Source organism: Butyricimonas muris (assembly GCF_046365375.1).
GTDB classification, from domain to species: Bacteria; Bacteroidota; Bacteroidia; order Bacteroidales; family Marinifilaceae; genus Butyricimonas; species Butyricimonas muris.
In genome coordinates, this window is record NZ_JBKEIT010000008.1 from 173,015 (window position 1) to 288,357 (window position 115,343).

The window sequence follows — 115,343 nt, forward strand, 5'->3', positions numbered from 1 at the left end:
GCCCGCTCCCGTACTTTATCCAGTGGGTCGTACACGCGGTTGTCCGGTTGCTCCAAATACTCGTTCCAGGCTTCGGCTTGCATCAAATAAACTTCTGCAAGACGAATAATGGGTGCCGATTCGTTTTGAAGTCCGCCTGCGTAATTTTGGGTGGCAAGCCATGAGAAAAGATGTTTTTTCAACCAGTAACCATTGATATTTTGCCAGTCATTACTAACAAGAAAGTCTGCTTGAGTACCCCAAGGTTCTTCGTCTTTGTGAGCCTCAACAAGTAAGTTAAAGTCTACATTCCCCGTGTTTGTACCGCGTTGCCAATACATCCGGTCGCCCGCGATGCAGGCATAAAAACGAGGTTCTCTTGCCAAATGAAGATTTACTATTGTACTATTCAATGCAACAACATCCTCGTAAGCCCTGCTGCTTTCGAATCCTAATTTGTAACGGTTACTGTAATTCCAAGTCATATCGGATTCGATAGGTAGCCCGTTCACGGTATAATACATCTCGACCATCTTCATCGAGGGGGAGAGGCAACCCATTGCGGATGACTCGTAATTTACCGGATCGCCTATTAATCGAGGTAAAATATACATATAGAATTGATCCGGGTATTTCCACTCCAGTAAAAATTCTTGGTTATTAAAACGGGAATACACGCTGGCTTCAATGTCGGACATTGTGTTTAACAGTTTTGTTTTTTTGGAAGTCTGTCCCGAGTACAAACTTTTCCCTCCTTCGGCACAAATTTCGGCAGCTTTGTCTGCAGCTTCTGCTGCCAGTAGCCATTTATTCCGGTCGTAAGTTGCACTAAAAAGCGGTTCTCCATTTTTGTTTTTGAAATCAGAATAGAATGCATTCCCGTTAAACAGCGGGGAAGCGGCATAAAGCAATACTTTGGCTTTTAAGGCGTATAATGCTTCAAGACAGAACGTGTGCCCGTAGACTTCTGACCGTTGATTATACGTGGGGATATGGTCTTTCGCTTCGTCCAATAGTCTGATAACTTCTTTAAAACAAGTATCCACGGGTTGGCGAGGTAATTGATAGTGTTTCACGTCCAAATCCACCGGCATATTTTGGGGAACCAGACAGATAGGACCGTAGTGGCGTATCAATTCGAAATAGATAAAAGCTTTTAACACTTTTGTATCTGCCCGCCACCATTCACGATCCTCTTCACTGATGTTGTATGTTTTATCGATGTTTTCAAGAAGAATATTACACCTGCGGATAACAATGTACATTTGGTTCCATATTGTACCGTAAGTGTCTTGTGACATTTGTTGACCATTGGCTACTTTCAAGCCGTCGAGAGCAAGATATGAAGCTGCATTGTATAAAGCTTGACAGGTAACGAATTCATCGGCTCCCGTGTAGGCATTGTTGGTTTTGAAACTTGCAAATAAGATGTTTAAGTCACTATAAAGTGCTTTCCACCACTGTTCTACCTTCGTTTTCTGTTCAAAGATAGACTCTATGGTTTCGATGTCTTTCTCGGGTACCATATCCAAGTAATTGCACCCGGAAAGTAGGAGAATAGTACATAATATTGATAATAAATATTTTTTCATCATCACGTGTATTTAAATTAGAAACTAATATTCAATCCGACCGACCAAGTACGCTGTATCGGATAATTAAAACCGTTTTCTCCTAATTCCACGTCCCAAACTTTAAAGTTCGAGATCAAGAAGGGATTGTTAACACGGGTGTAAAATTTGATACTTTGCATCTTTAGTTTGGTTAATAAGTTTTGCGGTAAATTATAAGCCAATTCGATAGAGGTACAACGCAAGAAACTGCATTCTCGCATGAAATAAGTGGATCTACGTTGCTCGGCACCGGTTCCCGAATTTTCCTGCGGATTGTGAATCTCTATGGATTGAGTGGAAAGACGCGGCCAGAAAGGACGTGCTTTCATGTTATTTTCGCTCCAGTGGTCGTCGTAAATAGCTTTCAACATAGCCCTGTTCTCTACGAATGGACTGATCGCCATCGGGTTCATAAAGAACGCTCGTTTGCCTGAACCTTGGAAAGAGAAACTGAACTCGAAATTTTTGAAGTTAAAGAAGCCGCTGAAACCGTAAATGACACGGGGTGTCGTCGGGAAACCGATATAGGTGGCGTCATTCACGTCAATTACTCCATCGTTATTCAAATCCCGATAACGGATATCTCCCGGCATTACATCGCCGCCTTGGTGCGGAGAGTTGTCGATTTCTGCTTGATCGCGGAACAGACCTTCAGCAATGTAACCTATTTGCTGGGATAATTCCTGTCCTTTTTTACGTTGCCATTCCGGTTTGTCGGTAGCTTCTTCTATATCTTTGTAAATGGCTTTACTGTAAGTGAATGTCCCGTTCAAAATCATCCAGAAGTCCGGAGTGAAGGCGTGTTGAATCTTGCCGGAAAGATCTATACCCCGGGAGCGTGCGTTACCCACGTTACCGATCTGTAGTTTTTCCAACCCCGTTGTCGCGGGCATGGTGTAACGGTAGTCGAGAATATTGTGGCGTATTTCTTGGTAGAAATCGGCATTGATCTCTACGATACCTCCGAACAATTTGGTTTCTATACCAAGATTCATTTGTTCGGCGATTTCCCACGTGATTTTATCGTTGGGATAAGATGATATTTCATAGGTTTGTAGATTGTTTCCGTTGGGTGAAGGATCTGCCGCTTGCGTAGGTGTTAGCAATGGCAAATGAGTGAAATGCGGCTCGTTGATTACTCCGTCATTTCCTACTTTACCCCAAGAGAATCGAAATTTCAGGAAAGAGAGCCAGTGAGCCGTGTGGTTGGCTAGAAAACTCTCTTTAGAGGCAATCCATGCCACTCCTGCTGCCGGAAAGAACCCGAATCGGTGTTTATCGGCGAAACGCTCGGAACCGTTGTAGCCGAAACTGGCTTCCGCGAAGTATTTATCCCGGAACCCGTAGGTGCCACGCATAGAGAATCCCATGTTCCGGCGGGGAATACCATTCAGCACGGATGAGGCCGATGAGGTGGTCGTTTCTTGTGCGTTGAATACAGCTGTTAAACTGGTCTGATGTTCGCCCCAAGCTGCCACGTGTAGTCCCCGTACCTCGTAACTCATTTGGGTGTTTTCAGAACTACCTGTATTCTTTCGATCTTGCGTGTCCACTTGCAATGTTCTGGATGCCTCATCCGGGTTTATTGCAGTTAACGTGTGTACACCGGTTTCAAAATCATAGTTTTTTAATATGTAACGGTAAGGTTCGGTCTTGTAACCGGTGGAATAGTATCCCGTGTAGTTTACCGAGACGGATGCTCGTAGTTCCAATCCCTTGAGGATGGGGGATAAGTTATGAATGTACTCTGCTCGTGCCACGGCGGAATAACGTCGACGATCTTTATATCCCTTGTGAAGTTCCAAGTAAGGATTATTTGTTTTGTTATTTAGAGAACCGAAGCGAAGATGCGGCCATCCGTATGTTTCATCACCCGGGTACATTGCTGCAAAATCCACCGGGGAAGCGTTGAAAGCCATATAGTAAGCTTGGCTAACATCGGCTAAGGGACCGTGATACTTGTCAAGGTTTGCCGAGGAATTGATGTTCAGGCGGATACCTGCGCTCAGATCGATATTCAGGTTCGTGCGGAAAGAGAATGTATTGTTTTCGATATTACATTTGAACTGGTTCAAACGTTCTGTTTTCAACATACCCTCATCTCTGACATAATTCACTGAAGCGTAGTATTGTACTAAACGGGAACCTCCCCGGAGATTCAATCCGGCGCGATGGTTGATAGAGTAGTCATTGAACATGATATTGTACCAGTCATTGGCAGGATACACGTAAGAAGGGTAAAGGGGAGAACCGGTACGCTCGATACGGGTTACGCTGTACTGTGGCGTAGCTGACGGGTTACGTGCCAGTAATGCTTGATTGTACATCTTCATGTAGTTGATCGGATTAACCACTTCGATTTCCCTCGTTGGCATACTTGCTACCGCTTCGTACCGAACGGACGTGTAAACACTACCTTCCTGTCCTTTTTTGGTGGTTACAAGGATTACCCCGTTTGCCCCGCGAGCACCGTACATGGCAGTAGCTGATGCATCTTTCATCACGCTGAACGTTTCGATATCTTCCGGAACCATACGGGAAAGATCCAGTTTGGAAGATTCCACCCCATCGATCAAGATCAAGGGATCAATGTTGGCTTTACTTTGGAAAGAGGTGATACCCCGGATGTAGAATTTGGTATTCATTTCATCTTCCGTCAGAGCCCCGGGAAGCCCTCCGGTCTGCCAGCCGACGATACCGGCAATCTTTCCGGTAAATTGGGATGTCAAATCGCTGCTTGAAGATTTTAAGGTTCTTGCATCCACGGTGGTGATGGCTGATACCACGCTTTCCTTTTTCTGTTCACCGAAAGCCACGACAGTAACCTCTTCGATGTTTTCGGCTGTGGGATTCAGACGGACGTTTACTTTTGTTTTCCCTTTGAGTTCCACGACTTCAGTCTTGTAACCGATGTACGAGACCCGTAGAACGTCGTTTGGGCGCACGCTAATCGTGTAGCGTCCGTCTGCGTCTGTGACAACTCCTTGGGTTGTTCCTTGAATAATTACGGTAGCCCCGGGGAGGGTATTCCCCTTTTCGTCCACGATTTTTCCGGTAACGGAGATCATTTCTACTTCCGGTTTCGTTTTTTCCCGGATAGAAATCAAACTTTGTTGTACCGTGTATTCCAATCCCAGTTTGGGAAGAATCTCATCCAACAATTGTTTGACCTCTTTGTTTTCAGCTTTTGCGGAGATCTTACCTTTAGATTTTACCAATTCGCTGTTGTAGAAAAAGTCATAATCTGTTTGCTTTTTCAACTCGGCAATGATCTCGTTCAAGGTGACATCTTTCAGGTCAAGAGTTACCTTTGTCCTTTGTTGGGCTTGCGCACTCGCCGGAATGGCAGTGTACACACCTAGAAATAAGATTACGAGAAAATTTTTAAAGATTAACATCTTTCGCCATGAATTCCAACTCCTTGGTAATGCATAGTCTCGCTTTTTTTTCATAGTTTTGTGAATTAATAATTTAACATTTTATACATCCGTTTCTTGCAAGGATTCCGGTTGTATGGGTGAATAATGACAGGTTGAGGATTGATCAGGTCTTCAACCTGTATTTTTTTATTTCTTTTGAATGATGATCCGTTCGTTCGCGACAATGAATCTGATGTCACGCGTGTATTCCAGCATCTTGAACAAGGGTAAGAGATCGTCATACCGTTTTAATCGTCCGCTGAATTTTATTTCCTTTAAATTCGAATCGGCAAATTCGATATTCACGTTGTACCAACGGGTGAAGATTTGCATTAACTCTCCTAACGGCATATCTTCAAATTCATAGTAACCGTCTTTCCATGAGGTGTATTGTCGTGTATTCACGGGGAAATAGTCTGCTTTTCGGGTTTCTTTGTTGTAAGCGACTTGCATTCCCGGTTTCATGACAAAATTGTTATCGCCGCATTGTGTTTCGACCCGCCCCTCTACCAATGTCGTTTTCACCCATGCTCCTTCCGGGTAGGCATTTACGTTGAAAGCGGTTCCCAATACACGTACGGCGACCTCTCCCGTGTGCACGATAAACGGGTGGCAGGAATCGGGTGTTACTTCGAAATAGGCCTCTCCGATTAAATATACTTCTCTTGTTCCCCCGATAAATTGGTCGGGGTAGCGCAGTGAACTCCCCGCGTTGAGGTATATCTTTGTTCCGTCCGGGAGAACCAGATTATATTCCGCTCCCAACGGGACGTTCATCGTGTAGTATTCTGCTTCTCTGATTTCCGATTCGTTGGACTTGACAATCAAGGTTTGTTTGTCGGTACGCATCTCTTTATTGCTATCGGACACGATAACGGTATTTGTTTTTTGGCTGAGAAGACGTTTTTTCCCGTCGGGCATAATCAGTTCTGCCGTCGGGCGATGGAGGGATAAACCGGAAATGTAGGTTTGATTGATGTCGGCTTCTTTGCCGGGTGTATTTTCTTGTCGGAAGATAAGGAAGAAACCGACCAACAAGATGATTCCGGCAGCACAAGACGACCAATAGATGAATTGGCGTTTTCTTCTCGCTTGACGGATTCGTTTTTCTACTTTAGTAAAAGCGACGGCTTCTTTCTGGTGTTTATCCAGAATCTTTTTTTGATGTTCCAGTTTTTGAATGATCTTTTCGACCTTCTCGTTTCGGACAGTAGCGTGTTTCCATTCTTCCAACAATTGCTTTTCCTCCTTCGTAAGTGGTTCTTTGTTTAGGATTTTCGCTAATATGTCATCTATGTTTTCCTTCATAATTTGCCGTTGTTTTCTTATATATTTTCAAAACGGCAAAAAAGGGTGATATGAATTTAGAGTTTTTCTGTTAAAAGAAGTAAAATTGATAAGAAGTGTTCTTCTTGAAGGTTTTCACGCAAAAATTTGAGGGCGGTTTTCATCTGAGTTTTCACCGTGTTGATGCTTGTTCCCAATTCGTCGGCAATTTCCTGATACGATTTATCATTCAGGCAAGCCATCAAGAATACCTTCCGGCATTTATCGGGAAGACGGTCTATCGTGTTGTAAAGTAGTTCGATTTCCTCCTGATGTTCCTCCCCGGTCATATCCTCGTACGTGTCGTTTTCCTTGAAAAAGGAGGAGTGTGCGTCAAACCTCTTCTTATATTCTTTCAAAAATAAGAATGCTTGGTTTTTGACCATCTTAAAGATAAATCGGTCTAAATCACCCGTGAAAGAATGAAGTCTTTTGTTGTTCCACAAGCTGAAGAAGCAATCCTGTACGATATCCTCCGCTGCCTCAAGATCGTTTAAAATATGATAACAGTATAGTAAAAGATTGTCATAATACCTTTCAAAAAGAAGGCGGAACGCACCGCTTTCGTCTTTTGTGATTAAATCTAATATGTTATCGCGTGGATTCATTCGTTTTTTTTACTTTCACAAATGTAGTGAACTCCAAGTTTGATGCAAATTATTTGGTGGAAATTAAGTAATTTTATGCAATGTGGTCGGGATGTCAAATGATTGGCAGAAGGAGAAATGGTATGGGATTTTTGTACCCTTTCTCCCGAAATGTGACAAATTATTCGAGAAAATACCCCCGAAATGTGACAAAAAGAAATAAAAATAGCCCCCGAAATGTAACAATCGTATGGAAATTAGTATATTTGTCCTATGGTAGAAAGAATCATAATTGGGGAATTACGGGCGTGGAAAACTAAGATATCAAGGAAACCCTTGATTCTTCGTGGAGCTAGGCAAGTCGGGAAAACGACGGCAGTGAATTTATTTGCCCGAGATTTTAAACAATATATTTATTTGAATCTCGAAACGGCCCGGGATCGCAATCTGTTTATTCAATATCCCTCTATTGATACGTTAATCCAAGCTATCTTTTTCGAAAAAGAAAAACTTTTGGAGGAAAAAGATACTCTTATATTTATAGATGAGATTCAAGAAGTTCCGGAAGCGTTGAGTATGTTGCGATATTTTTATGAGCAATATCCGCAATATTGTGTTGTTGCGGCAGGTTCTTTGCTTGAATCTTTGTTTGATACAAAAATTAGTTTTCCTGTTGGGCGAGTAGAATTCAAGGTGGTCCGTCCTTTTTCGTTTCAAGAGTTTTTATTAGCCATGGATGAGGGCAATGCTTTGAAGCAATATCATAAAATCCCCATGGATACTTTTGCTCACGACAAATTGCTATCGTTATTTCACTTGTATACGCTAATCGGGGGAATGCCGGAAATAGTATTATCGTATGCTGGCAGTAAGGATATTGTTGCCTTGACTTCCGTGTTTGATTCTTTGATAGGTACTTATTTGGATGATGTTGAGAAATACACGTCAACCGCGGGGCAAACTCAAATTATGCGTCACGCTATCAGATCCGTGTTTATGGAAGCGGGGAATCGGATAAAATTCAATGGTTTTGGTAATTCTGCGTATGGTTCACGAGAAATGGGAGAGGCATTGCGGACAATCGAGAAAGCAATGTTGATTCATTTGATTTATCCCACCACACAGACCGGTGAACCTTTTATGCCGGATATGAAGAAAAGTCCCCGTCTTCAGGTACTCGACACGGGAATGTTAAATTATATGGCTCATCTTCAAAAAGAGGTTTTTGGTACCAATGATTTGAACAATGTGTATAAAGGGCATATTGCAGAACATATTGTGTGCCAAGAGTTATTGGCTCATCAGATATCATTGCTCCATAAACCTCTTTTTTGGGTAAGTGAAAAGAAAGATTCTGTGGCAGAAATAGACTTTTTAGCCTATTTAGATGGTAGAGTGATTCCGATTGAGGTGAAGTCTGGAGCAACCGGACGATTGCGTTCACTTCACTTGTTTATGGATGCTTACCGGGGTAATGTTGCCGTTCGCTTATACGCGGGTGAAATTAGAAAGGATATATTGACAACTTCAAGTGGGAAAAATTATACCTTATTAAGTTTGCCTTATTATTTGACGGGGAAAATCGGAGAATATTTGAGAGAATTTGCTTTATAAGCCGTCGTTTTTTTGATGTGTAACTTAGCCCTTAGAGAACCCGAATTCACAAAAATAAAGAGGGTAACTCTCGGTGAATTACCCTCTTCTTGTTTGTAGTGTTACTTCTTATTTTTTAGCCAAGTCAATCAAAATTTCAAGGACTTGGATAGCACTCTTCGATACCTTGGTACCGGGACCGAATACGGCGATAGCACCCGCGTCGAACAGGAATTGATAGTCTTGGTGAGGAATTACACCACCCACGTAAACGAGGATGTCTTCACGTCCCAATTTCTTCAATTCGGCGATAACGGCAGGTACAAGCGTTTTGTGTCCGGCTGCCAATGAAGATACCCCGACAACATGCACGTCGTTCTCAACGGCTTGTTTAGCGGTTTCTTCCGGGGTTTGGAACAACGGTCCCATGTCCACGTCGAACCCGAGGTCAGCGTAACCCGTTGCGACAACTTTAGCACCGCGGTCGTGTCCGTCCTGACCCATTTTGGCAATCATGATACGCGGACGACGTCCGGTCATTTCAGAGAATTGGTCTGCCAATTCTTTAGCCTTCCGGAAGTCTTCGTCTTCCTTGGCAACACTTGAATATACTCCGCTCACGGTTCTGATAACTGCTTTATAACGTCCGGCAACTTTTTCACATGCATCCGAGATTTCTCCCAAAGATGCTCTCTTCTTGGCTGCGTCAACGGCTAATTCAAGCAAGTTGCCTTCGCCTGTTTCAGCACATTTGGTGATTGCTGCCAATGCGGCGTCAACCTCTGCTTGGTTACGGTTAGCTTTCAACTCGTGCAAACGACGGATTTGTGCTTCGCGTACGGCAGTGTTGTCCACCTCGAGGATATCGATCGGGTCTTCTTTTTCCAAACGGTATTTGTTCGTACCCACGATGGTTTGTGCACCACTGTCGATACGGGCTTGCGTGCGAGCGGCAGCCTCTTCGATACGAAGTTTCGGGATACCGGACTCGATAGCTGCAGCCATACCACCCAATTTTTCTACTTCTTGGATATGTCCCCATGCTTTCTCTACCAGTTCTTGGGTCAGGCTCTCCACGTAGTAAGAACCTCCCCACGGGTCGATAGATTTACAAACGGTAGTTTCATCCTGTATATAAATCTGCGTGTTACGTGCGATACGTGCGGAGAAGTCGGTCGGAAGTGCGATAGCCTCATCCAACGCGTTGGTATGCAACGATTGCGTGTGTCCCAAAGCGGCACCCATAGCCTCGATACAAGTACGTCCCACGTTGTTGAACGGGTCTTGCTCGGTCAGTGACCAACCGGAAGTCTGGCTGTGTGTACGCAATGCCAGAGATTTCGGGTTCTTCGGGTTGAATTGTTTCACGATCTTTGCCCACAACAAACGTCCGGCTCTCATCTTGGCGATCTCCATGAAGTGGTTCATGCCGATAGCCCAGAAGAATGACAAACGGGGAGCGAAAGCGTCGATATCCATTCCGGCGTTTACCCCGGCACGCAAATATTCCAAACCGTCAGCCAAGGTGTATGCCAACTCGATATCGGCAGTAGCACCTGCTTCTTGCATGTGGTAACCGGAGATAGAGATAGAGTTGAACTTCGGCATATTCTTGGAAGTGTACTCGAAAATGTCGGCGATAATCTTCATGGAGAATTTCGGCGGGTAGATATAAGTGTTACGCACCATAAATTCTTTCAAGATATCGTTTTGGATGGTTCCTGACAATTGGTCGAGTGTTGCCCCTTGTTCCAATCCGGCAACAATGTAGAATGCCAAAATAGGAAGTACGGCACCGTTCATCGTCATGGAAACGGACATTTTATCCAATGGAATCTGGTCGAACAGGATTTTCATATCCATGATTGAATCCACAGCCACACCGGCTTTACCCACGTCACCGATTACACGCGGGTGATCGGAGTCGTATCCGCGGTGAGTAGCCAAGTCGAATGCCACGGACAAGCCTTTCTGTCCGGCAGCCAAGTTGCGGCGATAGAACGCGTTGGACTCTTCAGCGGTAGAGAATCCGGCGTATTGACGGATTGTCCACGGGCGCATCGGGTACATTCCGGAGTACGGACCGCGTAAATACGGGGGAATACCGGCAACATAGTCCAGGTGTTCCATGCCTTTTAAATCTTCGGCCGTGTACACGGGTTTTACCGGTATCAGCTCGGGTGTCAACCAATTTTTTTCTATGTGATTAGCCTTTTCCCACTCGGCAGCGGCGGTCATGGCTTTCTCTGTTGACTTGATATCTATATCTTTGAAATTTGGTTTCATCTTTCAATTTTTGATTTATAATTTACGATTTACGATTCTTGATTTTTCAATCTAAAATCTAAAATCTGAAATCTAAAATTATTTAATTCCCAATAGTTGTTGGTATGCTTTCAAGTCTTCCAGCACGTTGCATTTCACGTGAACATAGTGCTTGATACCAACCTCTTCCAATTGAGGTCTGCTCTCCGGGTTACCGGCAACCACGATGATTGCCTTGTCTTTCAACGCGGCGTAAACTTCCGGGGCAATCGTTGCGTACTCGTCGTCAGAGCTACAAATTACCACGATGTCTGCCTTATTGTCGATACATGCTTTAGCACCTTCTTCAACTGTCTTGAACCCGTTGTTGTCCATTACTTGGAATCCGGCGCAAGCGAAGAAGTTGCAAGCGAATTGAGCTCTGGCTTTACGCATAGCCAAATTTCCCATCGGCAACATGTAAACCACCGGACGGTGTCCGTTCTCTTTCGCGAACATGTCGGTTCTCAAGCGCATAGCCTCGAACGCTTGTGTTCCGCGGTAGGGTTTCAATGTTTCTACCACTGCATCCGGTGCGGTTTCGTCTTCCGGCTCTAGGATACAAGCGCAAAGTTCACGGTCAATTTTTTCGTTGAAGTTCGGGAATTGGTTCGTACCCAAGAAGTTTTCTTTCCGGTTAGCGATATCCTGATCTCTTTTCTGTGCGGTAGCTTTCACGGCTGCCTGAACAAATCCGTTCTCGATCGCTTTTACCATTCCGCCTTGTTCCTGTACTTGAAGGAATAATTTCCAAGCAGCCTCGGCAATGAATTGGGTCAATTCCTCGATGTAGTATGAACCACCTGCCGGGTCAACGATCTTGTCAAAATGAGATTCTTCTTTCAACAATAATTGTTGGTTACGAGCCACGCGTTCTCCCAATTCGGAAGGATGGCATTCGTAGATATAGTCGTACGGGTGAACCGTGAATGAGTCAACACCGCCAAGTGTTGCGGACATGGTTTCCGTTTGTGTGCGGAGCATGTTCACGTTCGGGTCGTAAACCGTCTTGTTCCATTCTGATGTTTCAGCGTGAATATTCATCTTGCACACGCAGTCACAGCAAGGATTGTAAGCCTTCACGATCTTTGCCCACAAGTAACGGGCTGCTCTCAGTTTGGCTATTTCCATGAAATATTTTGAACCGGTAGCGAAGTGGAAACGCACGCGGGGAGCGACGTCCTTCACGTCCATTCCGGCGTCAGTCAAATTGTTTAAGTATTCTACTCCGGCAGCCAGACTGAACCCGAGTTCTTGCACGATGGAAGCTCCCGAGTTATTGAACACGTATCCACCCACTTCAATGGTCTTGAAGTTTTTCAGGGCAGCGGTACTTTCGGTAGCGGCTTTTACAACGTCAAACGGTTTGGCGTCGCAGAATTTACCTTGCAAAAGGAGTTTGCTGATCGGGTCGATGTTGATTCCACCTTTAATTTTCTCCGGATCAAGACCTTTTTCGGTAACATATTCCTTGAACAGATTCAAGATAGCTACCTTGTTGCAGCAAGCCACGAAATTGATTTCGATGCATTCCAGACAAATGTCTTTTAAAAGAGCGGCCATGTCGGCTTTCGTGAAATTCTTGCAATTGGAAAGCACGAAACCGAGAGAGTCAACACCTTTGTTCAAAATATCCAACGCTTTCTTGTTTGCCTCGGCAACATCCTCTACCATGATGTCTTGGCGTACAAACCACGCGTTGTTGTCTTTTTTATTACCTCTCACGAAAGGATATTCTCCCGGGAAGCACGCTAAGTTCTTGAGGTCTTTCATATCCTCCAACCGGTACATCGGCTGCACGTTGAAACCCTCGTTTGTTCTCCAAACCAGCTTTTTATCGAAGTCAGCCCCTTTTAGGTCTGCAATGACTTTGTCCTTCCACTCCTGTGTCGTGTTGGGTGCAAATTCATTGAAAAGCTTTTCGTTTACATTCTCTGCCATAATAGATTTTTATGTATTTATTCTGTAACTGTTTGTTATTAAAAACGAAAGGCAAAATTAGGCGTTTTTGTATAAATAAAAAAGAAATTCTTCTTTATTTCTACCCCTTGATTGGATTATAAGTCTTTTTAAGAGTTGGAAGGGAGGGGTAATTTTAGATTTAATGATTTTAGATTTTAGATTGTGTCCGGTAACAAGTGCTTTTATTTAAAGAATTTTTGCAGGAATTCAGGACTTCCCCAATCTATTTTGAATTGAGTGCTTGGTAAACTACCCCTCTAACTCCCCCTTACACGGGGGGCGTTGAGTTCTCCATTTCGCCTTATCTCTTGTTCACGATTTGGTCTGCCATCTTCACGGCTTCATACGCGTTCACGATTCCACCCGCGATGCAGAGTGACGCGAAAGGAATTTGCACTGTTCCGCTATACAGGGAATATCCCAATGATCGGGACACGGTGCCGCCTCGCCGGGTGACTGCCGTTTGCATGATAATATTCTTCACTTGAATGGCGGACAATTCCGGATAATATGCCATTAATATCGCCGCTACCCCTGCCACCATCGGTGAAGCCATGCTAGTTCCGCCTTGTTGGGAATATTTGTTCCCCGAGACGGTGGAATTAATCGATTCACCCGGTGCAAACACGTCAACCTGTTTCTGCCCGAAATTTGAAAATATTGCCGGATTACCTTGTGCATCAGATGCCCCGACAATCAAGAACGAGCGGATTCGTCTTTTCCCAATATAGGGCTTGGGGTAAAGGGTAATACTGTCGGCGTTTATACTGCTATTCCCTGCCCCTCGCACGAGCAGGACACCTTTCTTTTCCGCGTACGCTAACGCCTTTTGTACCCATTTTTCCCGTGGAGACATCCATTTCGAGAAACTCATGTTTATAATATTTGCCCCGTTGTCCACCGCGTAACGAATGGCATTCGCCACATCTTTGTCATATTCGTCTCCATCCGGGATTGCTCGTACAATCATCAATTCCACGTGATTGGCAACACCGTCTATTCCAATACCGTTACCTCGTTCGGCACCGATGATTCCCGCGACGTGTGTGCCATGATCCCGTACCCGAATGTGTAACGAAGCTGACCAAAGAATGTTATTCCCGTAAAAACGCTCATTCACGTTTTCCAGATTGTCCCCGATCAAAGGGCGGTGGTCCTGCATGGGACCGAACAGATCCGTGAAATGCTTTTCCACGTTCGCTATTTTTACTTCGTCACCCTCTTCTTTTGCTTTTTCCAGTTCAAGATATATCTTTCCCACGGGAGATGTTTGAAAAAGATCACGCGAGCGGGTAAATTCCTTTTCTTCCCGTTTATTTCGTTTCTTCGCGAATAACTCGTCATAACGTTCGCGGTGTAGCATGAAGTAACGGTTTCTTTCGTCAACCCCTCGTCCGATTACCGTTCCGTCACTTTTACCAAGGAAGTTCCAGCCATGAATATCATCCACGTAACCATTTCCGTCGTCGTCTATGCCGTTACCGGGAATCTCTTTCGGGTTCACCCACAAATTGGCCTTTAGATCCTCGTGGTCAATGTCTGTTCCCGAATCGATAACCGCCACGATAACTTTCCTCTTTTTTGGTTTATCCTTTAAAAACTCGTAAGCCCGCTCAACCTCCATACCGTAGACAGAATCCTTTGAGAACGAGAGCAACGGCCAATCTACGGGAGGCTTCTTTATCTCCTTAAAAACTGTCGAAACTCCTTTAGTCTGAGCTGAAACACCCTCTGCCACACAGAAAAGTACTACCAGAGTAAACATTATAATCTTCATACTATTGATTTGAAATTATACATTAAACATTAAACATCGTTCATTAATAGGGATAAGGATTGTACCTTTATCTTATGAAGTACCGGAAAATCTTAAAAAGGTCTATTGTGAATCTATAAATTAATGATATTTGTACATCCGACTTTCTTGCCGGGGGCGAGAGAATGTCATTACCGGGATAGAGGATGGATACCTGCCTTTGATAGAGAACTAAATCTGAACAAGTCTTTCACGTGTTGAATTTTTTTTACTCGGGAGAACAGGTGTGGAATATTTAACAATCGGGTGAATTCCATGTTCTTGTCTTTTGTCGGGAAAATATTATTTCGTAATTTGCGACGTTAATTTTAAAAGCAAAAAACACATGAAGAAAATTAGAGCAGCCATTGTCGGGTATGGCAATATCGGTCACTACGTGTTGGACGCACTGGAGGCGGCCCCCGACTTTGAAGTGGCAGGAGTGGTACGTCGGGATGCAGCGAATGTCCCGGTGGAGTTGAAGGACTATTTGGTCGTGTCGGATATTGCTCAAGTCAAAGATGTTGATGTGGCAATCTTGTGTACCCCCACTCGTAGCGTGGAGGAATACGCTTCCCGAATTTTAGCCATGGGAATCAACACGGTGGATAGTTTCGATATTCACACGGAAATTACCGGATTACATAAACGTTTGGATGAGGTTGCCCGGAAACACGGGAAAGTGGCTGTTATTTCAGCCGGCTGGGACCCGGGAAGCGACTCCGTGGTACGTGCCTTGTTGGAGGCTTGCGCCCCGAAAGGGATTACATATACAAATTTCGGTCCGGGCATGAGCATGGGACATACCGTTGCCGTGAAAGCCGTGAAAGGTGTAAAAGCCGCTCTTTCGATGACTATTCCAGTGGGAACGGGTATTCATCGTCGTATGGTGTATGTCGAATTGGAGGATGGATACGATTTCAAGACCGTGGCGGAAGCTATCAAAACCGATCCTTATTTTGTGCATGACGAAACACACGTGATGCAGGTGGAGAGCGTGGATAACCTGAAAGATATGGGGCATGGCGTGAATCTTACCCGCAAAGGCGTATCCGGTAAGACTCAGAACCAGTTGTTCGAATTTGATATGAAAATCAATAATCCGGCACTGACGGGACAAATACTCGTGGCTACCGCCCGCGCTTCCATGAAGCAACAACCGGGATGCTACACGCTGATAGAGATTCCGGTGATTGATATGCTGTATGGCGATCGGACGGAGTTGATCAGGCATCTGGTGTAAACTTCTATCGGGAAATATATATTAGCGGCTTCTCTGCTTGTGACAGATGGGGAAGCCGCTATTTTATATTGCGATTTCGTCAATATTTACACCCATGTTGTGTGGAATATATTTGAATAGTGAAATCTTAACGTAATCCTTGGGTATTTATGGCTTAAAGTTGAGTTCGGTCGGCTTTGTTCGTTTCGTGTATAAAGGAAAACTCTTTTCTTTGGGATGGTCACGAGGATTATTTCTAGGGGATATAATGGATAGCTTTTTTGCACGTAGAGGTGTCTTTCGAGGTAAAATTTGTTGTGAAAAATAGGTGGAGCCGGAACGGAACTCCACTCATTTTTTACAATAATGGTATTTTCTAATATTAGTAAATATCTCCACTTCCGGTATTTCCTTGTGTCCATGGATTAACTTTTGCTTCTCCAGATATTTCTTTTTGTTTGAATGTTAACGTAATAAGGTGTGCATTGCCTTCTACTGTTGTTAAAGTTATTGGAATATTTGTGAGCGTAATATCTTTTGAAGCTATTGTTATTATGATATCTGCAGTAATAGCAGTAGCGTTTGGCTCAACCATAATGACCTCATTTGCAGGTGAGCCTTTTGTGGATTCTGCAAGTGCATAACTTTTATCGCTAAAAACTAAAATTGAACTTGTAGAAGTCGCATAACTTATTTCCCCTGTGCTTAATCCCATAGAAAGAGGTAATTTTGTACCATTTATTTTTAATTCTTTTACTGTCGCATTTGCTGTATATGATGCATCTTTCTCGAACTGAAATTTTAATTGAGATAATTTATGAGAAAATGTGGGTTTAATACAACCATTTTCTATTGTTTTATTGCCAGATATTACAGCGGCATACATGATATCTATTTGTCCTTCTTTGCCAGTAGTTGTAAATGTAATGGTTTCGTTCGCTAGAGTTCCGGCTGATTTAGGATGATAACCAATGAAGTTTTCATTACTTCCATCGGCAGGAAAATATAATTTAGATGGTAAAGTTATAACTCCATCGGTTGCAATGGTGGTGGTTAGTACCTTATCATTGGTAATAGCACTCCAATTGGGAGTTTCTCCATCTACATGAACAAGTGCAACATCATCAATCTGTTTTGTTAGTCCATCTACCGCACCTGCGCTTCTTCCAATAATAATAGGTGTGTTATCAATGCTAGCTTGTAATTTAATTTCCACCGGAGCATTCGGGTCAATCTCGTCTTCTGAAGTTGTAGTACAACTTGTCATAGCTGCTATGGCAAGTAAAGAGAAAATCATTTTTTTCATATCTTGAAGTTTTAATTTTGCTTCTGCAAATGTGAGTTGTTTTTGGAAAGGGGGATGAGTAATATGTAAAAAACAAATTCTATTTACTTTTTCGCTATCGTTTTGTATGAATTTTAAATTTTGTACGTATTCGTAATTTTCAGGAATATTCTACGTATCGCTGTTTCCACTGCTTGGGGGTAATGCCTTCATTGAGTTTAAAGGAGGAGATAAAAGAGGAAAGCGAGTTGAAACCAACCAGAGAGGCTACCTCTTGAATTTGCATTTCGGGATGTTCGATGAATAGAATGGTCGCTTTCTGGATACGGTATTTATTGACGAATTGGTAGAAACTAAAACCGAATTCGTTATTGATGAGATTCGAGATATAAGTACGGTTTGTCCCGAGAAGCGCGGCAACGTCGTTTATGGTGAGATTCCCGTTCGTGTATATTTCTTTCTCGTCGAAAAGATGAACAAGTTCGTCTTTCATCTTCTCTCTTTTCATCCCTAAGTTCTTCAGGTATTTTTCGGGAAGAGGGGGGAAAACGGGTGATATTTCGTCCTCTTGTTCTATTGTCAGTTCATCCGGACAGCTTTTTACTTCACACGGGGGAAGCGGCTCTTCCTTGACTTGCGCATGTTGAGGGGTATAGCATATATACGGTTCGTTGAGGGCGTGGATGAAAAGGTGGGACACGAAACAGATAAAACTAAGATGAACAAGGTAATTGCTCCATGCCGCTTGGGTAAAAGACGTACAAAGCATGATTACGGCATAGAGAATAGCCAAGGGGATGGCATGATTCAGCCAGCGGAGGTCTATATTTTCTTTGGAAGAATAGTTTTCTTCCACGGTTTGAACGTGTTTCCGTTTTAATTTGAGGATACGCGAGGTGTAAACGGTAATCATGGAAGCCTGAATCGTTAGACAGATATATCGAAAAATGGAAAAGAGAGAGTTTTTATCATAGAACTCCCGTTGAAAAAAGCTCTCTTTCTCTTCAAGAGGGAAAAGTAATAGACCCGTGACAAGCATGACGATACCCGGCATGAAATGTAACCAGATTTTCTCCGGGGCTATTTTTTCCGGTTTCGTGAGTTTCCGGAAATAAAAGAAATACATGGGGATCAAGAATAAATGGATCGTGATATCAAAACCGGGCAAGAAGAACTCGTTTGTTCGGTACGCGTGTATATCTTGAATCATGTCGGGGATGAAAAGCAAGCCGGAGAATGTGAGCACGACTCCCAGTACCCGCCGGGGGTGCATTCCGGCTTCTTCACTATACGCGGCTCCCTTTAAGATCAGTAACGTGATACCGCAGAACAGGGGTATAACAAAAGAGAGGACGTATGAAAAATACATCCAGAATGTTGCCGAAAATAGACTATCATTCATCATGTCGCACAATGTTGTCGATTTACCTTCTTTGACGTGGCAAATATAATACAAATTGTGTCTATTTCGAGGGTGTTTGAGCGTTTGGAATGTTAATTAACAAAAGGGATTAAAATTGATTCTTTAAAAATTGACATCCTGCCGTAAACTTTGTACTTTCGTCCCATCTATATTAGAATCAGGTTTCATGAATGATGAAAAACTAAAAGAAGAAGTTCGCAAGGCTTGCGAAATCTTACGAAACGGTGGGGTAATTCTTTACCCGACGGACACGATATGGGGTATCGGCTGTGACGCGACGAACGAGGACGCCGTGAAAAAGGTGTACGAGTTGAAGCACCGGGAAGACTCCAAGGCCATGTTGGTTTTGTTGGATGATGTCGGGAAATTGGCTTCTTACGTGACGGTACCGGATATCGCTTATGATTTATTGGAGGTGAACGACAAACCGATGACGGTTATTTACCCGGGTGCGAAGAATATGGCAAAGAATCTGATCGCGACGGATGGAACAATCGGCATCCGGATCACCTCGGAGGCTTTCACGAAAGCGTTGCTTTACCGTTTCCATAGACCCATCGTGTCAACTTCCGCGAACATCAGTGGTGAGCCTTCCCCGAAGTGTTTTGCCGAGATCAGCGATGCCGTGAAAGCGGCAGTGGATCACGTGGTGGATTACCGTCAGGGAGAAACCGCTAATCCCGCCCCTTCCAGTATCGTCAAGCTGGGTGCGGGCGGAGAAATCCAAATCATCAGAAAATAATAACCCGAATTTTGGAAGTTGTGGATGGCATTCATTTTCAATTTTCAATTTTCAATTTTCAATTGTTTTATGGCTTTAATTTTAAATATCGATACCTCCACGGATATTTGCTCCGTGGCAATAACCCGGGAGGGGAAGGTGATCGCATTGAAAGAGAATAACGAGGGTTTCAATCATTCTACTTTATTAGGCGTGTATGCGGATGATTTGCTGAAGGAAAACGGTTTGACCGCGAATGATTTGGATGCGGTTGCCGTGAGTATGGGACCCGGTTCATACACGGGGTTGCGTATAGGAGTTTCTTTAGCCAAGGGAATTTGTTTCGGTGCGGGCAAGCCCTTGATAGCCGTGAGTACCTTGGAAGCTCTGGCGAATGCCGTTGCCGCAAGGAAAGGCGAAGGCGGGTATTATTGCCCGATGATTGATGCTCGTCGCATGGAAGTGTACACGGCGGTTTTTGATCGGGAGGGGATTACCGTGAGGGATATTCATGCCGAAGTAATAGAGGAGGGTGCGTTTGCCGATTTGTTGGATGGGCATAAGATGTTTTTCTTCGGGAACGGGAGTGATAAGGTAAAGGAGGTTATACGCCACCCGAATGCTGAATTTATTCCGGGAGTAGAAACTTCCGCGGCTAATATGACACTGCTTGCCGAACGGAAATTCGAGGCGGGAGATTTTGAGGATGTGGCTTATTTTGAGCCTTTTTATTTGAAGGATTTCGTGGCTACCGTGCCGAAGCGAAAAGTTTTGTGATAAAAATTATTTGTGATGAATATAAAATTACTGAACCCGTCGCATTGGACGGATTACGAGTTGATAGATAGTGGTGCTTTCGAGAAATTGGAACGTTTCGGACGTTACGTGATTGCACGACCGGAGCCGCAAGCAATATGGAATAAATCGCTTTCCGACGAGGAATGGCATCAACGGGCGGATGCTTATTTCAAGAAAGACAAGAAGAACGAGGATCGGGGAGAGTGGGTTTGCAAACCGAAAATGTTACAGCAGTGGTTCGTGAACTACCGGTACGGGGATATGGCTCTCCGGATGCGCTTGGGGTTGACTTCTTTCAAGCACGTGGGGATATTCCCGGAACAGGCGGAGAACTGGGATTTTATATTCGAGCAAGTGAAACGGATCGGCACGGGGGCGAAAGTGCTGAACTTGTTTGCTTACACGGGAGGGGCTACTTTAGCTGCGAAGAGCGCAGGGGCGGATGTTACTCACGTCGATTCGGTGAAACCCGTGGTGTCTTGGGCGCGGGAAAACATGGAAGCCTCCGGTTTGGACGGGGTACGTTGGATCGTGGAGGATGCTTTGAAATTCGTGCATCGGGAAGTGCGGCGAGGGAAAAAATATAACGGGATTATTCTTGATCCGCCTGCCTATGGACGCGGTGCGAATGGCGAGAAATGGGTACTCGAGGAGAATATAAACGAATTGATAACCCTTTGTGGTCAGTTGTTGGAACCGACGAACAGCTTTTTGGTGTTGAATTTATACTCTATGGGACTGTCAGCCTTATTAGCCCGAAGCGTGGTGCGTCAGTTGGTCGGGGAATGTCGTGGCGAACAATTCGGTGAATTGTATTTTACCGATTCATTTGAAAAAGCATTACCGTTGGGGGTGTATTATAGATTATGGCGTTAATAAGAAGAAGTTATGACACAAAAAGAAGCTGTACAATTATTTGAAACGAGAAAAGTCTGTACCGTTTGAGATAGCGAACAGGAGAAATGGTATTTTTCTATCGTGGATGTAGTTGGTATTTTAACAGAAAGTACTGATGGGCGTAAGTATTGGAATAAATTAAAACAACGTCTTAAAGAAGAAGGAAATGAAACGGTGACAAATTGTCACCAGTTGAAGTTAAAGGCTACAGACGGGAAAATGCGAATGACTGATGTTGCAGATACTGAACAACTATTCCGGTTAATTCAATCCATTCCTTCCCCTAAAGCAGAACCGTTTAAATTGTGGATGGCGCAAGTTGCCAAGGAACGTTTAGACCAATTACAGGATCCTGAACTGTCGATCGAGCAAGCCATGCTGGATTACAAACGATTGGGATATTCTGACAATTGGATAAATCAACGTTTGAAAAGTATTGAGGTACGCAAAGAACTCACCGACGAATGGAAACACCGGGGGGTAAAAGAAGGGCAACAATTTGCGACGCTGACGGATATCATAACACAAGCTTGGGCTGGAATGACAACTAGAGAATACAAGCAGTTTAAAGGACTGAAGAAAGAAAATCTCCGGGATAATATGACTAACATGGAGTTGATCTTGAATATGCTTGCCGAAGCCACGACAACTGAAATCTCGAAAGAAAGAAAACCGGAATCCTTTGAAGAAAGTCAACGGGTTGCTCAACAAGGGGGACGAATAGCGGGTATACCCGGAAAGAAATCGAAGCCCAAACAGGTAAGAATATAATTTCTCCATTAAACGCTAAGAAGCATTTGCAGCTTGATGATTCGGGAGAAAAGAAAAATGATCACCAAGAAACACCGGAACTTGAATAAGAATAAAAAAATCACTTGCTCGAGAATCATCCATCGTCCTAACTTTATATCTTTGGAATCTGCGATTTAAAATAGTAAATCTAAAATTTTCAGATTTATGCTGATTTTCTTATCTTTGCACCCTCAATGAAAAATATTAAATCTAAAAAATAATACTAGATGGCAACTACCGCTGATTTTAGAAATGGATTATGCATCGTTTTCAAAGACGATTTATACAGAATTGTACAGTTTCAACACGTGAAGCCCGGTAAAGGACCCGCTTTCGTGAGAACCAAAATGCAAAATATCAAGACCGGTCGTACGCTTGAGAATACGTTCACTTCCGGGGTAAAAATTGATGTTGTGCGTATCGAAAGGCGCCCGTATCAATTCCTGTACATGGAAGGTGAAGACTATATTATGATGCATACCGAAACTTACGAGCAAATTCCAATCGCTAAAGATCTGATCAACGCTCCTCAATTCTTGAAAGAAGGCGATGCTGTTGAAATGGTTGTACATGCTGACACGGAAACTCCTTTGTATGTAGAATTGTTGCCGACAGTTGTTCTCGAGGTAACTTACACGGAGCCGGGATTGAAAGGCGACACCGCTTCTTCTACGGCATTGAAAGCTGCTGAGGTTGAAACAGGGGCAAGAGTAATGGTTCCTCTCTTCATTAATACCGGTGAGAAAATCCGCATCAAAACAGAGGACGGAACATACGTGGAACGCGTGAGAGAATAAAAGAAATTGACGATTTTTGATTTATGATTTAAGATTCATGAAGAATGGAATCATAAATTGTAAATCATAAATCGTAAATGAATTAGATTTCAATCTCTCCATTCGCTTCGGCTTGGAGTTTTTGGATAACCTTTTCGGCGGAGTTTTGCTCCGCTTCTTTTTTGGATGCTCCCACGCCTCGTGCCATGATAGTTTCGCCGATAGTAATCGTGCAGATGAATTTCGAGCGACGGGCGTTTCCTTCCAGTGTGTCGATTTTAAGGTCTGCTTTTTGTTTCTGTGCCCATTCGATAAGGCGGCTCTTGTAATTCTTATCGACGTAAACGAGGTCTTCCAAATTCACGTAATGAGGGAAAATATAATTCTCGATAAATGCTTTTGTCTTATCGTAACCTTGATCGAGATAGATTGCCCCGGTGAAAGCCTCGAATACATCCCCGTAGATGTGTTTGTTTTTGGAAATATCCGATTTGGCGATAACCTCTTCGCTCAATCCCATTTTGATAGCGATGATGTTTAACGATTCCCTGCTCACGATCTTGGAACGCAAGCGGGTCATGAAACCTTCATCTTTGTTGGGGAAGAATTTATACAGAATTTCAGCGACAATAGCTCCCAGAACGGCGTCTCCCAAAAATTCCAATCGCTCGTAATTCAGGACAGCTCCGCTTTTCGTGTATCTTGATGCCGATTTATGCAGCAATGCCAAGGTGTACAAGCCTCTATTGCCGGGTATAAAACCCCATTCTGTAATAGACAATCCATAAAACTTTTCTTTCCGATGAAGATAAAGTTTTATGGATTGAATTATTTTACTAATCACTTTCCAAATGTTTTTAGTTAGTGATTATTTTTTAAACACTACGCAAGCATTGTGACCTCCGAAACCGAAAGTGTTACTAATGGCTACATTGATTTTTCTTTCCTGAGCCTTATTGAACGTGAAATTCAGCTTCGGATCCAGTTCCGGATCGAGATTGCTGAAATTAATGGTAGGGGGTACAATGTCGTTTTTCACAGCCAGGACACAAGCGATTGCCTCCAAGGCACCGGCGGCGCCTAATAAATGTCCTGTCATTGATTTGGTAGAACTGATGTTCAACTCGTAAGCGTGTTCTCCAAATGCTCTCTGAATGGCCTTAGGTTCTGCCACATCTCCTAACCCGGTTGACGTCCCGTGCACGTTAATATAATCAACGTCTCGCGTGGTAAGTCCGGCATCTTCTACGGCGAGCAACATCACGTCACCGGCACCTTCTCCGTTCGGATCGGGAGCCGTCATGTGATAGGCATCACAGTTTGAAGCACCGCCGGCGAGTTCGGCGTAGATATGGGCACCTCTTTTAACAGCATGTTCGTACTCTTCCACGATCAGGCAAGCACCACCCTCGCCAATCACGAAACCGTCACGATCCGCGTCGAAAGGACGGGAAGCCGTTTTCGGGTCGTCATTGCGAGTCGACAAAGCCTTCATGGAGTTGAAACCGCCTACTCCCGGAGGGGTAATGGCTGCTTCCGATCCACCGGCAATGATCACGTCTGCTTTTCCTAACCGGATAAGATTTAATGCATCTACTAACGAGTGTGCGGATGAAGCACAGGCTGATACGGTCGTGTAGTTCGGGCCTTTCAGACCTTCTTCTATAGCGATCATAGCTCCGCCCATGTTAGCAATCATCTTGGGTATAAAGAATGGGTTGAATCTGGGTGTGCCGTCTCCCAATGCAAATGTTTTACATTCTTCGTAGAATGTATCCAATCCCCCGATACCTGCTCCCCAGATTACTCCGATTCTCTTTCTGTCCTCTTGCGAGAAATCGAGTCCGGCATCTTTCACTGCCTCTCTGGAACAAATCAGAGCGAATTGGCTGTAAAGATCCATTTTACGGACTTCCTTCTTGTCGAAGTATTCCGTGGGCTCGTAGTTTTTAACTTCGCAAGCGAATTGCGTGCGAAATTTAGATGCATCAAAACGAGTAATAGGACCGGCGCCACTGACGCCAGCTTTCAAGTTTTCCCAAAATTCAGCCACATTGTGACCTAAAGGGTTGATAGTACCAAGACCAGTTATTACTACTCGTTTGAGGTTCATAAAATCAATATTAAATTATTGAGCGTTAGCTTCAACGTATGCAATCGCATCACCCACGGTAGCGATTTTCTCGGCTTGATCGTCCGGAATAGTAATATTGAATTCTTTTTCCAATTCCATGATCAACTCTACTGTATCCAAAGAGTCAGCGCCTAAATCATTTGTAAAAGTTGCACCCGGTGTAACTTCTGATTCGTCAACTCCTAATTTATCAACGATGATAGCTTTAACTCTGTTTTGAATGTCAGACATAACATTAAATTTTAATTAGACATTTTTTAAATTCACACTAACGTCTATAACAGACGTCATAACTCTCTAAGTTCGGGCGCAAAGTTAGAGAATTTATTTTTCCTAGAAAATTTTTTGGCATGAATAAACTCTTGCTTATCTTTATGCGTTTGATATTTAATAGATTACAAGATGAAAAAAGTTGCAATATTTGCCTCTGGATCAGGTTCTAACGCCGAAAACATCATTAATTATTTCGAAAACGACACCGAAAATGTCGTGAAAATCGTGTTTTGTAACAAACCGAACGCGTACGTTTTGGAACGGGCGAAACGATTGGGGGTTCCTTCCTTCGTGTTTAACCGGGATGAATTTTATCATTCCGACTTAGTAATAAACGAGTTGAGGCGTCTGGAGATCGATTTTATCGTGTTGGCGGGCTTCATGTGGAAGGTCCCGGATGCTATTATCGAGGCTTATCCCGACCGGATCGTCAACATCCATCCTGCGCTTTTACCCTCTTACGGCGGTAAGGGAATGTACGGCATGCACGTGCACGATGCCGTCATCGCGGCGGGAGAAAAAGAAAGCGGCATCACGATCCACTACGTGAACGGTCACTATGACGAGGGGGCTGCCCTGTTTCAAGCAAAATGTACCATCACCCCTGAAGATACCCCCGATACCTTGGCGGAAAAAGTACACGCCTTGGAATACGAGCATTTTCCGCGAGTGATAAAAGAAGTGTTGGAAAAACTCTAAAGAGTCTTTCTAATTTTAAATTTTAGATTTTAAATTGAATAATTGCCGATTGTGGAATTTAATGTTTGTCAATCGTGTAATTCATTTTCAATTTTCAACTTTCAATTTACAATTATGATGAGGAGATTTACCGTATTACTGGGATTATTATTTATTGGCTTTATACTGCAAGCTCAAGAAGCGAGATTATTAAGGTTTCCGCATAGCGTGGGGAACAAGTTGGTATTTTCATACGCGGGCGATCTTTATATCGTGTCAGCCGAGGGTGGTACAGCACGTCGGTTGACGTCCCACGTGGGGTACGAGATGTTTCCCCGGATATCCCCGGACGGGAAATACATCGCTTTCACGGGACAGTATGACGGCAACACGGAAGTATTCGTGATCCCGGTAGAAGGAGGTGAGCCTCGTCGATTGACTTACACGGCTACGCTGGGGCGGGACGATTTGGGTGACCGCATGGGGCCCAATAATATCGTCATCGGGTGGACTCCCGACAGTAAGCGTATTCTCTATCGTTCCCGGAGATATACTTTCAATGACTTCACGGGACAATTATTCACGGTACCTGTCGAGGGCGGAATGTCTGAAGAGGTGCCTTTGAAAAACGGTGGTTTCGCCTCTTATTCTCCCGACGGGAAAAAACTGGCGTACAACTATATCATGCGGGAATTTCGTGCGTGGAAGCGTTATCAAGGCGGTATGGCTGATGACATACGGGTGTTTGACTTCACTACCAAGAAATCCGAAAAGATAACCGATAACGTGCGGCAGGATATCATCCCCATGTGGTCGCCCGACGGGACTACGATTTATTATATATCCGACCGGGACAACGTGATGAATCTTTACGCTTACAACGTGAGCACGAAAGAGGATAAACAACTTACCTCCTACAAGGAATATGATATAAAATTCCCGGCAATCGGGGATAAACGTATCGTTTACGAACAGGGCGGTTACATCTATGCTTATGACTTGCAGACGGGAAAAGAGGCTAAAATCACGATCCGTGTAGATAACGATCAGGTATATTCCCGTCCGAAACTGACGGATGTCAGCGGACAGATTACCACCGTGGCGACTTCTCCCGGCGGGGAACGGGTGGTCGTTGCCGCTCATGGTGATATTTTTTCGCTGCCTGCCAAAACAGGAATCACCTATAACCTTACCAACTCGTCGGACGCGAATGATATGCAGGCAGGCTGGTCACCCGACGGGAAATATATCAGCTACGTGTCTGATAAAGACGGGGAATTTAATATTTATCTCCGGGAAGCCGCCACGGGTAAGGAGCGGAAATTAATTAAAGGATTGAAAAGCTATATCTTTAACTACAAATGGTCGCCCGACTCCAAGAAAATCATGTGGAGCGAGAAAGGGAATACCTTGAATATCTCCGACGTGGAAAGCGGCAAGCGTGAGATCGTGGAGCAATCGGGTATCCGTTCGATGACTTCTTACAACTGGTCGCCGGATAGCAAATACATTACTTACGTGCGTCCGGAAGCCGCCATGGATAATATTATCGTTTATAATGTGGCAAATGGTGAAAAGCATCAAATCACGGACGGCTGGTTCGGTTCAAGTTCACCCAACTTCAGTGACGACGGCAAATACCTCGTGTTCGTGTCGGCACGTGCCTTTTCGCCCACGTACAGCCGTACGGAATGGAATCACGTGTACAACGACATGAATAAAGTGTACGTGTTGCCGTTGGCAAAAAACGCCCCGGTGCCTTTTGCCCCGAAAAATGATGTCATCCCGGTAGAAACGGGAACAAAAGTCAAAGATGAAAAGACCGAAGAAGCATTGGTTTACGATTTCTCGAACTTGAACAACCGCCTTGTCGAATTGCCCGTGCTTGCCTCCAATCATTATAATAACGTGCATATGCTCGGCAACCGGGTATATTACAACCGGGGCGGTCGAACCATGTACTTTGACATGGGTAGCAAGCGTGAATCCGACTTGGGTGGATACGTGGAATTTTCTCCCGGTTACAAGAAGGCAATCGCGTTCTCCGGTTCCTCGTTCCAAGTGCTGGATATTCCCGTCCTGTCCGCCGGGGTGAGTTCTCCGGTACCGACCAAAGATGTGAAAAAAGTAATCGACTACCATCAGGAATGGATGCAGATATACAACGAGAGTTGGCGACAAATGCGTGATTTCTTCTATGCCAAGAATATGCACGGGGTAGATTGGGAGCACGTGTATGAAAAATACAAGGTATTGGTACCTTACGTCAACCACCGCACGGATTTGACTTATATCATAGGAGAAATGATCGCCGAGTTGAACGTGGGACACGCTTATTCCGTCAACGGGCGGATTCCTGCCCCGGAGAGAATCAAAATGGGATTGCTGGGAGCCAAGTTCAAGAAAGACAAATCCGGCTATTTTCAAGTGACCAAGATTATCGAAGGAGCCAACTGGAATGAAGCAACCCGTTCCCCGTTGACGATGCCGGGCGTGGATGTAAAAGAAGGGGAATATATCTTGGCTATCAACGGGAAATCGTTGAAGGACGTCGATAACCTGTTTTCCGAACTGGTCGACATGGCGGGTAAAACCGTTTCCCTGAAGGTAAACTCCGCTCCCGACGAGAAAGACGCCCGGGAAGTGCTGGTCACCCCGCTTGCCGACGAATCGAAATTATACTACTATAATTGGGTACAAAACAATATCCGAAAGGTGGCAGAAGCAACCAACGGCGAAGTGGGTTACATCCATATCCCGGACATGGGCGTTGACGGGTTAAACGAGTTCGTGAAGCATTACTACCCGCAGTTGAACAAGAAAGCCTTGATTATCGACGACCGCGGGAACGGGGGTGGTAATGTATCTCCTATGATTACCGAGCGGCTGATGCGTACCCCGACATTCTATACCATGCACACGAATCAAACCCAAGGCGCCGTGAATCCCGTGGGCACCTTCCTCGGTCCGAAAGTCTTACTGGTAAACGAATATTCGGCCTCTGACGGTGACTTGTTCCCCTATCGTTTCAAGTACAACAAACTGGGTACCGTCGTGGGACGCCGCACGTGGGGCGGAGTTGTCGGGTATAGCGGCTCCATTCGTGTCGTGGACGGCGGTTCCATCATCACCCCCTCGTATGCCCCGTATGCCGCTGACGGCAGCGAGTTTATCATCGAGGGTAGGGGTGTATCTCCCGACGTGGACGTGGAAAACGATCCTTACTTGGAATACATGGGTGATGACGAGCAATTAAACCGGGCCATCCGAATCATACTCGAAAAACTGAAAACCGGGAAAAAAGAAATCCCGGCTATTCCCGCCTTCCCGGATAAGTCCGGGAAGAAAAAGTAGGATAAAAGGCTATTTATGTAGCCGTATACCTCGAATTTGCAACCAACTTGGATTTATTTCGTAATTTTGTAGCGTAAATTGAAAGGGAAATGAGTACAAAAGAGGTTGAGTGGGACGGAATACCCGTCCCGAGGCGGTATTGGGCAATCTTGGCGATTGCCATGGGAATCACGGTGTCCGTGTTGGACGGTACGATTGCCAACGTGGCGTTGCCGTCGATTGCCGGGGATTTGGATGCCACGCCGTCAATGTCTATCTGGATCGTGAACGCGTACCAGTTGGCGATAGTCGTGTCCTTGCTCTCGCTCTCATCCTTGGGGGATATCTGGGGATACAAGCGGGTATATATTGCCGGCTTGCTGATATTCAGCGTGACCTCGCTGGCGTGCGCTCTTTCTACTTCTTTGACGCAACTGACCGTTGCCCGTGTTTTCCAAGGATTCGGGGCTGCTGCGTTGGCGAGTGTCAACACGACTCTGATTCGTATTATCTATCCCCGTCGCTTCTTGGGGCGGGGATTGGGCATAAACGCCTTGGTCGTTGCCGTGTCGGCAGCCGGGGGACCGACCATCGCCGCCGGAATCCTTTCCATTGCCTCGTGGCCGTGGTTATTCGCGATCAACGTGCCGATCGTGATCGTGGCATTAATTTTGTCGTGCAAGTTTCTTCCGTCCAATCCGGTGAAGGACTCGGGACGCACGTTCGACTGGAAGAGCGGTATCATGAATGCACTGACCTTCGGGTTGCTGATTTTCTCTATCGAGGGATTCACCCACGATATGAACTGGAAAGTATTGCTCCCGATGATCGCGGCGGTGTTCGTGATCGGTTATTTTTTCGTGCGGCGGCAGTTATCGCAAATTTATCCTTTGCTGCCTGTCGATTTGTTGCGTATCCCGATATTCTCGCTTTCGGTGGGTACTTCCATTTGTTCGTTTGTTGCCCAGATGCTGGCAATGGTATCTCTGCCCTTTTTCTTGCAGCACACGCTGGGAAAGAGCGAGGTCGCTACCGGAATATTGCTTACCCCTTGGCCCTTGGCCACCATGATAGCGGCTCCTTTGGCGGGAAAACTGATCGAACGGGTTCATGCCGGGCTATTGGGCGGAATCGGTTTGTCGATATTCGCGGGAGGCTTATTCTTGTTGGCGGTTTTGGCGGATAAAGTCTCCGGGGTGGGAATTGCCTTGTTTATGGTGATGTGCGGTTTTGGTTTCGGGCTGTTCCAAACCCCCAACAACAGTATATTAATATCCTCCGCGCCGCAAAACCGGAGTGGCAGTGCCAGCGGTATGTTGGGGATGTCCCGTCTGACAGGGCAGACCACGGGAGCCTCCCTCGTGGCGTTGATGTTTGTCATGTTTCCCGTCGACGGAACTTATGCTTCCTTGTACCTTGCCGGAATATTTGCCTTCGTTGCCGCGGTGGTAAGTTTCACGCGGGTATCTTTGCCCGAACCGGAATTGTTGCGGGGAAATGCCAAGAAAAAAAGTTAACGGGATAGTTTGGGCTTCTATTTTGCTTACATTTGTGGCATGTTATAGTGGACTGCAATGAATGGAGTTGATGTATGAATAATGCAAAAAGGATTTGGAGAGCGATTGTTTTTCTGGGAATAATATTTGTCGGGATAGCCCCGCGGGCGCATGGACAGGAACGCGACAGTACAGTCGGTTTGTCTTCGCGTAAGTTCGTTCATGGAATGAAAGCGGAGGTGCGTCCGGAGTATATTTTTCAGACACATTCTTTTTTAGAAGGTGATAATCCGGAGGGGAAACTGATCCGGGGTGCTTTCTCGTACCATTTGAAATATTTTCTCCGTTACCGTCCGGGAAGTGTTGCCGCCCGTGCTTATGGTGACGTTTATCAAGGAATAGGTTTCGGGTATTATACCTTCGGGGAACCTCGCTTATTGGGTGACCCGTTAGCATTCTATCTGTTTCAAGGGGCTCGTGTTGCCCGCTTCTCGCCCCGGGTGTCTTTTCATTACGAGTGGAATCTGGGTTTGTCCGCGGGGTGGAAGACTTTCAACACGTACGACAATCCCTATAATAAAATCATAGGTTCGAAGGTGAATGCCTATATTAATGCTAATTTTTATTTGCGTTGGCAATTATCGCCGGGTGTGAGTCTGACTTCGGGCATTACCGTGTCACACTTCTCCAATGGTAATACCGCGATCCCCAACGCGGGACTGAACACGATCGGCGGGAATTTCGGGGTGGAATGTAATTTCCATAGGAAAGATGACTTGAAGCCGTTGCAAGCGAATGATGTTTCTCCTTGCCGCCCCTTTCGCCGTCATATAAGCTATGATTTTGTATTTTTCGGTTCGTGGCATAGTCAGGGAATCAAGACTGCCGACGGACTTTCGCCTTCTCCCGAATCTTACCCGGTGTTTGGGTTTAATTTTACCCCGATGTATAACGCGGGGTATAAACTGCGATTTGGCATGTCGCTTGACGGCACGTATGACGGGGGTGCGAACCTTTACACGGAGTATGACGTGTACGGGCAGATAGATAAGTCGCAGATTGTCAGACCGCCTCTTGGCGAGCAGTTCGCGTTGGGACTTTCCGGACGCGTGGAGTACGTGATGCCTTTCTTCACCGTGGGAATCGGGTTGGGGACTAATTTTATCGGGAAAGGGGATTTGAGTATGTTCTACCAGATGCTCACGTTGAAAATCGCGATGTCTCAAACTTCGTTTCTGCACGTGGGATACAATCTTCGGGATTTTCATGATCCTAACTTCTTGATGCTGGGTATCGGTTTCCGGCTTAATAGTAAATCTTTCGCTTTTTAATATCTTGATTTAATGCTGTTTTCACGACAAGGAACTACCCAAGACAGTTCTGAATAGAGTATGAATAGGGTATCAATTCCGGTGCAATTCTGCTTGTAAAGTTTTTAGTAAGCTTTTAGTAAGCTATTAAAACGCTATTGTAGTATAGGGTTTTAATAGCGCTTTAATAGGGAACTAATAGCGTTTTACACGGAAATAATACGGGAGTGATGCACTATTGAAGTGTGAATAGTGCTTGTAATCAGTGTGTAATGGAAAGGTCTTCCTTTCTTGTTCTCATCGTTTCTCAGAGGTTTGGTTAGAAACACTCGGAAAAAGTAACTTGTTTTAACGAGTACGTGTTGTTATATTCATTATATTTGTTCCTGTGATATTTGAAGAAAATGCAAAGAATCTTATTGCTTAGGTTCAATGTATTGAGGGATTGTCTTATATTTTTTAAGAGGAGTTTTTATGCCATTTACTCATTTTCACGTGCATTCGCAGTATTCGATTTTGGACGGGGCGGCGAGTGTTCCGGGATTGATAGATAAAGCCATTGCTGACGGGATGCCGGCGATCTCACTGACCGACCACGGGAATATGTTCGGGGTGAAGTTATTTTACGATTTGTGCAGGAAGAAAGGAATCAAACCGGTACTGGGTGTCGAGGCTTACGTGGCACGGGTGTCGTTGTATAGCAAGGAGAAACCGGTGGACCGTTCGGGGGAACACTTGATTATTCTGGCGAAGAACCTGCAAGGGTACAAGAATCTGGTGAAACTGTGTTCCGTGGCGTTCGTGGACGGGTATTATTACCGCCCGCGTATTGATAAGGCTCTTCTGGAAAAGCACCACGAGGGGTTGATTATTTCATCCGCTTGCTTGGGAGGGGAGATTTGCCAGAAGATTATGGCGGGAGATATCGAGGGGGCTGATAAAGCGGCCTTGTGGTACAAGAATTTGGTGGGGGAGGATTATTATCTGGAGGTGATGCGTCACCCGGCAGAATCGGCGAAAGAGAGGGCGGAGGTGTACGATAATCAGGTGAGGTGTAATGCCGAGATTCTGAAGATGGGCGAAAGGTTGGGCATCAAGGTGATCGCCACGAATGACGTGCATTTCTTGAACGAGCAGGATGCCGAGGCGCACGATTTGTTGATTTGTTTGAATACCCGGAAGGATATTGATGATCCGAACCGGATGAGATATACCCGTCACGAGTGGTTCAAGACCACGGCGGAGATGCAGGCTTTGTTTCATGATATCCCGCAAGTGTTGGAGAACACGCAGGAGATCGTGGACAAAGTGGAGGAGTATAAGTTGGATTCCGACCCGTTGATGCCGGTATTCCCGATTCCCCCGGAGTTAGGAACCGAGGAGGAGTACCGGGAGAAGTTCTCAGCGCAGGACCTTTTTGACGAGTTTACCCGTAACGAGAAGGGCGAAGTCGTTTTGTCGCAGGAAGAGGCGGAGAAGAAAGTGAAGAAATTGGGTGGGATAGATCGTTTGTACCGTATCAAACTGGAGGCGGATTACTTGAAGGTGTTGGCGATGAAGGGAGCCAAAAAGCGTTACGGGGAGGAGATTCCGCCGGATATCATGGAGCGTTTGATTTTCGAGTTGCATATCATGAAAACCATGGGTTTCCCGGGTTACTTCCTGATCGTGCAGGACTTTATACAGGCGGCTCGTGATATGGGGGTGATAGTGGGACCGGGACGTGGTTCGGCGGCGGGGAGTGCCGTGGCGTATAGTTTGGGTATCACGAATATCGACCCGGTGAAGTACGATTTGCTGTTCGAGCGTTTCTTGAACCCGGATCGTATTTCATTGCCTGATATCGACGTTGACTTCGATGACGACGGTCGGCAACGGGTGTTGGAGTGGGTGACACAGAAGTACGGGGAAGATAAAGTAGCGCATATCGTTACTTTCGGTAGTATGGCCGCCAAGATGGCGATCAAGGACGTGGCGCGGGTGTTGAAGCTCGACTTGTCGGAGGCGAACCGTCTGGCGAAGATGGTTCCGGAGGCGCCGAAAATGACATTGAAGAAGGCGTACAAGGAGAATCCCGATCTGGAGAAAGAGAAAGATTCACCCAACCCGTTGGTGGCGAAGACAATTCGGTTGGCGGAGATTTTGGAAGGCTCCGTGCGGCAAACGGGGGTGCACGCTTGTGGTATTTTGATTAGTCGTGACCCGTTGACGGATCATATTCCGATTATGAACACGGAGGGCGAGAGTCTGAAAACGACGCAGTATGACGGGCATTTCGTGGAACCGATCGGGTTGATTAAGATGGACTTTTTGGGGTTGCGTACCCTTTCTATTATAAAGACGTGTTTGGATAATATCAAGAAGTCCAGACATATGACGATAGACGTGGATGCCATTTCGCTGGAAGATCCCGAAACATTCGCTTTGTTTTCGCGAGGAGATACTACCGGTCTGTTCCAGTTTGAGTCGCCGGGTATGAAGAAGCACTTGCGTGCCTTGAAGCCGAACCGTTTCGAGGATTTGGTGGCGATGAATGCCTTGTATCGCCCGGGTCCGATGGAGTATATCCCCGATTTTATTAAGCGTAAGCACGGGGAAGCTCCGATCGAGTACGACCACCCGATGATGGAACCTTACTTGAAGGACACGTACGGGATTACGGTGTATCAGGAGCAGGTGATGTTGCAGTCCCGTGCTCTCGGTAATTTTACCCGAGGTATGTCGGATACTTTGCGTAAGGCGATGGGTAAGAAACAGATCGACACGATGAATGCTTTGAAGGCGCAATTCCTTGACGGGTGTAACGCTAATCCCGAGTTCGTGAAAGGCGCGAAGGAGGTGGGCAAGGAGGTCAAACCGCTGGTGGAGAAGATATGGGGTGACTGGGAGGCTTTCGCTTCTTACGCGTTCAACAAGTCGCACTCGGTTTGCTACGCTTATATCGCTTACCAGACGGGATTTTTGAAAGCGCACTACCCGTCGGAGTTTATGGCTGCCAACTTGAGTTGTAACCTGTCGGATATCACGAAGGTGACGATTTTTATGGACGAGTGCAAGCGCATGGGATTAAAGGTGTTGGCGCCGGACGTGAACGAGTCGGACAATGATTTCACGGTGAACCATAACGGGGATATCCGTTTCGGTATGGCGGCAATCAAAGGTGTGGGACTGGCAGCCGTGGATTCGATTATCGAGGAGCGGACGAAAGGAGGCGAGTTTAAGGATTTGTTCGATTTCTTCGAGCGGGTGGATTACCGGACGGTGAACAAGAAGACGCTTGAAAACCTGATTACAGCCGGGGGATTGGACAGTTTCGGGTTGGACCGGTCACAGTATTTTTATATGCCGGACGGTCACACGACTTTTCTGGAAAATCTGGTGAATTTCGGGCAAAAGAAGCAACAGGATAGCATGTTGATGCAGGCGACGTTGTTCGGGGGAATGGACGAGTACGACGTGAAGAAACCGACCATCCCGTTGTGCGAGCCGTGGACGGACGTGGAAAAGGCGCGTAAGGAGAAGGAATTGATAGGTATATACCTAACTTCTCATCCCTTGGATTCGTATAAGTTGGAGATAAACGCGATTTGCACGCCGCTGGATAGTTTGACGGATTTGTCGCCGTTCAAGGACAGGGACGTGACGATAGCGGGCATTATCGTGAATATGCGGATAGGGAAAACGAAGAAAGGGAATGATTTCGGGATACTGACGATCGAGGATTTTGGCGGAACTTTCGAGTTGCCGTTTTTCGGGGAGGATTTTATCAAGTTCAGAAACTATTTTATCATGGAAACGGCAGTATATATAAAAGGCAGGGTACAGGTGAAGAAGTGGGGCGGAGCCGGGGAGCTGACGTTTAACGTGGTGAGCATGGATTTGCTGAGCGTAATTAGCGAGAATCTGATTCGCTCGATCACTTTGCAGGTGGACGTGGAGAAGTTGACGCACGAGATCGTGACAGAGTTACACAATCAGTTCGTGAACGAGCAGGGAGATTTGCCATTGAGTTTTGTGTTGTATGATAATTCAGGGCATCGGGTGAAGATGTTTTCAAGGACTTGTAAGATAGGACGTTCAAGAGAATTGTACGAATATTTCGAGAATAATGATGCTATTAAAATGAAAATTAATTAATTTCGCCGTGTCGAAGCGTTGGATTTTACGCGAGTATTCTCCAACGCTTTTAGCATGAAAATATTATTATAAACTTTAAAGATAGAAGTATGGCTATTGCAGTTAATGATTCAAATTTCGAGGAAGTTGTGCTGAAAGCAGAGGTTCCCGTGTTAGTAGATTTCTGGGCAGAATGGTGTGGACCATGTAAAATGATGTTGCCTATCGTTGAAGAAATCTCTAAAGAGTTCGAGGGTAAAATAGTAGTTGCTAAGGTGAACGTGGACGAAAGTTCAGCTTCTGCTAAATATGGTATCCGTAACATCCCGACAATTCTTTTCTTTAAGGGTGGTCAGGTTGCAGACAAGCAAGTAGGTGCAGTACCTAAAGCTACATTGGTGGACAAAATCAATAAATTGCTTTAATGAGATATAAAAACCGCTGAAAGGCGGTTTTTTTATTGGAGATTTATGATTTACGATTTATGTCTTGGTGGATTGTTACTTATAGGGTTGTTTTTAATAAAGTATATATCCTGCGATTCCTGCCAGAACGATCATGAGGATCGGGTCCATTTTGAATTTGAAGGTGGCAAGGAAAGCTATGGCGAAGATGATATAGCTTTTGTAGTCTACGAAGTTTTGTTTGTTCATGAGTAACAGGGCAGCGGCACCGATCAGACCGAGAACGGTGGTTTTCAGTCCTGTCATTGCCCAATCGACGTATTTGTTTTGCCGGAATATGAAGAAGAATTTGGAGATGGTGATCATGATGAATAACGACGGCAGGCTGACGGCGAGCGTGCATATTGCCGAACCCCAGATGCTTCCCGTCGCGGTGTAGCCGATGTATGTGGCGGTATTGAAGGCGATAGGACCCGGAGTGCTTTGGGATATGGCAACGATGTCCGTGAAGTCCGCGACACTGATCCATTGGTGTGTTTCTACCACGTCGTGTTGTATCAGGGACAGCATGGCATAGCCTCCCCCGAAACCGAACAGGCCGATTTTGAAGAAGGTGATGAATAGGCTGATATATAGTTCTAGGTTTTCCATGTAATCAGTTCGTAAGGTTCATAAAGTTTATAAGGTTTGTAAAGTTTTTCATTTTTTCTTTATAAATTTTCCGTACGCGATGCCTCCCGCGATGGCGGCGATGATGATATATATGGGCGATACTCCTGTTTGCCACACGATAAGGGCGGCAAGGGTAGGGATGATGACGGTTTTGCGGGTGATTCCGGCAGATTTTCCCATTTGGTAGAGAGGTGCGGCGATGAGGGCTACCACGGCGGGACGTATTCCCTTGAATACTCTTTCTACACCGGGGTTATCCTTGAAGTCTGTAAAGATCATGGCAATGAGCAGGATCACGATAAAGGAGGGTAGTATGGTACCGAGGCTGGAAAAGATGACACCTTTTACCCCCCGTGCCTTGTACCCGACGAAGATTGCCGTGTTGAGGGCTATCGGACCGGGGGCTGATTGGGCGATGGCGAGCATTTCGACAAATTCACTCTCTTTCAGCCACGCCTTTTTCTCCACGACCTCTTTCTGGATTAGAGGGATCATTGCATAACCGCCTCCAAGGGTGAAGGAACCGATCTTGAAAAATGATATGAATATTTGCCAGTATGAAGCCATAATTTGTATTAAATATCTGTCGCAAAGATACGATAATCCCGTCTAAATTTCTTAATATTGTGGTATCGAAATAGTGTAGCGGAGTGAAATATATGCGGAAAAGTACAAAGAGGAAATTAATTGTCGTGTCAGGCCTTTTGCTGGGGTTCGGTTTGGTCGTGTGGCTTGGTGTTTTCCGCAACTTGGGGAAGTTTAATACCCTGCAAGCGGTGCCCGCGGATGCGGTTTTTAAGGTGAATATTCGTTCCGTGAATAGTGTTCATGAACGTTTGCGGAGGAATTTTATCTGGCGCTCGTTGAAGAGCTATCCGTATTTCGAGGAGTATCATTCGGATTTACAGTATATAGATTCTTTGGCGAATAGTTACCCGAAGATGAAGCGTATCGTGACGGATCGTCCCGTGACCATATCCTGTCATCAGGTGGCGCTGAATGATTACGATCTCTTGTATGTTTGTGATTTGGGTAAACTGAACGTGATTCGCCTGTTTGAATCGTGGTTGCTCGCGCTCGTTGAAGATGATGAAATACGGGTGAAACGGTTCAAAGACCCGAACGGGGAGATTCGGGAATTGACTTGGGCGGATTTGCAGTTTTATTTCACGATCAAAGATAATCTGTTGATAGCCTCGTTGTCCCGTTCTTTGGTTTCCCGTTCGCTTGCCCGTTGTAAGATAAAGAAGAATACCGGGATGGTGGCGGCATCGGGCGATATGATTCTGGATATCGATCATCGTCAATTGGGAAAATGGATTGCCTCGGTCATGGAAAAATCCGCGGTGGTAAACGAGGTCGCTTTATTGAAGAATACCCGGTTGATGTTGCAGTTGAATGATAAAAATCTGCGTTTCACGGGGGAAACGAATCCCGACTCAAGTAGCTTTTCGTTACTGGATGTGGTGAATTCTCTCGAGGGCGGAACTTCTTCCGTGAAGAATATAGCGGGCGAGAATACGGCGGCTTATATCTCTTTCTGTTTCCCTTCATTCGAGAAGGTGGAGTCTTTGTTGTTGGAGAATTACAAGACAAATAATCCGCGGTCTTACGCGGAGATCACGAAATCTTTGGAGAGGATGAATAAATGGTTGGGGGTGGATGTGTTGGATTTGTTTTCTTCATGGATAGGGAACGAGGTGACGATCATTAAGCCTCGTTTGGAAAGCGGGCAACGGGCGGATAATATCGTGTTGGCTGTCCGGGGGAAAGATATTGATCTGGCGAAAGATCAGTTGGCTTATCTGGCGGAACAGATTCAGCGAACGACTCCCGTGAAGGAACGGGTGATTGAATATAACGGGCACACCATTCATTATTTCCGTTTGAAGGGTTTCTTCAATCTCTTTTTCGGGGGGATGTTTGATAGGTTCGAGCGACCTTATTATACTTTTCTGGAAGATTACGTTGTTTTCAGTAATTCCCCGGAGACGCTTACCGAGATGATCAAGGAATACGTGTTGGGAAACACGCTGTCCCGTGACGAGAAGTATTTGCAGACGATGGAAAGTCTGGGGAGCAGGAATAACGTGTTCGGGTACGTGCAGGCTCCGAATACATACGAGTATTTGTACGGTTCTTTTAAAGCGGATTCCCGGGATGAGCTGGAGAAGAACAAGGGGGCGTTTTTGAGTTTCGAGACGGTGGGGCTTGCTCTATCCAAGAATGGAGATGCTTTTAAGACACAAATTGTGGCAAATTATAATGCCAAGGCTCCCGAGGAGTATCGTATGCGGGAGTTGAACCGGCAGTTCGAGAATCAGATTGATCAGATAGAAGCGGGGTTTTATTATCCTGTCGTGCCGGATAGTATCGCGATTGGTTCCCGGGAATATTACGAGTATTCAACTGATAAAGTGCTTTTTCGCGGGGCATTGAAGGACGGGTATCCGGACGGGGTATGGTGCGTGTTTGACAAAGCGGGCAAGTTGATCGGGCAGTTGCCTTACAGCACGGGCAAGATTGACGGGGTAGCACCCTTCTTTTACGAGAACGGCGAGTTGTTGGCGCAAGTGAGTTACAAGAAAGGAGAGATTAGTTATTACAAGGAATTTTTTCCGGACGGAACGGTACGGGCGGAAATCGGATTCCGGAAGGGTGTACGGCACGGGGAAGCCAAGTTCTATTACGGCACGGGACATTTGTGGTGCGAGGGACGTTACAAGAAGGGCTGCATGCCGGAAAATGGCGTTACTATAAGGTGACGGGGGAGACGATTTATGATTTATGATTCTGAGATTTTCTTCATTCTTAGATTTTTCTTAGTAAGTTCACCAGTGAATCTCTCACTTGTGTGAAGTGAGGCATGTTTTCGGGTGAAACGGGTTCTTTCGGAGGAGAACTCATTTTCAACGGATTGATGGGGGTTCCGTTTTTGTACACCCGGAAATCCAAGTGAGGACCGGTGGCAAGTCCGGTGGCTCCGACGTAACCGATGGTTTCGCCTTGTTTTACGCGTTTGCCGGGTTGAATGCCTTTGGCGAATTTGGAGAGGTGCATATAAGTGGTGGAGTAGACACTATTGTGTTTTATGGTCACATAGTTGCCGCCGCCGTTTGCCTGATATGCTTTTTTCACGACAACCCCGTCGCCGATGGTGTACACTTCCGTTCCCGTGGGGGCTGCATAATCCACGCCGTGATGTGCCCTGTATCTTTTCAGCACGGGATGAAAACGGTTGTTGGAGAATCCCGAGGATATACGGGAGTATTTTAACGGGGCTTTTAAAAAGGTTTTCTGCAAGCTGTTGCCTTCTTCGTCAAAATAGGAAAATTTGTCGTTTTGCTCGAAGGGGATAGCGTAGAAGTCTTTGCCGGTGTTCGTGAAAATCGCCGCTTTGACATTGAAGTCACGTAGAGGTTTGTCCTCGACGTACGATTGCTCGTATATAACCCGTATCGAATCGCCCTTCGCCAAACCGAAGAAGTCGATAGACCAAGCGTATATTTCTGATAACGTGATCGCTAAAGTCGGATCAGTGTTTGCCTCAACCATGGCATTCCATAAAGAAGAGGTTATGCCTACTTTGGCAGTGTGTTCTTTTTTTACCACGTCTTTTTGTCCCACGTACACTTCCGATGTTTCTTTGAAGTCGATTACCACGTATTCGAGGGCGTTCTTCTCGTATATAAAGAACTCGGGGGTGCGAAGAGTGTCTTTTGCGAGGAAAAGAGTATAGTTTTGACCCCGTTTGATACTTCTCACGTCAAAAACATCTTTACAGCGTTGCGCAATCTCGTGTATTTTGGCAGGGGATACCTTGTACCTTGCGAGGATGAGAGAAAGGTTCTGGTTTTTCTCCACTACACCTTCCGCTATCTCGAAGTTATCGGAGGGGATGCCATATTTATAATGTACTTGCTGTAACTCTGTCGTATCTACGACTTCGTCAACAGCGTTGGCTTCCAGTATCGCTTCTTTATTTCCTTTGTTACTCGGCCAAAAAATGACAATCCCCAGTACAAGGCCTATGGCTGCCCAAATCCATTTCGTCTTTTTCATCTTCTTTTCTTACATCCGGTTAATCGCGTCGATTCAGGCTTGCAAGTTAGGTGATTTGCTTTTAACCTGCAACAGAGTGGTTCTTTTTTTATCCACATGTTGTCGTTTGTGAAAACTTTCTTAATGTTGTTATTAACAAAACGTTAAAGTTGATTTTTTATTGTTGATGCGATTTGTAATTTATTACTTTTGACGTGATGGAATGTCAAAAAGTGTTTTTATAATGACGTGAAGAAGATTTAGGAGAGAAAAGGGTAATATTGTATTAACCAGTTGTTTGAATGGTTGGGAAATCTTAAAGTTTTCATAAAATTGATTTTGGAATAACACTAAATCAATTCTGAAACGTCTATTTATAAAGTTTGCAAAAGTGTTGTTGTAAGAGCATATTAATTTTAATAACAAATTTATGGAAGAGCCAATTGTAAAAGTCGAACACTTGTCACATCGCTACAGCATTCAATGGGCGGTACGCGACATTAGTTTCGAGATTCCTGTACGGGGAATTTATGGTTTGCTGGGATCGAACGGTGCCGGTAAATCAACCACGATGAACATTATTTGCGGTGTTATCAAACAAACGGAAGGTAATGTTTTTATCAGCGGGATTGACACCCGTAAACATCCGGTGGATGCTAAACGTCATATCGGTTTCTTACCCCAGAAGCCCCCTTTATACGGTGATTTAACTGTAGAAGAATATTTACTTCATTGTGCCAGATTGCGCTGGGTTCCGGATAGTGAACTTAAATCTGCTGTAGAGGAAGTTTTAGCACGATGTGGTATCACTCATTTCCGCAAGCGTTTGATTAAGAATTTGTCAGGTGGTTATCAACAACGTGTTGGTATCGCTCAGGCGATTGTTCATAAACCTGCTCTAGTGGTGTTTGACGAGCCGACGAATGGGTTGGACCCGAACCAGATTATGGAGATTCGTCATTTGATCAAGGATATTGCGCAGGATCGTACGGTGATTCTTTCCACGCATATCTTGACCGAGGTGCAAGCCGTTTGCGATCATATCATGATGATCGAGGAAGGAAAGCTCGTGTTCATGGGATCCGTTGATGAGTTTGACAATTATATTATCCCGAATACCCTTTATCTTTCCATGGTTGATCCTCCGGCAACGGAAGAACTTGCCAAGATTGAAGGCGTATTGGGCGTGGAAGAATTGGGTAGTATGAAATTCCGTATTCGTTTCACGGAAGCGCAAGAGGTTATTGATCGTATCGTGAAGGAGAGCGCCGCTAAAGATTGGCGTCTATCCGAGATTCGGGTAGAGAAGAGCTCTCTGGATAGTATATTCGCGGAATTGTCTAAAAAAGCACATTAAATAATCAGGTTATGTTTAAAATGATATATAATATCGCGAGAACGGAATTGCAAATGTTATTCTATTCTCCTGTTGCATGGTTGATCTTGGTCGTGTTCGGCATACAGGCTGGTTTGATTTTTGCCGGTAAGATCGAGGGATTGGTAGTTTCTCAAGAAATGGGATATAGCGTCGCGGGAGCCACGTTTAATATCTTCGCTAATCCTTGGGGGGCCGTCTTTGTAAATATGCAGAATTACTTGTATTTTTATATTCCTCTTTTGACCATGAGTTTGGTCAGCAAGGAATTGAGTAGTGGTTCTATTCGTTTGTTGTATTCTTCTCCGATTACCAATCTGCAGATTATCGTGGGTAAGTTCGTGTCCATGATGATTTACGGGCTTTTCATGATTGGTATTCTTCTTTTAATCACGCTTTGTAGCTGGTCTGTTATTAAAGATTTCGATTGGCCAATGGTGTTTGTCGGATTGTTGGGATTGTACCTGTTGATCTGTGCTTACGCGGCTATCGGTATTTTTATGTCCAGTTTGACTTCATACCAGATCGTGGCGGCTATCGGAACGTTTGCCGTGTTGATGGTGTTGAGTATGATTGGGGACTGGTGGCAAGAGTATGATTTCGTTCGCGATGTGACCTATTGGTTGGCTATGCCGGGTCGAAGCGGTAAGTTTATCGCTGGGTTGATTTGTAGTGAAGATTTACTTTATTTCATCCTTGTAGTTTGTTTGTTCCTTGCGTTGACGATTATCCGTTTGAATGCGGTACGTCAAAAGATTCGTTTCGTGATCACGTTGGGAAGAAATGTCGGTGTTATTCTTTTGGTTTGTGTCCTTGGATTTATCACTTCCATGCCGAAAATGAAGGTTTATTATGATGCGACCGCGACTAAAATGAATACGTTGACCCCGAATAGCCAAGAGATCGTGGCTAAATTGGACGGTGGAATGACTATCACCACGTATATTAATGCGCTTGATCCGGGTGCTTCGTGGTATGCCGCTTTCTATTTCCTGAAACCGGATATGGATCGTTTCGAACAATATCTGCGGTTCAAACCGGATATGAAGTTGAAATACGTGTATTATTATGACACGTGCGCGAATCCTCAGTTAGACAGACGTTTTCCGGATAAGAACCTTCGCGAGAAGATGGTTGAGGTTTGTAAGATGTATGGTTTGGATTCCAACAGATTCATGGGACCGGAAGAGATTCGTAAGAAAATCGATTTGTCCGGAGAAGGGAATACTTTCGTTCGTCAAATCGTTCGCGATAACGGGGAAAAAGCTTGGTTACGAATTTATAACGATATGCAACGTTTCCCGAGTGAACGAGAGATTTCTGCCGCTTTCAAACGGATGGTGATGGAACTCCCGAAAGTGGGTATCGTGCAGGGACATGGGGAACGTAGTTTCTATGGTGGCAAAGACCGGGATTACAGTGCGTTCGCGGACGATAAAAGTTTCCGTCATTCTTTGTTAAATCAAGGGTTTGACGTGGAAGAAGTTCGTTTGGACAAACAAGTGCCGGAACATATCAATATCGTGGTGATTTCCGATATGCGCGAGTGGTTGACTCCTGCGGAGGAAGCTAATTTGCAACAGTATATCGACCGCGGTGGTAATTTGTTTATCTTGGGAGAACCGAAACGTAGGGACGTGATGAACCCGCTCTTCGCGAAATTCGGTTTCGAGATGACAGAGGGCGTTCTGGTTAAACAGGATACGAATCTTCAAGCTGACGTGATTTTGTCTTACCCGACGAAAGAGGCGGCTGACAGTATCGCTTATGATTTCGGAACGATGCGTAGATATAGAATGGTGATGTCTACCCCGAGTGTAGCCGGATTGGAGCAAATCGCGGATAAGGGATACAAGGTTACGACCATGTTCAAGACGGATACCATTGGTGTTTGGAACGAATTGGAAACCACGGACTTTATCGACGACACGATTCGTTTGAATCCTGCTATCGGGGAAGTAGAGAAAACCTATTCCACGGCTGTGGCATTATCAAGAAAAGTTGGGGATAAAGAACAAAAAATTATCTTGACGGGTGATGCGGACTGTATCAGTAACGGTGAGTTCGGAAGAAGAGTTCCGACTGCGCGTACTTCTAACTATACTTTGGTAACGGGAGGATTCTTCTGGTTGTCGGATGGAGAGGTGCCTATCGACGTGAGACGTCCGCCGCTACCGGATGATAAGGTATATGTTGCGAAAACGGGAGCTTGGATTATCAAGTGGTCGTTTACTCTCTTGATACCCTTGCTTTTGGCTGCTGCTGGAGTTCTTATCTGGATTCGCAGAAAAGGAAGATAGTATGATTTCCGATTTTAGATTTATGATTTTAGATTTAAAATGGAAAAGATAAGAGAATTTGAAAATGTGGATATGTAATGATTCACATTTTCAATTCTCAATTTTCAATTTTAATTGATATAGAATGAGTTTTAAAATAGACAAACAAACGTTGGATGATCTGGCGATCTTCGGGAATAACCGGACCAAATCTGTCTACGAGATTTTTAACCGCACGCAAACACGCGGTGGGGCGAGAATTCTCGAAGAGATGTTCCTTTACCCTTTGTCGGATGCCGACCAGATTAACGAGCGGAGTGACGTGATTCGTTATTACCGCGATATAGAGGCGGTATTTCCTTTCCGGAGCGAGATTTTCGATACCATGGAATTTTACCTCGGTAATACTGACCGTCGCACGCAATTGATGACGCAGGATAACACGTTGGGACGCAAGTTCAAGAATTTGGTGGGAACGGACACGGAATATACCCAGTTACATAACGGGATTGTATGTTGCATTGAGTTGTTGAATACTTTGGGTGATTTTCTGAAGAATTCAAAGTCGGACACGGGCAACAAGACGATAGCCGATTTGACGGCGAATTTGAGAGGGTTGCTTGATAACGAGAAATGGGCGTGGTATACTTCCGAGAAAGGAAAGAAGAAATTGGCTTACGAACAAGCGGTGGTTTACGACCGCGTGTTCCGTTTCGAGGAACGTGATAAGATGATGAAGATTCTTTACTACGTTTACCTGCTCGACGTTTATATGGCGGTAGCGAAGGTGGCACGGGATCGCAATTTCGTTTTCGGTAAGGCTTATCCGAACGACCGCAATATCTTGAAGCTGAAGGGTGCTTTCCACCCGTTCCTGACAAAACCGGTAGGTAATGATATAGAGGTAGACGAGAATAGTAACGTGATTTTCCTGACGGGAGCGAATATGGCGGGAAAATCAACGTTTATGAAAACTTTCGGGATCTCTATCTTCTTGGCTCACGTGGGATTCCCGATTCCCGCTAAAGAGATGGAATTTTCCGTGCAGAACGGGATGTTCACGACGATTAATCTGCCCGATAACCTGAGCATGGGATATAGTCACTTCTATGCTGAAGTGTTGCGGGTGAAGAAAGTGGCACAACAAGTGCGTCAAACTCAACATCTGATCGTGGTATTCGACGAGTTGTTCCGGGGTACGAACGTGAAAGATGCTTACGATGCAACGGTGGCGGTGACGGAAGCTTTCGCCGGAATCCGAAATTGCACGTTTATTATCTCTACACATATCATCGAGGCGGGTGAGGTTCTTAAAGAACGCTGTGACAATATCAACTTTGTTTACCTGCCCACGAAAATGGAAGGAAGTAAACCGATCTACACTTACACGTTGGCTTCCGGTATCACGGATGACCGCCACGGTATGATGATCGTGAATAATGAACGGATTATTGAAATCATTAAAAACGGAGAGGCATGAGTTTTGAAACAGATAAACAGACGCTGGATGATTTGAACCTGCTAGGTAAGTACAAGAATAATTCCGTTTACAGCATGTTCGTGGGGACGATTACCCGCGGCGGGGAACGTATGATGGAAAATATGTTCCTGCACCCGCTGACGGATGCGAAGGCTATTAATGACCGTTCTTCCGTGTTCCGTTATTTCCGGGATCACGATTTCGGATTCCCGTTCGAGAAGGACGAGTTTGACGTGGTCGAGCAATATATCACCGGTGCAAGTAGTAAAAACGGTTTCCGGAATATATTCCAACTTTTGAAAGCGAAGTCGATGCATTATATCAGTAATGATCCGGAATTCAATATTATCCGAGAGCGGATACTGATGTCGATCAAGTTCTACCGGAAGGCTCGCGAATATTTCGATAAACTGGCGACCGATGTAGCGGGTAATCCGTTCCAGAGCGTTGTCGAGAAGGGACGTTCGTTATTGAAGGATTCCCGCATTGATAAATTGTTAGGACATCCCCGTCAGGATAATCCGGGATTGGTCAATCTGATCGCTTTTGACCGGGTATTTCGTTGCTTGTTGAACAAACAGTTCAAAGAGGTTATCGAGTTATTGCAGGGTGTCGACTTGAACGTGGTCGTGGGTAGAGTGGCTAAAGAGAAGAATTTCTGCTTCGCGACGGCTGCCGATGACGGCGAAGTGCTGGTTGCCGCAACGGGTTTGCATCATCCTCGTATCGATGGCGCGATTTCCAATGATCTGGAAGTGACGAAATCCAAAAATATTTTCTTCCTGACCGGGGCAAATATGGCGGGAAAGTCTACTTTGATGAAATCCTTCGGTATTGCCGTTTACATGGCACACATGGGTTTCCCGATTGCCGCGAAGACAATGCAATTCCGTATACAGGACGGTATGTACACTTCTATCAATGTGCCGGATAATATTAATATGGGTTACAGTCACTTCTACGCGGAAGTGTTGCGCGTGAAGAACGTGGCTATTGAGGTGAGCCGCAACAAGCGTTTGATCGTGATCTTCGACGAGTTGTTCAAGGGAACGAACGTGAAAGACGCTTTCGATGCCACTTTGGCGGTAACCGAGGCCTTGGCGGAAAGACGTAACAGTGCTTTCATGATTTCGACGCACATTATCGAGGTGGGGCAGGAGTTAGGCAAGCATTGTGATAACGTGACTTTCGCTTACCTACCGACCGTGATGAAAGGTAAGTTGCCGACTTATACTTACGTGTTAGAGCCGGGAATCACGAGCGACAAGCACGGTATGATTATTATTAATAACGAGAAGATTATAGAGATAATCAAAGGTGAAGTCGCCTCTTAGTTCGAGAGCCGACACCATGAAAATATCCCGGGGCTTGTGGCTTCGGGATATTTTTTGCCTGAATGAATGTTAAAACGGAGTGTAATTGTTGAAAGGTGTTTATTTTTCGTTATTTTTGAATTATTGAAGTGTGATAGTGAGTGTGGATCTTTTATATGTAAGTGATGGTTAGTAATGAATCAGTAAAAATAGTGGATCTTTCCGATTCCAAGCAGTTTAAGGCGGGATACGAGCAGTATTTCACCGCTTTGAAATATTTTGCCCTGCAATATATAAAGGATGAGGAGGTCGTTTTTGATTTGTTACAAGACTTTTTCATGAAGTTGTGGGAAAAAGGGGAAGTCTTTCAGAATGAAGAAACTCTTAAAGTATATCTTTACCGGGGAATACGTAATAATTGTTTAACTTATATCCGAAACAAGAGAAGGGCGGAAAAGCGTCTGGAGGGATATACTTGTGATGAGCTTGAAGAAGACTTTGTTAGTAAAGTTATAGAGGCAGAGGTTTTTGCCATGATAAATCAGGTTTTTGAAGAATTACCGGAATCCTGCAAAAGAGTGTATCGTTTAAGTCTGGAAGGAAAATCTCATCAAGAGATCGCGGACGAACTGCATATCGCTATAAATACAATTAAACGACACAAGAATAATGCCAATCATTATATCCGGGAACGTTTGGAGAAGTTGTTGATATTGATGATGTTAATGGCTCCTGACATTTGAATGTCTAAAATTATTCCAAAAGCATAACACCTCCATAGAATTTTGGCGTCTTTAATATAGATACATGAAATAGATGAATTTATATTAAAGTGATTATGTATAAAATTTCTCGGATATTATTGAAGTATTTTACATTCGGGACAAACGATGAGGAAACCCGGGAACTGGAACGATGGCGAAAAGAATCCGATCGTCATGAAGTCCTTTTCCGCAAAATAGGCTCGCCTGATTATTTGCAACAGGCCATGGACCCGTTACATAAAAAAGTGCTTCAAGAACAATGGTTTTTATTGGATAAGAAAATCCGATACAAGCGACGCCGTAAACGGATGGCTTTCATGATTCCTGCGGCAGTAGCTGTAATATTGTCGATGGTATGCATGTTGGTTTACACGTACACGAAACAGGAGGAGCCTGTAAAAAAAGAGAATCTGGTAAACAATGAATCTTTTGTTCACTCGAAAGCCGTGATCTATTTGGCTGAAGGCGGAAAACTTGTTGTTTTCAAAGATTCTGTTTTGAAGATGAACGTGACCGAGGCTCCCGTGGAAAATCGTCTTGATACGGTTGCTTTTCTTGCACAAGAGGTCGAGAATCTTTCAATGAATAAGCATCGGTTGGAAGTCCCTCGCGGCGGGGAGTATGTAGCCCGCTTGGAGGATGGGACGGTTGTCCACATGGATGCGATGTCCACTCTTGTTATCCCTCAAAAATTCAGTAAAGATTGCCGTGAGGTGGAATTAATAGGTCATGCTTATTTTTCCGTGGCAAAGGATAGTACTCGCCCATTTGTCGTGCGATCGGGTGACCTGAAAGTCAAGGTGCTAGGTACCGAGTTTGATTTTAATACTTATCAGGGCGATATTGCCACCACGACCTTGGTTAGAGGAAGTGTTGAAGTGGCTTATTTGCAATCGGTATATCGATTGAAACCTAATCAGCAGGCAAAAGTCGATTCGGAGGGAAAGATTGTTGTTTCGGATGTAGACGTGTATCCTTATGTTGCTTGGAAGGAGGAACGTATTGTATTTATAAATCAAACTCTCGGTGAAATAATGAGAGTTTTGGAAAGATGGTATAGTATGGAAGTCGTCTTCCTTTCCAATGACATTAAACAGGAATGTTTTACATTGGATATAGAGAAGTACGGGGAAATAAATCCCGTGTTGAAATCAATAGAAAAGACGAATAAAGTATATTTTGAATTAGTCGGGAATCAAATTCTTGTTTATAGAAAATAAATAAATAGGGAATTGGGCAATTATTTATGGGGCTGAAAATATTTAGTCCTCGGGAAATGTACGGCCTTTTATAAAGATGATAATTTAAATATGAACTAAAAACAATTTTATGGAAAAAAAAGACTACATGAAACGCTTGTGTTTTTATACACGGAAGATAAGGCGTATGCTGTCTGTATTGTTTCTTTTTGTGTTTATGGGGATAAATGCTTTAAGGGCAGACACGATTGTTGAGAAAGTCGAGTTGAATATCTCGGTGAAGAATGCATCTGTGCTTCAAGTTTTTGCCCAGATAAAACAACAAACGTCATTCAATTTTGTTTATAATGACCGGGATATCTCACAGATCGGTTTGAAAACGATGGACTTAAAAAAGGCGGATATCGTTGCCGTGTTGGATAAATGTATCGAGGGAACGGATCTGGTTTATGAATTTATGGGTAATGTCGTCATTTTCAAGCGGCGTGCCGAGGTTGTTCGGGATAGCGTGAAGGAGGGTAAGATAGTGGGAGTGGTAAAGGATGAACGAGGATTTCCATTGCCCGGGGTTACAATACAGATAAAGGATATGAAGTTGGGTACGGCAACGGATAAAGACGGGCGGTATGCTTTCCGCTTTGTTCTCGGTAAGCAGATTGTTCTGGAATATTCTTTTATCGGGATGGAAACCGTGGAAATAAGATATACCGGTCAAGACACGATTAATGTTGTTATGAAAGAGAGTGAGGTTGCATTGGAAGATGTCGTTGTGACGGGGTATGCCAATCTTTCCCGACAGTCTTACACGGGAAACGTGAAAACGATGACGGCTGCGGAATTAAAGAAGATTTCCCAAGTAAATGTATTGAAATCCATTCAAGTATTGGATCCTTCTTTTCGGATTGCTGTTAATAACGAGATGGGTTCTAACCCGAACGTGATGCCGAAAATAAGCATTCGCGGAGATTCCGGTATCGGATTGACTGAATTGGATGAGGTGAATGTGTCTAAAACGGCATTGCAGAATAACCCGAATCTACCGACATTCATTTTGGACGGTTTCGAGGTGAGTGTTAATAAAGTGTACGACATGGATATTAACCGGATTGAATCGATCACTTTATTGAAAGATGCGGCAGCCACGGCAATATACGGTTCTCGTGCCGCGAACGGGGTTGTGGTGATAACAACCGTTACTCCTAAAGATGGGCAAATACTGATTAATTACGGGTATAACCTAAATGTACAGGTTCCTGACTTGCGGGATTATAATTTGATGAATGCCAAGGAAAAAGTAGAGGCGGAAAAAGAAGCCGGATTGTTTGATCAGGAGTATTATCAGCAGGCTTACTATCATGCGAAACTAAGATTAATCGAGCGGGGGAATAACACGGACTGGCTGGCTTTGCCGCTTCGGAATACGGCGAGTAGTAAACATTATCTAAGAATGGAAGGGGGAACAAACGGTTTTCGTTATGGTATCGACGTGAATTATCAAGGGAATAACGGGGTGATGAAGGGGTCCGAAAGAAAAACCTTTGGATTGGGTTTAGAGTTACAGTATAATATCGGGAAATTGTTATTCAAGAATAGTGCCACGTACACGGGAGTTAATTCGGAGGAATCTCCTTTCGGTTCGTTTAGCAAATATACCACTATGAATCCCTACTATTCTTATTTGGATGAAGACGGAACAGTTGCCGAAGTAATAAAGACTGCAACACCGAACGGTACGACCAGTAATCCGTTGTATGATGCCTATCTGGGTAGTTTCGATAAAACGAAAAGCAAGGAATTTATAGATAATTTCTCTGTCCAATATTATCTGACGAATAAAATTCATTTCAAAGGTTCTCTTGCCTTGACTTACACGACAGGCTCTTCTAATGCTTATACCTCACCCGAAGCCGGGCAATATCACAACAAGCCTTATAAAGGGGAAATGACTGTTGGAAATACAACCGCGACAGTGATAGACGGTAGTGTATTCGGGTATTATAACGATATGATCGGGTATCATAATATTAATTTGTTTGCCGGTATCAACGTGAAAGAGAGTTCAGACGAGAGCCATAGCGTGTACGTGAGAGATATTCCGGCGGGTGGGTTTGCTAATCCGCAATTCGCGAGAGAATTTCCGAATGCCCCGACAACTTTTCAACAAAAAACTAGATTGTTCGGAACGATAGTATCTTTGAATTACACCTACCGGAATATTTATTTGTTGGACGCCACGTGGAGAATGGATGGAAATTCATCTTTTGGGAGCGAAACCCGTTTTGCGCCGTTCTGGTCGATGGGACTGGGGTTGAATATTCATAATTATGCTTTTATGAAAGGAGTAAATTGGCTCTCGGAATTGAAAATCAGAGGTTCATATGGTGTTACGGGTAAGGCTAATTTCCCCGCTAACACGGCTCGCACGTTGTATACGATTAACAGCAAATCGGTTTATCCTACAGGGTTGGGAGGAAATATTACAGCCATGGGAAATAAAAACTTGAAATGGGAAAAAACGAAGATAACGGATTTAGGTACTACAATTAATATTTTGGACGGGCTTTTGGTGTTTACGGGAACGTATTATTTCCGCAGGACGGTGGATTTGATTGCTGATATGTACATTCCTTCATCTTCGGGATTTCTGTCTTACAAGGATAATATCGGGGAGATTACCAATAATGGTTACGAGATAAGTTTACGGGTAAAAGCATTAGCTAAATCTGACGCTCAACTTTATTTTACGGCTAATGTGGCATCCAATAAAAATAAGATAAAGAAGATTTCCGAGTCCTTGAAGTCATATAATCAAAAGATAGAAGAGAAGTATCAGGATAATGCCCATAAAATCGAAACCAAAAAACCTTTGTTGAAATACGTGGAAGGCGCTTCGACAACATCAATTTACGCCATGCGGTCATTGGGGATAAATCCGCAAACAGGAGATGAGATATTCCGTTATAAAGACGGGAGTTACGGTACGGAATGGCTCGCTTCGGAGAATGTTGCTATCGGGAATACGGAACCGAAAATGAATGGTACCTTGTCTTCAAACTTGTTATTGTACGGTGTGACGTTGGACGTGTATTTTACTTATACATACGGGGGACAGCAATATAACCAGACGTTACAAACCAAAATAGAGAATGCTGATATTGAAAATAACGTGGATAAAAGAGTGTTTACAGACCGGTGGAAAAAGCAAGGTGATATAGCCGGCTTCAAGAGCTTGAAGCAATATAATGTTCCCACGAATCCAACCAGTAGGTTTGTACAAGATGACAACACGCTGACACTCCAATCTGTATCTGTCGGTTATGAATTACCTTCGGATATACTAAAAAAGATTCGTTTTAGCCGGGTAAAGTTGGCTTTTAACATGAACGATGTATTCCGTGTATCATCAATCAAGCAGGAACGAGGTTTGTCTTACCCGTTTGCCAGAAGTTATAGTTTTTCAGTAAATGTAGGTTTTTAAAGATATAGGTCATGAAAAAAAGATATATAATAAATATTGTCTTGCTGGCATTTATATTCTCGTCGTGTGATAAATGGTTGGATGTGAAGCCGGAACTGGATATATATGAAGAAACATTATTCGAGAAGGCACAAGGGTATTATATCGCGTTGAACGGTGTATATATTGATATGTCCGGCAAGAATTTGTACGGGAAGGAGTTGACATGGGGTGCGGTGGAAGCTTGGGGACGTAGTTATAGTCTGAACGAGAAAGCGCATCGTCCCTACTTGGATGTGATTAATTTCGAGTATGACAAGAGTGAGGCAAAGTCGATAGCCGCCTCTATCTGGTTGGATAGCTATAAAGTTATCGCGGAGGCGAATAATTTGATTCAAGGATTGGAAAATGACGGGGAAGTAAAATTCAAGTATGGGGATGTTACTAAAAATATGATTCTTGCCGAGGCTTATGCGATACGGGCTCTCATGCATTTTGAATTGTTACGTATCTTTGCTAAAGCCCCTATCGCTGACAATGGCGGGGAGTCTGCCTTTATTCCTTACGTGACAACATACCCGTCTATCGTGAATCCTCCGGTAGCGACGAAGAACATTCTGAAGTATTTGATTGCGGATTTGGAGAAAGCTAAAGAGTGGATTAAACCTTTTGACACGGATGTACAATATCCCGGGGGAAAGATTTTTAGTTACTTGAACGACTCCCGTGTTAAACTGGATAACGGAGCGGGGGAAGTTTTAGGTGTTGATGAGTTTTTCAATTATCGAGCCAATCGATTGAATTATTACGCTATATCTCAATTGCTTGCCCGAGTCTGCTTGTATGCCGGGGAAAATGATAAGGCGTTCGAACACGCGAATGAGGTGATAAACGTTGTGAACAAAGGAACGAATTTTAGGTTTGTCGCTCCCGGGTATATTGGGGACCCGATGGAGTTAAGTACGATTGAACCCCGGTTACACTCGGAAATACTTTTTGCTCCTTATAACTCGGAATTGTCTACTTGGACGGAAGGATATTTTAGTTCCTCGGCTAAAGATTGGCTTTTAGTGCTGAACGATAAAAGTGGAATTTTCTCGGAGAACGCGGATGATGTGCGTTTGAAAGCGATCCCCAAAAACATGGTTACTAAATTTTCTTTGGAAGGAAGGGAAGAAAGTGATATGATTGCGGCAAAATCTCTGGAACCGGTACTTCGATTCCCCGAATGTTATTATATCGCGGCGGAGGCTGTTTTTGATAAAGACCGGGCTTTGGCTGTCGAGATATTTAATAAAGTTGTGGACGCCCGAAATAATTCGGTTTATAACTTGAAGGCTGACGTGGATAAAGGTACTTTTATGGAGGCGTTGGTTAAGGAATACCGTAGGGAATTTTTATGCGAGGGGCAAATGGTTTACGTGTACAAGAGATTGAACCTGCCGTTAAGAGAGAATGGAACAACTGTCGCTCATAATGGGAAATTAGTTATGCCGGTACCGGACACGGAAGCCGGGGTGCAGTAAATGGTGTGTAATATAAATGCAAACAATTATGCGAATCATATTTTTACTTCTTTTATTAGGTTGCTTGGCGTTTTACGGGTGTCAAGAGGAAAAACCGGAAATGTTTACTCCCGAAAGGTTTATCAAGTTCATGTTCGGGAGCGAATCCGGCGAGGATTACTACAAAGTCGAGTGTAATTTCGCGTACGAGAGTGATAATACCACGGAGAAAATTATTTCCGTCCCTGTTGAATTTCGAGGCTACAATTTGACTGAAACGTTGTATTTTGCCGTTAACGTGGATAAAGAAAAAACGACACTCCCGGAGGATTGTTTCATTTTGGAAACAGAACAACCGTTTCAACAGGATGGAGATTTTATTGACACGATGTGCGTGAAATTACAGCGAAAGGCTATATTAAAAGAAGGGAGTAAAATCTTGAGATTGCAATTAGTACCTAATTCGGATTTTCAAGTTTATATGGCAGATTCTCTGTTTATAGAGATTACGGTGCTGGATATTTTCTCGTGGCCTGAATGGTGGACAGATGATATCGCTAAGGCTTATTTGGGCGATTATTCTAAAGAGAAATATGATGAATTTGTAAAAGAAACAGGCATTCGTGATTTTGGGATTTTGGATCCTTCGGAAAAGAGATATTACGCTATCATGTTTAAAAGAGCCTTGGAAAAAACACCTAGATACGAGTTGGATGGACGTTTAATGTCTGTTACGATTACAGGATGATTTTTATAGAACTAAGAAATATGTATTGTAATGGACCAAAAAAAATAGGTTATGAGAAATAAGATTTTAATGATATGCTTCTTAGGCTATATATTATTAACCGGTTGCATGGATGACAAAACAAATTTGAATTATAAAGATATTGTATTGCCTGATACCGTTATTATAACAAATATAGAGGATCAAGAAAGATTTTATCTTCATGAAAATACTATAGATGCCAGATTCAAGGTGACCGCGGGTGATGAATTGCAATTAGATTTGGAGGTGAAATACAACGGTGATGATGAATTGACTTACGAGTGGCGGATGGATGGTAAAGTGATTTCAACAGAGCAAAATTTACGGCACGTGTTCACGGAAGGAGGGAACGGGCAGTTGTTTATTTATCGGAAAAATGCTGGTAATGCCACGATCTATGGTTTTCTCGTGGAGATACGCCGACCTTTTAGTACCGGAATTGTCGTGTTGGGTAAAAGTAATGGTGTCACTCAAATGGATTTTGTCGAGCGTTATTGGGAGAAGAAAAACGTGGAACTTGACGGAAGGCTTTATTCTAATTTCTCGGTCACGGAATATATTCCACATGAAAACGTGTATCCTCTTTACAATGATGGAGAAGAATTGGGGCAAGATCCCGTGGAAATATCCCGTATTACGGGATTGGCTCCGGATCCGGCTGATCGATACAGTGCTTTGCAAATCTTGGACCGGGATTGGCGGAAATCCGTTGCCGTGAATTCTGAAGATATGAAAAAAATCGTTTCCATGAAAGATGAGTTCGTGGGGGAACCGACTAATTGCATTCCGGTAAATTTTGAAACTGTCGGAGCTACCTCGCTGTTGTTGGATAAGTCTGGGAAAATTTACACGCGTGTGAATTATGACGCGGGGAATCCGAACACGGGACGTTTTATTCTTGAACCATTGGTCTTTGACGACCCTTATGATGTACCGGATAAAGGTTCTGAAGAGATTAAAGCCGAACGTGTGACAGCGAAAGATCAATTAGCGATTATTTATGAAAAGGAAAGAAAACGGATTCTTGCTATGACAGCTTCAAACGGGTATAATCAAAAACTGGATTATTATGCGGTTCATGATTTATCTCGTCCAAGCAATATAGCTAGTTTACCTGACGGTTATGTGCTTCTTGATAATTTTGATAAAGAGATCTATGCGATACTTTTCCATGAAAGTTTTTTTAATAATAATACTTATGTTATCTATAAGGACGGTTCGGATTTTTATATACAAACGTTCGAGTTAAATACTGTTTTGTACACGGCAGAGCATTCGATAAATTATAAAGCTGTTTCTAATTTGAAATTACCTGTTGACGCGGCAAGATTGATAGAACAAGGACATGGTCTTGTGAAAATAGCGATGGATAAGCGCTATAATGACTTTATGTATGTCGGGGCGGGGAAGGCTCTGTATTCGATGAGTATGGAAGGTACTGCTATTTCAAAAATACATGAATTCACGGAAGAGGGCAATATGAAAGATTTTGTTATCACTGCAACGTGGAGAGGCGACGGGGACAATGCAGCCCAGCGATATTTCAACGGGCGCGTGTTTGGTGCTATTTTTGATAACGGGGATTTTAGGGTGTTGAAATTGTATGACGATCCGCAGAAACCCGGGGAGGTACAGAAACATTATTGGGTAAATAAAAATTTTGACGGGGGAGCTGTTGCGTTATATTACTATTAGTTTGCGAGAATTATAGTGTATGCTTTAGTGATATTAGGCGGTGTCGTGTACGACACCGCTTTTTTGTTTGAAGAAATACAATTATATTTGTCTTCGTCTAAAATTATATGAATATATGACAAATACAATCCGGAGCGGAAGAATATGTTTGTCGGATTCGAGAACATTTAAAGAGGTATATGAACAATATTTTGCCGCTTTAAAGTATTTCGCCATGCGTTACGTGGGGGATGAGGAATTGGCGTGTGATCTTTTGCAGGATATTTTTATTAAGTTATGGGAAAAAGGGGATAAGTTCGAGGACGAGTTACAGTTGAAGGCTTACTTGTACCGGGTGGTGCGTAACCATTGCCTGACGTTCCTGCGGGATAAGCAGAGACAAGATAGACGAATGGAAGGTTTTGAAGTGGAGGAGGCGGAAGAGTCGTTCGTGTACCAGATGATCGAGGCTGAAATATATGCCTTGATAAATGATATTTTTGAAGAACTTCCGGAAGCCTGTCGGAACGTGTACGCGAAGAGTCTGGAAGGAAAGAGTCATAAAGAGATTGCGGAGGAGTTGAATATTGCCGTTACGACCATTAAAAAACATAAGACAAACGCGAATAACTATCTGAGGGAACGTTTGAAACATCTCCTTTGTTTTATGATGTACTTGTATTCGTGAATGCCGTGATTTTAAATTGATTTCCCCACGTTATTGCTCTTTTATAGTTTTCCCATCCCAAAATTTTCCTTCGGAAGGGGTGGGATGGAAATAAATAGAATAAAAATCCGGGAGAGGTCAGTTCCCGAGAGAGTTGGTTTCGAGGTAAAATAAGTTAAATAATAAGTATATATGATATATTTGTATTGTAGTTGATTTATATCAACTCCCATTCATCTCCTATTCAACTCCTATTCAAAGCCTATTCCAAAGGCAAAATAATAGAATTTAAATTGTATTTATATAAAATTTAATAATAGTAAAATACCTGATATATATATTATTAATTATTGTAAGATAACTGAACAGGATAGATTTTTTTTCTGAAAAAATGCCATATTTCTATACTACCTTTTTTGTTTTTTGGAGTTCTTAGATAAGAAAGATAGAAAAATATTTTAAGATAGGAGTAATTGATGAATACACGGGAGATTGAGAGATTGATAACGAAGGCACTTTTGAATGATATTTCGGAAGATGAACAACGCCGGTTGGATGAATGGTTAAATGCATCCGGGCGGAACAGGGATTTCTTTGAAGGTTTGCACTCGGGGAAATATTTGAAAAGGGCTGTCACGGACCGTAATCGCGTGTCGCGGGATGATCGGTGGAAGCGGTTGAGAAGGGAAACGGTGGCTATCAGGAGTCGAAAGATTCGTTCACGGGTGCTTCGAGTGGCGGCGGCGATTATTTTCCCGTTGATGGTGGGTGGAATGATTTGGTTGATGTCGGATTCAAAACAGGGAGATTCTTCAACTTTATTGGCACACGAGGAGATTAAGGTCGGGAGTTCCAAAGCCGTGGTAACCTTATCCAACGGGGAGAAAGTTGCTCTTTTCGGGGACACGACGGTACGCGTGAATGACGGGTTGGCGGTGATGGTGAATCAGAAGGATACGCTGAATTTCATGAGAAATAACGAGGCGGTTGTCGCTGATAATAGTTTTACCGTGATCCAGATACCGAGAGGGGGAGAGTATATCGTGCGTCTGGAGGACGGTACGACCGTGTACCTTAATTCCGAGTCGGAACTGCGAATACCGGTGCATTTTAATTCGAAGGAACGCGTCGTTTGGTTGACGGGAGAGGCGTATTTCAGTGTCGAGCACGAGAAACAACGGTCGTTCACGGTGAGAACGGAGCGGGCGGATATTTCCGTGCTGGGAACGGAATTCGGGGTTCGGGCTTATGCTGACGAGGCGGATTTGTTGACAACGCTGGTGCAAGGGGCGGTAGAGGTGAAGAGCGAGAGTCGCGTGCACCGGATTGTACCCGGCGAGCAGGCGAAGGTGGATGAGGCTGGTAATATAGAGGTGAAAGAGGTCAACGTGGATGATTATATTGCTTGGAAGCTGGGACGGATCGTGTTCGTGAACGCCCGTTTGGAAGATATCATGAGAGAGTTGCAGCGCTGGTATGATTTCAAGGTTTCGTACAGCAGCCCGGAGCAGAAAGAGTTGCGTTTCACGATGGATATCCTGAAGTACAAGGAGGTTTCCGATATATTTGATTTGATGGAAAAAATCAAAAGGATCACGTTTGTCGTGGAGGGGAACCATGTGACTCTAAAATAAAAAGAGAACGGTACCGCAAATACCATTCCCTTGTGAGTCTGCTAACAGACTAATGTAAAATCAATAAACAAAGTTATGGAAAATAATTAAAAGAAAAAAAGAAAGCCGATCATTTCTGCCGCAAACAGAATTGAAGAGATTGTGAAATAGACTAATGTAAAATCAAACAAATTATTTTATGAAGAGAGATCATGAAAGTTTTCGGGGGTATCCCCGGTGGCTATGCCAATTGTTGTTATCCGTGAAGATAGTACTGTTGTCAGTATCATTTTCATTCGCTCAACAAAACACGGATCGGGTTAGTGTGGATATGAAAAATGCTTCGTTGGCAGAGGTTTTTGACGAGATCAAACGCCAGACGAAGTTGAGTTTCATGTTCAGTAACGACGATTTGAAACATGTCGGAAGAAAGGATTACGCGGTAAAGAATGTTACCGTGGATTCTGCCATGCGCGAATGTCTGGAAGGTACCGGGCTGGAATATGAATTGACCAATAACGTGGTGGTGATACGGAAAGCCCCGGTAAAGGCGGAGAAAGTGCAACAGATCACGTTGATGGGAACGGTGCGGGATCAAAAAGGGGAAACGTTGCCCGGGGTTTCAATCGTCATCAAGGGAACGGCTTTAGGTGGGGCTACCGATATTGACGGTCGCTATTCGTTGGCTCTTCCCTTGACCAAGGATATGGTACTTGTATTCTCGTACGTGGGGATGTTGACGAAAGAGGTCGTGTACGACGGGCAGAAAACGATAGACGTGACGTTGGAAGAGAACGTGAAGGAGATGGAAGAAGTCGTGGTTACCGGTATCTTTACCCGGAAGGCTGAGAGTTACACGGGTGCGGCGCGTACCGTGAAAGCGGAAGATCTGGCGAAAGTGAGTAATATGAATGTCCTGCAAGCCTTGAAAAACCTTGATCCTTCTTTTCAGGTGATAGAGAGCAATCAATTCGGTTCCGACCCGAACCGGGTGCCGGAAATCCAGATGCGCGGTGCTTCCAGTTTCACGGACATGAAGGATAAATACCAGACGAACCCGAACCAGCCGCTTTTTATCGTGGACGGTTTTGAACAGACTATCGAGAAGGTGATGGACATGGATATGAACCGGGTGGAGTCTATCACGACGTTGAAAGACGCGACGGCAAAGGCGCTTTACGGTTCCAAGGGGGCGAACGGCGTGGTTGTTATCGAGACCAAACGTCCGGCGATCGGTAAGATGACGGTAAGTTATACCGGGAGTATGGATATCCAAGCCCCGGATTTAAGTAGTTATAATTTGTGTAACGCGTGGCAGAAACTGGAAGTGGAGCGTTTGTCCGGGGTATATACCTCGTCCACGAATCACCCGGTGAGTCAACAGCGGTTGGATGAATTGTACGCGGGATTGAATAAAGAGGTAGAGCGGGGTGTCAATACCTATTGGTTGAGCAAACCGTTACGTACCGGGATCGGGCACAAGCACTCGTTGAATTTCGAGGGTGGCGATGAGTTTATCCGGTATAATATTAACGTGAGTTACAACAACGTGGCGGGTGTTATGAAGGGTTCCAACCGGGAAACATTCGGCGGAGGTTTTACTTTTTCTTATCGTTACAAATCTTTGCTTTTCCGGGAACAACTTTCTTTGTTGCATAATAAAGCCGATAATTCCCCTTACGGGTCATTTTCCGATTACGCGAAACTGAACCCGTACTGGAGGGCGAACAATGAAGATGGGACAATTCGGGAGGTGTTGAACCCGGTAGAGGTGGCCTACGGGAGTAACCCGGTTTACAACCCGCTAATAAATAAAACTTTAAACACGAAAGACGAAAGTAAATACACGGATATAACAAATAATTTTTATATCGAGTGGAGTGTCTTTGATGATTTGAAAGCCACGGGGCGTTTCGGTTTCACTTCCCGCACGGATGAATCGGATATTTTTTACCCGAGGGATCACACGATGTTCCGTGATATCGATATCACGGACGACGCTTATTTCGAGAGAGGTCAATACACGAAAGGGAACGGGAAGATGACAACCCTAACGACGGATATCGCTTTGAATTACTCGAAGACTTGGGATAAACACGTGATGTTTGCCAACGCTCAATGGAGCCTCGGTGAAACGAAATCGGAATCCGTTACTTTTCAAGCGGAGGGATTTGCCAATGACAAGTTGGATTACATCACTCATGCCCAACAGTATCTTGCCGGAGGAAAACCGAGTGGAAGCGAGTCTTTGTCCAGAGAAACGAGTTTTCTGGCTTCCGTGAACTATTCTTACGATTCCCGCTACCTGTTCGACGGTAACTATCGGGCGAACGCGTCTTCGTTGTTCGGGGCTGATCGCCGCTGGGGACATTTTTGGTCTGTTGGTGCGGGTTGGAACATGCACAACGAGAAATTCTTGAATGACATTGGGTGGTTGCAACGTTTGAAATTGCGTGTTTCCACGGGCTACACGGGTTCACAGAACTTCAATTCTTATCAGGCGGTTTCTACTTACAAGTATTATTCAAACGAAGTTTACGATAACATTATCGGTTCTTACTTGATGAGTTTGGCTAATCCCGACCTGCAATGGCAAAAGACACAGGATAATAACGTCGGAATCGATGTATCATTATTTGGTCGTGTCGATTTGACTTTTGATTATTATATCAAGAACACGAGTAACTTGTTGACCCCGGTAACGTTACCGCCTTCCGCCGGGTTCTCTTCTTACACGGAGAATCTGGGAAAATCACAGAACAAAGGATTCGAGTTGCAGGTAAGCGTGCGCGCGATTAATGATGCGGATAAGGATTTGCACTTGAACGTGTTCGGTTCTTTGATGCACAACACGAACAAGATCAAAGAGATTAACGAGGCTCTGTCAAGCATGAATGATGATAAGGATTCCGACAAAGATTTCAATTATGATCAAAGTACGAAAGAAAAGACCACGAAACCGTCCGTTCGCTACGCCGAGGGACAATCGATGAGTGCCATTTGGGCGGTGCGGTCTTTGGGGATCGACCCGGGTACTGGAAACGAGCTGTTTCTGACAAAGGACGGGCAACTGACTTACACGTGGGATGCCAACGATCAAGTCGTTTGCGGTGACGAGTTGCCGAAATACACGGGAACATTCGGTTTTAACTTGGATTGGAAAGGTTTCTCTGTAAATACCTCTTTCTATTTCCGTTTGGGCGGACAGATGTATAATCAAACGTTGGTAGACAAGGTTGAGAATTGCGATATGACTTACAACGTGGACCGTCGGGTGTATACCGGAAGATGGACCACACCGGGACAAAAAGCCGAGTTCAAGAGAGTTACCGACCCGAATTATTTCACGCGCCCGACATCTCGCTTCGTGCAGGATTTGAGCGAATTGCAAATGACTTCTCTGAATGTCGGTTACGATTTCAGAAATTGTAAGTTCATGCAGAATGGTATTATCGAGCGGTTGAAATTGTCTTTCTACATGAATGATGTATTTCGTCTGTCAACGGTGAAGACGGAAAGAGGTACGGATTACCCGTTTGCCCGTTCTTTCTCGTTCCAGCTGCAAGCGACATTCTAACAGGTGGTAGGCTATGAATATACTAAACAATTATTCGACTAGATTATGAGAAAAGGTTTTTTAAAATATAGTTTGTGGATTTTGGTTTGTTTCAGCATGGTGGCGTGTAACGACTGGCTGGACGTAAAACCGAAAACCGAGATGGAAGCCGAAGATATGTTCTCCACCGAGGATGGGTTCAAGGATGCTTTGGCGGGCGTTTATACGGCGATGACAAAATCTTCTCTGTATGGTAGAGAGTTGACTTACGGGATAGTGGATGTGGTCGCCCAGCAATGGGGAGGAATCGGCTCCAATCATCGTTACGCGAACGCGTTGAAATACGAGTACGAGGCAACGAACACGAAACCGATTATCGACACGCTTTGGAACGGGTTGTATAACGCCATAGCGAACGCTAATAGTATTCTGGCTTATATTGATAATTCAAAAGCCGTGTTCACGGGGGATAATAAGCAGATTATAAAAGGGGAAGCGTTGGCTTTGAGGGCTTTCATGCACTTTGATTTGTTACGTTTGTTTTGCGCGGACGCGACAAGTGCTTCCGCCGAAGACGGGATTCCTTATGTCAATGAACTCACGAAGCAGGTAACCGTGTCGGTTTCCCCGAAAGATGTCACGGAACAAATTATCAAGGATTTGAAAGAAGCGGCTACGTGTCTGGCAAATGATCCTGTGCTGACGGGACGGGAAGTTTCCGCGAGTGATGACAACGGTTATTTGATAAACCGGAATTATCACTTGAATTATTACGCGGTTATGGGGTTGATGGCACGCGTGTACATGTACGCGGGCAATCCGACCGAAGCCCGTAAGAGTGCCATTGCCGTGATCGAGGCTCACGAAAATCGGGAGTTGTTTCCTTGGAGCACGAGGGGCGACGTGTTGAACGAGAAAAAGGAGTTGCGTGACCGTACTTTTTCCACGGAACATCTTTTCGCTTTAAATATAAGGAAGTTGAAAGATTATATCGAGGGGTCTTTCACGGGTACGAGCGTGCCTTTATTGACGCGGATTTCCCCGGGTAGTTTGTTTGTCGCGGGGAATGATTTTCGTAGTTTCTTCTTCGAAACCACGAATTATATAGGGGATGTACCTTCTAAACTGTGGCAGATGGATGGAATTACGGTGGAAGGTCAATTGTACACGCCCAAGCGTGACCGTATGCCGATGATCCGTCTAAGCGAGATGTATTATATCGTGGCGGAGTGTGATAAGGCAACGCCTTCCGTGGCGGTAGCCCGATTGAACGAAGTGCTCGCTAACCGGGGATATGAAGACACGGAGTTGTTGGATGCTTCGGTTGTGAATAGCGGGGATGCCGTGCAGGAAGAAATCTTGAAGGAATACCAGCGTGAATTTATTTGTGAAGGACAACTCTTTTTCTATCATAAGCGGATGAAGGATGAGAAATTGAATGGCTACACGGTGAATTATGTATTCCCGAAACCGGAGAATGAACTGGAATTTGGAAAATAAAAAACAGAGATTATGAAATTCATGATAAGATATTTTTTATGGCTTCCGGTATGTTTGACCTTTGTGTTGACTGCCTGCGAGAAAGAAAAAATCCCGTATTACAATGATGTGGAGCGAGTGAATTTTAATTACACGAGTATGGGGTTACAAAGGGACACGATTGATGTCGTTTATGGCTTCGTGCTGGATGAATATACCGACATTGACCTTGAGATATTGTTGATGGGGTATGCTAAAAATTACGACCGGACAATCGGGCTGAAGATCACGAGCGAGAATGGAGCTGTTGCCGGGACTAATTACGAGATACAAGACCGGCTTGTGCTGCCTAAAAACGAGGTTTCCGTAAAAATACCGTTGAAAGTCTTGCGTTCAAGTGATTTGCTGGAGGACGGGGCTAAATCTTTCTTGGTTGAACTCGTGGATTCCGATGATTTGAAAGCGGGACTTCGGACAACACTTTTTATCACGGTTTCGGATGACATTCCGGAAGAGTGGGTAGGTGGTGAAAATTGGTTTATGAATAAAGTGAGTGATTATTTCGGGGAGTGTAATCAAACTAAATACTTGTTCGTTTACGAGCAGTTAGGTGTTTGGGATTTTTCAGCTTGGAATCTGATGGGATTCATGGGTAATGACGCGAAATTCTCGCCGGCGAAGAGAATCTTGAAAGAAAAATTGGCAGAATATGAAGCCGAGAACGGACCTCTGGTAGATCCTAAAACAGGAGATCGAGTAACATTCCCGGATTAACAATTAAACGATGATTTTATGAACAAGAGATTTATAATACAGATCATTTTTTTACTGGTTGCCATCTTCAGTTTATGTAATTGCTATGATGACAAGGGTAATTATGATTACAAGGAATTAACGTCGTTGCAGATCGACACGACAGGTATTAAGGCACAACAAACGGCGTATCAGTTCGAGAATTTTAAAGTACCCGTGGATGTGAAATATGCGGGGAACAAGGAAGATCTGTCGTACGAGTGGAAAATTTACCCGCAAGTCCCCCAGAAGGATGAAGATGTGACTAAATATGATTCGGCAGTCGTGTTGTACACGAAAGCGGTGTTCGATACGATTATTTACGAGATACCGGGTGCGTATTACCTGACCTTGACGGTGACCGACCATCTTCAGAATATTCAAGAGGCTTTCACGTTAAAGTTGAATGTTGAAACTCTCGTTTCCCGCGGGTTGTGCGTGATGGATGAGAATAACGGTATCTATGATTTGCATTTGATAAAGTCTGCCAAGTTATTGCCGGATATCTTGGAATCGGACGAACAGACTTATTATCATGTCTATTCCGGTGTTAATGATCTGGAAATAACGGATGGGAAATTTCTGGGATTTGTTTCTGTTGATGCAGCAACGGATAATAAAGCACTTTATTTCTTTACTGAAACCGGAGGTGTAACCTTGGATATTGATACATACGAGATTATGTCGAGTGATTATCCGTCGTGGTTCTCTTTCCCGATGAGTATAACTCCCGCTCCCGGGGCTTTTATGGTAACAAGTCGCCCGATAGAGATGCTTATCAATAACGGATTGGTTTACGTTTGGGATCACACGTCTATGGGGGTGACAACCTTTGGCGACCGGTTGAACGGGGATTATGAAGCGGCTCCTTATTTGCCGCGTATATCTACCAGTACATTCTCAACCGTGATTTTCGACAAGAAAAACAAACGTTTTGCCCCTATAAATATATTCGGTTCACAGGTGGGTGAGTTTGAATCTACCGCAAGCGGTGAGTTCGATCTGGATGATATCGGTGCTTCCAAAGAGTTGAAGTTTATGGATAACGGTTTCAATTCTTACACTTATGCTGTTTTTTACGACACGCAAACATCCGAGTACGCATTGTACGTGATGGATTTCTCCGGAACGGAAGCCTCGCCGGTGAAGAAATACGCGATGGATAGCTGTGAAGGAATAAACGGGGATTCTTATTACGCTTTCGGAAATCAAGGAAACGTGTGTTTCTATTCTTCCGGTAGTGACTTGTGCCAGTATAAATATGCTTCGACAAACGCGGGAACTGTCGTTCACTCGTTTACCGGGGAAACAATTACCGGGATTAAAGTATTTAAAAACTCCGGACATGCTCAAGACGGGAAACTGTTGATCGTTTCGACGTTGACAGGTAGCGGAGAAGGAAAAATCTACTTGGTAGGATTCAATGAATTGACGGGTGCGATCGTGGACGGAACCGATAAACCTTATGGCGATTTCGGCAAGATCGTTGATATATTGTACAAAGAATAAATAAGTATAGAGAAATGAGGTTGTTTGAAAAGAATCTTTCAGACAGCCTCAAAAAGAATTATCCATGAAAAAGAATAGTAGAATCGGAACGTGGTTGAGTGTTGTTCTCCTGTTGGTGATGTTTGGATTGCCGGTGAAAGCACAGAAGTATAAATCGGTATTCAAGGATCTGACGTGGGAACAAGCCGCGGAGTTGGCTCAAAAGGAGGGCAAAATCGTGTTGGTCGATGCGATGATGAAGGCTCGTACTCCCGAAGACCGGAAGAAACGGGATGAGGCGGAGCGGAAATTGTTCTCCGTGCCGGGGATTATGGATTTCTGTAACCGGAATATCGTGGCCATTCATATAGATATGGGAACGGAGGCGGGGAAGGCATTTGCCCCGAAGCTGGTGATGAATATGTACCCCACTTACGGTTTCTTTATGCCGGACGGGGATATTCTGGGTGTCGTCAGTCCTTTTATTTTAGCACAGAAACCGGAAGTTTTTTTGGAAAAGGGACAAAAGGCGGTGAAAGAAGCGGAAGTAAAGAGAAGTAACAAACGTTCTATTCTATTCGAGGAAATCGGGTTCAAGGAGGCGTTGGTGAAGGCGAAGAAGGAAAAGAAGTTGATTTTTATCGATGCTTATACCGATTACTGCCAACCGTGCGTGATGATGGTGAAAAATATCTTCTCGTTGGATAAAGTGGCTGATTTTTACAACGAGAATTTTATCAATCTGAAGTTGGATTTCGGTAAAGAGAAGGAATTGGCACAGAAATACGGGACATCGGGGTATCCCGCTTTTGTTTTCGTGAATGGGGATGGTAAGCTCGTGTATTTGGCAGGTGGTTACACCGAAGCGGAACCTTTTATCGGGTACGGGCAGGAGGCTTTGAAAAAAGCACAGGGGATAGAATTTACCGCCGGGAGCTGGAACGAGATTCTGGCAAAGGCAAAACAAGAGAATAAATTGATATTTATGGATTGCTATACCTCTTGGTGCGGACCTTGTAAACAAATGGCTCAAACGACCTTTGTCGATCCTGATGTTGCCGCTTTGTTCAACGAGAAGTTTATTAACGTGAAGGTGGACATGGAAAAGGGCGAGGGGAAAGAATTGAGCAAGCGTTATGGCGTGAGAGCTTATCCCACGTTGAATTTTATTCATGGTGACGGGGAAATAGTACATTGCGTGGTAGGAGGATTGGGTGCGGATGAATTAATCAGGCAAGGGAAACTCGTGTTGGAAGGTAAAGGATTAAGTTATATGCAAAACGAGTATGCCGATGGAAACCGGGAGCCGGAGTTTATAACTTCTTATCTGGAAGTGCTCGGGATGGCTAACTTGGGAGAGGACGCACAGAAGGTGACGTTGGAGTATTTCGCCACGCTCGACCGGGAGAAATTGAACGAGAAAAAGTATTGGGATATCTTTGTCCGGTACGTGAATGATGTGGATAGTGATTTGTTCCGGTATGTATACGCGAACCGGGAACATCTCGTTTCACTTTACGGGGAACAACAAGTGAATCGTAAGATACAATCCGTGTGGGCAACCGGGGCGAATCGGTTCGTGCAGGAAAAAGAGGGCGCAAAGGTGTTGGATAAGAAAGGTTTTGAGCGTTACGTGAAGCGGATGAAAAAGGCGAAAGTTGACGGTTGGGAAGACATCGCGGCGAACGCGAGAATGAATAATGCCGAGAAGACCGGGGACTGGAAAACTTACGTGACTGAGGGTGACGCGCTGTTGAAAAATGGCAAGGTTTCGGATTTGTTATTGTATAACTGGGGGCTAAGGATAACCAAGAACTGCAAAGACAAGGAGTTGAGGGCACGTGCAGCCCGTTGGTTCGAGAATGCCGCCGCCGAATCGATGTCGTACCGTACCTATTTCGAGAAATTGGCGGCTGAATTAAAATAAGTTGCGTTGAATTTTAATGGATTTAATAATAATAGTATGAGGAAATTTTTAAGTGTAATGTTTGTAGCTTGTATGGTGATGCTTACAAGTTCTGTTTTCGCCCAAAAGACGATAACGATCAAGGGAAAAGTGAAATTCCCGTACAACCGTTTTAACATGGAAATCGTGGAACGTCAAGGCTTTGACAAGACGGTTCTTGATTCATGTAAAGTGAACGCTGACGGCACGTACGAGTTTAAAATGAAAGTGGACAAACCGGGGGTTTACACCTTGGATTGCCAGAAATGGCAGTCCGTGTCGTTTTGGGCAGAGGACGAAGATTTGGAAATTAATTTCCGCGGGGAGGATACCGCTAGAATTAAAATCAAAAATCCCCCTTACGTGTATATTAACGGGGGACCTAACAACGAGGTGATGAATCTCATGAACTGGGACGGTTACCGGGGGTACCAGTTGATGATCGGGATTTCTCAAGGAGTTTATCGCATCCCCGGGATTGACGATGCGGCAAAACAGGAAGTGTCCGGGAAGTTTTACGATATGTTGGGTGACGAGTCCCGTGCCCGTGCAAGATTCCTCGCGGAGCATTATGCCGACCGGAATAGCGTGTTGGCGGTACTGCCCGCGTTGCGTGGCGAGGAAGACGAGGCATTGGTAGAACAGGTGCTTGCCCGTTTGGAAAAAGTGAACCCGAATTACGCGCCCCTGCTTAGATTCAAGGCGGATAGAGCCGAGGCGAAAGCACAGAAGGAGCGTTTGGCTGAAGGGAAAATGGCTCCAGAATTTTCGTTCCCCACGCCCGACGGAAAGAAACAACTGGGACCGCAGGACTTCAAGGGCAAAATCCTCGTGTTGGACTTCTGGGCTTCTTGGTGTGGTCCGTGTCGCGCGGAAATCCCTCATTTGAAAGAGGCTTACAAGGAATACAGTAACAAGGGTGTTGTATTCTTCAGCGTGTCGATTGACAAGGATGATGCCGCTTGGAGAAAGGCAATGAAAGAGGAGAATATGCCGTGGGCGCAAGTGTGTGCCCCGAAAGCCGGGAAAGACGTGATGAAACAGTATCAGTTCTCGGGAATCCCTTATATCTTGGTTATCGATAAGGAAGGGCGTATCGTGGCGAAGAATTTGAGGGGAAAAGCCTTGACCGACAAGTTGGCGGAATTGGTTAGCGGGAAGAAAAAGAGTGTTGCCATGCCGGCAATGGGCATGTAAATAATACAAGAGTTTGAGGGATACATGTATAACGAGAGATATTATGCTTCTTTTCGATCGACACAGCAACCGTACGGTATTCCTCAACTCTATAAAAAAACGAGAGATGAAAAAGTTTTTGTGCTTAATGATGATACTTTGCACGGCAGGCATCGCCTCCGCGCAAATGACTGCGGCTAAAAGAATCCCGCCGGCGGTGGAGAAGAAAGTCGTTTTGAAGGCTTCTGCGCAAAAGGTATGGGACTATATGTCCGAACCGGGTAATTACAGGAAATTCTCGGGAGTGAAGACTTTTACCTGCGAGGAAAAGGCATTGAATGCCAAAATTGAATTGGAAACGAAAGCCGGAAAGAAAAGAAGTCAACACATCAGCGTGATTGACTATGACAATTTCAAAATCTGTTATTTCGTGACGAAATCCGACTATGCCGGGGAAAAACAATGGGTGTACGCGTTTGACATTTATCCCAAGGGAGATGGAAAATGTGAGGTAGTACTTTCGGTTTTCTTCGGGTTTGACGAACTTAGCCCGGAATTTAAAGAAGGTATCACGAAGGAGTTTGACGATATCGTTTCCGGCTTGAAAAAGAAGTTTAAATCATAAGGATGTCTAATTAATATTGTATGTAATGAAGAGATTGTACGTGATAGTCATTTTGTTGACCGCGATTGTTCTGGGTGCCCGGGCACAGGAACAGGGAATCCGTTTCGAACAAACCAAGGAATGGAAAAAGATTCTGAAGAAAGCAAAGAAAGAGAAGAAGTTGATTTTTATTGATTGTTACACTTCATGGTGCGGACCTTGTAAAATGCTTTCGGCCAATGTTTTCACCCGTGAGGACGTGGGAAATCAATTTAACCGGGATTTCGTGAACGTGAAGTATGACATGGAGAAAGATGCCGACGGTGTGATACTGAAAAACACCTTTGACGTGAAGGCGTTTCCGACTTTGGTTTTCGTGGACCCGAACACGCGACAAGTGGTGCATAAGATGGTTGGCGCCGGTTCTGCCGAGTGGTTGATGGAGGGCGGAAAGATTGCCAATGATCCACGGAATAACTTGAGCGGGTTGACAATGCGTTATGATGCGGGAGAGAGAAGTGTTGATCTGTTGAGTCGTTATCTGAACGCGTTGGCTTCTGCCTATATGCAGGAAAAACAGGGTGCCGTTGCCGCGGAATACTTGAATGCTTTGTCGGACGACGAGATCGTGACCAAGGAAAACTGGGATTTGATCAAGAAGAACGTGAGTGATCCGTTGTCAAAACCTTTGCGGCAGGTGATGGCTAATATCGGTCGTTTCTATGAAGTTGCCGGTAAAGAGGTGGTGGATTATAAATTGGAAATGGCAATAAAAGGAGCCGTGTCGGAGATCGCGTATTGGCGTCCGGGTAACGGGGATTTTGATGAGGCGAGAAATACCGAATTGGTCAAACTTCTCCAGTCATTGGATTATGCTTTCGTGCCGGGTTCTTTGGCAACTTTATTTACTGCCGAATATATAAGAAAGGGTGATTACCGGGGAATGTTGAACAGTATGCGGGAAGCCTTCAAGTACAACGTGTTCCGTGGCGGGGAAGATCAGATGTATTTCCAGAACAATATCGAGGCTTTGACCGGTTGTGACGACAAAGCCCTTGTGCAGGAAGGTATTGATTGGCTTGATGCTCGATGTGCCCGGACGAATGACTATTTCGCCAAGGCTAACTTGATGAACTCCAAAGCCCGCCTGTTGACTAAAAACGGCGATACTTTAGGTGCGGACAAAGCCAAAATGGAAGAAGAAAAATATAACAAAGAAGGGGAGAAAAGAAGCGGGGGAAAAGCTGTAAGGGCTATTCGGATGAACTGATTGACAGGTTTCGAAAGTCCGTTTTATTGTTTGTGTCATGCTGAACGCAAGGTCTTTTGTTGCGTTCAGCATGATGTTTATATCCCGAATAAAATGAATTTAAGATTGTTCCTTAGGATTGTCATGGCACGTTTGAAGTGAGTTTTTACCGTGGTTTCGGCAATATCCATTTGTTCCGCTATTTCTTTGATTTTCTTCTTTTCCACGATGTGCAATAACACGACTTCGCGTTGTTTGTCCGGCAATAATTCCAGTATACGGTTGAGTCGCTCGTGAATATCTTCATCGATTTCCGGGTCTTCAATATTTGAGAATAACATTGCCTCGATGATTTTGTCCTGATGTTTATATTGAATGTCAAGGTTCCTCAAATAATTCATGCATTTGTTTTTCACGATTCCGAGCAGGTAATATGAAACGGACTGCTTTTCATCGTACCTTTCCGGGTACGACCATAGGGATAGAAAAGCATCTTGTACCATGTCTTCTGCTTCTTTCCAGTCATAAAGATAACGCATGGCATAATGTTGCAGAGGACGGAATGAAGTCCGGTACAATTCATGAAAAGCCTTTACATCCCGCTTTTTTATTCGGGAGCCCAGTTCATCCTTTTTCGAGAATTCGTCCATCCGAGATAGAATATTTTTGACAAAGATAAATTTTTTTCCTCAATCATGTCATCCGTTTTTTGATCTCGTGTTAATTATAGACAAAACCGAATGATTGGATTGAAAATTATGGAGAAAAATCATATTAGTTGGGATATCTTGTTGCGAAAAGTTCGCCGGACGTTGTCGCCTGCGGAGGAGGCAATGTTTCAAGAATGGTTGACGAGGGACGAACGGCATAAGGAGTATTACGAGCGTATTCATCGGGTTTGGTCGGCTGACGAAACGACGTGTGAGTTGGATACGGATATATCCGTGATGATCGCGGGATTTGACGAGCATGTACGGAAAGAGCGGGATTCGAGGCGAAAGAAGATCGTCCGGTACGTGTATCGTTTTGCCGCTTGTTTATTCATCTTGTTGGCTGTTGGCGGAGGTATTTTGTTCTTGAATAAAGGAGAGAAGCAGCCGGATCGGTTGGCTAATGTGAATAAAGAATGGGTACCCGGTGGGAATAAGGCGATTATTCTTTTGGCTGACGGGAAAAAGGTGGATGTGGAGATGTTGGCGGATACGATGTTGTATAAGGTGGACGGGATTGAGGTACAGAAAGACGCGGGCGTTATCAAGTATAGTGGTCTTCAAAAATCGGAAGTAACGTACAACACGATTATGATCCCGAAGGGTGGTGAGTATCAGGTAGAATTGAGTGATGGGACAATGGTTTGGTTGAACTCCGATACGGAGTTGAAGATTCCGACCGTGTTCGCGGGAGATGAAAGACGCGTGTATTTATCGGGGGAGGCATATTTTGCCGTTACTAAGGATGATCGTAAGCCTTTTATCGTGGAGACGGATTTGGGTAACGTGAAGGTGTACGGTACGGAGTTTAATGTCAAACGTTACCGGGACGACGGGCAATTGAAAGCGACTTTGGTCGAAGGTGTAATCGGGTTCAGCAGTGATCGAATCGCGGAATTGAAACTTAAACCGGGTTACCGGTTGAGTCTGGCGGAAGGTTCCGAAACGCCGGAAATCAGAGAAGTGAAAGTGTATAACGAGATCGCGTGGCGGGATAAACGTTTCAGTTTTGAAAACGAGACGCTGGAAGAGATTGCACGGGAACTGGAAAGATGGTATAACGTGAAGATTGTTTTCACCGATCCGGCTCTGAAAGAATTGGTCTTTTCGGGGACTCTCAGTCGTTACGGGAAGATTGAAACCATGTTACGACTTTTCGAGGAAGGGGTTGAAGTGAAGTTCACGATTGAAAGTGACACGATAAAAGTGATAAGGAAGTAAAAAAAGTAGAGAATGCATTCTGTAGTCGGCAAACTTTAGATGACATTCTCCACTGATTCATTAATATTAACGAATTAATAAAACAAATGTATGAAAAAAAAGACACCTGACAGGCATATTCAGTCTGTATTTTCACGAAAAATGTTGTTGGTGTTGTACTTGTTGTTTTTCGTTTCGTTGGCTCATGCGGCAACGGAGGATTCGACTCGTGTGGTAATCTTTAGCACTAAAGCTGAAAGCCTGAATAATGTTTTGATCAAATTCAAGGATCAGACCGGGGTTGAGATTCTTTTTAACCGGCAACTCTTGGGCGATCAGAAGTGTAAAGAATTGAATCTGGAGAACGTTCCTGTTGATGTGGCTCTCGGGAAGATTCTGGAAGGAACGGGATTCGAGTTCTCGAAAGTGGATGGCGTGTATGTTGTTAAAAAAAGTACGAAAAGTAGCGTTACTCGCGTGGAGCCGCGTATGATTTCCGGGACGGTGAAGGATGAGCGGGGAGAACCGTTGCCGGGGGTGACGGTTGTTGTAAAGGGGACTACGTTGGGATGTGCCACGGATGTGGACGGGAAGTATAAGCTGCCCGTGTCGTCGGACGGGGATATTGTTTTGGTTTTCTCGTTTGTCGGGATGCAGACGAAAGAAGTTACTTACCGGGGTGAGAAGGAATTGAACGTGACGATGGAACCCGACGTGATGGAGATGGAACAAGTGGTGGTTACGGGTATCTTTACCCGTAAAGCGGAGAGTTTCACGGGTGCTGCCACGACTTTCAAGCAAGCGGATTTAAAGCGCTTGGGGAATCAGAATATCTTGCAAAGTTTAAAGAACATGGACCCTTCGTTCATCGTGACGGAGAGCGTGGATTTCGGTTCCGACCCGAACCGTATGCCGGATATTCAGATTCGGGGGGCTTCCAGTTTACCGAACGTGAAAGGTGATTACAGTTCCAACCCGAATCAGCCTCTTTTCATTTTGGATGGTTTTGAAGCGACCACGGAGAAAGTGTTTGACCTTGACATGAACCGGGTGGCTTCGGTTACGCTTTTGAAAGACGCGGCAGCCAAAGCTATTTACGGTTCGCGTGCCGCTAACGGGGTGGTCGTAATCGAAACGATACAGCCGGAAAAGGGAATGTTGAAAGTGACTTATTCCGGGGACCTGAATATCACGGGACCGGATCTGACGAGTTATGATTTGTGTAACGCGAGGGAGAAATTGCAGGTAGAACTGGATGCCGGACGTTACACGGCTTATTATCCGGAAGATACTCAATTCCGGATGGAGCAATACAATCAGATACAAAAAGATATCGCCCGGGGTGTTAATACCTATTGGTTGGCAAAGCCGTTGCGGACAGGCGTGGGACACAAACATTCCTTGTATCTGGAAGGGGGAGATGATTATCTGCGTTACGGGGTTGACGTGTCTTACAACAAGGTCGCGGGAGTCATGAAAGGTTCCGATAGGGAGAACGTGGCAGGGGCGATCACGTTGTCGTATCGTTACAAAAGTTTGTTATTCCGGAACGTGTTGAGCGTTACTTTCAATAAAGCGAACGATTCGCCTTATGGTAGTTTTTCCGAGTACACGAAATTGAATCCTTACTGGAGCCCTCGTGACGAGAACGGGAATCTGAAGCGGGTGCTGGGACAATTCCAACCGAGAGATTGGCAAACGGCAACGGTGTATTACAATCCCTTGTATAATACTACCCTCGGGACGAAGAATTTCTCGAAGTACACGGAAGTGACCGATAATTTTTACGTCGAGTGGCAGATGTTCTCGGATTTGAAGTTTATCGGTCGTTTCGGTTACACGCAAAAACAGGATAGCCGGGAAGATTTTTACCCGGGTAATCACACGAAGTTTGCCGATTGGACGGGGGATGATTATTTTAAACGGGGGTCTTATTATATCAAAGACGGAACGAACAAGACATTGAAGATTGATGCGACATTTAATTATTCCAAGCAGTGGGACAAACATTTACTGTTTGCCAACCTGAACTGGAATATACAGCAGGATAGTTATGATTACCACGGTATGGAGGCATGGGGATTTTTGAACGATAAAGTAGATCATGTCGCTTTTGCCAAGCAGTATGCGGAGAACGGTACCCCGACGGGAGATGATGCCACAACCCGGGAAATCGGTGTGGTGGGAGCCGTCAATTATTCCTATGATAACCGGTATCTGGCGGATCTTTCCTATCGTCTGAGCGGTTCTTCGGTGTACGGGGCTGACAATCGTTGGGGGAGTTTCTGGTCTGCCGGTATCGGCTGGAATATGCACTACGAGAGTTTTCTAAGCAATCAGGAATGGCTGAATCAACTGAAATTACGGGCTTCAATAGGATATACCGGAAGTCAGAATTTCAACCCTTATCAAGCGATGGCTACATACAAGTATTTCACGAGTGCCGAGTATGATAATATCGTGGGCGCGTATTTGATGGGTATGGCAAACGATAAGTTGAAATGGCAACAGACAAGGGACATCAATATCGGTTTCGATGCCCGTTTATTGGACGGGTTGACGTTACGTTTCGATTATTATATCAGTAACACGGATAATCTGCTGGTGGATTTTGATTTGTCGGGTTCTACGGGATTCAGTACGTTCAAGGAAAATCTGGGAGAGGTGCAGAACAGGGGATTTGATGCCACGTTGAGTTGGAAGTTATACAATAATATAGAGAAGGATTCCTATTTCACGGTTTTCGGTTCGGTTTCTTCCAACAAGAATAAGATCGTGAAAATCTCTGACGCCTTGACGAAATCGAACGAGGCACAGGATGATGACGACGTGAATCCCTCGAAACCGTATACCCGTTTTGAAGAGGGGCAATCCACGAGTGCTATCTGGGCGGTACGCTCGCTAGGGATTGATCCGGCAACTGGTAGCGAGATGTTTTTAGACCGTAATGGGAAGAAGACTTACGTGTGGAATATCAATGATCAAGTGGTGTGTGGCGAGTCCAATCCGAAGATGCAGGGTAATTTCGGGTTTAATGCCGAATACATGGGAATTTCATTGAATTGCTCTTTCAGTTACAAGTTGGGGGGTGATTATTACAACCAGACTCTGGTAGACCGGGTGGAGAACGTGGATATACAGTATAACGTGGACAAGCGGGTATTCACGGGAACATGGAAAGAAGCCGGTGATGTCACTTTCTTCAAAAAGATTTCCGATACGCCGACGACAACCCGTCCGACTGACCGATTCGTGGAGCGTTTGAACGAATTGTCACTTGCCTCGTTGAACGTGTCGTATGATTTCCGGCATTTACATATATCGAAGTTCGTGGAACGTTTGAAAATGTCGTTCTATATGACGGATGTGTTTCGGGTATCTTCGGTAAAGGCCGAAAGAGGATTAGAGTATCCTTTCGCCAGAACTTATTCTTTGGGATTGCAGGCAACTTTTTAACGATAACAGAACAGGATTATGAGAAATAAAATAAATAATTACGGAAAATACCTGTGTTGCGGCTTGGTTTTGCTGATGTTCGCATCATGTAACGATTGGTTGGACGTAGAGCCGAAATCACAGGTGAAGGACAAGGACCTGTATTCTTCCGAGAGCGGGTTCAAGGAAGCGTTGGCGGGTGTCTACAGTATCATGACACAGGAATATCTTTACGGCAAAGAGTTGACTTTCGGGATGTTGGGCGTGTTGGCTCAGGAGTGGGATAATCTGCCGACAGACTATACTGACGATAAGGACTATAAATACGAGAATACGAAACCGGAGGTGCGGATTGATTCCGTGTGGAACGGTTTGTATAACGCGGTTGCCAATGCCAATAAACTGCTGGAAGAGATTGACGGCAAAAAGTCGGTATTTTCGGGTGTGAATTATGACGTGATTAAAGGGGAGGCTTTGGCTTTGCGTGCATTCCTGCATTTTGATTTGTTACGTTTGTTCGGGGCAAGCTACGCGGAGAATCCGGATAAGATGGCAATTCCTTACGTGACGGCTTACACGCCGGAAACCTTCCCGCAGAGAACGGTGAAGGAGGTTGTCGGCAAGGTGCTGGAGGAGCTGGGAGCTTCATTGGAGTACTTGAAAAATGACCCGATATACACGGGAAAGACCGTCACGGAAACCGACGATAACGGGTATTTACTTCATCGACAGGTTCACTTGAACTATTACGCGGTGAAAGGATTGCAGGCACGGGTGTACCTGTACAAGAAAGATTACGCGAATGCTGCAAGTTGTGCCTCGGAGGTCATCGAGTCCGGTAAGTTCGAGTGGGTGAAACAGTCCAATTTGACGGACGAGAAAATGGCGGATCTTTCTTTTTCCACGGAACATTTGTTTGCTTTGAACGTGGTGACGCTGGGAAGTCGTGCCGAGAAGTATTTCTCCGGGAGTAATTCTGTTTTCGCGGTGAGCGAGTCAACATTATTGGGGTATTACGAGTCGGCTCAGGATTATCGTTATTTGTACCAGTTCAAAACCGGCACCGGGTTGAGTAATACGTTGCGCTACCTCAAAAAATACGATCAGTTGGAAGGGAATGGTACTACCGCTTGGCCGGCGTCTTACCGGAACAAGATGCCGTTGCTCCGTTTGTCGGAAATGTACTATATCCTTGCCGAGTGTCGTCATTATACATCCGGGGATGTGTTGGCAGCGTTGAATGAAGTACGGCATCACAGGGGCGTTGCAGACTTGGGAGAGGCTGATGTGACGGATTTTGATGCTGTTCTGTTGTCTGAATTCCGGAAGGAAATAATCGGGGAAGGACAATTATTTTTTCATTACAAGCGGTTGAATTTACCGATGATCAAAGGGACGGATGCGGACGTGATCGGTCAGGGGGTGTACAAACTGCCGATGCCGAAAGCAGAGTTACAGAATCCGGGTTGGGTAAGCAATAAATAAGGAGGTATTATGAAAAGACAAATGATATATTTGGGTGTTATCATCGCTTTGGTGTTGTGTGCCTGCGAGGAAGACGACAAACTGATGTTTGATGAGGAGTCGCGTGCATTGAATCTTTGGTTCGGAACCGAATCTTTGGAAGGAAGAGTGGATAGTACGGAATACAATTACGCGTTCCGCCCGCTGAATACGGAGTTGGACTCGGTAATGTTCTACGTGAAGTTGGCGGGAGTGCCGTTGAAAGAGGATTACACGTTTGAATTGGAAGCCACGGGAGGTGATGCCTCGACAGTGATTGTCGGGGAGCATTACGTGTTGCCGTCTTACGTGTTAAAGGCAGGGACTACCGGGGGAAGTTTCCCGATATATTTGAAGAATACGTCAGATTTTAAGAATAAGATATTCTCTCTTTCTTTCGGCTTGAAGGAAAATGAAAGATTTGAAACAGGAGCGAAGGAATATACTTCTCTAAAATTGAATATCAAGGATAAGGAGGAAAAACCTCAATATTGGGATGACGATCCGGAAACGTACCAGCCGTTAAAGAAGTTTTTTGGCACGTATAGTCATAAGAAGTATCAATTTATGATTAAGGTGACGGGAAAAATAATTCTTCGGGTGATCTATCAAGGTACACCTACCCCACCTTACGAGATATCTTATTTTGAAGCCCAGTATTTACAGGCGAAATGCAGGCTTGCCGTTGAGGAGTACAATAATAACCCGGAGAACCCGGATCGTCCGCTATCGGATGAATACGGACCGATAACTTTCTAAAGTGTAAGGCTATGAATTTTTTGAAATATATTATATCGCTGATTGTTGCCTGTACGGGATTATGGGCGTGTTACGACGACAAGGGTAATTACGATTACCGGGAATTGGACGAGATTGTTATTGATTCGACAGGCGGGTTGATTCAAGCGGACTATTCTATTGCCCGGATGGATGTTCTGGACATTCCTTTGAAGGTGTATTACAAGGGAAAACTGGTGAATGGTTCCGAGGCGCAATACCCGGAGTTGGAATTTAGTTGGGTAGTTTATCAACAGGGCATGGGAACCCCGATCGCGGATCGGGATACAGTCGCCGAACAGATTGAATTGAAGATTCCCGTGGAGTTGGAAGAGCGGAACTGGGAATTGGTGTTCACGGTACTGAACAAACAGACGAATACCCGGGAGTTTATGAAATTCGGGTTGAAAGTGAATGCGGCGTTGAGCGAGGGATGGATGGTGTTGTACGAACGGGATGGTAAAACGGATGTCGGTTTGATCGTGGATAAACTGATAGCCCCGAACGTGACTAGGGAACAAACATGGGTGGATATATATTCGACGTTCAATGATGTCCCTTTGGACGGTAAACCTGTTCGTTTGCTGTATTCCGTTTCCACGAATCCGCAGGCAGTAATAGCGGTGACCGATAAAGATATGGTTGGCGTGGCACCCTCTTCCTTCAGTAAATTATATTCATTCAATGATATGTTCTGGACGACTCCTTCTGTACAGGCTCCTGATTGTTATACCGCTTTTTACAATAAACGGGAATTAGTAATGAATGACGGGAAGATGCACACGGTTAATTTTTCCACGAGCGGGGCGGACCGGACGAATTTGTTTTTCGGGGTACCTTGCACCGGGGAGTATGGAAAACTGGCAAAATGGTGCGCGAATATGAGTTCCGGTTATAGCGGTGTCGTGTATGATCAGGAGAACCGGAAGTTTATGTGTATAAAATCGAATCGGACGGAGGTTGTCGCTTTGCCTATTCAGAGTGCGGGGATTGCGTTCGATTGTAATGATGTGGGATTGGAACTGGTCATGAGTGATTACGGTTGGAGTCATTATGAATACGTGATCATGAAAGACAGGCAAGAACATTACTATTTGCTGGCAGCCGATTTTTGTAGTATAATGACTCAAAATATGATAGGCGTCGGGAAGTATGATATGGCAAATTGTAAAGGACTGTCGGATGGGATTTCTTCTATGACCGCCGGATACAAGGGGGAAATACTCTATTATGCAGCCGGTAGTAAAGTGTACCTGTACGATTATAAGTCTACGAACAGTACCGGTGATGCCGTGTGGGAAGACCCGAACGGGGATGAGGTGACTTGTATCCGGTTGCAGAAATATTATCAGGGTTCGATGATGATGGCAAATACTCCGCCTAATGCTTGTGAAGTGTTGTATATTGCCACGTATAACGAACAGGAAGGAAAAGGAACGGTGTACCAGTTAAGAGTGAATCCTTCCAGCGGTGCGGTGGATTTGAGTACTCAAAAACCGTTTTATGGTTTCGGGAAAGTGAAAGACATGGGATGGAAAATAAAGTAAACTAATTTATAAATTAAAAGGATATGAAGTATTGTTATTTACTTACGATCGTAAGTATCATTGGGATGTTATTGGCTGATGTGAAAGACTCTCGGGCTCAAATGACAGTTGCCCAGCCCGTGCAAACGAAAGCAGAAGTAGAAACGGGTATACGTTTTTTTGAAGGTTCTTGGAATGAGGCATTAGCCGAATCGAAGAAAACCGGTAAGCCGATTTTTATGGATTGCTATACCGTGTGGTGTGTACCGTGCAAAAGGTTGGCACAAGAAGTATTTACCAAGCCGGAAGTTGGGGAATATTTTAATTCCCGTTTTATCAACGTGAAGATGGACATGGGAACCGCTCAGGGGAAAGAATTGAACAAACGATACAAGGTGACAGGGTACCCGACTTTACTTTTTTTGGATGAAGACGGCAATATGTCACATCGTATCGTGGGGGCTCCGGACGGGAAGATTCTGTTAAGGGAAGCAGTCCGGGCGATTGAAGGAAACGGATATACTTCAATGAATAAGATGTATGCGGAAGGAAATCGTCAGCCCGGTTTTATACAGAAGTACATGGAAGTGCTGGATGTTGCCGGGGAGGGAAAGAAATCGGCAGATATCTGTTTGGACTATTTTGACACGTTGGATAAAACCAAGTTAAAAGAACGGGAGTATTGGGATTTGTTTATAAAATACGTGAAGGATGTCGATTCTGATGAGGCTAAATACGTGTACAAGAATCGGAAAGAGTTTATTAATTTGTACGGGGAGAAAGAGGTAGGAAAGAAATTATTCCAATTGTACAATGGTGGTGCTTACCGATACTGGAAGGTAGAAGACGGGATCGGAGTATTCGATGAAAAAGGATTCGAGAAGTATGTCCGAGATTTGATGAAAAAGGATATAGATAGGAAAGGACAGATTATCAGTGATGCCCGTATGAATTATGCCATGAAAGCGGGAGATTGGGAAGAGTACGTGCAGTTGGGAAATGAACGTTTGCAAGCGGGTGAAGATAATACTTTTGTCGTGTATAATTGGGGGTTACGAGTGAATGTCGGATGCAAGGATATGACCGTGCGTGAAGAGGTGGCAAAGTGGATGGAACAGTTTGCTATGGCTTGTGACCGGAAGCCGGATGCAAAGGAATCGGCGTCATTAAAGAATTCTTTTTTAGCTGTTGCCGATAAGCTAAGACACCCGGAGAAGAATGACAAGAATTACCGTCCCACGATCGTGATAACCGGAAAGATTGCGGCTTTGAGTGATAAAGGAAATATCATCAGAGTCCTCAAGAAGGAAGGGTTTTCCAAGCAAGCGATAGATTCTTGTGAGGCAAAATCGGATGGGACTTATGAATTGAAAATGAGGGTGGAACAACCCGGTGTGTATATTTTGGAGTGTCAGGGCGGACAGCGAGTTGAATTTTGGGCAGGTGATGAAGACGTGCAGGTTGATTTCCCCGGTTTCGGGAATGCCAAAATTAAAGTTATTCGTCCGGTGTATATTCGTGTTGCCGGAGGAAAAAACAATGAAGTGTTGGATAAATTGAATTGGGAGGCTTTCCGGAATATACAGTTAGCGGGAGCTTTTGCCCGTCCGGTATATAGTCAGGCGGGAGTTGCAGATTCTGTAAAACAACAGTTGATGACACGGTTGGGAGAAGTAGTTAGTCATGATATGTCCGGACGTTTGCTGCATTGGGCAGAGGAATATGCAGACCGGGAAGCCGTGGTAACAGTCCTTGCCAAATTGCGAGGAGAAGAGTATACCGAAACAGTTCAGAAAGTCTTGACAATACTGGAGGCAAAATATCCGACTAGCGTGGCAGTGAAAGATTTTAAAGCGGCTCGTGCACAACAGGAGCTTATAAAACAAGGTGGAATGGCACCTGAATTTTCTTGTCCGACTCCCGACGGGAAAAAGAATTTAGGTCCGCAAGATTTTAAAGGGAAATATCTCGTCATGGATTTTTGGGCTTCATGGTGTGGTCCTTGCCGGGGTGAGATTCCTCACTTGAAAGAGGCTTATGCGAAGTACGCGGACAAAGGAGTGGCTTTTTTCAGCGTGTCTATCGACAAGAGCGATGCCGCTTGGAAAAAAGCCTTGGTAGAGGAAAATATGCCTTGGGAACAAGTATGCGCTCCACAAGCCGGGAAAGACGTGATGAAACAGTATCAATTCTCGGGAATACCTTATATTTTGGTGTTGGATAAAGAGGGACGTATCGTGGGAACCAATTTGCGAGGAAAAGCCTTGATGGATAAATTGGAAGAATTGGTAAACGAAAGTAAACCCAAAACATCCATGATGATGAGATAAAATTTTAGAGTCGGGGGATTTGCATAACGAGAGATATTATTGCTTCTCATCTATCGCACGGCTTCATTGCAAATTCCCCGCTCTTGTTCTAGGCGTGTTTAGGTAGTTTTATGCTTTGCTACTTTCGTAATAAATAACACGAATAACCCGAGTCCGACCACGATTCCTACCGGGTAGCTGATGGCGGGAGCAATAAATAATCCGCCGACCTTGTAGGGGGCAATCATAAAATAGGTAGCGCACACGACACTCAGGAATGTTGCCGGAAGCGACATCATCCAATGCGGTTTGCCTTTCTTTGCCAGATAAGTGGCGGCTGTCCATAGGGTGATGGTTGCCAATACTTGATTACCTATTCCCACGTATTTCCAGATAGTGGAGAAATCCACGTTGCAGAGCAGGTAGGCGACCGCGAAAATTGGAATGGATACCATCAAGCGGTTCTTAATCGGTTTCTGGTTAAATTTCAAGGCGTCGGCGATAATCAATCGCATACTTCGGAATGCCGTGTCGCCGGAAGTGATGGGACAAACGACCACGCCGATGATGGCAATAATTGCTCCGAAGCGTCCCAGCCAAGAGTTACATATCTGGTTCACGATAATTGCCGGGGTTGCACCTCCTTCTGCTGCCGTATTCAGCCCTTCCGCTCCACCGAAGAATGCCATGGCTGCCGTGGCCCAGATCATGGCAACGATACCCTCGCAAATCATTGCCCCGTAGAAAATCGGACGCCCGTACTTCTCGTCTGTCATGCAGCGTGCCATCATGGGCGACTGCGTGGCATGGAAACCGGAAATGGCTCCACAGGAAATCACGATGAATAACATCGGGAAAAGAATATTGTGTTGCGGATCGGCATGCATATTGCGCATGGAATCGAAAGTCAGGTTCTCCAAAACAAGTTCTCCGCTAAATCCGCCGTAAAGCAAATAGGCTCCCACGCTGACAGCCATAAATATCAGGGCGGCACCCATGAACGGATAGATTTTACCGATTATCTTATTGATTGGTAATAAGGTCGCTATAATATAATAAGCAAATATGATGTATAACCAAGGCGTCATGCTCATCTTGGTCAGGCTGCCTAATAGTTCTGCCGGACCGTTCACGAAAGAAACCCCGACGGCTAGCAACAGAAAGCCCGTGAAGAACGTCATGAACTTGCGCACCCCGTTACCGAGGTATTTGCCCACGATGTCGGGCAGACTGGTCCCGTCGTGACGGGTAGATAGCATTCCGGAAAAATAGTCATGAGTGGCGCCCATGAATATACAACCGACAACGATCCACACGTAAGCCATGGGACCGTAGGCGGCACCGAGAATTGCCCCGAAGATGGGACCCAATCCGGCAATATTTAAAAACTGAATCACGAAAATACGCCAAGGCTTCAGTTCATGGTAATCCACTCCGTCTGCAAGACGTTTTACTGGGGTAGCGATAGTGGATGATGCCCCGAAAAATCGTTCAACAAATTTCCCGTAGGTGAAATAAGCGACGATTAGTAATCCGATTGAAATAATAAATGTTAGCATTTGCTTGAAATTTTTGCACGAACACAAAGTTATAAAAATGAGTTTGAAAAGTAAGTCTTTAAAGACGAAAAAAATGCACGCACGGGTAAAAAAGAAATGGCGACCAGTCTGGCATTGAAGGTAGTTGAGGTGCGCTAGATCTGATCGCCTGGCCTGGGACACGATATTGATATAATCCGTTCTACGGATTATTTCTGGATGTGGAATTGGATGTGGCCATTAGTGATGTGACATGACAAATGTATAGAGTGATTTTCTAATTACAGTAGGAATCAATGAGGATTTTCACCTCTGTCAGTTCTAAATATAAAGGAAAATCAGGCGTGTGTTTTTATTTTTGAAAATAAAGCCTTGGTCTAATGTTGGAATCCTCATTTTTTGAAATGGATGTCATTTGGAATGATACTTACCGGAAATCGGGATTATTTTCGATAATTTGATTTTATAGGAAAAAATGGAAATGATATTATAAAATCTTGTTTGGTTTATTTTGAAAATATCGTATCTTGGTCGAGTCATCCGAAGGAGGCGTATGTTATCGGCAAAAGAATATTTAAAAATACGGAAAGGAAAAATGAAACAAGAAGTTTTGCATGATAACTTATTGAATGCCATACGAACGAAAGTGCCTCACGAGGAAAATTTGGCGAGTGTTCTGGGAAATATATTATGTATTGGGAAGGAGGCGATATATCGTCGGTTACGGGGGGATGTTCCTTTCACGTTATTGGAAACGGCGCTAATCTCGAAAGAAATGAATATTTCGGTGGATAGTCTTTTGGAATCCGTGTCCCCGAAAAGCAGGCCTTTCCAGTTGAAGTTGACAGAGTTTTTTAACCCGTTGGAAACGGATTTCCTGATGATGGAGAATTACGTGGATGTATTCCGGACTCTTGACGAGAAAACCTATTCCGAGAGTGCATCTTCCACGAACATACTGCCGCAACCCCTTTATCAGGATTACAAATTTCTTTCAAGGTTCTACCTGTTCAAGTGGAAAGCCCAAAGGGACGGGTTGGATTCCGTGAAGACATTACATGAAATCGTACCGGAGGAACGGTTAGTTCGTATACAGAAGGATTTGGTCGTGGAGGCTCGTCGGGTAAAAGACACGAGTTATATATTCGATAACATGATATTCCTTTACCTGATCAATGATATCAAATATTTTGCCAGCGTGAACCTGATATCCAATGCCGACGTGCAGGAATTGAAAGAAGAATTGTTCCATTTTTTGAATTGTTTGGAACGCTTGGCGGCAAAAGGGAGATTCGATAACGGGAACAGGATACATTTTTATATATCCAATATTAATTTCGACACGACGTACTCCTATGTTCACACGCAGAAATATAACCTTAGTCTGATAAAGGCATTCACGTTGAACGGGATAGCGTCTTTGGACGATAAGACCTTCGAGAGCGTGAAAAGCTGGATTCTTTCCTTGAAAAGATTCTCGACATTGATATCCGAGAGCGGCGATTTACAGCGGATACATTTCTTTAAAAGTCAAAGAGAATTAGTCGCCACGTTGTGATTCGTGTCCCGTTGTCGTGAATCCGGCAATTACAATAAGGTCTATAAAACCATAAAGAGGGGGGATTTTAATTCCCCCTCTTTATGGTTTTATTAATTATAAATCGCTTCGAACAGAAATTTGAACGAGGGACTTGTAACTATGTGTTTATCGGCATTTCCGGCGTAAACTTCTCCGTTTGCCAAGTTCAGTTTCTTTACCGGTGCTCCTTCCGTGAAATCCAGACCTTTCAAGTCAAGCCAGAATACATTCGGGGTTATTGTAGATTCAAAGAAGTAAACCTTATTCTTTTGGTCTGAAACAGTTCTCCAACGCGTGGAGGAAATATTCGGTTGATCGGGAGTTGAAATCCCGAGAGGAACCGATACATTTCGGATAACACTGAATACTCCAGCCACGGCTTCCTGTTGTTTGTCTGTTTGCGGGATAGCATTGATGTAAAAGGAAGCCCTGACAAAACGGTCGGCTGCACGGTTCGTGCCCGGTAGCATCACCAGACCGCCGATTTGCTTCCAGTAATTGTTCAACGTGATTTGCTGTTCGTAGGAAGGAGAGTTTGTCATCACTTGGTATTCTTTCCCCTCGTGTATGACCAATTTGCCTTTGATGTATTCAAAAATGGCACTGTTACCCGAGGCATCCGAGATAGCAAGATGTAATGTTGATTTGGCTCCGTTCGGCATATCCGGTGCGTCAATGCGGAAAGTTTCCTTGCGCAATTCGTTTACCGCCTCGTCTACCGTGGCGAAATTGTCCAACACGTATTGTGTCCATATACTGATTCCCATTACCGGACGAGTGTCATTCGGACGGTAGTAATCGGATTCAGCCAGATACAGGAGGTTGGCAACCAATCCTTTCTCGTTCATCCCGTCGGAAGTACCGATATCATATCCGGCGGTGATGACACTACCGTATTTTGATTTCCAATGCATCGTGTTCCCTTTGTCGGCTCCCGCTCTCTCAATCCCTCTGGGAAACACGTAAATATTTGACTTTAAATCTTCTTTCCAGTCCATCGTCCTGCCTGTTACGACCATGCCGTTTTGTCCGATATATACCACTCGGGTACATGCATCGGTATACGATACCAGCGTTCCTGCCAGTAATAATGTTGCGATAAATAATGTTTTCCTCTTCATACTTTAATGTTTTATGTGTTAAACGGAAATTACGTTTGACAAGTTTCTTGAAATTATATGAAAATCAAATATTATTCGCTGATAGAGTGAATCTTTATTTGGTAGAAATTCGATATATTTGTCATGTTAGAATCTAAACATCAAATATTATGAAGAATAAAATTTGTCAGAGTTGCGGTATGCCCATGATGGCAGAGGAGCAATTCGGTACTAATGATGACGGTAGTATGAATACCGAGTATTGTACATATTGTTATCAAGACGGGGCTTTCACCGGCAACTATACCATGAATGAGATGATAGACCATAATCTTGAATTTTTAGATGAATTCAATAAAGATGTGGAGCGTCCGTTCACGAGAGAAGAGGCCAGAGCCGAGATGAGGAAATTTTTCCCCACGTTGAAACGATGGAAAAACTGAATGGTACTTTAATTGACGGTTCAATGATTTTCCCGAATCATTGAACCGCCTCAAGGAATCAAAAGGATTTTTATTTCTGAAACAATCTGATAGCCTCGGTCTTGTCTTTTTCCAATTGTTCCCGAAGCTCCTTTATATCTTCGAATTTTCGTTCTCCCCGAAGGCGGGTAATCAGTTTTATCGTGATAGTCCGGTTGTAGATATTTTGGTTGAAGTCGAAAATATGAACCTCGTGGGAAACGATGCCTTCTTTACTCACCGTCGGGCGTATTCCGATATTTAACATCCCATGGAAAACCTGTTCCCCGATGAAAACTTCTACGGCATAAACGCCTATCGCGGGGAGTAATTTTCTTTCTTCCGGGATTTGCACGTTTGCCGTTGGGAAACCAATTTCCCGACCTAATTTGCGTCCGTCCACGACTTTCCCGGTAATGGAGTAGGGGTAACCGAGAAAACGGTTTACCGTGTTGATATCGCCAACTGCCAAAGCGTTTCGTATTTTCGTGGAACTAACATTCACGTCATTCTCCTCGAATACAACTTCCCGTTCCAGAAAGAAACCGTATTTCAAGGATAATTCCTGCAGGCTTTCGAAATTCCCCGCCCGATTCTTCCCGAACCGGTGGTCGTATCCCACGACAAGACCTTTGATATGAATCTTGTCCACCAGAATATTTTTCACGAAATCTTGATAAGGTTGTTGGGAAAATTCGAGTGTGAATTTCAAGATAATCAAATGGTCTACCCCGTATTGCTCCAGTATGGCAATTTTCTCCTCGAGAGTTGTCAGTATACCCGGTTTCTTTTCCAGAGGATACAACACTTCCCGTGGGTGAGGTTCAAAACTGATAATAACGGACTCTCCGCCGATACGGTCAGCTTTCTCTTTCAAGTGTTGAATCACGCGGGCGTGTCCTAAATGCACTCCGTCAAAACTACCGATAGTGACAACCGGGTTCTTGATATTAATACCTTCGACTCCGTGGTGAACTTTCATTTCAAATGAGTTGAACAATTTGACGCGAAAGTAATATAAATAACCGAATAATGGAGTCTATAAAATTCATAAGGTTTATAAACTTTATGAACTTTATAAACTTTATAAACTTTATAAACTTTATAAACTTTATAAACCTTATAAACCTTATGAACTTTATGAACCCGCTACTTTAGAAGCGATACTGTATCATCGTGTTGATACGACTTGCGTTACCGTAGTCTTTGTTGAAGTCGTTACGGCGTCCGAAGACGTATTCGATACCACATGAACCGTATTCGCTGAAATCCCAGAATAGATTGGCGGCGGCGTATTGAGCGTATTTGTATGAGGTGGTCGGCATGCCGAACCGTTCCTCTACACGGGCGTAACTGTACATGATGTTGGAAGAAAGCTCTTCATTCCATTTGTGAGAGAAACCTCCATAGGCTCCCCACGCGCAGGATGCTTTCAATTTTCCCTCGGCAGTGGCACTGGGTACGAGGTCAAGACCTATACCGGATATATCCTGTATATAATTGGAAATACCTTTGCCGCAAACACCTTGGAAACAGAAAGACGTGCTTTCCGAGAACTGCCAGATTCCACTTAAAGAGGCGCCCCAGCCCGTTACGATTTGGTCTTTATCCTTGATTTCATCCTTGTAATACATGTTTCTTAATACTGCTCCGGCTTGCAAGTGGCTGCCGTTTTTGAAACTGTATCTCACGTTAAGTGGGATGTCGGGAATCCTTTGATGAATATAATCCGTGAATTCTCCTTCCGTGTAAGACGGTTCCACGTATTCAAGGGCTAAAGAGGCTTGCCAATGCTCGTTGAAATCCTGCGTGTACCGGATTTGCGGTTGACGTAAGGCAACTTCACTGGTCGGACCTTCCTCGTCGATTGTGGCAGGACCTGCGGAAATGTCACAGAAAGTACTCCATGTCTTACCAATAGTGAAGCCTCTGAACTTAATGAAAGCCTGTCTTAGGATAGGAGCGTTTTGTGAGCCTTCGAACTCCATTTCCATGTAAGTAACCAGTCTGCCGACTTCTGTATCGCCTACCAGTTTGAAGAATAACCGGGACTGTCCCACGTCGATACCGTAACGTCCGCCGGATTGATGACCTTTCAGGGCGATAGAGTTCGTTTCGAAGTAATTGTCATTGGGAACTCCGTTAAAATCGTAAATTCCCTGCACCTGTACAAACCCTCCCACGCCGAATACGAAGTTTTTATCCTTGTTGAAAAACACAAATCTCGGGGAAGCGGGATCGTTAAAGGATAGCGGAAAAGCTTCTTTCATCATTTTGTAAAAGTTATCCGCATCATTTTTTGCCGACACGGAAGTCACGTTGACTTGCGCTCGTGCTCCCGTGTAGATTCCACAAGAGATAGCAATCAACAATAGCAATGTCAATTTTTTCATAGTGCTACAAATTAGTTGGTTAATTTAGTAACACTATATACGGGGGAGGATAGTAAAAGTTCAGGTAATTCAGTGATTTGACCTTACGACCTTATGGACTTTAAGACTTTATGGACTTTAAGACTTTATGGACTAGAGGGCGTGTCAAAACACGCCCTCATCGAATTATATTTTGACCTCTTTCAGGATTTCCCGTAAGTCGGTCTTCTTCTTCAAAATGTCATATAATTGGTCGATAGCCACGCGTTCCTGTTCCATCGTGTCACGATAACGTATGGTCACGGCATTGTCTTCCAGTGTTTGATGGTCAACCGTGATACAGAACGGGGTTCCGATAGCATCCTGCCGACGGTAACGCTTACCGATAGAATCCTTTTCATCGTATTGGCATCTGAAATCAAGACGTAATAATTTCATGATTTCTTCCGCTTTCTCCGGTAGCCCGTCTTTTTTCACTAATGGCATAACGGCAAGTTTGACCGGAGCCAAGGCGGGCGGCAATTTCAACACGACACGCGCATCCTTTGAACCGTCTTCTTTCACGATCTCCTCCTCCTTGTACGCGGCGGAAAGGATTTGCAGGAACATACGGTCTACCCCGATAGATGTTTCTACCACGTACGGCACGTATGACTCGTTCAATTCCGGATCAAAATATTGTAATTTTTTGCCGGAGAATTCTTGATGTCGTTTCAGGTCAAAGTCCGTGCGGGAATGGATACCTTCTACTTCCTTGAACCCGAACGGGAATTTATATTCGATGTCTGTGGCTGCATTCGCGTAGTGAGCCAATTTCTCGTGATCGTGGAAACGATAGTTTTCAGCCCCGAAACCGAGAGCCTGATGCCAGCTCATGCGGGTTTCTTTCCATTTCTTGAACCACTCCAATTCCGAACCGGGGCGTACAAAAAATTGCATCTCCATTTGCTCGAACTCGCGCATACGGAAAATAAATTGGCGAGCCACGATTTCGTTGCGGAACGCTTTACCGATTTGAGCGATACCGAAAGGAACCTTCATCCGTCCTGTCTTCTGAACATTCAGAAAGTTCACGAAAATACCTTGCGCGGTTTCCGGGCGCAGGTAAATCTTGCTGGCACCTTCTGCTGTGGAACCCATCTCCGTGGAGAACATCAGGTTGAACTGGCGTACTTCCGTCCAATTGCAGGTACCGGATATAGGGCATACAATCTTATTGTCGATGATAATCTGACGCACTTCCGTCAGGTCGTTATCGTTCAACGCCTTTGCCATTCTTGCCGTGAGTTCCTCTTTTTTTCGGATATTCTCCAGCACTTGGGGATTTGTTTGGCGATATAACGTTTCGTCGAATTTCTCCCCGAATCTTTTCTTGGCCTTTGCCACGTCTTTCTCGATCTTATCCTCGTATTTGGCGATATGGTCTTCGATCAACACGTCGGCACGATATCTCTTCTTGGAATCTTTATTGTCAATCAACGGATCGTTAAATGCATCCACGTGTCCGGAAGCCTTCCAGATGCTCGGGTGCATAAAAATAGCGGAATCCAGTCCCACGACATTCTCGTGCAGGAGTACCATCGAGTCCCACCAGTATTTCTTGATATTATTCTTCAATTCCACCCCGTACTGACCGTAATCGTACACGGCAGCCAACCCGTCATATATCTCTGATGACTGGAACACGTACCCGTATTCTTTACAGTGTGCTACCAGCTTCTTAAAAACATCCTCTTGTGCCATTTTAATTTTAGATTTATGATTTTAAATTTTAGATTCAGTTTGCGTTTGTAATCGTAAATCTGTAATCTGAAATCGTAAATTAATTGTCTACTCCAATTTCTTTTATCGCTTCGGTCACGTTGATAGCGTAATCTCCGATTTTTTCACATTCGAAGAATATGTCACTGTAAACGATACCTGTCGCGTAATTATATTTCTTCTCCTCGATAGCCGTCAAGTGTTCCTGTTGCAGGATAGTACGGTAATCATTGATCGTTTGCTCCACCTCGTAAGCTTTTTTTGCTTTTACTTCCTTGTATTCAAGGGCAAGGTTGGCGCACATGACAACGAGAGCTTCGTCCACGATAGCCATCATGTGGCGTAACTTCTCGTCAAGAAAGTCGGGAAATTCTATATTCTGTTCATTCCGGCGACCGATAGCCTTTGCCACGTTCAACGAGGAATCCGCGATACTTTCAATTTCCGATACGATTCTAAACATGGCACGCAACCGTTGTGTATTTTCCGTGGAGAGTTTCGACTCGGAAACCTTGGTCAAGTAATCGGCGATTTCTACTTCCACCACGTCGCTCTCGTCTTCCAGTTTATCGATGCGGTTGAATTTCTTCTCGAACTCTTTTGTCGGCGTGTGCATGATTTCTACCACTTGGCGATACATGTCCAACGTATTCTTTGCATAATGTGAAATCTCTTGTTTCGCTTGGAATAGAGAAGCATCCGGGGTAGAAAGCAACCCGATTTTGATGTGTTTCAGCGTGAACGCATCGTCTGCCGATTCTTTTGATTTAATCATCCGGGTAACCAACTGGGCAATCACTTTCGTGAACCAAATCAGTAAGAACACGTTAGCGACATTAAAACAAGTATGGAATAATGATAAGGCAACCGGCACGGAACCTACCTCCGTGAACGGGTTACCGATACCCAGAATTATACTGAGTTTTGCCACCCAGCCGAGGAATATCGGGAAGATAGCCAGTACCCATAATACCCCGAACACGTTAAACAGGAAATGTGCGAACGCGGCTCTTTTCGCTGTCGTGTTGGCAACCATGGCGGCAAGATTTGCCGTGATAGTGGTTCCTATGTTTTCACCCAACACCATGGAGGCGGCAATATCGAACCCGATCCATCCGTTGGCACACATGACCAGCGTCAATGCCATCGTGGCGGAAGAGGATTGTATCAATATCGTTAAGGCTGTTCCTATCAGCATAAACAGGATGTAGGAACCGTATCCCATGTCCGTGTAATTATGCAGAAAGTTTAGAATTTCAGGATTCTCGTGTATATTCGGCATGTTCTCCTGCAAGAAGTTCAACCCGATAAACAAAAGACCGAAACCGATGATTAATTCTCCCCAGCTCTTTCGTATCCGCTTTGCCGAGAACAGAAGCGGTAAACTCAGACCGATCAGGGGAAGCGACAGGCTTACCATGCTGACTTTGAAGCCGAGGATGGAAATCAACCATGCCGTGAACGTGGTTCCCACGTTGGCTCCCATGATAACCCCGATGGAACCGACAAGGTCAAGTAACCCGGCGTTCACGAAACTGACGACCATTACCGTGGTCGCTGACGAACTTTGAATGATTGTGGTAATTAGAAGACCGGTGATAACACCTTTCACGCGATTGGATGTCATTGCGGCGAGGATGGTTCTCATTTTATTACCCGCTACCTTTTGCAAGGCCTCACTCATCATCTTCATTCCAAAGAGGAACACACCCAATGATCCGATCAATTGCAAGAAATCGAGAATCGTGTAATTCATAAACAGTTATTTGTAATAAATAGAATTTGCGACGTAAAGGTATAACAATCTAAATAAAAAAAGCCCCCATGCGGGAGCTTTTTTTTATTTTAATTGTCGGTATTACATCATACCCGGCATCCCTCCACCCATCGGCGGCATTGCGGGAGCGGGATTTTCCTGTTTTTCCTCGACTAATACACATTCGGTCGTCAGGAACATTCCGGCGATAGAAGCGGCGTTTTCCAAAGCTACGCGAGCCACTTTCTTCGGGTCGATAACCCCGGTTGTCAACAAGTTCTCGTAAACACCCGTGCGAGCGTTATAACCGAAGTCTTTTTCACCCTCTTTCACTTTATTAACTACCACGGCGCCTTCTACTCCGGCGTTAGCGGCAATCTGGCGAAGCGGTTCCTCGATAGCGCGTTTCACGATCTCGATACCGGTAGTTTCGTCTTCGTTTTCGCCTTTCAAGTTTTCAAGAGCGGCAGTAGCGCGGATATATGCAACACCACCTCCGGGGATGATACCTTCCTCGATAGCGGCACGCGTTGCGCTCAAAGCATCGTCGATGCGGTCTTTCTTCTCTTTCATTTCGATTTCAGAAGCGGCACCCACGTAAAGAACGGCAACTCCTCCGGCTAATTTAGCCAATCTCTCTTGCAGTTTTTCTTTATCATAATCAGAAGTAGAATGTTCGATCAATTTCTTGATTTGGTTTACACGTTCCGCGATAGCTTCCTTGGAACCGCAACCGTTCACGATAGTGGTATTCTCTTTGTCGATGGTTACCTTGTCGGCACATCCCAGCATATCCAAAGTGGCAGTTTCCAACTTCAAACCTTTCTCCTCGGAGATAACAACACCGCCTGTCAAGATGGCAATGTCTTCCAGCATCTCTTTTCTGCGGTCGCCGAATCCCGGGGCTTTCACTGCCGCGATCTTCAAAGAACCTCTCAAACGGTTTACAACCAAAGTAGCCAGCGCTTCGCTTTCCACGTCTTCTGCGATGATAATCAATGCACGTCCGGCTTGAGCAACGGGCTCCAGAACGGGCAACAATTCTTTCATCGTGGAAACTTTCTTATCGTAAAGCAAGATGTACGGTTTCTCGAATTCTGCGTTCATCTTTTCCGTGTCGGTCACGAAATACGGGGAGATATATCCGCGGTCGAATTGCATACCTTCAACCACTTTCACTTCTGTTTCAGTTCCTTTGGCTTCTTCTACCGTGATAACACCTTCTTTCGTTACTTTTTCCATTGCCTCGGCAATCAAAGCACCGATATTGTCATCCCCGTTAGCAGAGATACGTGCCACTTGACGAATCTTATCGTAGTTTTCTCCTACTTCTTCTTTTTGGCTTTCCAAATTCTTCACCACTTCGGCAACGGCTTTATCGATACCTCTCTTCAAATCCATCGGGTTAGCTCCGGCGGTAACGTTCTTCAATCCCACGTTGATGATGGATTGAGCCAAAATAGTAGCGGTAGTAGTACCGTCACCGGCATCGTCACCTGTTTTGGAAGCCACTTCTTTCACCATTTGAGCACCGATGTTGGCGTACGGGTCAGATAATTCGATTTCTTTTGCCACGGAAACACCGTCTTTCGTGATATGCGGCGCACCGAATTTTTTCTCGATAACCACGTTACGTCCTTTGGGACCGAGTGTCACTTTTACAGCGTTTGCCAACTCGTCAACACCCTTCTTCAATAAATCGCGGGCTTCAACATTAAATTTTATCTCTTTTGCCATAACCTTTTTAATTTTAGATTTTAGATTTTAAATTTTAAATTGAAAATCGATAGCGTGTAATTCATTTTCAATTTTCAATTCTCCATTTTCAATTGTTATAGAACCACTAGAATGTCGGATTGATTCATGATCAAGTACTTCTTGTCGTCAATCGTGGCTTCCGTGCCTGAATATTTACCGAATAAAACGGTGTCGCCAACCTTGATTTCCATCGGTTCGTCATGCTTTCCGTTTCCGGTTGCAACTACGACGCCTTTTTGTGGTTTTTCTTTTGCGGAATCAGGGATGATGATTCCTGAAGCAGTTTTAGTTTCAGCCTCTACCGGCTCTACAATAATTTTGTTAAGAACTGTCTTAAGTGCCATAATTCTTAATTTAAAAGTTTATTATTAATTGAAATTATCTCTATTTTTAAAATCAAATACGTCATTGACGGTACACATTCCGTGCCAAACAAAAAAATGTCAGTATGACTGACATACTGACATTTTTTTTGTTTATAATATAAAATATAGAATCTTCTAGTTATTCTTGGGTATCTCCGCTGTTGTCATCCACTGGAGTCGTGCTAACCGGTGCGCCGAAATCAGGAACACTTTGAGTCGGAGCCGATTGGTTCAATTGTTCTTGAATTGCGGATTGTTTCCCACCTTGTTGACCTCTCGGGATCACCATGGCAGCCACGATACATAAAACGAGCATAGCGCCGGCTAGTGTCCACGTTGCTTTTTCAAGGAAATCGGTTGTTTTTCTTACACCCATGATTTGATTTGAAGAAGCAAAGGTTGAAGATAAACCACCGCCTTTTGAGTTTTGCACCAATACGATCAATATTAATAAAGCGCAAACAATAAAGATCAAAATAGAAACAACTAAGTACATATTAATTCGTATTATTATTTAAGTTCTCTTTTATTTTTTCAATCTGACTCGCGAAGTAAACACTTTTTTCCGGATATTTCAAACTTAATTTCGAATAAGTTGCGATAGCCTTGTCATATAATTGCTGACGGATGTATATTTTAGCCAATGTTTCCGAGAAAAATTCTGTTGTCGAATCCGTGTCAGTTGCCGTGATCTCGGGGGAAGGCACGTTTTCGCCCGTGAATTTGGCGATAGAAGGTTCCGTTTCAATAAATTTCTCGATCAACGTGTCCCGTCGCTCCTCTTTTTGCTTCTTTTTGGTCAACCACTCGTTCGCGAGTTCGTCAAGTGATAACATTTTTTCTTCCGGAAATTCATTTTCCAGCTGGTAATACGGCATCGGTAAACGAGTTTTTTTCTCTTCTTCCCGATCTTCGAGAAGTTCAATGGCGACGGGTGCCTGCTGGTAAACTTGCTCGTGCGAAGTACTCTCAAGGGATAACAGGTTATTCAGGTAACGGTAGAATTGTTTGTGATCCGGGATGAAAATGGTGTTTTGACGTAATTTCTCCGAGTATGCCGGGTGTCCCGTGTCATGTAACATTTTCAAGTACACGACACGTGCCGTTGAGAAATAAGGGTATTGCTCTATCAGTGATTCAACCTCCCCGATAAGCTTTCCTTCGTTACGTCCGGAACGTATAATATCTATTAATTCTTCCGTGTTCAAATTCTACCAGTTTACAAGTGCTTTGTTAAACACGTCTTCGATAATCTTGTCCGTGATATTCTTTATTAATTCCGGTTCCGCCGCGTCGTAATTCACGTCTATCCCGTAATCCTCGTAATGCGAGAAACTACTGTCGAAATCGGATTTGCCTGTTTCGTCTTTCGTGTTCGTGTATTTCACCCGGATAGTGATCGTGAGGCGGTTCTGTGCTGCCACTTCATCCCGTTGGATATCCACCGGGCGTTGTGTGAAGCCCGTGATTTGTCCCTCGAACCGGATATCCCCGTTATTGTCTGTCACTTCCGTCAGACTGGTACGGTCCCTCAAGTATTTTTTCAATGCCTCCGTGAAATCAGAACCCAAGTTCGGTGCAAAAGGTGTTTTATTCGAAAAATAATCCACCGAGAAAGTCTTCTCCCCGTTGGTCAGAGATACTCCCGAGAAAGCGTATTTCACGCTTGACAACTTGCACCCGCTGAACGTCACGGCTAATAATAATATAGGTAAAATTCTTTTAATCATCTGATTCTTAATAATGAACTATGAGTAAATCTATCGTTTCGACAAAGATAATAAAATTAGAAACCACCTCTTGTTAATTTTAGATTTTAAATTTTATAGAATCTTGTTAAGTTCTTCTTCAACTTCTTCAATTGTTGGTAATTTACTTTTCAAGTTTTCAGGAAGTAGCTCCTTAACATTAAACTCACTAACTCCAATTGGTGAAGATATATTTTGCAAAGCATATTCAACTTCAATCCTATCCTTATCCCGACAAAGTAACATTCCAATAGTCGGGTTATCATATTCTCCTTTTAGCGAGTTATTGATTAGGTTTTGATAGAAGTTTAGCTGTCCCAAATGTTCCGGCTTGAAGCTTCCATTCTTAAGTTCTATAACGACATAAGCTTTTAAAGGAATATGATAGAACAGAAGGTCACAGAAGTATTCCTTGTTATTTAGATTCAAACAATATTGCTCTCCTACAAATGCAAATCCTTTACCTAATTCGAGAAGAAATTGGGTAATGTGAGTAACAAGCTGTTTTTCAATATCTCTTTCTCGTGCTTTTTGTGATACGGACACAAAATCAAACCAATATGGGTCTTTAACAACTTCTTGAGCCATATCTGCCGTTAGGGCTGGTAACGTCTGTGAAAAATTTGTCTGTCCTTGCCCGTAATGTTTGTAGAATTGTTGCTTGAATTGATTCTCCAAAACACTTCTGCTCCAATTATTAGACAGGATTTGGTGTGCGTAGAACAACGCTTCTTCTATGTTTTGGGCTTTGCTAATTATTACCTTTTGATGTCCCCAAGGTATGTTGAAGATAATGTCATAATTATTAGCTGCTTGTAATTGTCCCTCAGCTTGGGGGACAATTGGATTATTGGGCAAAATATGTATTTGTTCTGCATAGAACTCGTAGAAATTCTTACTATAATATAGATTCTGACGAGAAAAGCCTTGCATATCAGGAAACTCATTGCGTAAGTCTGCTGAAAGTTTGTTTATAACTTTGTCCCCCCAGTTCTGTTCTTTCAGTTTTAGAGAAATCATTTGTCCTAACTGCCAATAAAAGTGTATTAACTCTGTATTGGCTGTTTTTATCATTCGTATCTTCGTGGAACGAATTTGCTGTTTGATGGCTTTTAACCACTCTATATATTCGCTGTCTATCGCGTTAATAGAATCATCTTTCATGGGGGCATCTTCTCATTTTCAATTGTCAATATTATATTCCTTCAATTTCCTGTACAGCGTTCTTTCCGATATCCCCAAATCTTGTGCTGCCAGTTTTCGTTTGCCGTGGTTCTTTTCCAAAGCTTTGATAATCATTTCTTTCTCTTTCTCTTCAAGGGATAACGATTCTTCAATAACGGCTTCCGTGTCCTCTATATGTCTTTCCTTCTCTGCCGAGAAAGATTTTGGTGGTTGTGGGGCAAGAAACTCTGATTGAGGAGTCTCGTAAAGATTGCGTAACACGATCGAGGTCGGGGGTTCCGGCTCCGGCGTGATATGCTCTTTTTGCATAATATCGTACACCAGATGTTTCAAATCATTCATATCCTTTTTCATGTCAAAAAGAATCTTGTACAAGATTTCCCGTTCATTGGCAAAACTATGGTCGCTTTCCGGGATGGATGTTAAAGCCGGAAGGCTATTGTTGTGTGCCGGAAGATACCCTTTTAACGTCAGGGCATCCACCGCTCTCTCCTGCTCGAGGATAGAGATTTGTTCCGTGATATTTTTCAGTTCCCGTACGTTACCCGGCCAACGATAGTTTTCAAGCACTTGCACGGCATCTTCTGTCAGTCTTACCGGGGGCATCCGGTATTTCTCCGCGAAGTCGGCGGCAAATTTCCTGAAAAGCAAAGAAATATCTTCTTTTCTATCCCTTAAGGGAGGGATGGGAATAGGAATCGTGTTGATTCGGTAATACAAGTCTTCCCTGAATTTCCCGTTTTTCACCGCCGTCGGGAGATCCACGTTTGTGGCAGCTATCACTCGTACGTTTGTTTTTTGTACTTTGGACGAACCCACGCGGATAAATTCTCCGGTTTCCAGTACGCGCAGTAATTTCGCTTGCGTGGAAAGGGGTAATTCTCCTACCTCATCCAGAAAAATAGTTCCCCCGTTACTTACCTCGAAATATCCTTTCCGGTCGGCTAAAGCTCCGGTAAACGAACCCTTCTCGTGGCCGAATAACTCGGAATCAATCGTCCCTTCCGGGATTCCGCCACAATTGACGGCAATATATTGTTCATGCTTGCGGGTACTGTAACTGTGAATAATTCGCGGGAATATTTCTTTTCCTACCCCACTTTCCCCGGAAATCAGTACCGTGAAGTCCGTGGGTGCAACTTGTACAGCTTTCTCTATCGCCCGGTTTAATTTCGCGTCATTACCGATAATTTCAAAACGTTGTTTGATATTCCTGATATCCTCCATATCCCATTTAAATAATTAAAGATTTGTGATTTACGCCGCCGAACGGTAAAGCGTGAATCCCCCATCCATGAATTGTTCATCTGCAAAATTAGCAGATTAAACTGACAAAATAGCATAGAAATGGGAATAAATTTGAAAACGGGATTTCTGTTATGCAAATTATTTCCATATATTTGTAGCTATAATCGAACGTTTGTTGATATTAATAAAATTAAACACTACGCATTTTCACGACTGAAACACAAATTGATAATCAACGTCTTATCATTCAACATAAATCCAGTGCTAGAAATAATAGAACTATAATAAAACGTTGGTTTTATGATAGAGGAACCACCTATAGATATCGGTCGTTTAATCGGGGGTGATGAGAATGTTTTTCAAGCTCTGTTTGTTGATTATTATCCGTCATTAATCTCATTTGCAATAAAATATGTTGAACGGGAAGAGGCTGCCCAAGATATTGTACAAGACGTTTTCGTGAAGGTTTGGGAAACTCGCAAGAAATTGCGCGGTGTTGAAAATCTCTCCGCCTATCTCTATCAGATGGTACGTTTTAAATGTTTTAATCATTTACGGGCGGAAAAGATTCGTCATGATGCGACTCGTTCATTTACGGAAGAAATGGATGTTGTCGAGATGAACGAGTATATAAAGGAGGAAACTTTCCGTATCGTGATGAGTATCGTTGAAGAACTTCCTCCCGGTAGTCGGAATGTCTTTTCACGTGCAATACAAGGTTATTCCGCCAAAGAAATCGCGGATGAACTGGGAATCACGATAGAAACGGTGAAGAAGCAGAAACAAAATGCCCGTCGGGTATTAAAAGAACGATTGGGTAATCTTTTCATGTTTTTCTGTTTATAAGGTATTTTTTGATATCTCGGGTAATGTCATCTTGTATTTTACAATGGGATGTCAAGGTATTGTTCTACCAGTGACCTATATGAATCGAGTATGAATCCCGTATTAATTCCGGTTCACTTCCGTTTGAAATATTATTAGTAAGTTTTTGATAAGCTATTAAAACGCTATTATAGTATAGGGTTTTAATAGCGTTTTAATAGGGAACTAATAGCGTTTTACACGGAAGTGAACCGGAATTGATACGGGATTATCCCTGTTTTCGTGCAGGTTATAGGTATGATACGGGTAGGTCATGGGCGTGATTTTTTTTGAAGGCGGCATACCTCCTTTTTCTTTTTGAAGTGTCATACAAGTGTAAACGAGTTTAAATATGAAGAACGATAGAATACACGAGAAAATTCCCGGTTTGTTGGCAAAAGCCATCGCGGGAACGTTGAGCGAAGACGAGAAGGAGGCTTTGCAGGCATGGAGAGAGGCGGATAAGGCGAACGAGCGTCTTTACGGGGAAGTGGTGAATGCCGGGTATATAGAGCGTAAATGCCGGGAAACGGCACGGGTGGATGTCGTGAAGGGGTACACGGGAGTTCTGCGGAAGAGGAAACGTAATGTTCAGGTACGACGAATCCGAAGGATATCTACCGTGGCAGCCGGGATATTGATACCGCTATGCGCTATTGTCTTCTGGTTGAGTAACGAAGAGAAGAAAGATGTCGTTCCGGAACAAGTGGCAGAAGTTATCCGACACGGGGAGGTGAAAGCGGAGTTAGTTCTGGCTGACGGGACAACCAAAATGTTGAGTACGAACGTTACGGATTCTTTGCTTTTACAGCAAGGTGCGAATATTGTCATTCAAGGACGGGGTGTCAGTTACGTGGGTGATTCTTCTGATGTAGAAGTACGGTATAATACGTTGCGGGTTCCTCGCGGCGGGGAGTATTCAATCACCTTGTGTGACGGTACGGTGGTGTATTTGAATTCCGAATCGGTATTACGTTATCCCGTGAAATTCGCGGGAGAAGAACGGCGGGTTTACCTGTCCGGAGAGGCCTATTTCGAGGTGACGACTGACGGGGAACACCCGTTTGTCGTGGATTTGAAAACTTCTGCCGTGAAAGTCTTGGGTACCGGGTTTGACGTTCGGGCGTACAAAGATGAGGGGGAGATATTGACGACCTTGGTACATGGTTCCGTGGCGTTCTCTGCCGGGAAGGAATCTGTCGTGTTGAGGCCGGGAGAACAGGCTGTACTGGGTAAATCGGGCGAGTTGGAAATGCGGGAGGTGGATACTTATTTGTACACGGCGTGGAAAGACGGTGTTTTCGCTTTTAAACAACAGCGCCTTGAGGAGATTATGAATATTGTTTCCCGTTGGTATAACGTGAACATTTTTTGGGAGAATGCTTCTCAAAAAGAAGTTACTTTTACCGGAAAAATGCGTCGTTATGACTACTTTTCTAAAGTCGTGGAGATGTTGGAAATGACGGGAAACACGGGATTCGAGATTAAGGGGAATAATATTTTTATCCGGGAAAAATAAAAAAATGATATTTGACATACCTCCTTTTTCTTTTTGAAGTGTCATGGAGGTGTAGAGCGATTGAAAAAGAGTTTACAGAGAGAAATAAAAAAGACGGGATATTGGCCGTATCCCGCCTTTTAAAACCGGATGAACCGGAAATTGTTTCATTAAACGTTTACAAATGTATGAAAAAAAATGAAATGCATGACCTTTCATGGCGTGAAAGGTTGCTAAAAACATGCTTGATTATGAAATTTGTAGTCTTACTTCTGTTTGTATCGACGCTGCATTTGTCAGCGAGTGTCTATAGCCAAGAGGCTAGAGTGACAGTTCATTTACAGGACGCGTCCTTCGAGGATGTGGTGAAAGTGTTGGAAAATTCGACGAATTTTACTTTCCTGTACAGGGATCATCAAGTGGCACAAATCAAGAACTTGAATTTGCAATACACGGAAGCTGATATCAAGGTGATTCTGGACGCTTGTTTAAAAGGTTCCGGGTTGACGTATCGCTTGGTGGACAACACGATCGTGATTCAACCGGTGTACACGGCGGTTACGGATTCAATTGCCAAGATTACCGTGAAAGGTGTTGTGAAAGATGAGAAAGGGGAGATCTTACCGGGGGTGACAATCCGCGTGAAAGGAACAACCATAGGTTTCGTGACGAATGCCAAGGGTGAGTTCGATTTTGATTTGCCGAAGCGGGATAATCTCGTGTTGATCTTCTCTTTTGTAGGATTTCAACGGCAGGAAGTACAAGTCAAGAATGAGATGAAACCATTGACTATTGTAATGAAGGAAGATGTACAATCGGTAGATGAAGTTGTGATAACGGGGATTTTTAATAAACCGAAAGAGAGTTTTACGGGAGCGGTTACGGCTGTATCAAAAGAAGAGTTAAGAGCTAAATATTCTCGAAATCTTTTACAAACATTGTCAAATATTGATCCTAGTTTCCGGATTATTCAGAATAATGATGCGGGCTCTAACCCAAATCATTTACCGGAAATTCAGTTACGTGGTGCTTCAACATTATCAAGTGTGGAAGATTTACAGAATGCGAATCGTGCATCATTAAATTATCCTTTATTTATTCTGGACGGTTTTGAAGTTGATTTGGAACGGGTGATGGATTTGAATGATAATGAAGTTGAAAATATCACGATATTGAAAGACGCAAGTGCGACTTCTTTGTATGGTTCAAGAGGGGCAAACGGTGTGATTGTGATTACGACCACACGTCCTTCCGCGGGGAAATTAAGGGTTTCTTATAACGGACAGGTAAAAATAGAGGTCCCGGATTTGAGTTCTTACAATTTGGCTACGGCTACAGAGAAGTTGGAATTTGAACGCAAGAATGGTGTTTGGGATAATGAGAATTATCAAATGCTATATGAAGAACTAAAAGCCGCTATTGATAAAGGTGAAAATTATGACTGGTTGTCGGTACCTGTTCGGACAGGGATTGGGCAGACACATCGTTTGAGTTTTATGGGTGGTTCAGATGATTGGCGTTTTCGTTTTGATTTGTCGTATGATTCTACGGTTGGTGTGATGAAAGGATCTGATAGGAACAATTTTAACGGTACATTAGAGGTGGATTATATGACGGATAAATGGACGGTGATGCAATCGCTCTCCGTTGGTTTGAATACTTCAGAAGATAGTCCTTATGGTAGTTTTTCTGATTATGCGAGGATGAATCGATATTGGAATCCTTATGATGAAAATGGAAATGCAATGGACTATTATTATCATCCGTTAAATTCAAATCCTATTGATAATCCTTTGTATAACTGGAGTGTGGGATGTTGGAATGATTCCGAGTATACTTCATTGAGAAGTAATACCTCAATCCGTTATACGATTAAACCCGGATTTCAGCTAGCGGGTTCAGTCGGATTAAGCCGCCAGATATCACGTAAAGATAATTTTACGCCTCCTTCTCATAAATGGTATATCGCTAAAGAGTTGGAGCAAAAGGGACGTTATGATCGGACGGATAAAACAACAGATCGTTGGCAAGCGGGTCTAACTATGAACTATGCGAATACGTTTAAAGAGAAGCATATGTTAACTGTAAATCTGAATGGAGAAATACAAGAAGATGTAGATGAAAATGTAAGATGGGCTGCCACGGGTTTTCTAACTGATAAGATAGATAATATCGGGATGTCATTGGGTTACCCGGATTCTTGGGGGACAAGTGGGGAAGAAACGACCACTCGTAGAATCTCTTTGCGAGGTTCTGTAAACTATTATTATGATATGCGCTATTTCTTTGATATTTCATATAGTACGGATGGTTCTTCTTCTTTTGGTTCGGAGAGTCGTTGGGGATCTTTCTGGTCTGTCGGAGGAGGGTGGAATATATATAATGAAAGTTTCATTAAAGAGCGTTTGGGGTGGATTAGTGACTTTCGAGTGCGTTATTCTTATGGGGTGTCCGGTAATATGGGATTTAGTCCCGCGGATGCAATGACTGTATATCGCCAGAATACAAATGAAACTTATTTGGCGGGAGTTGGTGTTGATATGGTGAGTTTTGCTAATCCACATTTGAAATGGCAGAATACATACCAGCATAATACCGGTTTTGATTTGGGTTTTTTCAGTAATCGTTTGACATTTCAGTTTAATTATTACAATAAGTTGACAGACAATGCAGTACAGCGTATCAATTTGCCTATATCCCATGGGTTTGAATATTATATGGGGAATATCGGGAAAATCAGAAACGAGGGATATGAGTTGAACGTGACGGTATATCCAATTCGTAATACGAGTAAAAATATTAATTGGAGTATTACGGGTAGGTTTAGCAGACAAATTAATACGATTGTCAAGTTGTCAGAAGGATTTAAAGAATCTGTTAAATATGATGTGAAGACGATGAACGGAGCCCAAGAATACTATCGTTACATAGAGGGACATTCTATGGATGCTATTTATGGATTGCGTTCGGTAGGGATTGACCCATTGTCAGGATATCGCATGTTCTTGGATAAAAATAATGATATTACATTTACGCAAAGTTCGAATGATCTTGTTTTTCTAGGGGATCGTCAGCCTAAAGTAAGTGGAAATGTAAATACCTCTTTTTCATACAAGGGAATATCTGTCAATATAGGTTTTAACGTGAAGTGGGGTGGTTACCAAGTGAATTTTACGGAAATGACAAAAGGCGAGAATTTGTATTTATTGTATAATATAGACAAACGAGCTTTGACTCAAGGATGGGAAAAACCCGGGGATAAATCTCGGTATAAGGCCTACAATGTTAATTCTGATGCGGCAAGCCAGTATACGTATCCATGTGATATGTTCGTGCATAAAGATAATATATTCAGTTGTTCGAATATTAATGTTTCCTATGTTATTCCCCGGAAATGGTGCCAAAAGATGGGTATGGAAACGTTAACTGTAAGTGCTTACTTGAGTGATATATTCTATTTATCTACGATTAAACGGGAAAGAGGTACAGATTATCCGTTCTCGATTAATCCCAATTTTTCAATTTCTTGTTCATTCTAGATATAAAATTTAAAAAGATGAGAAAGAAAATATATGTTTTTGGTATAGCGTTGCTATTAAATTGCACGGCTTGTAACGATTGGTTGACAGTTCAACCGGAAACTTCCATTCTGGCAGAGGATTTATATTCAACGGATGAAGGAATAAAGCAAGCATTAGATGGCGTGTATTTAAGAATGAGAGGAATATTATATTATCCCGCGGGTGAAATGGGCGGTGGAGGATTGGTGGAGTCATTGGCGTGTTCATGGTCTGTAAGCGAAGGCAACAAAGAGTATGATTTGGGAAATCATGATTATACAACGGAAAATGTGAAAAGTCCGTTAAATACGACGTTTAAAGGATTTTATAATATAATTGCGACCATGAACGATTTGATTCAGGGTGTCGAGTCTAATCGGGAGAAAATTTCAGATGAGGTTTATAATGTTGGTGTTGGAGAAGCCCACGCGTTACGAGCATTGGCGCATTTTGACTTGATCCGTTTATGGGGGCCTATGCCCTCGAAGATCAATGCGGGAGAGACTTATTTACCTTATGTTACGGTAAATAGTTCCGAGAGGTATGAATACGTGACCTATGATAAATATATGGAATTATTGTTTGAGGATTTGAATCGGGCGGAGGAGTTACTAGGGAAGTCAGATGTTATATTGAATCAACCTTTTGAATCCACCGAGACCACGAATAGTATATGGCCTTATCGGAAAAGCCGATTGAATTATTATGGGGTTTTGGGGTTACAGGCAAGAGCTCATTTGTGGTATGGGGACACAGAGGAGGCCCTACGGTATGCAAGACTTGTGAAAGAAGCAATAAATCCGGATGGCTCAAAGAAATTCCGATTGACAAATGAGGCGGATGATTTTCCTGACGGTTCATGGACGGATGGTACTTCTTACAGCGAGCATTTGTTCGGGACAAAATGTGATACTTATGATTATGGGAAAGGAGGATGGATGTCCGGAAGAGCGGCAATAGCCAATTTTGATCCGACTTTTATAAGCGTGTTATTTGATGGGAATACCTCTGATATGCGTTATACAAAATATTGGACTTATGAAAGAACTTTAATGATGATGTACGGCTATGTGCTAAGAAAATGGAGGTGTTTTTATTCTGGAACTAAAGCAGCCCAGAATTTCCCGATTATGCGTTTGTCCGAGGTTTATCTGATAATTATGGAGAAGGGGGCTTTGAGTGAGGCAAATGAGGCTTACAAGGAATTTTGTACTGCTCGTAATCTTGAATATGTTCCTTACACCGAAGTTGATCGCCGGGAACGAGTGTATAAAGAATGGATTCGAGAGCTTATTGGTGAAGGTCAGAACTTTTTTACTTATAAACGTTTTGGCGTGAAAGATATGTTTTTTGGTATAAGTGAATGTGGAGAGGAACAATACGTATTACCTATTCCGGAAAAAGAATATATAAGTGAATAAAAAATCAGAAGTTATGAAACGATTATCTATTATTATATTTGTCTTTGGTGTTATAAGTTTCGCTTCTTGCCATTACGAGAAGCCGGGATTTTATGAAGGACGTGATTATATCCAATTCTATTATAGTGGAAATTTGCTACATAAAGATTCCAATGAGGTGAAGACGTCTCCTGTGAATTATCCTTATATAAGTTCTACCCGTTTGCGCGATACGGCTTGGTTTCGGTTGAAAGCAGTGGGGACTCCTTCGAGTCGGGAACGGCAAGTGCGATTTGAGCAGTATACAAATGAAGCGGATAAAAATTACATAGAGGCTGTTCCGGGTGTGAATTATGTCGCATTTGATGATCCGGAGATTCAAAAATATATGGTTATTCCCGCGGATTCAGTTCACATGAATATTCCGGTTGTGATTTTGTATGATACCGGGACCAGGGGAAGTGTTGCGTTGAATTTTAAATTAGTATCCACTGATGATTTTGAACTTGGTATGCCGACTTTGTTAAAAGGGCGTTGTATGTATTCTAATTATTAATTATCAAATGTAAGTATTGAAAATGAAAAGATTTATATTAACATTCACTTGTATGTTTGTGATTGTATCCGCGTTTGCACAGACGAATTTCCGGAATTTGACGTTGGAGAAGGCATTGGAGAAGGCGAAGGCGGAAGATAAATATGTTTTTGTAGATTGTTATACTTCGTGGTGCGGACCTTGTAAGATGATGGCGGAAAAGATTTTGCCGTTAGAGGAGGTCGGGGCTTATATGAATGAACATTTCGTGTGCGTGAAGTTTGATATGGAGAAAGGGGAAGGACGGGATATCGCGAAGAAGTTCAGGGTGACGTCTTACCCGACGTTTTTGATGTTGAAAACGGACGGAAGTTTGTTGCACCGGGTTATTGGCGGTACCGGAACCGGAGAGGAGTTCTTGAAGAAGGTACGGGAGGGACTGGATGAAAATTCTATCGGAAAACTGGAAGTCCGGTACATGACCGGTAATCGCAATATGGATTTCTTGATGAAGTATATCGAGGCGCTGGTGCAGGCTCGTGACGTGGAGAAAGCGAAAGGGATTGCTCAGGAAGTATTGGTTTCTTTGGACGATGACGAGAAGTGTTCGGCTCCTTATTGGTTTATTTACGAGAACAGGGAGTTGTCGCCCGTGGGTTCGGGAAATATGGTGTATTTGTTGAAGCACGTGGAGAAATTTCAGCAAGGTGTGGGTGTTGAGAAGGTGGATGCTGCCGTGGCGGGATTGTTTGAAATGCAACTGGAGGATATTCTGCGGGGACGGAATCGCAACGCAACTCTTGCCGATGTGGAGGATGCCGAAAAGTTGTTGGAATCTTACCACTTGACGGGACAGGAACACTTGAACGGGTATATTGCATTGATAAAAGCCGTGATGGCGGAAGATACGGATGAAACTTTACGGTTGTGTAAGGAGATGTTTCCAAAAATGTCGGATGAGAAAATTTCTTATCTGTATTTTAACCCGATCACGTCGCTTGGCGAGAAGTGGGATAAGAAGCAGAAAAAGGAATTGGAGGCTTTAACCAGACAATTGGCTGAGCAGGTGCAAATGTCTCAATTAAAACATTCACTGACGAATTTTGCCAACGTGGGGATTTCTCTGTTGGATCAGATGAAAAAGAGATAAAGACGGGGGAAGGGAATCCTTTCGTTTATTTATAAATAAAAAAGGATGGTCTATGATACTAGACCGTCCTTTTTGTTTTTTTATTACCTTTGTCAAATTCGAGATATGAATTAAATGGTGTGAGCATGAAGTTGGATACTTCAATAGAGATACAAGGATTAGTGTCTGGTGACCGGAAAGTGTACCAGCAGGTCTTTGATGTTTTCTATGATAGTTTGTGCTTGTTTGTTCATCGTTTCGTGGAAGATGTTGCCGTTTGTGAGGATTGCGTGCAAGAGGCTTTTATCTCGTTGTGGAATAACCGGGAAAGTATAGCGTCGACGGTTCATTTAAAATCTTTTCTTTATCAAGTTTGCCGTAATAATGCTTTAAATTATTTGAAGCATGAGCGGATTAAAAATGAATATGCCGCCGCTATGGTAAATGAACTGGATTCGCGAGTTTGTTTTATCAATTACGTGATCGAGGAGGAGACGGAGCGTATTCTGGCTCGGACGGAACAGGATTTACCACCTAGATGTAGGGAGATTTTCGTGTTGGCTATGCAAGGGAAGGATAACGAGGAGATAGCGCGATTGTTGGGCGTGTCGGAAAACACGGTGAAGACACAAAAAAAGATTGCTTATAAACGCTTGAAACAGAACATTGCGGATATAGGTATGCTGGTCGTTTTATTGAATCAATAAAAAAATCATTCTTTTTTTATTTTTCTTTTCACCCCGGATGGGATGTGAATTGTAATAGGTGTGTAAAATTGAAAGAAATGAAGGATTTGAACGAATATATAGAAGATATTCCCCGGTTAATAGCGAGCGACCTGCAAGGGGAGATTACTCCCGATGAGAAGGTGCGATTGGAGGGATGGATTCGGGAAAACGAGAAAAATAGAGGGGTGTATGAACGATTGCGTGCGGGAAGAGAGCGTTCACGCCGGAGAGAGGTGGTTCGGGAATTAAATAAACGTGCCGCTTGGGAGCGGGTGGATAAGGCCACGGGCGGAAGGCGATTGTTCTCGATGGTAAAAGTGATGAAGTATGCTGCGGGGATCATGTTACCGCTGTTGTGTGTGGGAGTGGCTTTCCATTTTCTAGGGAAAAAGGAGAAAACGATTGTCGCAAAGGTGGAGAACGTGGTGGAAATAAAGCCGGGAGAGATGAAAGCGGAGTTGGAATTAGCCGGGGGAGAAAGATTGTTGCTGGGAGGAAATTTACAGGATTCGTTGACGAACGAGAATGGCGTGGATATTTTGAAGGATGGGCAAGGAATTTCTTATCAGGGAGAGAGTGCGGGGAAGGAAGAATTAGCGTATAATACCTTGAAAGTCCCGAGAGGCGGAGAGTTCAAGGTTAAGTTGCAGGATGGTACGGTGGTTTACGTGAATTCCGCTTCCCGATTGCGTTACCCGGTGAAATTCACGGGAGAAGAACGGCGGGTGTATCTGTCGGGAGAGGCTTATTTCGAGGTGGAGAAAAACGAGGGAATGCCTTTCGTGGTGGAGATGGAAGAAGGTGAAATAAAGGTGTTGGGTACACAGTTTAACGCCCGTTCGTACAAGGAGGAAAAACAGCAATTGACGACCTTAGTGTCGGGTAAGGTGTTATTGACCTCGAAGCAAGGAAAGAGCGTGGAGCTTACACCGGGAGAGCGAGGTGTGATAGGCGAAAAAGGTATCAGTAAGGGAAAAGTGGACGTGTATCCTTACACGGCTTGGAAGGACGGGAATTTCGTGTTCCGTAAACAACGTCTGGAAGATATTATGAATATCGTGGAGAGGTGGTATGACGTGAAAGTGGTGTTCGTGGACGATTGGTGCCGGGAGGTTAGTTTCTCCGGAAACGTGCGGCGTTATGACGGGTTCAATAAGTTGGTGGAGATGTTGGAGGTAACCGGAAGTGTGAAATTTAATATCAAGGACAATGTGATATATATAACCAAAAAATGAATTGAAAAGATGAAAGACGGAATATTGGCACTATCCCGTCTTTCGTTACCGGATGAACCGGTATTTGTTTTACTCTAATGTACAAATGTATGAAAAAAATTAGGATTTTAGACCTTCTTTCGAAAAGAAGGTGGTTAAAAACATGGTTAGTTATGAGGTTTGTGATACTGTTTTTATTGGTATCGGCTATGCAAGTGACTGCAGGAGTGTATAGTCAGGAGGCGAAGGTAACCCTGCAAGTGGAGAATGCTTCGTTCGAGTCTGTTATTCGGTTGTTGGAAAAAAGTACGGATTACACGTTTCTGTATGAAGACCGACACGTGGAGGGCGTGCAGCACTTGAATCTGCATTATAACGATGCGGATATAAAGGAGGTGTTGGACGCTTGTTTGAAGGGTACGAATTTGACGTACAAGTTGATTAATCACACGATCATTATTCAGCGGGCTGCGTTTGTGGCTGCCGATACTTTGCAGAAGATCACGGTGAAAGGAATCGTGAAAGACGCGAAAGGAGAGATCTTGCCGGGGGTGACTATTCGGGTGCAAGGAACAACGTTGGGTTTCGTGACGAATGCTAAAGGTGAGTTTGATTTTGACTTGCCGAAGCGGGATAGTATGGAATTGATTTTTTCTTTCGTGGGATTCCAACAGCAAAAAGTGCAGGTGAAAAATGATATGAAGCCGTTGACGATCGTGATGAAGGAAGATGTGCAGAAGGTGGATGAGGTTGTGATTACCGGTATTTTTAACAAGCCGAAGGAGAGTTTCACGGGGGCGGTGACGGCGATTTCGAAAGAGGATTTGAAAGCGAATTATTCTAGAAATCTGATTCAGACATTGTCTAATTTGGATCCCAGTTTCAGGATTATTCAAAATAACGAGCAGGGGTCTAACCCGAATGCTTTGCCGGAGATTCAGTTGCGGGGAGCTTCCACGTTTTCCAATGTATCGGATTTGCAGAAGGCAAGTCGTGCGGAGTTGAATACGCCTTTGTTTATCATGGATGGTTTCGAGGTGTCGCTGGAGCGTGTGATGGACTTGAATGATAACGAGGTGGAGAACATCACGATATTGAAGGACGCCAGTGCCACGGCATTGTATGGCTCGAGGGGTGCGAACGGGGTGGTGGTGATCACGACAATCCGCCCGGAGTCCGGAAAATTGCAAGTGACGTATGATGGTACGATTAAAGTGCAGGCTCCCGATTTAAGTTCTTATGATTATTTAGCCACGGCACGAGAAAAGTTCGAATTGGAAGAGGCCTACGGGATATATGAGACGGTGAACGGGAAAACGTATTATGACAAGGTGAAGGATGCCGTTGACCGCGGAGTGAATTTCGATTGGTTGGGAGTTCCGGTACGTACGGGTGTGGGGCAACGCCATCGGCTGAACTTCATGGGAGGTGCCGAGGAGTGGCGGTTCCGTTTGGACTTATCGTATGACGGGGAAGTTGGTGTGATGAAAGGGTCCGAGCGGAATAATTATAACGGAACGTTGGAAGTGAATTACATGACGGACAAATGGACAGTGATTCAGTCTTTTTCCGTGGGAGTGAATACTGCTAAGGATAGTCCTTACGGGAGTTATTCCGCTTTTGCCAGCATGAATCGTTACTGGGAACCTTATGATGAGAATGGGAATCTGGTGGAGTATTTCAATCACCCTCTTGCGACGATGGTTGAAAATCCGGTGTATAATTGGGAAAAGGGGGTGTGGAATAAGTCAAAATACTCGATTTTCCGCAGTGGAACTTCTATTCGTTACGCTATTAGAAAAGGTTTTGACGTGATGGGATCTTTAGGATTAACCCGACAGATTTCCCAGCGGGATGAGTTTACGCCTCCCTCTCACAAGATGTTTAATTCCGTGACGGATATCACTCAGAAAGGACGTTACAGTAGGAATGAAACCGAGAAGGATAGCTGGAGGGCATCGTTGACAGTGAACTGGACAAAGACTTTTGCGGAGAAGCATTCCGTGACGGCGAACTTTAACGCTGAGATACAGGAAGATTTGAACGATCGCGTGTATTGGGCGGCAACGGGTTTTATAAATGATAAAATCGATCATGCCGGTATGTCATTGGGGTACCCGAACACGACGGGGACTCAAGGAGAGGAAACGACAACCCGGCGGATTTCTTTGCGTGCAGGATTGAACTATTATTATGATATGCGTTATTTCTTGGATTTGTCGTATAGCACGGACGGCTCGTCTTCTTTTGGTTCTGACAGTCGTTGGGGGTCTTTCTACGCTATCGGTGGCGGTTGGAATATCTCGAACGAGAGTTTTATTGCCGATCACGTGGGTTGGATAAGCAATTTGCGTTTACGCTATTCTTTCGGGGTAACCGGTAACATGGGATTCAACCCGTCGGACGCTATGACGACTTACTCGAACGCTAATTCCGAGACTTACTTGAATGGCTTCGGGTTGATGAGAAGCACGTTCGCCAATCCTAATTTGAAATGGCAAAACACGTATCAGCATAACTTGGGGATTGATTTCGAGGTGTTTAACGGACGCTTGCAGTTTCAAGCGAACTATTTTAACAAGTTGACAGCCAATACTGTTGCTGATGTTTACTTGCCGATATCTCACGGGAAGGAGATGATGAAAGGAAATATCGGGAAGATACGTAACGAGGGATGGGATTTTAACGTGACCGGTTATGTGGTTCGGAATACGGAAAAAGATTTGATGTGGTCGCTTACCGGAAGATTCTACGGGAATAAGAATACGGTGGTGAAATTGTCGGAGGCGTTTAAGCAGACTTTGGAACAAACGTATGGAGGGAAGGTGGCTTCCTCGGATTATTTCAAGTACCAAGAAGGACATTCGATGGATGCTATTTACGGGATGCGTAGTTTGGGTATAGACCCGATGACGGGGAATCGCCTTTATTTGACGAAAGACGGGCAGGTAACTACCTATGATGGTATGGAAAACTATGTTTACTTGGGAGATCGCCAGCCGAAGATCAATGGTTCTATAACTACGGCATTTGCTTACAAGGGATTGACGGTGAACTTGGGTTTTAACGTGAAGTGGGGAGGTTATCAAATTAATTTTACGGAGTTGAACAAGGCCGAGAATTTGACTTTACAAAATAACGTGGATTCCCGTATTATTGATAATCTTTGGTTGAAGCAGGGTGATAATGTTCGTTATAAAAAATACGGGACGGTAGCCTCGTACCCGAATGATATGTTTGTGCATAAAGATAATGTGTTCAGTTGCACGAATATTAACGTGATGTACCAGTTTCCACGGGAGTTCACGAAAAAATATTTGGGTATGGAGAGGTTGTCGGTAAGTGCTTTTATTAGTGATATTTTCTATTTGTCGACGATTAAGCGGGAGCGAGGAACTGCTTACCCGTTCTCGAGGAACCCGAATTTTTCTATTTCTTGTACCTTTTAACGGATGAAAATGATGAAAGTAAGAAATATAATTTTAGGAATAGCGTTTGCACTGGGATGTAGTGCGTGTAATGATTGGCTGACGGTGCAACCGGATACCATGATCGTGGAAGAGGATATGTGTACCACGGACGAGGGGGTGAAACAACTTTTGAACGGGATGTATTTGAAGATGCGAGGAACGTTGTATCACCCGGGAATGACTTTAGGCGGGGGTGATTGCTTGCCGGAGGGGTTGGCGTGTACTTGGACTCCCGCGGGGGAACGTTTGATTGCTTTAGCTGCAAGAGATTATAAGACAAAACCGAGTGTGATTAGTTTGTTGAATAATACGTTTCGCGATCTTTATGACGTGATTGCCATGGCGAATGATCTGGTGAAAAACGCGGATTTGCACAAGGGGTTGTTGACGGATTCGGTATATAATATCGGTATGGGAGAAGCGTTGGCTATCCGGGCGTTGTGTCATTTGGATTTGATCCGCCTCTGGGGACCGATGCCGGCGCACGTGGATGCCGGTAAAAATTATCTTCCTTACGTGAGGGTGAACAGTACGGCTTTGTATGATTATCTCCCTTACGAGAAGTACATGGAGTTGTTGTTTGAAGATTTGGATCGTGCGGAGGAGTTGCTGGGGGGATCTGATCCCGTGGTGAAAGTTTCGTTCGAGAGCACAGAAATGAATGGAGCGGAGTGGACATCTCGCAAAAGCAGGATTAATTACTGGGGTGTGTTGGGATTGCAGGCGCGTGCTCGCTTGTGGTATGGAGATAAAGACGAGGCGTTGCGTTATGCCCGTTTGGTGATTGACGCCAAGAATCCGGACGGGAGCACTAAAGTGCGCTTGATGAATCTTGAAGATGATTTCCCGTTGGTTGAATCTACGGTTCTGCCCGGTTTTTTTGCCCGCTCGATGACAGATGGTGCGGCTTACCCGGAACATCTGTGCGGGATGAAGTGTGACGATTGGTATACTTGGGATATTAATAAAAGTGGATGGTCCGGGGCACAGGCAAGTTTGTTTGTTGATGGCTACGAGAATGTGGAAGAGTTTAAGGCTCTCTTTGATAATAATTCGAATGATTTGCGTCAGGCTCAATTATGGCAGAGTGCGGATAGACCCAGTTGGGGTATTTTCCGGCGGAGTTTTAGAAAATACGAGCGTTTTTATAATAATCCGTCGTCTCCGTTCCCGGCTAATTTCCCAATCGTGCGTTTGTCTGAAATGTACTTGATCGTGATGGAGTGTGCCCCGCTGGCGGAGGCGAATGAGGCTTGGAAGGTGTTTAGTGCGGCGAGAGAG

81 protein-coding genes and 1 pseudogene (2 of these 82 running past the window's edge) are annotated in these 115,343 nt (G+C 44.1%); 52 read left to right on the forward strand and 30 right to left on the reverse strand.

Features of this window, described 5'->3' with window-relative positions; translation table 11 throughout:
- The 4 genes from ACK8P8_RS14355 to ACK8P8_RS14370 form a co-directional block, all read right to left on the reverse strand.
- Positions 1-1,574 carry the 5' portion of a RagB/SusD family nutrient uptake outer membrane protein gene (locus ACK8P8_RS14355; protein ID WP_410025997.1) on the reverse strand. It extends 352 nt beyond the left edge of the window, so only the first 1,574 of its 1,926 coding nucleotides appear in the window; it begins with the start codon at positions 1,572-1,574; its stop codon lies off the left edge, out of view.
- A 14-nt stretch (positions 1,575-1,588) separates the two neighbouring features.
- Positions 1,589-5,044, reverse strand: a complete 3,456-nt coding sequence (locus tag ACK8P8_RS14360) for a TonB-dependent receptor (protein ID WP_410025998.1) — start codon at positions 5,042-5,044, stop codon at positions 1,589-1,591.
- Positions 5,045-5,158: 114 nt separating this feature from the next.
- Entirely contained in the window at positions 5,159-6,319 is a 1,161-nt protein-coding gene (locus tag ACK8P8_RS14365; protein ID WP_186976059.1) for a FecR family protein, read from the reverse strand.
- Positions 6,320-6,375: 56 nt separating this feature from the next.
- Positions 6,376-6,945, reverse strand: coding sequence for an RNA polymerase sigma-70 factor (locus ACK8P8_RS14370; protein WP_186976058.1), 570 nt, complete (start codon positions 6,943-6,945; stop codon positions 6,376-6,378).
- Between the two features lie 252 nt (positions 6,946-7,197).
- Between ACK8P8_RS14370 and ACK8P8_RS14375 the strand changes: the two genes are divergently transcribed.
- Positions 7,198-8,538, forward strand: coding sequence for an ATP-binding protein (locus tag ACK8P8_RS14375; RefSeq protein ID WP_186976057.1), 1,341 nt, complete (start codon positions 7,198-7,200; stop codon positions 8,536-8,538).
- A gap of 108 nt (positions 8,539-8,646) precedes the next feature.
- Here ACK8P8_RS14375 and scpA read toward each other — a convergent pair whose 3' ends face one another.
- The 3 genes from scpA to ACK8P8_RS14390 all read right to left on the reverse strand — a co-directional run bounded on the left by scpA (position 8,647) and on the right by ACK8P8_RS14390 (position 14,560).
- Positions 8,647-10,803 carry a methylmalonyl-CoA mutase gene (gene scpA, locus ACK8P8_RS14380; RefSeq protein WP_227216539.1) on the reverse strand — a complete coding sequence of 719 codons (2,157 nt, stop codon included), beginning with the start codon at positions 10,801-10,803 and terminating at the stop codon, positions 8,647-8,649.
- 78 nt (positions 10,804-10,881) lie between these two features.
- On the reverse strand, positions 10,882-12,762 hold the full coding sequence (locus ACK8P8_RS14385; RefSeq protein WP_410026000.1) for a methylmalonyl-CoA mutase family protein: 1,881 nt from the start codon (positions 12,760-12,762) through the stop codon (positions 10,882-10,884).
- Positions 12,763-13,084: 322 nt separating this feature from the next.
- Positions 13,085-14,560 (reverse strand): S8 family peptidase, encoded by a 1,476-nt coding sequence (locus ACK8P8_RS14390; RefSeq protein ID WP_369860347.1) that lies wholly within the window; start codon positions 14,558-14,560, stop codon positions 13,085-13,087.
- Positions 14,561-14,924: 364 nt separating this feature from the next.
- Between ACK8P8_RS14390 and ACK8P8_RS14395 the strand changes: the two genes are divergently transcribed.
- A complete protein-coding gene (locus tag ACK8P8_RS14395; protein WP_369860346.1) occupies positions 14,925-15,821 on the forward strand; it encodes a diaminopimelate dehydrogenase in 897 nt (298 codons plus the stop codon).
- A 361-nt stretch (positions 15,822-16,182) separates the two neighbouring features.
- Here the strand turns inward: ACK8P8_RS14395 and ACK8P8_RS14400 are convergent, their stop codons facing one another.
- Positions 16,183-17,106, reverse strand: a complete 924-nt coding sequence (locus tag ACK8P8_RS14400; RefSeq protein WP_369860345.1) for a fimbrillin family protein — start codon at positions 17,104-17,106, stop codon at positions 16,183-16,185.
- Positions 17,107-17,245: 139 nt separating this feature from the next.
- Positions 17,246-18,490, reverse strand: a complete 1,245-nt coding sequence (locus tag ACK8P8_RS14405; RefSeq protein WP_369860344.1) for a helix-turn-helix domain-containing protein — start codon at positions 18,488-18,490, stop codon at positions 17,246-17,248.
- 184 nt (positions 18,491-18,674) lie between these two features.
- On the opposite strand from ACK8P8_RS14405, the gene ACK8P8_RS14410 reads away from it, so the two are divergent.
- The 5 genes and pseudogenes from ACK8P8_RS14410 to efp all read left to right on the forward strand — a co-directional run bounded on the left by ACK8P8_RS14410 (position 18,675) and on the right by efp (position 22,513).
- A complete protein-coding gene (locus ACK8P8_RS14410) occupies positions 18,675-19,250 on the forward strand; it encodes an L-threonylcarbamoyladenylate synthase (RefSeq protein ID WP_369860343.1) in 576 nt (191 codons plus the stop codon).
- A gap of 69 nt (positions 19,251-19,319) precedes the next feature.
- Positions 19,320-20,006: a tRNA (adenosine(37)-N6)-threonylcarbamoyltransferase complex dimerization subunit type 1 TsaB gene (gene tsaB / locus ACK8P8_RS14415; RefSeq protein WP_369860342.1), complete on the forward strand. Its 687-nt coding sequence runs from the start codon at positions 19,320-19,322 to the stop codon at positions 20,004-20,006.
- Between the two features lie 15 nt (positions 20,007-20,021).
- Positions 20,022-20,903: a class I SAM-dependent methyltransferase gene (locus tag ACK8P8_RS14420; protein ID WP_099291520.1), complete on the forward strand. Its 882-nt coding sequence runs from the start codon at positions 20,022-20,024 to the stop codon at positions 20,901-20,903.
- A 12-nt stretch (positions 20,904-20,915) separates the two neighbouring features.
- Positions 20,916-21,784, forward strand: a pseudogene (locus ACK8P8_RS14425) (BRO-N domain-containing protein).
- 159 nt (positions 21,785-21,943) lie between these two features.
- Positions 21,944-22,513 carry an elongation factor P gene (gene efp / locus ACK8P8_RS14430; RefSeq protein ID WP_369860341.1) on the forward strand — a complete coding sequence of 190 codons (570 nt, stop codon included), beginning with the start codon at positions 21,944-21,946 and terminating at the stop codon, positions 22,511-22,513.
- 82 nt (positions 22,514-22,595) lie between these two features.
- On the opposite strand, the gene rnc is transcribed toward efp, so the two are convergent.
- The 3 genes from rnc to ACK8P8_RS14445 are packed head-to-tail and all read right to left on the reverse strand — an operon-like array spanning position 22,596 to position 24,857.
- Positions 22,596-23,336, reverse strand: coding sequence for a ribonuclease III (rnc, locus tag ACK8P8_RS14435; RefSeq protein WP_227216553.1), 741 nt, complete (start codon positions 23,334-23,336; stop codon positions 22,596-22,598).
- A gap of 24 nt (positions 23,337-23,360) precedes the next feature.
- A complete protein-coding gene (gene fabF, locus ACK8P8_RS14440) occupies positions 23,361-24,605 on the reverse strand; it encodes a beta-ketoacyl-ACP synthase II (protein ID WP_099291523.1) in 1,245 nt (414 codons plus the stop codon).
- A gap of 15 nt (positions 24,606-24,620) precedes the next feature.
- Complete coding sequence (locus ACK8P8_RS14445; RefSeq protein ID WP_018337766.1) at positions 24,621-24,857, reverse strand: acyl carrier protein; 237 nt, start codon at positions 24,855-24,857, stop codon at positions 24,621-24,623.
- A gap of 171 nt (positions 24,858-25,028) precedes the next feature.
- Here ACK8P8_RS14445 and purN point away from each other — a divergent pair, with 171 nt between their 5' ends.
- The 6 genes from purN to trxA all read left to right on the forward strand — a co-directional run bounded on the left by purN (position 25,029) and on the right by trxA (position 36,257).
- Entirely contained in the window at positions 25,029-25,598 is a 570-nt protein-coding gene (gene purN / locus ACK8P8_RS14450; RefSeq protein WP_099291524.1) for a phosphoribosylglycinamide formyltransferase, read from the forward strand.
- A gap of 114 nt (positions 25,599-25,712) precedes the next feature.
- Positions 25,713-28,931, forward strand: coding sequence for a S41 family peptidase (locus tag ACK8P8_RS14455; RefSeq protein ID WP_410026001.1), 3,219 nt, complete (start codon positions 25,713-25,715; stop codon positions 28,929-28,931).
- An 89-nt stretch (positions 28,932-29,020) separates the two neighbouring features.
- Positions 29,021-30,427, forward strand: a complete 1,407-nt coding sequence (locus ACK8P8_RS14460) for an MFS transporter (RefSeq protein WP_369860339.1) — start codon at positions 29,021-29,023, stop codon at positions 30,425-30,427.
- Positions 30,428-30,501: 74 nt separating this feature from the next.
- Positions 30,502-31,737, forward strand: a complete 1,236-nt coding sequence (locus ACK8P8_RS14465) for an acyloxyacyl hydrolase (RefSeq protein WP_369860338.1) — start codon at positions 30,502-30,504, stop codon at positions 31,735-31,737.
- A 453-nt stretch (positions 31,738-32,190) separates the two neighbouring features.
- On the forward strand, positions 32,191-35,853 hold the full coding sequence (gene dnaE, locus ACK8P8_RS14470) for a DNA polymerase III subunit alpha (RefSeq protein WP_186976043.1): 3,663 nt from the start codon (positions 32,191-32,193) through the stop codon (positions 35,851-35,853).
- Positions 35,854-35,942: 89 nt separating this feature from the next.
- Positions 35,943-36,257: a thioredoxin gene (trxA, locus tag ACK8P8_RS14475; RefSeq protein WP_099291530.1), complete on the forward strand. Its 315-nt coding sequence runs from the start codon at positions 35,943-35,945 to the stop codon at positions 36,255-36,257.
- 93 nt (positions 36,258-36,350) lie between these two features.
- Here trxA and ACK8P8_RS14480 read toward each other — a convergent pair whose 3' ends face one another.
- Both ACK8P8_RS14480 and ACK8P8_RS14485 read right to left on the reverse strand, forming a co-directional pair.
- Positions 36,351-36,887 carry a chromate transporter gene (locus tag ACK8P8_RS14480; protein WP_099291531.1) on the reverse strand — a complete coding sequence of 179 codons (537 nt, stop codon included), beginning with the start codon at positions 36,885-36,887 and terminating at the stop codon, positions 36,351-36,353.
- A 48-nt stretch (positions 36,888-36,935) separates the two neighbouring features.
- The gene (locus ACK8P8_RS14485; RefSeq protein WP_141560924.1) at positions 36,936-37,475 is read right to left on the reverse strand and encodes a chromate transporter; all 540 of its coding nucleotides are present in this window, start codon (positions 37,473-37,475) and stop codon (positions 36,936-36,938) included.
- 92 nt (positions 37,476-37,567) lie between these two features.
- Here ACK8P8_RS14485 and ACK8P8_RS14490 point away from each other — a divergent pair, with 92 nt between their 5' ends.
- Positions 37,568-39,673, forward strand: coding sequence for a DUF3352 domain-containing protein (locus ACK8P8_RS14490; RefSeq protein ID WP_410026003.1), 2,106 nt, complete (start codon positions 37,568-37,570; stop codon positions 39,671-39,673).
- Positions 39,674-39,719: 46 nt separating this feature from the next.
- Here ACK8P8_RS14490 and ACK8P8_RS14495 read toward each other — a convergent pair whose 3' ends face one another.
- Entirely contained in the window at positions 39,720-40,970 is a 1,251-nt protein-coding gene (locus ACK8P8_RS14495; RefSeq protein WP_369860336.1) for a M23 family metallopeptidase, read from the reverse strand.
- Positions 40,971-41,379: 409 nt separating this feature from the next.
- Here ACK8P8_RS14495 and ACK8P8_RS14500 point away from each other — a divergent pair, with 409 nt between their 5' ends.
- The 20 genes from ACK8P8_RS14500 (at position 41,380) to ACK8P8_RS14595 (ending at position 71,354) form a co-directional block, all read left to right on the forward strand.
- The gene (locus ACK8P8_RS14500) at positions 41,380-42,306 is read left to right on the forward strand and encodes an ABC transporter ATP-binding protein (protein WP_227216567.1); all 927 of its coding nucleotides are present in this window, start codon (positions 41,380-41,382) and stop codon (positions 42,304-42,306) included.
- 11 nt (positions 42,307-42,317) lie between these two features.
- On the forward strand, positions 42,318-44,624 hold the full coding sequence (locus tag ACK8P8_RS14505) for a Gldg family protein (protein ID WP_099291535.1): 2,307 nt from the start codon (positions 42,318-42,320) through the stop codon (positions 44,622-44,624).
- A gap of 124 nt (positions 44,625-44,748) precedes the next feature.
- Positions 44,749-46,083: a MutS-related protein gene (locus ACK8P8_RS14510; protein ID WP_099291536.1), complete on the forward strand. Its 1,335-nt coding sequence runs from the start codon at positions 44,749-44,751 to the stop codon at positions 46,081-46,083.
- Positions 46,080-47,417 (forward strand): MutS-related protein, encoded by a 1,338-nt coding sequence (locus ACK8P8_RS14515; RefSeq protein WP_369860335.1) that lies wholly within the window; start codon positions 46,080-46,082, stop codon positions 47,415-47,417. Before ACK8P8_RS14510 ends, ACK8P8_RS14515 begins: the two co-directional genes overlap by 4 nt.
- Before the next feature lie 164 nt (positions 47,418-47,581).
- Entirely contained in the window at positions 47,582-48,139 is a 558-nt protein-coding gene (locus tag ACK8P8_RS14520; protein ID WP_292265335.1) for an RNA polymerase sigma-70 factor, read from the forward strand.
- Between the two features lie 95 nt (positions 48,140-48,234).
- On the forward strand, positions 48,235-49,380 hold the full coding sequence (locus tag ACK8P8_RS14525; RefSeq protein ID WP_369860334.1) for a FecR family protein: 1,146 nt from the start codon (positions 48,235-48,237) through the stop codon (positions 49,378-49,380).
- A gap of 109 nt (positions 49,381-49,489) precedes the next feature.
- On the forward strand, positions 49,490-52,837 hold the full coding sequence (locus ACK8P8_RS14530) for a SusC/RagA family TonB-linked outer membrane protein (protein WP_410026005.1): 3,348 nt from the start codon (positions 49,490-49,492) through the stop codon (positions 52,835-52,837).
- Between the two features lie 11 nt (positions 52,838-52,848).
- Positions 52,849-54,342, forward strand: coding sequence for a RagB/SusD family nutrient uptake outer membrane protein (locus ACK8P8_RS14535; protein WP_186976032.1), 1,494 nt, complete (start codon positions 52,849-52,851; stop codon positions 54,340-54,342).
- A 28-nt stretch (positions 54,343-54,370) separates the two neighbouring features.
- Positions 54,371-55,069 (forward strand): DUF4843 domain-containing protein, encoded by a 699-nt coding sequence (locus tag ACK8P8_RS14540; RefSeq protein WP_369860332.1) that lies wholly within the window; start codon positions 54,371-54,373, stop codon positions 55,067-55,069.
- Between the two features lie 51 nt (positions 55,070-55,120).
- Positions 55,121-56,785 carry a hypothetical protein gene (locus tag ACK8P8_RS14545; RefSeq protein WP_410026006.1) on the forward strand — a complete coding sequence of 555 codons (1,665 nt, stop codon included), beginning with the start codon at positions 55,121-55,123 and terminating at the stop codon, positions 56,783-56,785.
- 115 nt (positions 56,786-56,900) lie between these two features.
- Positions 56,901-57,452 carry an RNA polymerase sigma-70 factor gene (locus ACK8P8_RS14550; RefSeq protein ID WP_186976030.1) on the forward strand — a complete coding sequence of 184 codons (552 nt, stop codon included), beginning with the start codon at positions 56,901-56,903 and terminating at the stop codon, positions 57,450-57,452.
- A 455-nt stretch (positions 57,453-57,907) separates the two neighbouring features.
- Positions 57,908-59,065 carry a FecR family protein gene (locus ACK8P8_RS14555; RefSeq protein WP_303179521.1) on the forward strand — a complete coding sequence of 386 codons (1,158 nt, stop codon included), beginning with the start codon at positions 57,908-57,910 and terminating at the stop codon, positions 59,063-59,065.
- A 178-nt stretch (positions 59,066-59,243) separates the two neighbouring features.
- On the forward strand, positions 59,244-62,621 hold the full coding sequence (locus ACK8P8_RS14560; RefSeq protein WP_369860330.1) for a SusC/RagA family TonB-linked outer membrane protein: 3,378 nt from the start codon (positions 59,244-59,246) through the stop codon (positions 62,619-62,621).
- Between the two features lie 45 nt (positions 62,622-62,666).
- On the forward strand, positions 62,667-64,100 hold the full coding sequence (locus ACK8P8_RS14565; protein WP_099291553.1) for a RagB/SusD family nutrient uptake outer membrane protein: 1,434 nt from the start codon (positions 62,667-62,669) through the stop codon (positions 64,098-64,100).
- Positions 64,101-64,112: 12 nt separating this feature from the next.
- Positions 64,113-64,853 (forward strand): DUF4843 domain-containing protein, encoded by a 741-nt coding sequence (locus ACK8P8_RS14570; RefSeq protein WP_099291554.1) that lies wholly within the window; start codon positions 64,113-64,115, stop codon positions 64,851-64,853.
- Between the two features lie 18 nt (positions 64,854-64,871).
- Positions 64,872-66,380 (forward strand): PKD-like family lipoprotein, encoded by a 1,509-nt coding sequence (locus tag ACK8P8_RS14575; RefSeq protein ID WP_369860329.1) that lies wholly within the window; start codon positions 64,872-64,874, stop codon positions 66,378-66,380.
- Between the two features lie 64 nt (positions 66,381-66,444).
- Positions 66,445-68,286, forward strand: a complete 1,842-nt coding sequence (locus ACK8P8_RS14580) for a thioredoxin fold domain-containing protein (RefSeq protein WP_369860328.1) — start codon at positions 66,445-66,447, stop codon at positions 68,284-68,286.
- 36 nt (positions 68,287-68,322) lie between these two features.
- Complete coding sequence (locus tag ACK8P8_RS14585; RefSeq protein ID WP_099291557.1) at positions 68,323-69,501, forward strand: TlpA disulfide reductase family protein; 1,179 nt, start codon at positions 68,323-68,325, stop codon at positions 69,499-69,501.
- A gap of 106 nt (positions 69,502-69,607) precedes the next feature.
- A complete protein-coding gene (locus ACK8P8_RS14590; RefSeq protein ID WP_099291558.1) occupies positions 69,608-70,105 on the forward strand; it encodes an SRPBCC family protein in 498 nt (165 codons plus the stop codon).
- A gap of 25 nt (positions 70,106-70,130) precedes the next feature.
- Positions 70,131-71,354 (forward strand): thioredoxin domain-containing protein, encoded by a 1,224-nt coding sequence (locus tag ACK8P8_RS14595; protein ID WP_099291559.1) that lies wholly within the window; start codon positions 70,131-70,133, stop codon positions 71,352-71,354.
- A gap of 77 nt (positions 71,355-71,431) precedes the next feature.
- On the opposite strand, the gene ACK8P8_RS14600 is transcribed toward ACK8P8_RS14595, so the two are convergent.
- Complete coding sequence (locus ACK8P8_RS14600) at positions 71,432-71,983, reverse strand: RNA polymerase sigma factor (protein WP_099291560.1); 552 nt, start codon at positions 71,981-71,983, stop codon at positions 71,432-71,434.
- A gap of 108 nt (positions 71,984-72,091) precedes the next feature.
- On the opposite strand from ACK8P8_RS14600, the gene ACK8P8_RS14605 reads away from it, so the two are divergent.
- From ACK8P8_RS14605 to ACK8P8_RS14630, 6 genes are all read left to right on the forward strand, one after another.
- Complete coding sequence (locus ACK8P8_RS14605; RefSeq protein WP_369860326.1) at positions 72,092-73,264, forward strand: FecR family protein; 1,173 nt, start codon at positions 72,092-72,094, stop codon at positions 73,262-73,264.
- Between the two features lie 90 nt (positions 73,265-73,354).
- Positions 73,355-76,699: a SusC/RagA family TonB-linked outer membrane protein gene (locus ACK8P8_RS14610; protein ID WP_369860325.1), complete on the forward strand. Its 3,345-nt coding sequence runs from the start codon at positions 73,355-73,357 to the stop codon at positions 76,697-76,699.
- An 18-nt stretch (positions 76,700-76,717) separates the two neighbouring features.
- Positions 76,718-78,163 (forward strand): RagB/SusD family nutrient uptake outer membrane protein, encoded by a 1,446-nt coding sequence (locus tag ACK8P8_RS14615; RefSeq protein WP_369860324.1) that lies wholly within the window; start codon positions 76,718-76,720, stop codon positions 78,161-78,163.
- 9 nt (positions 78,164-78,172) lie between these two features.
- Positions 78,173-78,940 (forward strand): DUF4843 domain-containing protein, encoded by a 768-nt coding sequence (locus ACK8P8_RS14620; protein ID WP_292265370.1) that lies wholly within the window; start codon positions 78,173-78,175, stop codon positions 78,938-78,940.
- 11 nt (positions 78,941-78,951) lie between these two features.
- Positions 78,952-80,505, forward strand: a complete 1,554-nt coding sequence (locus ACK8P8_RS14625; RefSeq protein ID WP_186976021.1) for a PKD-like family lipoprotein — start codon at positions 78,952-78,954, stop codon at positions 80,503-80,505.
- A 23-nt stretch (positions 80,506-80,528) separates the two neighbouring features.
- Positions 80,529-82,814: a TlpA family protein disulfide reductase gene (locus ACK8P8_RS14630; RefSeq protein WP_292265373.1), complete on the forward strand. Its 2,286-nt coding sequence runs from the start codon at positions 80,529-80,531 to the stop codon at positions 82,812-82,814.
- Between the two features lie 98 nt (positions 82,815-82,912).
- Here the strand turns inward: ACK8P8_RS14630 and ACK8P8_RS14635 are convergent, their stop codons facing one another.
- Positions 82,913-84,352 (reverse strand): carbon starvation CstA family protein, encoded by a 1,440-nt coding sequence (locus ACK8P8_RS14635; RefSeq protein WP_099291566.1) that lies wholly within the window; start codon positions 84,350-84,352, stop codon positions 82,913-82,915.
- 574 nt (positions 84,353-84,926) lie between these two features.
- Here ACK8P8_RS14635 and ACK8P8_RS14640 point away from each other — a divergent pair.
- A complete protein-coding gene (locus ACK8P8_RS14640) occupies positions 84,927-85,889 on the forward strand; it encodes a helix-turn-helix domain-containing protein (protein ID WP_186976018.1) in 963 nt (320 codons plus the stop codon).
- 92 nt (positions 85,890-85,981) lie between these two features.
- Here the strand turns inward: ACK8P8_RS14640 and ACK8P8_RS14645 are convergent, their stop codons facing one another.
- Positions 85,982-87,031 (reverse strand): linear amide C-N hydrolase, encoded by a 1,050-nt coding sequence (locus ACK8P8_RS14645; protein ID WP_369860323.1) that lies wholly within the window; start codon positions 87,029-87,031, stop codon positions 85,982-85,984.
- A gap of 149 nt (positions 87,032-87,180) precedes the next feature.
- Between ACK8P8_RS14645 and ACK8P8_RS14650 the strand changes: the two genes are divergently transcribed.
- On the forward strand, positions 87,181-87,453 hold the full coding sequence (locus tag ACK8P8_RS14650) for a zinc ribbon domain-containing protein (protein ID WP_186976017.1): 273 nt from the start codon (positions 87,181-87,183) through the stop codon (positions 87,451-87,453).
- A 70-nt stretch (positions 87,454-87,523) separates the two neighbouring features.
- Here ACK8P8_RS14650 and ACK8P8_RS14655 read toward each other — a convergent pair whose 3' ends face one another.
- From ACK8P8_RS14655 to ACK8P8_RS14705, 11 genes are all read right to left on the reverse strand, one after another.
- Positions 87,524-88,453, reverse strand: a complete 930-nt coding sequence (locus tag ACK8P8_RS14655) for a bifunctional riboflavin kinase/FAD synthetase (RefSeq protein WP_186976016.1) — start codon at positions 88,451-88,453, stop codon at positions 87,524-87,526.
- 172 nt (positions 88,454-88,625) lie between these two features.
- On the reverse strand, positions 88,626-89,864 hold the full coding sequence (locus tag ACK8P8_RS14660) for a DcaP family trimeric outer membrane transporter (protein WP_369860321.1): 1,239 nt from the start codon (positions 89,862-89,864) through the stop codon (positions 88,626-88,628).
- A 165-nt stretch (positions 89,865-90,029) separates the two neighbouring features.
- Positions 90,030-91,586, reverse strand: a complete 1,557-nt coding sequence (locus ACK8P8_RS14665) for a glycine--tRNA ligase (RefSeq protein ID WP_099291571.1) — start codon at positions 91,584-91,586, stop codon at positions 90,030-90,032.
- Positions 91,587-91,665: 79 nt separating this feature from the next.
- Entirely contained in the window at positions 91,666-93,360 is a 1,695-nt protein-coding gene (locus ACK8P8_RS14670) for a Na/Pi cotransporter family protein (protein WP_099291572.1), read from the reverse strand.
- 102 nt (positions 93,361-93,462) lie between these two features.
- Positions 93,463-95,097 (reverse strand): chaperonin GroEL, encoded by a 1,635-nt coding sequence (gene groL, locus ACK8P8_RS14675; RefSeq protein WP_099291573.1) that lies wholly within the window; start codon positions 95,095-95,097, stop codon positions 93,463-93,465.
- A gap of 95 nt (positions 95,098-95,192) precedes the next feature.
- Positions 95,193-95,462, reverse strand: coding sequence for a co-chaperone GroES (locus ACK8P8_RS14680; protein ID WP_099291574.1), 270 nt, complete (start codon positions 95,460-95,462; stop codon positions 95,193-95,195).
- A 160-nt stretch (positions 95,463-95,622) separates the two neighbouring features.
- Positions 95,623-95,979, reverse strand: coding sequence for a preprotein translocase subunit SecG (secG, locus tag ACK8P8_RS14685; protein ID WP_099291575.1), 357 nt, complete (start codon positions 95,977-95,979; stop codon positions 95,623-95,625).
- 1 nt (position 95,980) lies between these two features.
- On the reverse strand, positions 95,981-96,691 hold the full coding sequence (locus tag ACK8P8_RS14690; RefSeq protein WP_369860320.1) for a DUF8458 domain-containing protein: 711 nt from the start codon (positions 96,689-96,691) through the stop codon (positions 95,981-95,983).
- 3 nt (positions 96,692-96,694) lie between these two features.
- Positions 96,695-97,213, reverse strand: coding sequence for an LptE family protein (locus tag ACK8P8_RS14695; protein WP_099291577.1), 519 nt, complete (start codon positions 97,211-97,213; stop codon positions 96,695-96,697).
- 93 nt (positions 97,214-97,306) lie between these two features.
- Positions 97,307-98,395, reverse strand: a complete 1,089-nt coding sequence (locus ACK8P8_RS14700) for a PDDEXK nuclease domain-containing protein (RefSeq protein WP_227216596.1) — start codon at positions 98,393-98,395, stop codon at positions 97,307-97,309.
- A gap of 18 nt (positions 98,396-98,413) precedes the next feature.
- The gene (locus ACK8P8_RS14705) at positions 98,414-99,643 is read right to left on the reverse strand and encodes a sigma-54 interaction domain-containing protein (protein WP_369860319.1); all 1,230 of its coding nucleotides are present in this window, start codon (positions 99,641-99,643) and stop codon (positions 98,414-98,416) included.
- A 321-nt stretch (positions 99,644-99,964) separates the two neighbouring features.
- Here ACK8P8_RS14705 and ACK8P8_RS14710 point away from each other — a divergent pair, with 321 nt between their 5' ends.
- On the forward strand, positions 99,965-100,510 hold the full coding sequence (locus tag ACK8P8_RS14710; RefSeq protein WP_369860318.1) for an RNA polymerase sigma-70 factor: 546 nt from the start codon (positions 99,965-99,967) through the stop codon (positions 100,508-100,510).
- Between the two features lie 204 nt (positions 100,511-100,714).
- Here the strand turns inward: ACK8P8_RS14710 and ACK8P8_RS14715 are convergent, their stop codons facing one another.
- Positions 100,715-100,858, reverse strand: a complete 144-nt coding sequence (locus ACK8P8_RS14715; protein WP_369860317.1) for a hypothetical protein — start codon at positions 100,856-100,858, stop codon at positions 100,715-100,717.
- A 22-nt stretch (positions 100,859-100,880) separates the two neighbouring features.
- Between ACK8P8_RS14715 and ACK8P8_RS14720 the strand changes: the two genes are divergently transcribed.
- The 9 genes from ACK8P8_RS14720 to ACK8P8_RS14760 form a co-directional block, all read left to right on the forward strand.
- Entirely contained in the window at positions 100,881-102,047 is a 1,167-nt protein-coding gene (locus tag ACK8P8_RS14720; protein ID WP_369860316.1) for a FecR family protein, read from the forward strand.
- 230 nt (positions 102,048-102,277) lie between these two features.
- Positions 102,278-105,565, forward strand: a complete 3,288-nt coding sequence (locus ACK8P8_RS14725) for a SusC/RagA family TonB-linked outer membrane protein (RefSeq protein WP_369860315.1) — start codon at positions 102,278-102,280, stop codon at positions 105,563-105,565.
- 17 nt (positions 105,566-105,582) lie between these two features.
- On the forward strand, positions 105,583-107,007 hold the full coding sequence (locus tag ACK8P8_RS14730; protein ID WP_369860314.1) for a RagB/SusD family nutrient uptake outer membrane protein: 1,425 nt from the start codon (positions 105,583-105,585) through the stop codon (positions 107,005-107,007).
- Between the two features lie 13 nt (positions 107,008-107,020).
- The gene (locus ACK8P8_RS14735; RefSeq protein ID WP_369860313.1) at positions 107,021-107,542 is read left to right on the forward strand and encodes a DUF4843 domain-containing protein; all 522 of its coding nucleotides are present in this window, start codon (positions 107,021-107,023) and stop codon (positions 107,540-107,542) included.
- 52 nt (positions 107,543-107,594) lie between these two features.
- Positions 107,595-108,671, forward strand: coding sequence for a thioredoxin family protein (locus ACK8P8_RS14740; RefSeq protein ID WP_369860312.1), 1,077 nt, complete (start codon positions 107,595-107,597; stop codon positions 108,669-108,671).
- A 125-nt stretch (positions 108,672-108,796) separates the two neighbouring features.
- Entirely contained in the window at positions 108,797-109,357 is a 561-nt protein-coding gene (locus ACK8P8_RS14745; protein WP_369860311.1) for an RNA polymerase sigma-70 factor, read from the forward strand.
- Positions 109,358-109,434: 77 nt separating this feature from the next.
- Positions 109,435-110,613 carry a FecR family protein gene (locus tag ACK8P8_RS14750; RefSeq protein ID WP_369860310.1) on the forward strand — a complete coding sequence of 393 codons (1,179 nt, stop codon included), beginning with the start codon at positions 109,435-109,437 and terminating at the stop codon, positions 110,611-110,613.
- A gap of 152 nt (positions 110,614-110,765) precedes the next feature.
- Positions 110,766-114,041 carry a SusC/RagA family TonB-linked outer membrane protein gene (locus ACK8P8_RS14755; protein WP_369860309.1) on the forward strand — a complete coding sequence of 1,092 codons (3,276 nt, stop codon included), beginning with the start codon at positions 110,766-110,768 and terminating at the stop codon, positions 114,039-114,041.
- A gap of 9 nt (positions 114,042-114,050) precedes the next feature.
- Positions 114,051-115,343 carry the 5' portion of a RagB/SusD family nutrient uptake outer membrane protein gene (locus tag ACK8P8_RS14760; RefSeq protein ID WP_369860308.1) on the forward strand. The gene runs 195 nt beyond the window's last position, so only the first 1,293 of its 1,488 coding nucleotides appear in the window; the start codon lies at positions 114,051-114,053; its stop codon lies off the right edge, out of view.

Bases quoted from the DNA above. Each gene is read 5' to 3' on its own strand.
- ACK8P8_RS14495 (WP_369860336.1), bottom strand. From the start codon at position 40,970: ATGAAAAAGACGAAATGGATTTGGGCAGCCATAGGCCTTGTACTGGGG.
- ACK8P8_RS14385 (WP_410026000.1), bottom strand. From the start codon at position 12,762: ATGGCAGAGAATGTAAACGAAAAGCTTTTCAATGAATTTGCACCCAAC.
- ACK8P8_RS14665 (WP_099291571.1), bottom strand. From the start codon at position 91,586: ATGGCACAAGAGGATGTTTTTAAGAAGCTGGTAGCACACTGTAAAGAA.
- ACK8P8_RS14725 (WP_369860315.1), top strand. From the start codon at position 102,278: ATGAAATTTGTAGTCTTACTTCTGTTTGTATCGACGCTGCATTTGTCA.
- ACK8P8_RS14480 (WP_099291531.1), bottom strand. From the start codon at position 36,887: ATGGAAAACCTAGAACTATATATCAGCCTATTCATCACCTTCTTCAAA.
- ACK8P8_RS14530 (WP_410026005.1), top strand. From the start codon at position 49,490: ATGGAAAAAAAAGACTACATGAAACGCTTGTGTTTTTATACACGGAAG.
- ACK8P8_RS14635 (WP_099291566.1), bottom strand. From the start codon at position 84,352: ATGCTAACATTTATTATTTCAATCGGATTACTAATCGTCGCTTATTTC.
- ACK8P8_RS14365 (WP_186976059.1), bottom strand. From the start codon at position 6,319: ATGAAGGAAAACATAGATGACATATTAGCGAAAATCCTAAACAAAGAA.
- ACK8P8_RS14465 (WP_369860338.1), top strand. From the start codon at position 30,502: ATGAATAATGCAAAAAGGATTTGGAGAGCGATTGTTTTTCTGGGAATA.
- ACK8P8_RS14700 (WP_227216596.1), bottom strand. From the start codon at position 98,395: ATGAAAGATGATTCTATTAACGCGATAGACAGCGAATATATAGAGTGG.
- ACK8P8_RS14650 (WP_186976017.1), top strand. From the start codon at position 87,181: ATGAAGAATAAAATTTGTCAGAGTTGCGGTATGCCCATGATGGCAGAG.
- ACK8P8_RS14390 (WP_369860347.1), bottom strand. From the start codon at position 14,560: ATGAAGATTATAATGTTTACTCTGGTAGTACTTTTCTGTGTGGCAGAG.
- ACK8P8_RS14445 (WP_018337766.1), bottom strand. From the start codon at position 24,857: ATGTCTGACATTCAAAACAGAGTTAAAGCTATCATCGTTGATAAATTA.
- ACK8P8_RS14400 (WP_369860345.1), bottom strand. From the start codon at position 17,106: ATGAAAAAAATGATTTTCTCTTTACTTGCCATAGCAGCTATGACAAGT.
- ACK8P8_RS14605 (WP_369860326.1), top strand. From the start codon at position 72,092: ATGGAGAAAAATCATATTAGTTGGGATATCTTGTTGCGAAAAGTTCGC.
- ACK8P8_RS14735 (WP_369860313.1), top strand. From the start codon at position 107,021: ATGAAACGATTATCTATTATTATATTTGTCTTTGGTGTTATAAGTTTC.
- ACK8P8_RS14645 (WP_369860323.1), bottom strand. From the start codon at position 87,031: ATGAAGAGGAAAACATTATTTATCGCAACATTATTACTGGCAGGAACG.
- ACK8P8_RS14595 (WP_099291559.1), top strand. From the start codon at position 70,131: ATGAAGAGATTGTACGTGATAGTCATTTTGTTGACCGCGATTGTTCTG.
- ACK8P8_RS14585 (WP_099291557.1), top strand. From the start codon at position 68,323: ATGAGGAAATTTTTAAGTGTAATGTTTGTAGCTTGTATGGTGATGCTT.
- ACK8P8_RS14490 (WP_410026003.1), top strand. From the start codon at position 37,568: ATGCGGAAAAGTACAAAGAGGAAATTAATTGTCGTGTCAGGCCTTTTG.
- ACK8P8_RS14660 (WP_369860321.1), bottom strand. From the start codon at position 89,864: ATGAAAAAATTGACATTGCTATTGTTGATTGCTATCTCTTGTGGAATC.
- ACK8P8_RS14550 (WP_186976030.1), top strand. From the start codon at position 56,901: ATGACAAATACAATCCGGAGCGGAAGAATATGTTTGTCGGATTCGAGA.
- ACK8P8_RS14715 (WP_369860317.1), bottom strand. From the start codon at position 100,858: ATGACACTTCAAAAAGAAAAAGGAGGTATGCCGCCTTCAAAAAAAATC.
- ACK8P8_RS14620 (WP_292265370.1), top strand. From the start codon at position 78,173: ATGAAAAGACAAATGATATATTTGGGTGTTATCATCGCTTTGGTGTTG.
- ACK8P8_RS14740 (WP_369860312.1), top strand. From the start codon at position 107,595: ATGTTTGTGATTGTATCCGCGTTTGCACAGACGAATTTCCGGAATTTG.
- purN (WP_099291524.1), top strand. From the start codon at position 25,029: ATGAAAAAAGTTGCAATATTTGCCTCTGGATCAGGTTCTAACGCCGAA.
- ACK8P8_RS14705 (WP_369860319.1), bottom strand. From the start codon at position 99,643: ATGGAGGATATCAGGAATATCAAACAACGTTTTGAAATTATCGGTAAT.
- ACK8P8_RS14590 (WP_099291558.1), top strand. From the start codon at position 69,608: ATGAAAAAGTTTTTGTGCTTAATGATGATACTTTGCACGGCAGGCATC.
- ACK8P8_RS14540 (WP_369860332.1), top strand. From the start codon at position 54,371: ATGCGAATCATATTTTTACTTCTTTTATTAGGTTGCTTGGCGTTTTAC.
- efp (WP_369860341.1), top strand. From the start codon at position 21,944: ATGGCAACTACCGCTGATTTTAGAAATGGATTATGCATCGTTTTCAAA.
- ACK8P8_RS14555 (WP_303179521.1), top strand. From the start codon at position 57,908: ATGAATACACGGGAGATTGAGAGATTGATAACGAAGGCACTTTTGAAT.
- ACK8P8_RS14410 (WP_369860343.1), top strand. From the start codon at position 18,675: ATGAATGATGAAAAACTAAAAGAAGAAGTTCGCAAGGCTTGCGAAATC.
- scpA (WP_227216539.1), bottom strand. From the start codon at position 10,803: ATGAAACCAAATTTCAAAGATATAGATATCAAGTCAACAGAGAAAGCC.
- ACK8P8_RS14680 (WP_099291574.1), bottom strand. From the start codon at position 95,462: ATGGCACTTAAGACAGTTCTTAACAAAATTATTGTAGAGCCGGTAGAG.
- groL (WP_099291573.1), bottom strand. From the start codon at position 95,097: ATGGCAAAAGAGATAAAATTTAATGTTGAAGCCCGCGATTTATTGAAG.
- ACK8P8_RS14720 (WP_369860316.1), top strand. From the start codon at position 100,881: ATGAAGAACGATAGAATACACGAGAAAATTCCCGGTTTGTTGGCAAAA.
- secG (WP_099291575.1), bottom strand. From the start codon at position 95,979: ATGTACTTAGTTGTTTCTATTTTGATCTTTATTGTTTGCGCTTTATTA.
- ACK8P8_RS14640 (WP_186976018.1), top strand. From the start codon at position 84,927: ATGAAACAAGAAGTTTTGCATGATAACTTATTGAATGCCATACGAACG.
- ACK8P8_RS14395 (WP_369860346.1), top strand. From the start codon at position 14,925: ATGAAGAAAATTAGAGCAGCCATTGTCGGGTATGGCAATATCGGTCAC.
- ACK8P8_RS14505 (WP_099291535.1), top strand. From the start codon at position 42,318: ATGTTTAAAATGATATATAATATCGCGAGAACGGAATTGCAAATGTTA.
- ACK8P8_RS14375 (WP_186976057.1), top strand. From the start codon at position 7,198: ATGGTAGAAAGAATCATAATTGGGGAATTACGGGCGTGGAAAACTAAG.
- ACK8P8_RS14370 (WP_186976058.1), bottom strand. From the start codon at position 6,945: ATGAATCCACGCGATAACATATTAGATTTAATCACAAAAGACGAAAGC.
- tsaB (WP_369860342.1), top strand. From the start codon at position 19,320: ATGGCTTTAATTTTAAATATCGATACCTCCACGGATATTTGCTCCGTG.
- ACK8P8_RS14460 (WP_369860339.1), top strand. From the start codon at position 29,021: ATGAGTACAAAAGAGGTTGAGTGGGACGGAATACCCGTCCCGAGGCGG.
- ACK8P8_RS14575 (WP_369860329.1), top strand. From the start codon at position 64,872: ATGAACAAGAGATTTATAATACAGATCATTTTTTTACTGGTTGCCATC.
- ACK8P8_RS14500 (WP_227216567.1), top strand. From the start codon at position 41,380: ATGGAAGAGCCAATTGTAAAAGTCGAACACTTGTCACATCGCTACAGC.
- ACK8P8_RS14755 (WP_369860309.1), top strand. From the start codon at position 110,766: ATGAGGTTTGTGATACTGTTTTTATTGGTATCGGCTATGCAAGTGACT.
- ACK8P8_RS14610 (WP_369860325.1), top strand. From the start codon at position 73,355: ATGAAAAAAAAGACACCTGACAGGCATATTCAGTCTGTATTTTCACGA.
- ACK8P8_RS14655 (WP_186976016.1), bottom strand. From the start codon at position 88,453: ATGAAAGTTCACCACGGAGTCGAAGGTATTAATATCAAGAACCCGGTT.
- ACK8P8_RS14360 (WP_410025998.1), bottom strand. From the start codon at position 5,044: ATGAAAAAAAAGCGAGACTATGCATTACCAAGGAGTTGGAATTCATGG.
- ACK8P8_RS14695 (WP_099291577.1), bottom strand. From the start codon at position 97,213: ATGATTAAAAGAATTTTACCTATATTATTATTAGCCGTGACGTTCAGC.
- ACK8P8_RS14710 (WP_369860318.1), top strand. From the start codon at position 99,965: ATGATAGAGGAACCACCTATAGATATCGGTCGTTTAATCGGGGGTGAT.
- ACK8P8_RS14545 (WP_410026006.1), top strand. From the start codon at position 55,121: ATGAGAAATAAGATTTTAATGATATGCTTCTTAGGCTATATATTATTA.
- ACK8P8_RS14615 (WP_369860324.1), top strand. From the start codon at position 76,718: ATGAGAAATAAAATAAATAATTACGGAAAATACCTGTGTTGCGGCTTG.
- ACK8P8_RS14520 (WP_292265335.1), top strand. From the start codon at position 47,582: ATGGTTAGTAATGAATCAGTAAAAATAGTGGATCTTTCCGATTCCAAG.
- ACK8P8_RS14405 (WP_369860344.1), bottom strand. From the start codon at position 18,490: ATGATGAATGATAGTCTATTTTCGGCAACATTCTGGATGTATTTTTCA.
- ACK8P8_RS14420 (WP_099291520.1), top strand. From the start codon at position 20,022: ATGAATATAAAATTACTGAACCCGTCGCATTGGACGGATTACGAGTTG.
- ACK8P8_RS14600 (WP_099291560.1), bottom strand. From the start codon at position 71,983: ATGGACGAATTCTCGAAAAAGGATGAACTGGGCTCCCGAATAAAAAAG.
- ACK8P8_RS14560 (WP_369860330.1), top strand. From the start codon at position 59,244: ATGAAGAGAGATCATGAAAGTTTTCGGGGGTATCCCCGGTGGCTATGC.
- ACK8P8_RS14745 (WP_369860311.1), top strand. From the start codon at position 108,797: ATGAAGTTGGATACTTCAATAGAGATACAAGGATTAGTGTCTGGTGAC.
- ACK8P8_RS14570 (WP_099291554.1), top strand. From the start codon at position 64,113: ATGAAATTCATGATAAGATATTTTTTATGGCTTCCGGTATGTTTGACC.
- ACK8P8_RS14750 (WP_369860310.1), top strand. From the start codon at position 109,435: ATGAAGGATTTGAACGAATATATAGAAGATATTCCCCGGTTAATAGCG.
- ACK8P8_RS14580 (WP_369860328.1), top strand. From the start codon at position 66,445: ATGAAAAAGAATAGTAGAATCGGAACGTGGTTGAGTGTTGTTCTCCTG.
- ACK8P8_RS14515 (WP_369860335.1), top strand. From the start codon at position 46,080: ATGAGTTTTGAAACAGATAAACAGACGCTGGATGATTTGAACCTGCTA.
- ACK8P8_RS14670 (WP_099291572.1), bottom strand. From the start codon at position 93,360: ATGAATTACACGATTCTCGATTTCTTGCAATTGATCGGATCATTGGGT.
- trxA (WP_099291530.1), top strand. From the start codon at position 35,943: ATGGCTATTGCAGTTAATGATTCAAATTTCGAGGAAGTTGTGCTGAAA.
- dnaE (WP_186976043.1), top strand. From the start codon at position 32,191: ATGCCATTTACTCATTTTCACGTGCATTCGCAGTATTCGATTTTGGAC.
- ACK8P8_RS14730 (WP_369860314.1), top strand. From the start codon at position 105,583: ATGAGAAAGAAAATATATGTTTTTGGTATAGCGTTGCTATTAAATTGC.
- ACK8P8_RS14535 (WP_186976032.1), top strand. From the start codon at position 52,849: ATGAAAAAAAGATATATAATAAATATTGTCTTGCTGGCATTTATATTC.
- ACK8P8_RS14485 (WP_141560924.1), bottom strand. From the start codon at position 37,475: ATGGCTTCATACTGGCAAATATTCATATCATTTTTCAAGATCGGTTCC.
- fabF (WP_099291523.1), bottom strand. From the start codon at position 24,605: ATGAACCTCAAACGAGTAGTAATAACTGGTCTTGGTACTATCAACCCT.
- ACK8P8_RS14625 (WP_186976021.1), top strand. From the start codon at position 78,952: ATGAATTTTTTGAAATATATTATATCGCTGATTGTTGCCTGTACGGGA.
- ACK8P8_RS14525 (WP_369860334.1), top strand. From the start codon at position 48,235: ATGTATAAAATTTCTCGGATATTATTGAAGTATTTTACATTCGGGACA.
- ACK8P8_RS14510 (WP_099291536.1), top strand. From the start codon at position 44,749: ATGAGTTTTAAAATAGACAAACAAACGTTGGATGATCTGGCGATCTTC.
- ACK8P8_RS14565 (WP_099291553.1), top strand. From the start codon at position 62,667: ATGAGAAAAGGTTTTTTAAAATATAGTTTGTGGATTTTGGTTTGTTTC.
- ACK8P8_RS14455 (WP_410026001.1), top strand. From the start codon at position 25,713: ATGATGAGGAGATTTACCGTATTACTGGGATTATTATTTATTGGCTTT.
- ACK8P8_RS14630 (WP_292265373.1), top strand. From the start codon at position 80,529: ATGAAGTATTGTTATTTACTTACGATCGTAAGTATCATTGGGATGTTA.